A 111516-nucleotide genomic window follows, 5' to 3' on the forward strand; every position below is an offset into this window, starting at 1 on the left:
AGACGTCGGTTTGATCGGCGACGGCAGTGAGGCCGGTACCGATCGTCGCGACGGCTGAGACAAGGCTGTCTCCATCGGGTAGCCAGCGGTAGAAGTCGAAATCGAAGTCCAGCCGCTCGTCGGGGTCTTTTTCGAAAATGGCTCTGCTCACGCCACGCTCCTGCGGTCAGAGGATATGTCTGCGTCCGGCTGTGCTGGCACGTCGACGCGGCGGCGTTCATCTGGGATCTGAGTTGAACGGCGATCCGCATGGAGCGCGGCAGTCCGTGAGTGCGGCGCGGCTTGCCTGAAACGCCAGAAGAGCGTACCGGAGCCATTGAGCTCGATCGAGGACGTCGCTTCCGCCAGGGCTCGCCGCACCAGTGTGGCGTCGTGGTTGAACACAATCGCAGCGGCGGCGGCCGGAAGCGCCCGCCGCACAAGCGTGGCAGAAGAACCGAGGCTGATCTGGTCGGTGGCACTGGCAAATGCTTTGCGAACCAGCGGGGCCGAATGCGCAAGCACAATCGCATCAGCGGCTGCAACATCAAGCACGATGCTGCCGCCGTTGACCGGCTGAGCGTTCAATTCAGATCCGTTGAGAGCGCCACGGGAGAACATGGTCAGGTCACCGACAGATCGAGCTCGCCGATCTTCCAAACAGCTTCATCGGTCGGGAACAGGGTTTTCGATGCGGTCAGCGCGCCATACCAAAGCAGGTTGCCGGCGGTCGAAGCATCCCAGATACCGAAATGGGTGACGGTGATGTTCGATCCGCCGTTGTGCGCAGGAAAGAGGATTTCCTTGGCGTTGTCGGTAGCTTTGGCGGCAGCCGCACCGAAACCAGTGCCAACGGCGGCACCTTGCGCGGGATCCTGTCGGGCATATGCCGGCCAGTCGCCGGTCGATACCTCGTTCGCGCCTGTCAGTCCGGGATCGGCAGTGTGCAGAGACAGGTAGACCCGCGCCGGCGCCGAGAATGCGACACCGCGCAGGAGCAGATTGAGAAGCGCGTTTCCGGAGTAGGTCGAAGCTGGCATTGGGCGGCTTTCCCCTTACGGGTCAAGCACGTCCTGCGCTTCGTTGAGATTTGACCGCACTATAGCTGCGACGGCCTCTGCAAGCAACGATCAGAAGTAGCTGGCTTTGGTGCGCGGCCGTGCTTTGAACTGGGTTCGCTGTGCCGTAATCGCGATGTTGTCCAGGCCAGTGTTGAACTCACCGGTCAGGTACTGCCGCCACATCTTTTCATTCTCACCGCCGAACGTTCCGTCACGCATTTTGACGTACCAGGCGCGGTGCCCGGGTGAGATTTCCCGTTTGATCGCCGCTTCGACCCGCTCGAAATAGGCGTTGTCCTGCGGGGATATGGGAATGCCTTCTGGATCGATGCTGTATTCCTTGCTGTCCCACCAGGACGCGAAGTGCAGCTTGTAATCGAGGCGTGTGAGCTTTGAACCCTGTTCAGACTGTGACCGAGCAAACCGAACCATGTCCGAGAACAGGCCATACGGGCTTTCCACCGTGCTCTCGATGACGGCAATGCCTGTCTCCGGTACCGCTGGAAACGAACCCTCCTGAATTTCCTGCGCCTTGAGCGGGTCTTTCAGGCAGACGATTCCGTATTCCGAGACATGCAGGAAACTGATCGTGCCACCACGGACTGACGACGACACCGTCATGCGAGATCCGTTTGCCCATTTCAGCTCGGTGACGTTGTCGGTGGTCAACGGCACCATGGCTCGCACTACTGCCGGCAGCTTGTCCCATGCGAATTTGATCTTCAGGTCGCGGATCTTCTTCGCGGTGTCCTTGTCCTGCGCAATGATGGCGGCTTCGGTGTCGGGGACGAACAGGCATGTGTCGAGCATGAGCAGCTGGACCAGCGTCGAGAACCCGCGCTGGCGTGCTTTCGGCACGACATTCCGGAACCACAGTTTCTCGAGAAACTCCTCCTGCACCTCGTTAGGCTCGAAGAGGACCGTCTTGCCGTTTTTGTCTTTGATGTAATAGAGGTTGCGCAGCCGCCACTGCGGGTCCTTCAGCGCTTCAAGCAGCTGTATCGCATCTTTCAGCTGGCTGATAGGCGGATGCACGGCACGAGTTCTCCTGGCCGCAAGGCCATCGGAGAGCACGTCCTGCGCTCAAGTGGTTGGGTCAGTCTTCTTTCGGCCGTATCGCCATGGGCGCGGCTGTTTTCTTTTGAGCAATACCGGGCGGAATGATCTTCGCCAAGCCCGGTGCTTCTTCAACCGGCTTGAACGATCGGCCGGTCAATTGAGTATACAACTCGATGAGCGGGGCGGCGACGTCATCCTTATCTGCATCGCGGAAAGCGTTCACGTTGACGTGCTTGCCGACGAGCTCGAGGATTTTCGCGCGCGTCTCCCATTTCACCTTCGTGATATAGCCAACCAGTTCCTTCTTTTTGTCGATCGTTTCGAACAGCTCTTTGGATTCCACGCTGAGAACCCCGAGCCTCGAGAAGAACGTCGGCCACTCATGGATAGGCTTGATGCAATTCCGTTCGTCGTAGACCTGTTTCAGGTCGGCCTTCAGATACTCGTTGAGATCACGCAGAACGGATTCGGCGGACAGGTCGACCAGGCTGAGACGTTGTTCCTGAAGCTGAGCTATCAATGCGACGACTTCCGGGTTCTTCTTTGGGTCAAGCAGCTCGCTCGCGGTTTGGCGGGCCCGGGTTGGTGCATAGCCAGCGCGGATCGCGGCTTGCGTGCCGTTCAGGTCGACCAGGTATTCATGTGCGAAAAGGCGCTTCTTGCCGGTAAGCTTTGCCATCAGCGGTCCGTCATTCCCATTTCCTCGAGAAAGGACTCGAGCCCGTCCGGCTTATCAGGGCGTTGTAGGCAGGCAGTGATTTCCGACCATAGCAGCTCCCACTGCCTGTTGCTCGTGTCTCTCAGCGTCACCCACCTCGAATGAGGAATCTGCGCTTTCGACCTTTGCCGCTTGTTGATCATGAGGTGGTTGTCCTCGGTGCGCTCAATCCATCGTAGCATTTCCACCTGATACGGATACAGGCGTACGACTGCGATACCAGTCATGTCGCCACCTGTTCTGGCTACATCGAAACCAGTCACGTAGACGGGTCCTGCGGGCGCAGAAGGAACAGCCGCCGACACCGCAGCAATCGCTGTTCCTTGAAGAAACTGGCGGCGGGACAGCATTATTCAGTCTCCACCTGCACGTCGGACTGAGCATAGACGCTCAGGATGTAAAACAGGGGAATGCCATTATCGCTCTCGTAGAAGACGCAGACAGCACCCCGCGTTGCCTCGAAGCTCTTGATCCATGGGAGCAAGTTGTGAACCTGTTCCCTAATGTGGGCAGGTATTTGCTCAGCCCCATAGGCTGTGCCCGCTGGGATATCGACAGCGAATTGCAGGTTACCGAGCTCGTTCAGTCGGCTTAGCGCCTCTGCGATAAGCACGGCTTTGATGTCCCAAACGCGCTTCTTGTCGCGCTCCTGTTGATAACGCAGGATTGTCTCCGCGGCTGCTTCAGCTATCACGCCGATCTGCCCAGGGTAACGTGCTGTCGTTTCATGCAATGCGTTGAGCAGCTGCTCTTGTGTGCCGTGAAACCTCATGACTTCGCCCCCTTCGGCTCTGCCGCTTTGTTGACGGTGATGACGACGCGATCGTCTTTGCTTCTGACATCGTACTGCTGGAGGATGCTGAGAGCGAAGGCGTCGGCCTGCGCGCAGATGCGCTTTCTGAGGTCTGCGCAGGCTTTGTCGGCCACGTCCTGTACGTGCTTCGAGACAGCGTTGCGCACGGATATTTCAAGCGACATCTGCAACATCACCGGGTCGACGATGTTCACCGGGATAGCGCTCGCATCAGTCCGCTCACCACGGATTCGACAACCGCATCGTTTGCACTGTCGACCGAAGTCTTCGTACAGGGGCTGCTCGCATTTGCAGAACACACCAGGTCCGACTGCATCAAGGCGCTGTTTCGCTTCCTCGTTCATCTGCCTTTGGTAAGCGGGGTCTGTGCTCATGTTCTTCCCGAAATTATCACGGATCGGACTGTCGCATTTCCTGCAAATCTTGTGCTCATTGCCGTGCATGTCCTGCATCCACATCACGTCCGGTGACAGGCATTCACAGGGCATGAGGGCATTCAGCTGATCTTTTTGGAGAGCATCAATGATGTCACGTTTTGTCACGCCAGAGCCCTCCGTTCAGCCCGGGCCCGATCTTGCGGGCTCCAAATCTCGACGGGGAGGTCGATGATCAAGACGTTCTTCCCGGCGATTGCTCGAATTGCCCATTTCACCTCGCGCACCTCGATTTTGATACGCGGCCACTTCTCGATGAAGGGCAGAACAACGCGCTTCACGCCGGTCTGGCTCTTCTTCCTGCCTGCACCGCCGGCATTGCTGAGTTCAAATTTGCCATCTGGGTTCGCATCGATGCGAAGCTGGTGCGTCAGTTCGCCGGTACCGAGACGCACAGTCACACGTTTCACGTCATCACCGAGCTGGTCGATGAGATCCTGCATGATCAGGATGCGACCACGAAACTGGGTTCCGTTTGCCTTCGTGAGGCTGAAACGCACCGGGGGCTTTTCGGCGCCCCCGTAGTGCTTCGCAGGCGGCTGGAGCTCTTCCCACTCGCTAGACATGGCTTAAACGCCTCCTGTCATGCCCAAAGCGTGCAGGTACAGGTCGAGAACTGCCTCTTCCTCTTCACGCTCATGCGGCTGTTTTTTGCGAAGGGAAATCACCTTCCGGAGGATCTTGACGTCGAATCCGTTGCCCTTAGCCTCGGCGTAAACGTCCTTGATGTCGTCGGAGAGGACTTTCTTCTCCTCCTCCAGGCGCTCGATGCGTTCGACGATGGAACGGAGCTGGTCGGCAGCGACATCGCCGCCGGCTTCCTTGGCCGAGTACATTTCCATCGTGTTGGTGTCCTGCTTTCTGTGGGACTTCTTCATGAATTTCTCCACTGCCTCCAGGGAGAGTGGCTTGCCGTCGTTGATCTGGACGGTAGCGCGGGTCTGCTCAGACATCGTTTTGCCTTTCAGCCGTTGGAAACAGCGAGCTCGAGTTGACGGGTGGGGGGAGATGGCTCAGGCCAGCGCCGCTTTGCGAGCAGGACACCTTTGCGCCTTGTCCGTTCCGCATCTGCGGGCCCTTTGGTGTCCTCGATGTGCTGGAGCCAGTCCGACCACTCGGGACGATAGGGTTTGATCAGGAAGTAACCGTCTTCGACGACGGGTGGATCTTCGACGAACGTCACCCATCCCTTTTCCCGGAAATACTGGATCATGAGGGGTGGCTTGTGGGTGGAGTGTTTCAGGGCCAGAAAATGTTTGAAGTGCTCAAGAGCCTTCTGCCGGTCCACGGTGTTGAGCTTCTGGAATGCTCTCCGTGCCGCCTCGATGTCCCGTGGCAAATGCTTTTTCGGCCATTGGCCTTTGATGGCCTCGAACTGGTTTTCGAGCTCGTCGTCTGGGGGTAAGGGGGATTGGGTTTTTATTATCCCTTCTTTCTTATTTATACGTCCTTGTTTTCCGGATCCGGCTGAACCGGATACGGATAAGCCGGAAGTGGTGTTTTCAGGAAGTGGATCATCCGTTTCCGGATTTTCAGTAAGTGGTATGTCCACTTCCGGATTTTCAGGAATAGGTAATCTGGCGGGTACGGCACAGTCGTACACGATATAATCTGTGTCGCAGATCCGTCCCAGCTGATCCCTTGAGATTTGCTTTTCAACATAGCCTGCGTTGATCAGCTCATTGAGCAGTCGATAGGACTTGTCTCGGCCGATATTTCCGGCCTTCTGGATGTTCTGGACCTGGACCTTCCAGTTGTCCGGTTTGGCGAGCAGATAGCAAAGCAGGCCGCGCGCATCGAAAGACAGGTTGTTGTCCTCGGCGACCTCGTTCGGGATGATAGCGAACTCACTGGTCCGCTTGCGCGTCACAACTGGCATCAGGCACGCCCTTTGCGCTTTGGTGAGCGCTTTTTCTTGCGCTGGTAGGCTAGGATTTGCTTTCTGCTTTCATTGCGCGATGGGATTTTGAGTTTTCGGCGGCAAGGCTTCTGATTGGGCGGGAGCACGGTTACGACGAGCCCGTCCTTGGTAACCCGCGCAGCGAACTCAGCCGTCTTCACCCTGGACACGCCAAGGGAGATCGCCGCGCGAACTTCAGGGCAAAGAATGATGCGCCTGATATCGTCGATCGACATTCCAATTGCTGCAGCATGACGCTCCGCGCACTCCATCGGAGAACCGCTTTCATCAAGCTCATGACCAGCGACACGCTGCACGTATCGGGTCACTGCATGATAGGTGACGTCATGTAGCTGAATATCGTCGTCATTCCGCTGCTGCCGCATCGCCTTCACCTCCGGCTTCCGTTGGTGTGGGTCTGGCGGCACGCGCCTTTGCTGCCCGGGCACGCATCTTGTTGCGCGCCCATGGCGGGGCTTCACCATGGCGGCGGTAGTACCGCATGAACTTTTTGATTTTCAGCTCAGTCGCCGTGTGAATGTCCTTGCCGGCGCGCAGGCGAGGGATAAGCTCCGTGCCAGCACCAGCAAGGCGACCGAAATAGGACGGGCCCATTCCGGTTTCCTCGATAAATTTATCGATCTGTTTGAGGAGGCGTCGATGTCTCATAACGGCGACATCGTATATCCGATATAGTGGATACGTCAACAACCGCTAAAAGGGATGTGACAAAACTTTTAGGTGTATGTATATTATCCCCCATGGTGGATAACTCTTGGAGAAATCGCCTCGAGGCGGCATTGGAACAAAGCGACCGCAGTGCGCGCAATGTTTCCTTGGCCATCGGTAGGGCGCCTGGCTACATCAACACGCTATTGCGTGAGGACAAGCAGCCGTCACTTTCCAATCTCGTCTCGCTATGCGACGAGTTGAAAATCTCTGTTTTATGGCTTTTGTACGGCGTCGAAATGGACGATGAAAGCGAAGAAATGCTGAAGATTTTCAGCAGCTTGTCCGAAGATGGCCGAAAAGACTTTTTGAAATTGGTCCGCTCTCTCTCAGCGCTGAACCAGTAATTGCCTCTGTGCCATGGCAAGGGCGCGCTTGCGTCCTTCCGGCGTCAATTCTCTCATTGCATCGTAGAAAATGCGCGCTTCTTCCAGTGTGGCTCCGTCCGCAGAATGCTGGGAGCTTCTATTTTCTTTCGTCCTGTCGTTCCGCAGCGTTCCCATTTGCGCCTCGTGGTGCTTTAGTTGTCTTGTCTAGGCTCTCTGATAAGCACAATTTGTATTTGCATCTGTAAAATACTTACGTTACGTGTTTATCTCCGTCAATACCATTAAAGAGAGAATCTAGCGCCATGGTACATTCTTGTGAACAATTGCAACCAGAAAACGTGGAAATGAGCAAATCTGCACCACCACCTCGAAGCAAATGTGAACGGTTGAAAAAGGCGAGAATTGACGCTGGGTACCGTTCAGCGGCACAAGCGGCCAAGGCTCTTGAGGTCAGCATCAGTACCTACACGACGCACGAGAACGGCAGTCGTGATTTCAGGGAAGACGTTGCTCAAACGTATGCAGAAAAATTCGGTGTAGATCTCGCCTGGCTGTTGCTGGGAGAGCATTCCGGTCAGAGTTCGCCGGCCACCATTTCAGAACTTGCAAGCTCAATGAACGATGGCGTGGGTGTCGGTGAGGAAGAGCTCTTCATGGAAGCCTATCGCGAAGCTCGGGATATCGAGTGGGAGCTTCTGCGTGGCGTCGGTCCACGCCTTTCCTTCGCGAAAATGGTCAATGTGATCTATGCGGAGAAGCTCGCCGAAAAGCGGTCCTCCCTCGACGACGTCGACGACGACTGAAACCTCGTTTCACGCCGGTGTGACGATTCACGCTCGTGTGACGGTCGCTTTCCCAAAATCCACCTTTCGTTGGTTCCGGTGATCGGTTCCAGCAACCGGGGGGCTCCAGAGTGAAGCAGGAAGTTGATACCAGCAGATTTCGCGAATTGTACGCGGGAGTAGAACGTCTTTCGCAGGAAGAAAAACTTCGTGAGACACTGCAAGCCGCCGAAAATGCTGACGTTTATAGATTTGCACCAGAGGTTTGCGAGAAGCTGTTCGGGCACAGACACCCCGAAATGCTGACGGGTACCCAGATTGATCAGTTCTTCGAACAGTTCGACCCGTTTGTCGCGTGGGCCCTCGAATCCATCCAGTTAAAACAATGACCAAGCAATTCGTCTATTCGCTCGATGTCGAGGACATCGAAAAGGGCTTTTCAGATGATACCGCGCGTCGGATGCTGGAAATCTGGAAGGCAAGCAATGGTGCCGTGACGGATGAGTTTGTCAGCCTGTCACCGCACACAGTTCTGTTCAAAGGAAACGCGAAAGCCGGGGATGTCCCCGACTTGCTGCTAACCGGCAATGACGCCCTGGCAAATACGTTGCTGCAGGACGGCTGGGCAGACAGCGCGCAGAACGCACGCCAGACCTTTGATGACGACTATCGGGAAATGGTCGGCCGCGGCTACGAGGTGGCCACCCGGTGCTTTGCGCCAGTGTTCGACCTGGTGTCGTCCAGGATCCGGCATTGGTCCGGGGAGTTGGTCGACCTCAAGTATCAGCGGCTCATTGTGCCTCTGATGACGGGGCAGGGAGCGGTGTTCCTTGCTTGCTATTCCCGGAAGGTCGGCTCCATCCAGCCAGCAGTGGATCCGCAGCGAGGCGAGCAATCCCCTCAGGACCGACAGCAACAAAGTAGAGATTATGCAGCGATGCGTCGGCCGGCGGGGTTCTCCAGTGCAGCAAGGCTGGTAGTGCCAACGTATACCCCCAGTTTAGGTGATATCGTTTCCGGATCTTGTCTGGGCGCATGAACCCATAGACAAGGTCCGGGCGCCAATGGAAGTGCGCTTGAAGGATCAGCGCACGCTGTATCAAGCCGAGGATGTTGTGTGACCGGTATTCCGGTTTGACGTGGCCTTCGCCGATATAGACAGTCTTGCCACATACCACTCCCGCATACTCAGCTGCGCTATGCTCGAGCTGGACCGGCTTATTGTCCGCTGTGCGGAAGACGCGCTCAAAGTAGGCGATGATCTGTTGCTGTAGCGACCAGCCGCGAAAATCTTCAAACTTGGAAGCGCAGGTTGCAATGCAGTTGTCTTCGCTGTCGAAGACACCGATCCAGAGCACCTGGCTCGGTGGGAGCGTGTTCAGCTCCTGGGCGAAGTGCTCACCTACAATGTTCTTTTTCCCTGACTGAATGGCGCATTGCTTGAGTTCTGCAACGCTCCTTGAAAAGCGCACCTCTAAATTGTCGATCGCCTCGACCTTGGTGACCAGCTCGTGAACAGCACGCATCAGCGAAAACTCGGATACGTTGAAAATGGACAATGAAAATGCTCCCGGAGTTCAACTCTAGGAACATACCATTATTGCGATTATTGGCGAGTGTGAAGCGCGATCGGCGTTTTCAACGCTTACAGCAAATACATTTTTGAACACAAAATGCGTGCATTTTTTATTGCATTTGCGCATGCAGATTCGTTCTTCAAATTCCCCTTAAAACGCTGATTATTAGGCCCAATCCGTTCTCTTTGGCGGATGGGAGTTCAGTTTCGTGCGCACCGCATGTGAACACGATAGTGGATATTTTATTGCAGTAACCGAAATAGTGGATATAGTTGGAGCCCGAAGAGATTGGGGATCTACCTATGAACCACCTGCTGCCTTTCGGCCTTGTCCTGGCTGTCGTCCTGATCGGCGCCACCGGACTGAATGCTTTCTCCACGAGCTCCGCAATGGATGCGTGTTTGGAACGGCACTCCGCTGACACCTGCTTTCACAATCTGGTTCGGTGAGGTGCTGTGATGATCATTGCAACCTGTTGGACCGTCGATGAGGTTCTTGCAGCCTTCGATACCTTGGAACCGGCTTCATTTGTCTGGCCGCATGACACCCCTCCCGTAGGGAATGCCCTCTGCGCCCCTTCCACAAGCCTCAGGCTCGCCGATGCATTCCGGATGCTGCAGTACCTTGCAGAGCCGGACCGTCAGCTGTGGTGGATTGAACACCAACTGAAAAACAAGAAGCCGTCGCCGACCTGGTCATCCGACTATGAGGCAACGCTCATTCGCTGGTGGCTCGAAATTTTCGACGCCAGCAAAAAGAAGCCGGGGTTTGTGGTCGACCCCGGTGTTACCCGGCAGGAACCCGTTCCGCCCCCAATGTCTGGGATTCCTGCCGGGTTTGATTTCTCCGAAGGGGGCTCGGTATGAAACAGCTCCTGCTTTCCGCGCTGCTGTTGACCTCCGCGTCCTATGACCCTGCAAACGAGGTGGATGTAGAGCTCGTCCTTGCCGTCGATATCAGCCAGTCCATGGACACTGAAGAGCAAGAGGTTCAGCGCGCCGGTTACGTCGCTGCTCTGACATCGCAGGCATTCATCGACGCGGTTCACGTCGGGCCCATTGGTCGGGTCGCTATCACCTACATGGAATGGGGTGGTGTCGACGAGCATTTCATCGTCGCCGATTGGACTGTGATCCAAGACAAGGCCTCCGCTTCTCACTTTGCCCAGCAAATCGCAAACGCGCCATTGCGACAGGTCCAGCGGACGTCGATCGCCAGCGCAATGCAAAAGGCCGCGTTCCTCATCAAGAGCAACCGGTACGAGGGCTTGCGTTCAGTCGTCGATATCTCTGGCGATGGCCCGAACAATCAGGGCGGCTCCGTGACTGAAATGCGGGACCGGATGGTGTCGGGCGGGCTCATCATCAACGGGCTGCCGCTGATGATGAAGTCCAACAAGAACACGTGGCAAGCCATGCTGAACCTCGACCACTACTACGAGGACTGCGTGATCGGCGGCCCGGGTTCGTTCGCGATACCGGTGCGCAGTCAGGACGGCTTCGCCGAGGCCATCCAGAAGAAGCTGGTGATGGAACTCGCCGGCAATCAGCAAACCCCCGAAATCCACCACACAGCGGACCGCGAACCGATCCGCTGCAACCTCTTTGATTGAGGCCACCATGATGTCGATTTTGCAAAAGTCCGACCGCCTGGTCGAAGTCTGCACGGCTGGAAGCAACTGGCAGGTTGCCGCAGCCATCGTCGGTGCTGTCTGCGTGACGCTTGGTATCTTCTGCATTGCTTGGGGCATTCAGAAGAGCCGCAAGATCGCCCAGCGCATCGCGGGGAGGAAGGCAAAATGAGCCGTATCCTTCCAGACCTCTCCGCCAACGTCGTGCCGTTGCAGCGCGACTATCCAGAAGTTCACCTCGGGCGGCCGCAACGCTACAGCACAGAGCAAATCTGTGACATGCGCCGTTCAGGCAAGACGCTCGACGAGATCGCCAGCGATTTGGGCTGCTCCCTTACGACGGTGCGCAATCACCTCACCAAAGCCGGAGCCATCAAACCGGCCCAGCGCGCGGGGCGCAAGTCACGTAAGTCCGTGCAGCGGCACGAGACAAAGATCGTCGCGGAGAAGCCTGCGTCGATGCTGCCGTTGGCTCACCCCGCTCTGACGGATCGGCGGACCATTTATCCGACAACGGTGGTGAGCCCGGCAGAACATCCAAGGTGCCTTATCCACGGCAAGAACAGCCGCAAGATTTCCGGTGAGGTTCAGAAGGGCGCTCTCAAGGGAATGCCCATCTACACGTTGACGCTGGAAGAGAGGGCGACCTGTCCGGTTTCCTGCCGTCATTGGCGCTCCTGCTACGGCAACAACATGCATCTGGCGAAACGCTTCAAGCATGGGCCCGAGTTGGAACGTTGGCTTCCCCTGGAAGTGGCCATGCTCATGAGGGCGCATCCGGATGGCGTGTTGATCCGCCTCCACGTTGTCGGTGACTTCTATTCCGTCGAATACGTCCAGCTCTGGCGTCAGATGTTGGAAGAGCATCCGAACCTGCATGTGTTCGGGTTCACTGCGCGCATCGACAAGGGTTGCCAGATCTGCGCCGAGATTGCCCGGACCGTGGCCGAACACTGGCCGCGCTTTGCAATCCGTTTCTCCAACTGTCCTGAAGTGGACATCGCAACCGTGTCGATCGAGCACCCGCTCCAGGCACCGGCGGACAGCACGATATGCCCAGCGCAGACCGGCCAGACGGAATCCTGCGGCACCTGTGCGCTGTGCTGGACCTCAACGAAACGCATCGCGTTCTTGCAGCACTGAGGACAGGCAATGGTTTCATCCTCGAACAACGCGCACATGGCAACGCGGATCGATGCCAAGAACGCACCGGACTTTTACCCTACACCGCCATGGGCGACACGTGCACTTTGTGAAGAGCTCCTGGAATTGAAGGCAGGTCAAAACCCGCTATCCGTTTGGGAGCCAGCCTGCGGTGCGGGGCATATGTCACTCCCGCTTTCAGAGTATTTTTCGACGGTGTTCGCTTCGGACCTGTTCGACCGCGGGATGGGTAGCTATCACGGTTCTGCGTGGGACTTCCTGCACATCGATCCGCGTACCCAGCATCCGGCAGGTTCATTCGACTGGATAATCACCAATCCACCATACGGTGATTTCCCTCAGCGGTTCGTGGAAAGGGCTTTTGAGCACGAGCCACGCCAAGGCATTGCGGTGTTTGTTCAACTGCGGTGGCTTGAAACCCTCGATCGCACCCGCGAGCTTTTCCTGCCGCGTCCACCTGCAATGGTTGGAGTGTTTGCCGAGCGCGTTCCCATTGTGCGCGACAGATGGGACCCGGATGCCAGTTCTGCGACGGCATATTGTTGGGTGATATGGCGGACTGACAAGCGTCGTGGTGAACCTATCCTTCGCTGGATACCGCCAGGCGCAGCGAAACGTTATTTCCGTGCTCAAGATCTGAAACTAGCGGAACCCACCAAGCCGGGAGTATCCGGCGAAGCGCTGCCCCTGTTCGGCGGGGAGGCTTCTGCATGAGGCATTCCCGCAAAGCCGCTCCACGTCCCCGGTTCTACGCGCGCCCGCTGGCGCCGATCAAGCTCATGCGGATGCGCCTCAGAACGTTCCGCCCGGATTCGAGCACGCCTTTCTACGGCACCAATCACATAAGCCGCACCGACTTTGTCGTCTTCATCACCATGCCGCGCATCGATGCGCTCAGCGAGGGAGGGCAGGATGCCCGTTAAACCGATCCTTTTTTCCGGTCCGATGGTCCAGGCACTGCTTGCCGGCCGGAAGACGCAGACCCGTCGAGTGATCAACACCAAAGGCGGGCCGAACAACATCTTCAGTGGGGCTTGGACTGACGACTATATCCGCGCACCTGGCAACGCAGCATGGCGTGCCAAGCAAATTCCGTTCGCTGTCGGAGATTTGCTGTGGGTGAGGGAGGGGTGGTGCCACTTTCCGGAAAATGCCCCCGACGGGATGGGCGAGGTTGTCTACTACCGCGCAGACAACGGGAATGACAGCAGAACCTCAAAAGAGGTGATGCAGAAAAACGGTGTTGCGTGGCAACCGTCCATATTCATGCCGCGCTGGGCGTCCCGTCTCACTTTAAAGGTGACAAACGTACGCTCTCAAAGGGTTCAAGAAATATGTGAACCCGATGCAAAGGCCGAAGGCGTCGAACCTATCGACAGGCAGAAAGACGAAAAGCTTTCTCATGCGCACCGGATTGATCTGGCAGGGACGCTGTCGCACGCCCTGGCCTTCGAACAACTCTGGGACAGCCTCAACGAGGAGCGTGGCTTTGGTTGGGACGTAAACCCGTGGGTCGCTGCCTACACCTTCGAAGTTCATCACTGCAACGTCGATGAGTTTGACAGGGGGGCGGCATGATCATCATTCCCGAAATCGAAACCGTTCTCATTTTGGTCCCTCGTACCGGTTCCGGCGCGCTGCGCCGCGCTGTGGCTGAACGTTACCCGCAGTCGATGCTCCTGTATCGGCATATGGAGGCAGATGGCATTCCTGCAGGGTATGACCGCTGGAGGAAGATCGGTGTTGCACGCGACCCCTTGGACCGCCTTTGGAGCCTCTACAAGTTCCTGAAGACATTCGATGGTCAACACGCGCAAGCGTACATCGATGCGATGCGTTCAAGTGTCGATCGGCCGTTCGAGGACTGGCTTCTGAACAATGAGGTTGTTTTCACCTCGCCCTACGATCGCAACTGGTCCTGCAAGCTGTTCTACCCGCAGTTCACGGTTCGGCATCCAATGCCGGAGAACAGAAAGAGCCAGTTCCTGTATCTGCGTCCCGATCTGGGTACTCAAATCTATCCTTACGACCTCGTGCCCGAATTGGCGAAGCGCCTCGACCTTCAGATGGGACGGGTCAATGTCACCGGTAAAACGGCGGCTCCGCAGCTGTCTGAAGCCACATGGGATTACCTGAAAACGGTTTTCTCTTGGGACTTCAGTTTCTCGTACTCGGGCCCGAACACGGCTCAGAAGTTCATAGCGGCTAGTCGGGGTGCGGCATGACAACCGCCCAGCAACGCCTCGTGTTCGTCGAGAGCTACCTCCGCAACATTCTGAAACAAATTGAAGCCGGTGACCTGGTGTCCGCATCACGTGACGCCCGCCTGGCACTGCAAGTCCTTGGGAAAAAGCCGTAATGGAACAGATTTTCAACGTTGGTCACCTCTGCTGCGGCTCCGGCTTCGGTGCAAAGGGCTTCCGGAAAGCCAACGCGCGCGTCGGCAACCTCACTGCGAAGTTTCAGAATATCGGCGGTATCGACGTCGACCCGGCTGGTATCCGTGACTTTGAAAGGTTCGCCGGCGTGAAAGGTACCGTGCTCGATCTGATGAACGCTGAGCAGTATGAAGCGTTTCACGGGAAGAAGCCGCCGGCGGATTGGCGGGAAGCTATCCCAGAGGACATCCAACGTGCCATGGGCTTCAAGCGGCCGCACATCTGGTTTGTGTCCGCTCCCTGCAAAGGGTTCTCCGGCCTGTTGCCGGAAAAGACCTCCAAGCACGCCCGCTATCAGGCGCTGAACCAGCTGGCGCTGCGCGCGGTATGGCTGGCCATGGAAGCGTACAACGACGATCCGGTCGAGTTCTTCCTGTTCGAAAACGTTCCTCGCATCGCGACACGTGGGCGGACCCTGCTCGACGAGATACAGGCAATCCTTGCACACTTCGGTTATGCCTTCGCAGAAACCACACATGACTGCGGCGAGCTCGGCGGCCTGGCACAGAGCCGGAAACGCTTCCTGATGGTCGCACGGCACATGGAGAAGGTGCCGCCGTTCCTCTATGAGCCGCCGAAACGGCGCCTGCGTGGCGTCGGCGAAGTGCTGTCGCAACTCCCGGTACCGTCAACGGAGACGATTGGCGGCATGCACAGGCTGCCGGCATTGCAGTGGAAGACGTGGGTGCGGCTAGCTTTCGTGGAAGCCGGTGCGGACTGGCGCAGCTTGAACAAGCTCAAGGTGGAAGACGGTGTTCTCGCCGATTACGGCATTGTCCCGGACACACAGTGGCGTCAGGGCCCGCTTGGGGTGCTGGACTGGGACAAGCCTGCTGGGACGATCACAGGCAACGCCACGGCCACCACAGGACGTTTCAACGTTGCGGATCCCCGGCCTGTCGTCGACTGGCACCGGGAAACGATGGGTGTCCAGGACTGGGAGGACACTGCCGGCACTGTGACCGGCAACGCCCGTCCCGGTACCGGTCGTTTCTCCGTGGCGGATCCCCGCACACCTGGTGCGCGGGAGAACCAGCAATACGGCGTCAGGAAGTGGGAACAGTCCACGGGTGCCGTGATCAACGTGAAATCGCCCGGGCAGGGAACCTTTGCGGTCGCCGATCCACGGACCCCGCGCAGGAACGGTGCCTTAGGCGTTGCGGACTGGAACAGTCACAGCGGTACCGTCGCTGGTGAAAGCCTGCCGAGCAACGGTAACTTTGCCGTGGCCGACCCGCGTATTCCGGGCAAGCCGCGCTTCAACAACACATTCCGCATCGTGCCGTTCGAAGGCACAGCTCCCGCGGTTGCCGGTCCCGGCGGCCCAGGTGGTGGACTTGCGGTTTCAGATCCGCGCGCCCGTGGCTCCTTTGAGGGTGGCGGCAAGTACAAGGTGACTGCGTTTCAGGAACCTGCCGGAACCGTCATTGGTGGCAGCACGACAGGGCAGGGTGCTTTCTCTGTTGCTGATCCGAGGCCTGACGCTTTCAAGGACGGGCGTAAGCATTTTCAAGCAGGTGGCCACTATGGTGTTGTCTCCTGGTCGCAGTATTCCGGTGCTGTTATCGGGACCTCTCATAGTTGGGACAATGGTAGATGGTCAGTCGCTGATCCGCGTGAAACGCAGGTCGGCGAAAATCTGCAAACTGACCAAAATGCTTGTCTGCCGGAGCCAGACCAGAAGATCGTCGCGCATATCACTGCGCTGGACGGGACATGGCACCGGCCGTTCACCACACTTGAGCTCGCCGCTCTTCAGTCTCTGTTCGATCCGGAGGAATGGGCCGGTTTCGAAATGGATGGCAAGTCCGATTCCGCGTGGCGGGAGCGGATCGGCAATGCGGTACCGCCCGATGCGGCAACTGCGATTGCCTCCGTCATGGGGCGAACGCTGCTGCTGGCGATGACCGGCGAGACGTTCATGCTTTCATCCGACCCTATTTGGGTGCAGCCGCTCACGATCGCGCTGTCGGTGGATACCGAGGCGAACACGGTTAGGAGGGCGGACTGATGGAGAAAGCCTACTCTGTCCAGGAAACGTTCGAACACACTGGCGCAATCATCTTCGCAGAGCGGAATATTGAAGCCCGGAAGTGGGGCGCTGGTGAGTTTAATGATGGCGAGCTCGGTGGTCTGATGGTTTACCGTGCTCCGTGGGCCGACCGGTACCGCGAATACGGGAAAATCCCAGCAAGTGAAATGATCGCGCATGGCTGGTGGTTTGAATGCGTTGAATGCGGAGAGCGCCTTTCTGAGGACTGGCTCTATGACAATCGCCGTTCGCTTGACGATATCATAGGCCATCAAGGTGGTGCAGTCTTCTGCTGCACTGGATGCGCTCGGCGGTTCTATAGCATTAAGCGCCGCCGCAAGGCCGAAGAGCAACGGGCTATAGATGCCTTCAAGGGGATTGTTCGGCGAAGGTTTCCTGATGCTGTCTTTAACGACAGCGTAGAGGACGACAGCAACCGGTTTAGTGAGCGCCACCACGCATACGTCATCCCTGGCAAAGGCGGTTGGCACTGGCAGCAGGTTGTCGTTTCGTTCCAGTTCCCCGGCATGAAATACGGCGCTGCTCAACTCATGCTGAATGAAACGCGCTCGATCGGCCCAGCGCTCGCAACCTTCTCCTGCTGCAATGGCGACAAGGAAGCCTTTGAGGCTTTCGCTGAGCAACAGAAGACGCTGGTGAAGGGAGCGCCCAGGTGACCACCTACACCCTTCCAGACCTGGAGCATGCGCTGATGCAGGCGGCCTATTTGGTCGAGCTGCACGGGGACGCATATGTGCCGGTCATGGATCGGTTGGAACAAGAGGTCTTGGCCGCCCGGGAGCGTTCTTCCGGCCGGTCACGCGCCCAGCGCATTCTTTCGTCGTTGTCGATCGACGTTTCTCCGCAACACCAGCGAATTGGAAGGCTGTGATGACTGACGTTCTTGAGCGACTGAAAAATAGAGTACCGAGTTGGGCCGGAGAGGACCGCCAATTTCACGTTTCTGTGGAGTGTCGCGATCTGCAAGACGCAATAGTGGAGATCGAAACGTTGCGCGACAAGTGCGGCGGGCTCGGCGAAGACCTGATCTCTGCCGTGGGCGCTGCCTACAATCATGGGGCTGTTTCTTGGGTGAAGCTCAATTACCCGGATTTCCCGGCGATAGATCATGAACGCGACAGGCAATGTGATGTGCCGGAAGCGTATGAATTTCGCCCGAAAACAATAGAAATAATCTGGGAAGGTGAAGACGCTGAACTTCGCGTGTTGCGCGCAATCTTCGCAGTTCTCGAAAGAGTTAAAGATGAAGGGCTCGACCAAGTCGCGCTTTGCCGGGTGACGGATTATGTGTCAGCTCGGTTTCCCCCTCCAGTAGAGCCGGCGCTCGACGAAGAACAGTTCCGCTGAGAAGCGGGCCCGCGCGGTCGGTTGAAATAGCCGCAGAGAGACAGTCACGGGCGCTTGGCGCTGGGCATATCGCAGCCGGTGGGAACCCGGCACCTCAAACAGGAGCAGACTGACATGTCGCCAGAACAGGTTATCAAAATTATCGCAGAGTTTAGCGATGTGACGGCGTCAAACGCTGGTGTCGGAGGTTGCGAGACTGCCGGACTTATCGTTTCCGCTCTTCATGCAAATCCAGAGCTGATTCCGCTGTTTCTCGAAAATCCGTCGCAGACATTTCACGACCACTTCGAGCGTATGCGCTGGGAGCATGGTTCGCTGTCCTGGCACGCCGTCAACGGAGAAATCGTTTCACCGACGGACATGCGTCAATCGCTCGGTAAACGTGACAACTAAGGGAACCAATCATGGCAGACGAGTTAGAAGATCGAGAAATGACCGGTGTGATCAGCAATAGCCGGAACCGGGCAATACGGTTCCGGGCAGGTTCCGAATGCGGCGAGCTCTTCGAAGAAGACGTCGAGTTCGACGGGCTGACCCTGACCGTTGAAGTGAGCGGCAAGGAAGACGCTCTCGCAATGATCGAAGCAATCAAATCGATCTGAAGAACGCAAGCATAACCCCCTTCCATTCGAATGATCAGAAAGACCCGACCATGTGCGGTGCGATGAACCCTCAATGCTGGCACATGCTGATGGGCTGGGGATGCACATGCAACGTCGGCAAACTCGCCCGGAAAGGACGGCAAATCATGAAAGACCCGAACCCCATCAACCTGACGCCCAGTTCGGAGGTCGAAGCCAGCGGTTGGGTCGCAGAGGCCCGCGACAAGGACGGCCATCTGATTTCAACCATGGCTTGGATCGACAGCATGTCGATCAACGAGAACCTCAAGGGGTTGGGCGAGTTCATCGCGGAATACGATGAAACCGCGCCGGTCCAGGTGTTCCTCGGCACACTCTCTGCAAAACTGTGAGGAAAGGCTCAACAGATGCAAAAATCAACAAGAGAAGAAGCGGCTTATCGTGCCGGCAGGATGGATGCGCAAATTCTTTCCAATCTCTACTTCGCGGGCATGAACGCACGAGCTCCGGACCTTTCTGGGCTTTCGGATGCGGCTAAGGCCGATTTGATTGGCGGAATCATCACTAACATCTGCGAATTGCCAGACCGTACCAGCCCCGACGATCAGCCTGACATGATGTTGGTCACGGCCGAAGAACTCGACCTAATCCTGCGCCGCCACGTGTTTGGCGATGAGTGATAACGAAGGCCGGCAGATCATGAACGTCAGGATCTACAAGAAGAAGGCCAAGCGGGCCAAAGAGTTGCTGATCCGCGATTACGGTATGAAGGAACGAGATTTTGCCGCGGTCGAGAAGGGCGATGAACTCGGCTATGAGCTGCTTGGCTCACATTCCGGGAATGACCCGCTCAAGGGCACGCCGATCACAATCACCAGCGACTACTGGTCATCAGACACTGACGTTCAATGCGTCGTGAACATACTTCTCGAAGTTATGTTTTGGGACGTTTCCGACAAACAAATCAAACGTCGCTGCGCCGCGTAATTGAAAGGCCCTGTCATGTCGAAGAGCTGCTCAGACTGTCGCCACCTTGAATACGACGAAGACAACATGGACGGCTACGTTCTGTCCGCCTGGGTCACATGCGGCGCTAGGTCGAAGGTGGCCAATTTGAAGCAGTTTCCTTTCAGAAAAACGGGCTGCAAAAGCTTCGAACCTAAAAACCAGAAAGGCCTGGCAGCAAATGGCGACGATTGAAACAGTCTACCGCGCTCGTCTCGATTACGAGGGAGACGCCGATACGGTCAGCGACATCGAGGACAAGGCTTTCAGCCTCGCGTCACAATTTGATGTAGAGGCGGAATCGTTCACCGGATGTCCGGCATGCGGCCCATATATCACCGGGGAAGGCGCGGAAGAAGCCGCCGTAGCTATCTGGGCTGACAACGTCGAAAAGCTCATCCAGCGCCATAAAGGCGCATCCTTGCAACACTGTGACTCTTGAGGCCTTTCAGTTAGCCTGCACGGGCAACTGAAACGCGATCTTTTCCAGCCACCGTTTTTTCTGTTCCAGAGTCGGACCTTCCCCATACTTTGGACGATCAAAGGCGTGCCCCATCAGGGACGCAATGATCTTGTCCGGAGGGTCGACGGCCGTCAGCCGGTCTTCGAAGGTATGCCGCAGGCTGTAAAAGGAATGTTCCTCGGTCGGCAGGAGCTTACGGCTCTTCAGATATTTGTTGACGGTGTTGGAGAGCGTGTCTTCGTGATCCCGGTATGTGGGGAACCCGTTCGGAAACTCCCTCATCGCCTTGAGCGCAAATCCGACGAGCGGGATATCACGCTCGGAATCGAAGGTCTTCAATTCCCTGTCGTCGCCCAGCACCCTAATGAACGGGATCTTCTCGTTCAGGAATATCTTTTTGCCGCTGATGTTCGCCACCTCAGACGGCCTCAGTCCTAGTTCGGCCACCACCCAAACGATTGCCCGCGCTTCATCGTTGAGATCGTCGAGCACACCAGGTGCAAGCATCTTGTTCTGTACGTGGGCGGTGTCAAAGGCAGGGCGCTTGCCGTCCCGCGCGCCGGCAAACCTCAGATCAACGAAAACCGGTGTCAAACCCAGCTGATATTTCCGGTTCACGTCCTTCAACATCTTGGCCAGAAAACCGATACTCTTGTTTGCGGTCGCCAGTTTCAGGTCGTGTTTCAGGACATGGTCTTGCCACCAATCCTGATATCGGATCGCGTCAGTCCGGTTGAGCTGTTCCAGAGGCTTGTCTCCGACGAGATCGAGCAGATACTGGATTGCCCGCTTGCGCGGGTTTCGCCACTTCCGCATCTGGTTGTCGGATTTTTTTGCCTTCTGCAGGGCAGCCTTGTGGATGCCCTCATACTCGGCAAGCAGTCCGGAGAGCTGAATGACGGGACGCTCGACACCACCCATGATGGCAGCAACCTCTTGCGGGTCTTCCATCGTCTTGCGTGTGGCAAGCAGGTCCAGGCGCTTCATGATTTCGTCGATCGTGCCGGCAGCTATTTCCGCATTGGTCTGATACGGCACCTGGAGCGAGCGAGCGCGTTTTTGGACTGCCTCGAATCTCGCAGTTGCATCGTTTTCACGGCCATTCTGGAGCAATTCCCAGTACGCTTCGAGGCCGGAATTTAATTCTTCGACGGCCGATTTTGCTCTGATGCCCTTCGGATCGTGGGCAACTGCGATGTTCGTGCTCAGGTAGATCAGCGTGCGTTTTTCCACGTCGAGATACTTTTTAGGCACCTTTCGAATGAGGTACCAGATCCCGTTTCGATTGTGCGGACGCGGCGGTCTGGAAGGGCGCATGAGGACCAAAAAGTTAAGCAGAAAGTTAAGCAGTTTTGGTCGAAAAAACGCAGGCAAGTCAAGCTCTCTTGCGAGAGGTGGCGGGTTTCTGCGGTTTTTTGGAAGGGTGGGTGGCTCCCCAGGCCGGACTCGAACCAGCGACCCAGCGATTAACAGTCGCTTGCTCTACCAACTGAGCTACTGGGGATCACCACGCTCGGGGCCAGCGCGTTGCCGCCCCGTCGATGGAGATGCGTATATCAAAGGCTTGATCCGTTTGCCAAGCCCCCGAGGGCGTTTTTTTCATCAAGCCGTCATTTTTTTGATCTCGGTGTGGAAAACTCGATATATTTCAGATGGCTAGGCGTTCTGTCGAGCTTGGAAAACCCTACGTTTCGCGACGATTGGAACACCCCGGGCAGGCTAAATCCGCTGTGCCTTTTTCTGACTTTGTCGCAAGAAGGCGTCCGTGTTGACTGCCTGGCCGATTTTCAAGGTTAGTCGTCAGCGACTTTCTGCTGCTTGTGTCGGCCTCAAGATACGTTTAGGAAGAAACCGACGGTTCCGGAAAAGGCCTTGCCTGATCCGGATGAAACGGGAATCCGGTGCGGTCTTTTTCTAGTCCAGATCCGGAGCTGCCCCCGCAACTGTGAGCGGTGAGTGGCTGTACGAAAACCACTGGCGTCCTGATGGGGCCGGGAAGGGGTACAGACCGCGCTGAGCCGCAAGCCAGGAGACCGGCCGTCACATTGTCAACCCTATGGCGCTGTCGGGCGGACGGCTGGGAGAAGGAATGACGCATTCAAACGGCGAGAGGACTACGTTGGTCCTCGGCGGTGCCCGCTCCGGAAAAAGCCGGTTCGCGGAAAAGCTTGTCCATGAAACCGGTCTGCAAAAAATCTATATCGCGACTGGTGCTGCCCACGACGATGAAATGGCCAGCCGGATCGCCACTCATAAAGATCAACGCGGCCCGTCCTGGCTCACCGTGGAAGAACAGCTCGAACTTGCGGCCGTGCTTGAAAACGAATGCAGGCAAGACCGGGTGGTTCTTGTTGACTGCCTGACCCTGTGGCTGTCGAACCTGCTGTTTGCAGACAAGGACATCCCCTCCGAAACGGCGCGGCTTTGCGCGGTTCTGAAGGATCTTCAGGGGCCGTGCGTTTTCGTTTCCAACGAAGTTGGTATGGGGATCGTGCCGGAGAACCGTCTGTCGAGGTCGTTCCGCGATGTGCAGGGACGACTGAACCAGGATATGGCGCATAGGTGCCAACAGGTCGTCTTCGTTGCTGCGGGCCTGCCGATACTTTTGAAACCCACATCACAACCGGATATCAAATTATGACCACTTCATCCCTGCAGCCGGGCGCAAAAATTCCGGCAACGATCGTCACTGGGTTTCTCGGAGCAGGCAAGACCACGCTGATCCGCAATTTGCTTACCAATGCCAATGGCAAACGCATTGCTCTTATTGTCAATGAGTTTGGGGACATGGGCTTCGACGGTTCCCTGGTGAATGGATGCGCTGATCCCGATTGCGCCGCGGAAGAGGTGGTTGAGCTTACCAATGGCTGCATATGTTGCACCGTTGCCGACGATTTCCTGCCAACCATGGAAATGCTGCTCGCGCGGGACAATCCGCCGGAGCATATTGTAATCGAAACCTCTGGCCTGGCTCTGCCGCAGCCGCTCGTTCGGGCCTTCTCCTGGCCGAGCGTCAAGCCGAAGGTAACGGTAGATGGTGTTGTCACGGTGCTGGATGCTGCAGCACTCGCTGAAGGCCGGATCGCACTTGATGAAGATGCACTTGCCGCGCAGCGTGCCGCCGACGAGGCTCTTGATCATGACAGTCCTGTTGAAGAACTCTTTCACGACCAATTGCGTTGCGCAGATCTCGTTGTTCTGAACAAGGCTGATCTCGTCTCCGAAGACGCTTTGAAGCAGGTGCATGAGAAGATCGCCGCCGATGTTCGTCCGGCGGTTCACGTGGTGACATCCGAAAAAGGCACGCTTCCGATTGAAGTTCTGCTCGGCAGAGGCTCTGCTGCCGAGGACGATATGGCTGATCGGCACGAGCATCATCACCATCATGATGACCACGACCACGACCACGACCACGACCACGATGATGATCATGATCATCACCATGACGACCATCATCACGATCATCACCATCACGATGATTTTGAAAGTCACGTGCTGGCAGTCTCGTCTTTCGCCAGCCTGAAAGATGCAGAGGCAAAGGTTCTGGAAGCCATGGCGCAAAAAGGCGTCCTGCGCATCAAGGGGGCCGTAAAAATCGAGGGCAAGGCAGCACCTGCAATGGTTCAAGCTGTCGGACCGCGTGTCGAAACCTGGTTCGCCGCCGGCGCCGAGAGCAGCGGCAGATTGGTCGTGATCGGTTTGAAGGGCCTCGACCTGACTGCGGTTCGTGGCCTGCTGGGTGAATTGACGGCTGCTGCCTGACACGCTGGATAGAAGCTGGAAATAAAGACCAAGCATGCACATTCTCGCCAGCCAGACGCGCCGGATCGATGACGGTGGGGACGCGGTCGATCTCGGCCAGTCTCCAGCCGACATTCTGTTCCTCTCCGCTGCAGACACCGAACTGGGAAGCTTTGCCGCTGCGCAATCACGGCTTGGAACAGGCCGGGCAGACTTGCGGCTCGCCAATCTCATGGCCCTGTCGCATCCCTATTCGGTCGATCTTTATGCCGAACAGACCGTCCGTGGGTCTCGGCTGATCGTTCTGCGAATTCTGGGTGGAGTGGAGTACTGGCGCTACGGCCTGGAAAGGTTTGAAGAAGAAGTCCGCGCGAATGGCATCGATCTGATTGTCATTCCGGGCGACGACAAGTGGGACGAAGAACTGACGTCTCGCTCCACCCGATCAGCAGCGGAAGTGCATCGCTTCTGGCGATATTGTGTGGAAGGCGGCGCGGAGAATTACGCCAATGCCTTGAGATATGCAGCGCACCTGATCGGAAAGGGAGAAGAGCCCGCGCATCCGGTGCCTCTTCCTCGCGCGGGTATTTATCTTTCTGGCAAGGCCGCCCCCGATATTGCGCAACTGAAGGCCTCCTGGCGGAAACCTGAAAGACCTGTTGCAGCGATCACTTTCTACCGTGCTTTGGTGCAAGGTGCCCAAACCGCACCACTGGATGCGTTGATCGCTGCTCTCGACAAAGCCGGTGTAAATGCACTGCCGATCTATGTTTCCAGCCTGAAGGAAGCGGAATCCGTCGCCGTTCTGGAAAGCCTGTTCGATGAGGCACCGCCTGATGTCGTGTTGAACGGTACTGCCTTCGCCGTCTCGAAGGCCGGAGCAGCCCATCAGCCGACGCCGCTCGATCGACCCGGCAAACCTGTGCTGCAGGTCGTCTTCTCGTCTTCCTCCAAAGAGGGCTGGGAAGACAGCGATCAGGGCTTGTCGATACGTGACCTCGCAATGCATGTCGTCTTGCCGGAGATTGACGGCCGGATCTTGACCCGTGCTGTCTCCTTCAAGGAAGAAGGGGTCTTCGATGAGGCCACCCAGTCGACGCCGGTTGCCTTTACGCCTGTTCCGGATCGGATCATGTTTACCGCGGCGCTTGCGGCCGCCTGGGGGAAACTTGGCCGGAAACCGGCTGCAGCCAAGAAGTCGGCCCTTATCCTGGCAAACTATCCGAACCGGGACGGGCGTCTTGCCAACGGCGTAGGGCTCGACACGCCTGCGTCATGCGTTCATTTGCTCAAGGCCATGGCCGCCGCGGGCTATGACGCCGGTGAGGTTCCAGCAAGCTCCGCCGATCTGATGGAAATCCTGACTTCGGGCGTAACCAATGCCCTGGAGGGCCGATCAGGCAAGGAAGAGTATCAGGCCTTGTCGCTTCAGGACTACGAGCGCTCCTTCGACAGGTTGCCCGACATTGTTCGGTCAGCAGTTGTTGATCGTTGGGGAGCGCCGTCGGACGATCCTCATGTAACGGATGGCCATTTCCGCCTGGCCCTGCACCGGTTCGGCAATCAGGTGGTCGGTATTCAGCCGGCGCGTGGCTACAACATCGATCCGAAGGAAACCTACCACGATCCGGCATTGGTGCCGCCGCACCACTACTTTGCCTTCTACATTTGGCTGCGGGAACAATTCGCCGTCGATGCCGTCATTCACCTCGGCAAACACGGCAATCTGGAATGGCTGCCCGGCAAGGCACTGGCCCTCGCTGAAAGCTGTTTCCCGGAAGCTGTTCTGGGGCCAATTCCGAACATCTACCCTTTCATCGTCAATGATCCAGGCGAGGGGGCGCAGGCCAAGCGACGAACCTCGGCCGTGATCGTCGATCACCTGACACCGCCTTTGGCCCGGGCGGAGAGCCATGGCGTCGCCGAAGAGCTGGAGACGCTGCTTGATGAGTATTATCTGGCGAGCGGCGTTGACCCGCGCCGCCTGAAGGCATTGACGCGGGACATCCTGGACACCGCTGCGCGGCATGGTCTGGACAAGGATATCGGTATTACCGAGACCATGGACGAGGAAACCCGCCTTGCGCGCCTCGACGCTCACTTGTGCGACCTGAAGGAACTGCAGATCAGGGACGGGCTGCATATTCTTGGCGAAAGTCCCGAAGGCGATCTTCTGATGGATCTGCTGGTTGCGTTGGCAAGGGTACCGCGAGGCAACAGGCCGGAACAGCAGAGCCTGCAAAGGGCTATCGCTTCGGACCTCGGTTTTGAAGGCTTTGATCCACTGGATTGCGATTTTGCTGCCCCCTGGCAGCAGTGTCGATCGGAGCACCTCGCAAATGTTCTGGAGGCTCCCTGGAGATCGCAAGGTGATACGGTCGAACGTATCGAGATTCTTGCCCGCGAAATCGTTGCGGATAATCGCGGAGTGCCTGAGGCGTGGCAATCGACCCTTGCTGTTCTGGATGATCTAAACCAGGTTCTGCGACCGGCTGTAACCGGCTCCGGACACGCTGAAACAAGCGCAGTGCTGACGGCATTGGAAGGAGGGTTCGTTGCCCCCGGGCCTTCCGGCGCGCCTTCGCGTGGGCGTCCGGATGTGCTGCCCACTGGCCGGAACTTCTACTCCATCGATGTACGTGCAGTGCCGACCGAAACCGCATGGCGGCTCGGCTGGCAATCCGCATCTCTCGTTGCAGAACGATACTTCCAGGAAGAAGGCGAATGGCCGAAATCGCTGGTCCTGACATGTTGGGGCACTGCCAACATGCGAACCGGAGGTGACGACATTGCCCAGGCGCTGGCGCTTATAGGGGCGCGTCCGGTGTGGGAGCAGGGTTCGGGCCGTGTCACCGGGTTCGAAATTCTGAAGCTTTCAGAACTTGGACGACCGCGTGTCGACGTTACCTTGCGGGTTTCCGGGTTTTTCCGTGATGCCTTCCCGCATCAAATGGATCTTTTTGACAGCGCCGCCCGTGCGGTCGGTGCGCTTGAAGAACCGGACGAAGCCAATCCGATTGCCGCACGAATGCGATCGGAAAGTGCACGGCTTCAGGCTGAAGGGCTGGACAAGAACGAAGCCGAACGCAGGGCCGGGTTCCGTGTTTTTGGCTCAAAACCGGGTGCCTATGGTGCTGGCTTGCAGGCGCTGATCGACGAGAAGCTTTGGGAGGAACGTTCGGATTTTGCCGATGCCTTTCTGACATGGGGTGGTTACGCCTACGGTGGCGGAGCAGAAGGCTCCGTCGCCAGGCACGATCTCGAAACGAGGCTGAAAACCGTGGACGCAGTCCTGCACAATCAGGACAACCGCGAACACGATCTTCTGGACAGTGACGACTATTATCAGTTCGAGGGCGGACTGGCAGCGACTGTCGAAGCACTGAAAGGCGAAGCACCGACGGTCTACCACAACGATCATTCGCGGCCTGAGCGTCCGGTGGTCCGCACCCTTTCGGAAGAGATCGGCCGCGTGGTGCGCGCTCGTGCGGCAAACCCGAAATGGATCGCAGGTGTAATGCGGCATGGCTACAAGGGCGCGTTCGAGATGGTTGCGACGCTCGACTATCTGTTCGCGTTTGCCGCAACCACCCGGGCCGTGGGAGATCACCATTTTGACCAGCTGTATGATGCCTACGTGGATAACCAAGAAGTTCTGGATTTCCTCAAGGACGCCAACCCGACGGGTCTCAACGAAATGCTGGACCGCTTTCATGAAGCAATTGAACGCGGCCTCTGGACGCCGCGGCGCAATTCGACCCATGCTGCGCTGAATGATTTGAAAACAAGACTGGAAGGGACGGACGCATCGTGACCGCCGACAAGGACAAGCCGGAACTGACCGAAGAAGAACTCAATGCCCGCCATGCCGAGAAGATGCGCAAGAAAAAGGCCGCACGTGACAAGATCATGGCGACCAAGACCATCGAAAAGGGCTTGCTGATCGTCCACACGGGCAAGGGCAAAGGCAAGTCGACAGCCGGTTTCGGAATGGTGTTCCGTTCTCTCGGTCACGGCCACAAGGTGGGCGTGGTGCAATTCGTGAAGGGGCGGATCGAAACCGGTGAGCGCATGGCTCTGGAACGGTTCTCCGACCTCGTCACGATCAAACGGATGGGTGAGGGGTTCACGTGGGAAACACAGGACCGGCAACGGGATATCGATGCGGCGAACGAAGCCTGGCAAGCCGCCAAGGACATGATCACATCCGGTGAATTTCGTCTGATCCTGTGCGACGAGCTCAACATCGTTCTGCGCTACGATTATCTGGACATCGCCGAAGTGGTCGATTTCCTGAAGAACGAAAAACCGGACGATGTGCATGTCGTCATCACGGGGCGCAATGCCAAGGACGAGCTGATCGACATTGCAGATCTTGTCACCGACATGACCCAGATAAAACATCCCTTCCGGTCTGGTGTGAAACCACAGGAAGGCATCGAGTTTTAAACCCGGGCACCTGGATCACGAAACCCAGAGGTAATCAAAGGGGATCGAGGATGAGCAAGCTATTCGACCACAGTCTTCGCACGGCCTCGCAGGCGCATGTGGAAACGGTCCGGAAATACGAACTTTACCGAACCGTTGTCGAATTTCTGGCTGCATTGACGTTTCTTGTCGGCAGCGTCTTCTTTTTCTACGACAGCCTGATGTACGCAGGAACGTGGTTGTTCGTGATCGGATCCGTTCTCTTTGCCGTTCGGCCGACGGTTCGCTTGATGCTGGAACTGCGGCTCGCCAATCTTCCGGTGCCAAGCGAATTTCGGCCATATGGCGCAGCACCATTCGGCAAAGATTGACGTTGCATGGTTGAGACAAAAGCGGCCGGCAAGGTACCGGCAATCATGGTCCAGGGCACAGGCTCGAATGTTGGCAAAAGCCTGATCGTCGCCGGTCTGTGCCGTCTCTTTGCCAACCGTGGCCTGAAAGTTCGCCCCTTCAAGCCGCAGAACATGTCAAACAACGCTGCCGTAACAGCCGACGGCGGCGAAATCGGCAGGGCCCAGGCGCTTCAGGCCATGGGCTGCCGCGTTCCGTTGAGTGTTCACATGAACCCCGTTCTGTTGAAGCCCGAAACCGACACCGGGGCTCAGGTAATCGTGCAGGGCAAGCGATATGGCACGATGCGGGCGCGCGAATATGGAAAGCAGAAAGCTGAATTATTACCGAAGGTTCTGGAGAGTTTTTCGATAAACGCCTCAGGTGTTGATCTGGTGATTGTCGAGGGAGCAGGAAGCCCTGCGGAAATCAATCTCCGCTCTGGAGACATCGCCAACATGGGATTTGCCGAGGCGGCGGATCTGCCGGTGATCCTGTGTGCGGATATAGATCGCGGCGGGGTTATTGCATCAGTCGTCGGAACGTGTGCTGTGCTGGAAGAAAACGAACGGCAGCGCATCAAGGGCTTCTTCATCAACCGGTTTCGGGGAGACCCGAGCCTGTTCGACGAAGGCTTGCGAGAAATCGAGCAGCGCACCGGTTGGCAAGGTCTCGGTGTTGTCCCGTGGTTTGCGGATGCTGCGAAACTTCCGGCAGAAGATGCGCTCGGTCTGGCGGACGGATTTGGTGACGGGGGGCTCAAGATCGTTGTTCCCGTGATCTCGCGGATCGCCAACTTCGACGACCTGGATCCGCTCCGGCTTGAACCGGGTGTTACGCTTGAGCTTGTTCAACCGGGCACCCCGTTGCCGGGAGACGCCGATGTCGTGCTTTTGCCCGGGTCCAAGTCCACTGTTGGTGACCTTGCCTTTTTCCGCAGACAGGGTTGGGACATAGATCTCAAGGCACACCACCGGCGGGGCGGGCACATCCTGGGCGTCTGCGGTGGATATCAGATGCTGGGCAAGGTTATCTCGGATCCGGACGGTATCGAGGGATCCCCCGGAACGGTCGAAGGCCTGGGATATCTGGATGTCGAGACCATCCTGACGGCAGATAAATCGACCGTTGCCGCACGCGCGACCCATGTTGCCAGCGGAGCCCCTGTCTCTGGCTACGAAATTCATGTCGGCCGAACGTCCGGGCCAGACTGTGCCCATCCCATGATGCGCCTTGATGATGGTCGGTCCGATGGTGCGGTCTCAGCGGATGGCCGAGTGTACGGAACCTACATTCACGGCCTGTTCACCGACGATGCCTTCCGGACGGCATACCTGAATGCCTTCGGTGTCCGCTCCGACCTCAGCTACGATCAGGACATCGACCGGATTCTGGACGACCTTGCAGGGCATCTGGACAGCGTCCTCGACGTGGAGGCCATCCTGAAGATCGCACGCGGTGCCGATGAAAACGCCTGACCTAGAAGGCCAGCAATAGCGCCAGAATTGCGATCAGCAACGCTTCGAGTGCGTAGCAGCCAATGAGGATCCTCAAGGCGCGCGAAATATCTTCTGCCCTCGCATCCTTTCGTCCACTCGCATTCAGATACCGGTCATTGACGGTGTAACCCGGATAGATCCGAGGTCCTGCAAGAGCCAGGTTCAATGCGCCTGCCATGGCCGCCTCCGGCCAACCGGCATTTGGTGAGCGGTGCTTGCGGGCGTCGTCCAGAATACAGGCAATGCTCTTGCGGACCGAGCCCCGGGACAAGGGCGCACACAGGGCGATAAACAGCCCTGCAATGCGCGATGCGGGCAGGTTGACCAGATCGTCGAAACGGGCAGCCGCCCACCCGAAGTCTGCATAAACCTCGTTCTTGTGGCCGATCATGCTGTCGGCTGTATTCACCGCCTTGTAAACGATCAATCCGGGCAGGCCGAGCACGGCGAACCAGAATACGGGCGCCACGATACCGTCGGAATAATTCTCGGCGCAGGATTCGATGGCTGCCCGCGAGACACCGGCTTCGTCCAGCCGGTTCGGGTCACGTCCGACAATCATGGAAACCGCCTTGCGGCCACCTTCCAACCCGTCCTTCAACAGGCCATCCCGCACGGCTGCCACGTGACGGTAAAGACTGTTTTGGGCGATAAATACCGCAGCTACGACAGCTTCAAGCACCCTGCCATATGGCAACCACTTCGCAACTGCCTCAATCACGACGCCGGCAAGTCCGGCGCTGGCAAGCAACGCCAGGAGTGTCAGCACGCCACCGAGCTTGCGTGTCGCCGGCGCGAATTCCGTTTTGTTGAAATGCCGGTCAAACAGGCCGATCAACTTGCCGATCCAGACAACCGGATGCGGCAGGCGTTGCCACATCCAGTCGGGATCACCGATCAGGGCGTCCAGCAACAGCGCGGCGAGAAGCAGCCAGAGAGCGTGGTCGTAAAGCAGCATCCCGGTCCGTCAGACCTCTTTTAGCGCTTCTGCAAGAGCGTCTGTCAGACGTTTGAGATTTTCCGGTCCACCTGGAAGGCCAAAGCGGATCCAGGTTGGTGCGTAGTCGAAGATCCGCGTCCAGATCTTTCTGCGGGCAAGGGCCTCATGCAGGCCCTTGGGATTGCGCAGACCGGCAAGCGCATAGAGAGGCGTGCCGCCGAAGACACTGAGGCCTGCCTCGGAAAGTGCGACTGTCAGGTCCGCCATGTCTTCGATCAACTGCCTGGTTGTCCGATCCTGCCAGGTGCTGTCACGCAGTGCCCTGGCTCCGATTTCCAGTGCCGGTCCGCTGAGGCTCCAGCTGTCCAGCAGGCCGGACATTCTGGAAATGGCGGTTTTTTCGCCTGCAAGAAATCCGATCCGCAGTCCCGCAAGACCGAAGAACTTTCCGAAGGACCGCAAAACGACAACGTTTTCGGTTCCGATGTGCGGCAGCAAGGTAGCGCCCGGAACGACCTCGGCAAAGGCTTCGTCCACCACCAGATAACCGCCGCGTGCGCTCAGTGTCCGCGCGATTTCGATCAGGCTTTTGACATCTATCAGACGTCCGTCCGGATTGTTCGGATTGACCAGAACCACGATCTTTGCATCAGCGGGCAGGGAGTAGACGCTGGATACTTCGATAGGTGCTCGGCTTTCCCGCGTCCAGGCATCCCTGTGGCTGGTATAGGTGGGCGAGGCGAGAACGACCGGCCCTTCAGGAAGGATGGTCGGTAGAAGCGACAGCAGGACCTGTGTTCCAGGCGCTGCACAGACAGCGAGATTGTCGGGAATGCGATAAGCTTGGCGAGCAGCTGCAATCAGGTGTTCTTCGGCCCCGCGTGCCGGCAGGCTGGTCCAGGTGGACAGCGGCAGGTCGTCAGGCACGGGATAGCTGTATGGATTTATCCCGGTTGATAAATCCAGCCAATCGTCATGCGTTCCGCCAAAGCGCTCAATCGCAAGGGTCAAATCCCCGCCGTGTTCCATGAAAATGCCTCTTGCAGTTGGCAGGTCGGCCGATCTGCCTTTCGTTACTCATCTAGCCGGTAGGGAGACCAAAAGTACAGACGGTTCCCGACATGCGTTGCCGCAAGAACGTCCTGCGCTTTGGTTCGTCCTGTCCCAAAGGCTGTTATGCGCATGTTGCCTGCCTTTTCAAACATTTATCAGGGTTCGGTACCGCACTTCTGTCATTAGGGTGCAAGGGAGGCGGGTACGGCCGAAGGCGACGCAACTTTGGGCGCATTGACAGATCCGTCAAAGTGCAGAAAAAAGAACAAAAGAGGAACAATGTGCACCGAAGGACGCCCTGATGGCAAAGACCAGCCACCATTCACCATTGCAGGACGTGGAACGCGACGCCCTGCTGGCTCAGCTTGCGCTGGCGCGGCAGGCCTTGATCAAGGCGCAGCGCGGCATGCGCCCCAGATCCGGACTGTCGCGCTCTGCCGCTGCGGTGATAGAGGAAATCGACGAATTTGCCTTTGTGCTGACCGGTTCGACCGAGTTTTTTCACACAGACGCTCACGGAACGCCGCCAAGACAACCCGGTTGATCGTGGCGAGGGCCGACCGCACGATTGGATTGATCAAAGCCCTCGTTGGGTCTCGGAAATCAACAGGTCGACAATCCTGTCGAGAATGTCCTGGGGCAGATGACCGTCTTCAGGAATATCACCAGCCAGTTCCAGCTGGCGTTCTGCGGAGGTGCCCCTGGCGGCGATTTCCCTCAAATGGTTCACGTCGGACACGCAGTCAAAATGAACTGCGTCCGGAAGAATGAGTTCAATCAGTTCCTCGATCATGTCCGGAAAGGCTGCCGTTTCGTTGCGGCCGAAATCGATCAGTTGTGCATTTGTGCCGTGTCGTTGTGCCTGCCAGCGGTTTTCCGCCAGGAGAAACCGTGAATATTGCCGCCAACCCTGATTGGCGCGGCGCAAGCGGTAAAGCATGCGGCACAGGCATCTGAAAGTCGCCGCTATGGCGACGGCATCGTCAAGCAACGGGCAGACATCGGTAATGCGCATTTCCAGTGTCGGAAACCGGTCGGAGGGGCGCAGGTCCCACCAGATCTTGGTGGCATCTTCGATGACACCGGCGCGAACGAGGATGTCGACCGTGTGCCGATAGTCGAAGTAACTGTCGAATCCAGGTGGCAGGCCGGTCCGCGGCATTTCGTTGAAAACCGATAGGCGATAGGACTTAAGGCCGGTGTTCCGACCACGCCAGAACGGGGATGAAGTGCTGAGTGCGAGCAGGTGCGGCAGGAAATAGGCGAGCTGATTGAACAACTCGATGCGCAGTTCTTCGTCTTCGATACCGACATGAACATGCATTCCGCAGATCACCATGCGCTTGACCACGAGCTGCATGGTCCTGGCGATCTCGTTGTAACGTTCCTTGTCTGTGTGCGGCTGGTCCGTCCAGTCGGCGAACGGGTGGGTAGAAGACGCAATCGGCGCCAGGTCGAACACTGCCGCCTCGCGCGCAATGGTCTTGCGGAAATAACCGAGTTCCGTGCGTACTTCCTGCAGACTGGAGCAAACCGGTGTTCCAACCTCGATCTGACATTTCAGAAATTCAGGACTGACCCGTCCTTCGAGGGCGCTTTCGCAGGCCTTGAACAGTTCCGGTGGCGGCGAACTCGCCAACATGCGGGTCGATCTGTCGACGAGGAGATATTCTTCCTCGACGCCAATGCTGAAACTCGGTTCCTTCATGCCAGGCAGCTTCCGTGCTGTTACAGCGTTCGGTCAAGGCAGGATAAATGCGGATGGGGCACCTGAGGAACGATCGACACCCGCATCCTTGCCAAAAACTACCAGATGTTACCCGCGCCAGGTGTATAGGCAGCACCCATCACCGTGTTCGCCTTGACGATGTCGCACTCAAGAATGCCGGAAAACCTGGCGATGGGAGTGCTTGTCTCGGTCATGCTGGCAGAAACCTTGAATTTGCTGCCGGCCGAGATCTCGACAGTGTCCATGCCCTGGATGAGCACGCTTTTCGGCGCACTGATGATGACATCCTGGTTCTGTAGCGAAATCACGCTTTCCAGATCAGCTATTCGGTTTTCCAGGTCATTCATGCGCTGGCGCAAGGCTTCCACAAGAGCCGCGGTATTGTCGCTGGCGGAAACCGCTTGCGGTGTCTTGCGCGGCCGGGGCGGTTCAACGCGTTTCATGGTTGATGTCGTGATCACTCGCGCGGGTTTGCCTGGCGCTGGCGGACTTCCACCTGGTGTTTTCATGGCACATCCCCTTTTTCAAGGCTTCTGGACAGAAGTTAACATGACGCAAGGGAAAGATGTAGCATCGGCTTCGTTCAAGACAACGAACGCCTGAAAACATGCAATGATCTGAAAAAGTGTCTGGAGGCCCCGACCGGAATCGAACCGGTGTACACGGATTTGCAATCCGCTGCGTCACCACTCCGCCACAGGGCCCCTAGGTGGTGTGCCGCGCCTTATCAAACAGTTGCGCGATTTGGTCAAGCCCTGTTTTCAACGTCGTACACATTTCCACCGTTGCCGATTATCGATTTGAGGAAAGCCATGAGTTGCTGCTTATTTTCCGCAGAAACCGGGTGCCATCGCAGGATCTGCTCGCGCGGATACTTGTCAGGCAGCCTTTGCATCGCTAATGAACGTTTCTCAAGAGGCGCCGGTAATCCGGCATGTCAAAGTGAGGGCCGATATGACGGACTTTAATCAGTCCCGCCGCAAGATGGTGGATAACCAGCTGCGCACCAACGATGTGACCGATCACCGGATCCTGGACGCAATGGAAGTGGTGCCGCGCGAGCGCTTCGTTCCCGCATCCAAACGTGCCGTTGCCTATATCGACGAAGATCTGCCGATTGGAGCAGTCGAAACCGGCCGCATGCTGATGAAGCCGCATATTTTCGGAAAGCTGGTTCAACTGGCGGATATCCGGGAAGGCGATGTCGTTCTGGTCATTGGAGCTGGCACCGGTTACAGCGCTGCAGTCGTTTCCAAACTTGCTGCTTCCGTCGTGGCTCTTGAGGAAAATCCGGACCTTGCCAAGACGGCAACCGAGGTTCTGGTCGATCTCGGCATCGAAAATGCGGTTGTCGTGGAAGGTGCTCTGGCAGCAGGCTATTCTTCCGAAGGCCCTTACGACGTCATTTTCGTGGACGGAGCCGTCGAGGTGCTGCCAAAGGCTCTGACTGACCAGCTGAAGCCGACAGGACGTCTGGCAGTGATTGAAGGACGCGGTGGTGCTGGCGTCGCCAAACTCTACCAGAAATCGGGTTCTGCGGTGAGCAGCCGATTCGGTTTCAATGCCTCCGTTAGCGTGCTTCCTGGCTTCGACAAGGCTGACGAATTCGTTTTCTGAGCGATCAATTTGGTCCGGACTGACAGAAACCCGCCGAATGATGGCGGGTTTTTGCTTTAAAAGCGGAGAAATGGCTTAACGCAGCGATAACTTGTTGCCATTAAGCCGCACTCGCGGAAATTCGCAATTATCCGCTCTCAAACGGTTGAAGAATAACACCCATCAGTTTACTCAACAGGATCAAGTAGGTTGACCCGGAAGGAGTGTGGGGTGTCTGGTCGTTCAACTCTAAAAGTTTTGACCATTGCTATTGGCCTGTTGGGTGGCGTTTCCGCCACCGCCTTGACCGGTGCCTCCCTGTCTCCCGCTGATGCTGAAACCATCAGAGAATCGCTGGCGCTTGCCTATTCGAACAATCCCACCTTGAACGCGGCGCGTGCGCAGCTTCGTGGTGTGGATGAGAATGTGCCTCAGGCACTGACGGGCTGGCGGCCAACCGTGACAGCATCCGCAGCGGCCGGACGCCTCGCAGCCGGGGCCGACTCGGCGATCGACTATCGCAACAACGCTTCGATCTCGCTGACGATCAGTCAGACCCTGTTCCGCGGCTTCCGGACGATCAATTCCACCCGTCAGGCAGAAGCTGTCGTGCGTGCTCAGCGTGAAAGCCTGATGTCGACGGAGCAGGACACGCTGCTGGATGCGGCAACGTCCTACGTGGATGTGATCAGGGATACGGCTCTGGTGTCGCTTCAGCGCAGTGACCTTGCCTTCCTTCAGGAACAGGTAAGAGCCGCACGTGACCGGTTCGACGTAGGTGAGGGCACCCGGACGGACGTCAGCCAGGCAGAAGCCCGCGCTGCCGAAGCCCGCGCCAGCCTCAACACCGCGATGGCCAACCTTAATACAAGCCGCGCCATCTACCGTCAGGTGATCGGCGTTGAGGCACGCAGCCTGTCGGCGGATACGTCGATCAGCCGCTACGTTCCCAAGTCCATTGACGAGGCGATGCAGCTGAGTGAAACACATCAGCCGTTGATCCGTCAGGCACAACACCTTGTCGATGCCGCCATTTTCAACACCAAGACGATCGAAGGTGAACTTCTGCCGACCGTCACCTTGGATGGCAGCATTTCCAGATCGTGGAACCCGTCTGCAACGACCGACTACAGCGATAATGCGCAGATTTTCGGTAACGTCAGCATTCCGCTCTATCAGGGTGGTGGCGTGTCGTCGCGTGTGCGGCAGGCCAAGGAAGAACTGGGCCAGACCCGTCTGCAGCTGGATGTGGCGCGCGATCAGATTCGCGCCAACGTCATTTCCGCCTGGGGTAACTACCAGGCAGCTGAAGCTTCCATTGTTGCAGCCCAGGCCGCCGTCGAAGCACAGCAGCTGGCTCTGGAAGGCGTTATTGAAGAGCAGCGCGTCGGTCAGCGCACCACGCTCGACGTTCTTGACGCTCAGCGCGAACTGGTCATTCAGCAGTCCAATCTCGTAACAGCGCAGCGCAACCGGATTGTCAGCGGATATCAGCTGGTTGCTTCGATTGGCCGGTTGGACGCTGAATCACTTGGCCTCAACGTTGCCCGCTACAATCCGAAGCAGCATTACGAGGCTGTGCGGGACCAGTGGTTTGGTCTGCGCACTCCGGATGGCCGGTAAGAAACTGGTAACTTATATTCTTCACGATGGCGGCTGACGGTCGAAAGATCTTCAGCCGCTTTTGTTATTCGGCTGAACATCCTGACAAATTTACGAAGGATGACGTGAAACGCCTGGCCGAATTCCACCCTTGATCGGTAATTCCCGACTAAAAAGGGGATAAGGCGATGCTTCGGGGCGCGTTCACTTTGCGCGTTTCTTATTGACCCGCATAATTTCGGTTAACGAATCATTTTGATGGAACAGACTGTTCCTGAGCGTAGCCGGTAAGTACGGGGGAAGTCATGGCGCAGGCGAAGAAGGCTGATGAGCCGTCGATGGAGGAAATCCTCGCGTCGATCCGCCGAATCATATCCGATGAGGACTCCCAGGGAGCCGAAGACGGCGAAAGCGGCAGCAGCGAACCCGTAGAGACACCAGTAGAAGAAGAGGCGGCGGACGATATGGGCAATGCCTCCGAAATGTCCCAGGACGATCTCGACAAGCTGTTCGACATGAGCAGCGACGATGATGAAGACGACCTTCCGGTAGAAGACGACGACGCGGATGACATGGCTGCAGCCATGGCTGCGGATGCCGAAGAAGACGAAGGCGAAGACGTTCTGGAGCTGACCGAGGAATTGGCGATTCCTGACGATGATGCGATGGACATTGTCGAAGGAATGGCAGAGGACCTGGACGGCGACGAAGGAGACATTTCCTTCGCGGCTCCACCTGCTCCTGAATTTGATCCCGAACCGGAACCTGTTTTCGACCCTGAGCCTGTGATGGCCGCTCGGCCGGTGCCAGACGATTTGCCGAATGTGGCGGACGATGCCCCTCTGACATCGCAGAACACCGGTGAAGCCGTTCACGCGGCATTCGACAACCTGTCGAACATGTTTGTTGGCTCGCAGGCGCAGACGGTTGAGGAGCTGGTCAAGGAAATGCTGCGGCCGATGCTGAAGGCATGGCTGGACCAGAACCTGCCCGGAATGGTCGAGCAGATGGTTCAAAAGGAAATTCAGCGCGTGACGCGCCGGCGCTAGACCGGATTTGTCCGAAGATTTCAGTCAGGGGGTGTCAGATGGCATTCCCTGAATTCGTTTCTGGCAATCGCTGAGCACATATTCTGCCATTCACAGCCTTGGCATGCCTTACGGATTGAGCCGTTAGCGAACGCATCTCTCAGAAAAGACAGGGTCTGTCGGTCCAAAATGATGGAATTGCCCTTTTCAAGAGGGCGTCCGAGCGCCAGTGCAATATCAGCGGCCGCTGTCCGGTCCCTGTTGCGAACGCTTTCATTTCGACAATGGCAACCCGGGTCGTCCAACATTGGCTGGCACAAGGTGTCAGGACCTTCTACCAGCTCAATGGGTTCACCTTCATTCAGGCGCTGAACGATTGTGCTGTAATTTTGGACAAAGGCCGGCGTATAGCCTTTGCCCAGATAGGTCAGCATGCAAAGCAGGTGGTGTGGACGGATTGAAACGGTCATGACCCGCTTATCGCAGCAAACGTCATTCAACCCAAGTTCTGATCGGCAGTCAGGCACTTCACCTATCAAAAGCGCTACCGGGCAGCAGGTTTGCCCCGCATAGGCGGTTGACTTGCGGCAGCGCATCCGATTTACACGGTGCTTCACGAAAATCGAAATTCATTCTCCCATTGAGTGACCCTGATGCTGGATAAGACCTACGATGCGGCCAGCGTTGAGCCGCGGATTTACGAAACCTGGGAAAAGGCGGAGGCCTTCAAGGCCGGAGCTGGTGCCAAAGAGGGTGCAGCCTCCTTTTCCATCGTAATTCCGCCGCCGAACGTGAACGGTTCGCTGCACATGGGGCATGCTCTCAACAACACGCTTCAGGACATCCTGATCCGCTGGAAGCGCATGCAGGGCTTCGATACTCTTTGGCAACCGGGCACCGACCATGCGGGGATCGCGCTTCAGATCGCTGTCGAAAGACAGATGGCCGAACGCAACGAGCCGAGCCGCACAGAGATCGGCCGCGAGGCATTCGTACAGCGTGCGTGGCGCTACAAGGGAGAAGTCGGCAGCGCGATTATCGCTCAGCTCAAGCGTCTGGGCGCATCATGCGACTGGTCGCGTGAGCGGTTCACCATGGACGAGGGCCTGTCGGAGGCCGTCCGCAAGGTTTTTGTCGACCTCTACAACGAGGGCCTGATCTACAAGTCCAAACGGCTCGTCAACTGGGATCCGAAGATGGAGACAGCCATTTCGGATCTCGAGGTCGAGAACATCGAAACCGATGGACACATGTGGCACTTCCGCTACCCGCTGGCCGGTGGCGCGACCTATGAATACGTCGAGAAAGACAAAGAGGGGAACATCACCCTTCGCGAGACCCGTGACTATATTTCGATTGCCACGACGCGGCCGGAAACCATGCTGGGTGACGGTGCCGTTGCCGTTCATCCGGACGATGAGCGTTACAAGCCAATTGTCGGCAAACTCTGCGAAATCCCGGTCGGGCCGAAGGAACATCGCCGTCTGATCCCGATCATCACCGACGAATATCCGGATCCGGATTTCGGCTCGGGGGCGGTCAAGATCACCGGTGCACATGATTTCAACGACTATGGTGTCGCTCAGCGCAACAAGATTCCGATGTACCGCCTGATGGACACCAAGGGTGCGATGCGCGCCGATGGTGCGCCTTATGTCGAAGAGGCCGCCAAGGCCCAGGCGATCATCGATGGCGCAGAGATGACCATTCAAGAGGTCGATCTCATCAACATCGTTCCGGACGATCTGCGTGGACTTGACCGGTTCGAGGCGCGCAAACGCGTTATCGAACAGATCACGGCGGAAGGTCTGGCAGTTACGGCGCCGGCGGATCATCCGGACGTTGCCTGGATGAAGGGGCAGGCCCCTGAATGGAACACGCTTGGCCGGGCCGTCGTTCGTCCGCTGGAGGAAGGCGCGGAAGCACCGGAGCGGTTGCCGCTGGTTGAATCCAAGAAGATCATGCAGCCGTTCGGAGACCGCTCCAAGGTCGTCATTGAGCCTATGCTGACGGACCAATGGTTTGTCGATGCCAAGACACTGGCGGCTCCCGCCTTGAAAGCCGTTCAGGACGGCACGACCAAGCTTATTCCCGGCAACGCCGACAAGGTCTATTTCAACTGGCTCAACGACATTCAGCCCTGGTGTATTTCCCGCCAGCTCTGGTGGGGCCATCAGATCCCTGTCTGGTACGATGAAGATGGCAAGGAATACTGCGCACATTCCGAGGAAGAGGCCGCTGCAATGGCAGGCGGCAAGGCGCTGACGCGCGACGAGGACGTCCTGGACACGTGGTTCTCCTCTGCGCTCTGGCCGTTTTCGACGCTTGGTTGGCCACACAAGACGCCGGAACTCGAGCGCTACTATAAGACGGATGTGCTCATCACGGGTCTCGACATCATCTTCTTCTGGGTTGCCCGGATGATGATGCAGGGCATCCATTTCATGGAAGAAGTGCCGTTCCATACGGTTTACTTCAACTCGATCGTTGTTGACGGCAAGGGCAAGAAAATGTCCAAGTCGACCGGCAACGTGATCGATCCTCTCGATCTGATCGGCCGTTTCGGCGCCGATGCCACCCGGTTTGCGCTTGCGAGCCAGGAGGTGCAGGCCCGAAGGATGCTTCGGATGTCCGACCAGGCAGCCGAAGGCGGTCAGCGCTTTGCCACCAAACTCTGGAACGCTGCCCGGTTCGCCGAAATGAACGGCTGTGCCCGGATGGAAGGATTCGACCCGGCAGCAACCAAGCACACGCTCAACCGTTGGATCGCAACGGAAACAGGCCGCTGCATCGCCGAGGTTACTGAGGCACTCGAGGACTTCCGGTTCAACGATGCATCCGGTGCTGCCTATCGGTTCACCTGGAACACGTTCTGCGACTGGTACCTGGAACTCGCAAAGCCGATCTTCAACGGTGATGATGAAGCTGCCAAGGCAGAAACCCGGGCCACGGCAGCATGGGCGTTGGACGAAATCCTGAAGGTCCTGCATCCGATCATGCCGTTCCTGACGGAAGAACTGTGGGAGCGTCTCGGAGACGAAGGCAACGCGCATGATGGCTTGCTGATGCTGACTGCCTGGCCGGAGCCCAAGGTTTCCGATGAGGCTGCGGCAGGTGAGATCAACTGGCTTGTCGATCTGATTTCCGAAATCAGATCGGTTCGCGCGGAAATGAACATTCCGGCAGGTGCGAAGGTCTCCGTGGTCGTCACAGGGGCCAGTGAACAGACAAAGGCCCGGCTCAAGACCCACGAGTCTGCCATTCTTCGTCTGGCAAGGGCAGAGACCGTTTCCCTGGCTGATGCAGCTCCCTCCGGAGCGGCCCAGATTATTGTTGGCGAAGCCACGGTCTGTCTGCCACTCGCCGGGGTCATCGACCTTGGTGCAGAAAAGACCCGACTTCAGAAGGAAGCCGGCAAGTTGGAAGGTGAGATCTCGAAGATCGAGAAGAAGCTTTCCAACCCGGCATTCGTTGCCAAGGCCCCCGAAGAGGTTGTTGACGGCGAACGCGAAAAAGTTGCCGAATCCAAGGAAAAGCTGGAAAAGGTCCAGACGGCGCTCAGTCGTCTGGCGGAAATCGGCTAGATCATTTCTCGGCCCGGAACGAGCTTTGTCTTTTCCGGGCCGCAATTCGGTGCTAGCGCCGCATAAAAGAACACACGTATGCTTAGCACCTGAGGAATCGAATTGAAGCTGATGGCGGACCAGTTTGACACGATGAAAGCGGTAAAGCGCCTGGGCGCAGGCCTTGGAATCGCGGCGATGGCGATGGTCATGCCCCTGGTTTCTGCACACGCTCAAAAGATCGAAAACCCGGTCGCCGTCTTTTCGGGCCTCGACAAGATCACCGGACGTATCATCTCCTTTGACGTTTACATTGGTGAAACCGTCCAGTTCGGTGCGCTGCAAGTCACGCCAAGGGTCTGTCACACGCGCCCTCAGACAGAATCGCCTCTCACGACCGGTTTTGTTCAGGTCGATGAAATCACGCTCAACAACGAAGTTCGGCGGATCTATTCCGGCTGGATGTTTGCAGCCAGCCCGGGCCTCCACGCGGTTGAGCACCCCGTGTACGATATCTGGCTGACCGATTGTAAACTTGCCTCAAGCGTTCCGCCGCCAGAAGATTATGCCGGTCCTCCGATTAAAGGCACCGTTGCAGAGGGCGAAGACCCGTTGGCTGGACCTGACGACGGTGTGGATACTGGTCCGGGCGTACCGCGTCCGAAACCCTTCCAGGGGTAGGCAGAAGTCGGAAAACGGCTTTGGGTCTTATCGCGTAAACCGTTCTGCTCCCCTGGTCGCGAGCCCGGAATAGAATTCTTGCGACAAAGACAGCCCGCAACCTTCGACCATTCGGCGCGATGTTGTGTTCGTTGCCGCTACCAGTTCATAGACATGTGTCGCTGAAAGTCGTGTCAGTGCAGCGTCCGCCATCAGCGCATTGACGTAAGTGCCGAGCCCTTTACCGCGATGTTCAGGCGCAACGGCAACGAGACCACCCCAGGCATACTTGTGATAGGGGCTGTGATGATTGTGCGGCAGATAGGCGTGGGCACAGGCGGCAAGGCAACCTGCGTCATCCATCAAGCCGACGGAAACAACCGCACCATGATCGCCATTCAGAAACGATCCTGAGAACGGAGCGATTCCAGCCGTTGCCATGAATTCCTGGAACGAACGCGTCAGCGGACCCTCTGCGCCGTCAAGCTCTGAAAATGCGCGAATGCCGCCTGGAAGGGCGGTTGAAAGGGTCGGCCTTGTTGCGTCGCTGATCGCATTTGTGTCGCCGACGAAGACATCCCAGGTGTCCAGCCGGTAGCCGTTTTCTGTCAAAGCGTTTTCCAGGTCGGGCTGACGGGCTTTTTCAAGCAGACGAAATCCGAACACGCCATCTTCTGCCAGTACTTCGAAAATGGTGTCGAGCCCCAGGGCATCAGGGTCGTCCGTACCGAGCGTGCGTACATTGCAGCAGGCGCCGGGCGTCTTCATGGTCCAGCCGTAACGTTCTTCCGCTCGCTGCTGGAGCTTGATTTGCTGTTCCGTTCCGAAATAGCCAGCCATTGTGTTCACGCCTCCCGGTTCTCAATCTGGAAAATCAAGGCAGGCAAATACCGGTCTGTCCAGTCTGCTAATTGTTACAGGGACTTGGCGGTTGCTCTCAATTGCGTGCAGGGTACCCTGGCGCGCGCAATTCAAAGCCAGTCTTGGAGGTGGTGAACCCGAGGTTCTCGTAGAACCGATGAGCGTCCTTGTTGGCTGAACCCGACAGCAACATCACCTTGAAACATCCGGCCGAAAACGCCTTGTTGGTGGCAGCACGAAGAAGTGCCTTTCCAATTCCGCTCCCCCGCCAGTCGGCATGTGTAACGACATTTTCAACAAGGGCGAATGATGCGCAGCCACGTGTCAGATTGGGCACGACAATCAGCATGCAGGTCGCAACCAATGTGCCTGCCAGTTCTCCGACAAGCAAATCGACACCTTGTTGCGTCAGGATCTGGTGAAAAGTTTCGAGGCGAAAATCATCATCAGCGGCAATGTCGTTGGAAATCAGTTGGGCATAGAGCGCGCAAAGTCCCTGGAAATCTTCGGACTTTGCCGAGCGAATGACGAGACTGTCTGTTGAGGCGGGCATGAGAACCGCAGGCGTTCGGACAAATGAAAAGCCCGCCGGGTGGCGGGCTTCGGTGTCGTGTCAGTCGATGTCGACGTAATCGGATGGCGTCAGCCCAAGCCGCCCATCCACATATGTGCCGCAACGCTGCATGAGCTCGTCCATATCGTTTTCGAAGAAATGGTTGGCTCCCGGAATGGTCTCGTGATCGATCACGATGCCTTTCTGGGTTTTCAGCTTGTCGACCAGCGTCTGCACATCCTTCTGCGGAACGACCTTGTCGTTATCACCATGAATGATCAGGCCGGAGGACGGGCAGGGGGCCAGGAAAGAGAAGTCGTGCAGGTTTGCCGGTGGGGCGACCGAGATGAAGCCCTCCACTTCAGGGCGGCGCATCAGCAACTGCATGCCGATCCAGGCACCGAACGAGAAACCGGCAATCCAGCAGGCGCGGGCGTCTGTATGAACGGTCTGCACCCAGTCGAGAGCCGCCGCTGCATCGGACAGTTCGCCCTGGCCATGGTCGAAGGAGCCTTGCGAACGGCCGACGCCGCGGAAGTTGAAACGCAGCACTGCAAATCCGCGCCGGGCGAACATGTAGTACATCTGGTAGACGATCTGGTTGTTCATCGTGCCGCCGAATTGCGGATGCAGATGCAGAACCAGGGCAATGGGCGCGTTGCGTTTTCTGGCGGGATGGAACCGGCCCTCAAGCCGGCCGGCGGGACCGTTGAAGATCACCTCAGGCATGAAACGCTATGTCCTTGTCATTTTGTCGCGCAGAAGAAGATCGCGCGGTAATTTGGGCTCACGATACGTGGTTTCCCGTAAGTCTAAACTTGACTCTTTGTCTCCGAGTTTCTAGAACCCTGTTTAGAATTATTCGAAAGTTCGCACCATCCCTCAGCAGGCAGACGATGCTCGGTTCGACCGGTTGGGGGCAGTTATCGTCATCATGGCGGAAAAATTCAAGGTTTTTCGCACATGTAGCTGATAGTAAAGCGAAAATTCGATTCTTTGCGAAACTCGAGTTCAAGCGTAAGAGGCGCTATGCAGCAGCAGTCAGCCCCGATCTATCTGGACCACAACGCCGGCGCGCCTCTGCGCGAAACCGCGCGTGAGGTCATGATCGAGGTGCTGAATGATGCAGGCAACGCATCCTCCGTTCATGCTCACGGCCGCAAGGCGCGTGGACGCATTGAAACCGCACGCGAACAGGTTGCCCGTCTTTGCAACGCCAGGAACCGTGCAGTGACATTTGTGTCCGGCGGAACGGAAGCGAACATGACGGCGCTTTCACCGGCCTGGCAGGACCAGGGAGCGCCCGTTTACCTCGACAAGTTGTTCAGGAGCGCGATCGAGCATCCTTCCGTGATGACCGGCGGACGCTTTGCGGTTTCCGATCAGGTGGTCATACCTGTCGACAGCGATGGCCGTGTTGAGCTCGGTGCCCTCGAACTGGCTGTCAAGGACGCCGGGCCAAGCCTCATTTCCGTAATGGCTGCCAACAATGAAACCGGTGTCATCCAGCCTCTTGCCGAAATCGGTGCCATTGCCGAAAGACACGGCCACTTCTTTCACGTCGACGCGGTTCAGGCTGCCGGCCGGATGCCGATCGATCTGGAAAGCTGGAAGGCAGATGTCCTGACGCTGTCTGCTCACAAGTTCGGTGGTCCGCAAGGCATTGGCGCGGTTGTGGTGCGTTCAACGGCCCGTGTACCTGCGCCACTCATGGTTGGGGGTGGTCAGGAAAACTGGCGCCGCGGCGGAACGGAAAACGTTTCGGCAATCGCCGGCTTCGGCATTGCCAGCAAGGCCGCTCTTGAAGAATCGGCCGATACGCGCCATCTGAGCGATATGAAGGCGAAGCTCGAAGCCGGGCTGTGCGCGATTTGTCCTTCGACAGTTATTTTTGGCGACAAGGCTGAAAGACTGTCCAACACCTGTTGCTTTGCCGTTCCTGGCATTCCGGCAGAAACCGCGCTGATCGCCTTCGATCTCGACCATATCTCGGTTTCATCCGGTTCAGCCTGTTCTTCCGGCAAGGTGTCCGTGTCTCATGTGCTGACAGCCATGGGCGTTCCGGAAGATCTTGCCCGCTGCGCCTTGCGTATCAGCATGGGGTGGAATACCAGCGGCGCCGATATCGACAGGTTCCTTGAGCTGTGGCCGAAAATCGTCGGCAGGCTCAATCCGCAAGCACGTCATCAGGCGGCTTGACGACAAGATTTAGGCAGCTTCGCTGCCAGACATGGCGCAGGTGACAAGGTCCCTGCAGGAAATAACAAAAGCAGGCACGAGGCCTGTTGAATGGAGGCAAGACATGCCAGCTGTACAGGAAACCATCGATACGGTGAAAGCCATCGATGTCGACCAGTATAAATACGGCTTTGTGACCGATATCGAGTCGGAAAAAGGCGCCAAAGGCCTATCCGAGGAAACCGTTCGCTTTCTGTCGGCTAAAAAGAACGAGCCGGAGTGGATGACCGAATGGCGCCTTGATGCGCTCCGCCGCTTTCAGCAGATGGAAGAGCCGACCTGGGCGCGCGTTTCCTACCCGAAGATTGATCTCGACGACCTCTATTACTGGGCGTCCCCGAAATCCGTCGAAGGCCCGAAAAGCCTGGACGAAGTCGATCCGGAACTGCTGGCGACCTACGAAAAGCTCGGTATTCCGCTGCGCGAGCAGGAAATCCTGGCCGGTGTCGAGCCGAAGAACCGGGTTGCGGTCGATGCTGTGTTCGATTCCGTTTCCGTCGTGACCACGTTCAAGGAAGAGCTGAAGAAAGCCGGCGTCATCTTCTGCTCCATTTCCGAAGCACTGCGCGAATATCCGGATCTGGTGAAGAAATATCTCGGCTCCGTCGTTCCAGTGACCGACAACTACTACGCGACGCTGAACTCGGCTGTCTTCTCGGACGGATCCTTCGTCTATGTTCCCGAGGGCGTTCGCTGCCCAATGGAACTGTCGACCTATTTCCGTATCAACGAACAGAATACCGGTCAGTTTGAGCGCACGCTGATCATTGCCGAGAAGGGCGCCTACGTGTCCTACCTGGAAGGCTGTACGGCACCTCAGCGCGACGAGAACCAGCTTCATGCCGCTGTCGTTGAACTGGTGGCCCTGGATGATGCGGAGATCAAATACTCCACCGTCCAGAACTGGTTCCCGGGCGACAAGGACGGCAAGGGCGGCATCTATAATTTCGTCACGAAGCGTGGCGACTGCCGCGGCAAGAATTCCAAGATCTCCTGGACGCAGGTCGAGACCGGATCAGCGATTACCTGGAAATACCCGTCCTGCATCCTGCGCGGCGAAAATTCGCGTGGTGAGTTCTATTCGATCGCGGTTTCCAACGGCTACCAGCAGGTCGACAGCGGCACCAAGATGATCCATCTGGGCAAGAACTCTTCCAGCCGGATCATTTCCAAGGGCATTTCCGCAGGCAAGTCCCAGAACACTTATCGTGGCCTGGTCTCCGCTCACCGGAAAGCTTCGAATGCGCGCAACTTCACCCAGTGTGACTCACTTCTGATCGGTCAGGACTGTGGTGCGCACACCGTGCCTTACATCGAGAGCAAGAATGCCTCGGCCCAGTTCGAACACGAGGCGACCACCTCGAAGATCTCGGACGACCAGATGTTTTACTGCCTGCAGCGCGGCCTTTCCGAAGAAGAAGCCGTGGCGCTGATCGTCAACGGTTTCGTCAAGGACGTCATCCAGCAGCTGCCGATGGAATTCGCCGTCGAGGCACAGAAGCTGATCTCGATCAGCCTGGAAGGATCCGTGGGCTAGAGGGCCTGCAAAGTTACGAATTGATTTGGGCCTTGAATGCCCGCCGAAATACGAGGAACAATCTCAATGCTTGAGATCAAAAACCTGCATGCCCGCATTGCGGAAGACGAAACAGAGATCCTGCGCGGCATCGATCTGACCATCAATGCAGGCGAAGTACACGCCATCATGGGCCCGAACGGTTCCGGCAAGTCGACGCTGTCCTACATCCTGGCCGGCAAGGACGACTACGAGGTTACCGAAGGCGAGATCCTGTTCAACGGAGAAAACCTTCTTGAGATGGAGCCGGATGAGCGCGCTGCTGCGGGCCTGTTCCTGGCGTTCCAGTACCCGATCGAGATCCCGGGTGTTGCCACCATGGAATTCCTCAAGACGGCGATGAACGCACAGCGCAAGGCGCGCGGTGAGGACACGCTGTCGATCCCGGACTTCATGAAGCGCGTCAAGGAAGCCGCCGGTCACCTGAACGTCTCCATGGACATGCTGAAGCGCCCGCTCAATGTAGGCTTCTCTGGTGGTGAGAAGAAGCGTGCGGAAATTCTGCAGATGTCCTTGCTGGAGCCGAAGCTGTGCGTGCTCGACGAGACCGATTCCGGCCTCGACATCGACGCGCTCAGGATCGTTTCTGAAGGCGTGAACAAGCTGCGCGGTCCGGATCGCGCCATGGTGGTGATCACCCACTATCAGCGTCTGCTTGACCACATCGTTCCGGACGTCGTCCACGTTCTGTCCAAGGGCCGCATCGTCAAGACCGGCGACAAGGACCTTGCGCTGGAGCTGGAAAAGAACGGTTACGCCGACTACATCGACACGGCCGCCTGAGGGAGCAAAGCGATATGAACGCCAGCGCACCCATCAAACACACCCAGGCGGAAAGCGACCTGCTGGAGCGTTTCGACAACGCGAAAGACGGTTTGGCCGGCTCGGTTGCCGTCAAGGCTCTGCGCGAAGCGGCGCTCGGCCAGGTTCGGGACCGTGGACTGCCGCATCGCCGGGTAGAGGAATACAAGTATTCCGACCTGCGCGCCTACATGAAGTCAGCAGCCCCGCTCGCAGGATCGGCCGATGAAGCTGCGGCAAGAAGCCTGATAGAGACACAGGACGGTTTTGGAGATCTCGACCGCTACCGCATCGTCGTTGCCAACGGGTCCTATCTTGCCGCGCTTTCGGACGTGGAAGCGCTCGCAGGCGAAGGTGTAACCCTGATAAACGTTGCCGACGCCCTTGCCGGCGAAACAGGCACCCAGTTGATTGCGTCGCCAAAGACGGGACCGTCCGACGGTGTCGTTGCCTTGAACACTGCCTTCCTCCAAGGCGGCGTCGTCATGACAGTCGCGGCGGGCGTGGAAGTGTCCAAGCCGGTCGAGCTGGTTCAGGTGGCGACTTCCACGGGCGCGCAGGCCGTCCGCAACCGCATCGAACTTGGCGAAGGCGCAAAATTACGTCTTCTGGAAACCTTTGTCGGAGATACCGGTGAAGGGGAACTGAACACGGTGTTTGACTACGATCTCGCCGACAAGGCAGCGCTTGCTGCCACGCGATTGATCGTCGGCAAGACGGACGCCGCGCAGCTGTTTACGACAATCGCAACGCTTGGCGCTGAAACCGAGCTGAAATCGCTTGGCTTCATCGCTGGACCGCAGTTCACGCGCAACCAGCAATTCATCAACTTTACCGGCGAAAATTCGGAAGCGAAAATCTACGGCGTGACCATGGCTGGCGGTAAATCGCTGGCTGATCAGACGCTGATCGTCGATCATGCTGTGCCACACTGCAACAGCCGCGAGTTCTTCAAGACCGTTCTGGACGGCGAGGCCAGGGGTGTCTACCAGGGCCGTATCAACGTTGCCCAGCATGCCCAGAAGACCGATGGCGAGATGATGACCCAGGCTCTGCTCCTTTCCGAGGACGCGGAAATGGCCAACAAGCCGGAACTGGAGATTTTCGCGGACGACGTATTGTGCGCTCACGGTGCGACCAGCGGACAGATCGATGAGGATCTGCTCTTCTACCTTCGTGCCCGTGGCATTCCGGAAGACGAGGCAAAGACCCTTCTGGTACTCGCTTTCCTGTCCGAAGCGATTGAAGAATACGGCGAGGACGATGTGACCGAAGGCCTGGAAGCGCGCGTGCGTGACTGGCTTGCCAATCACTGACATCTAAAGCGAACGGGAATAAGGAGCAGCGCCGCATGACGGTCGCGACCGCAGAAGAAACAACCGGCAACACCGGTTACGACGTCGAAACCATCCGTCGGGATTTTCCGATCCTGTCGCGGGAGGTTTACGGCAAGCCGCTGGTCTATCTGGATAACGGTGCTTCCGCCCAGAAACCCCAGCAGGTGATAGATGCGGTGACCAAGGCTTACTCGGAGGAGTACGCCAACGTTCATCGTGGCCTGCATTTCCTGTCGAATACCGCAACGGACAACTATGAAGCCGCGCGCGAGAAAGTGCGCCGTTTCCTGAATGCCGGATCCGTCGATGAGGTGGTTTTCACCAAGTCCACGACCGAAGCGATCAACCTGGTGTCCTACGGCCTTGGGCCCGACTATTTTGCCGATGGCGGTGAGATCGTTCTGTCGATCATGGAGCACCACTCCAACATCGTGCCGTGGCATTTCCATCGGGAGCGTCATGGTGCAAAGCTGAAATGGGTCTATGTTCGCGAGGATGGCTCGTTCGATCTTGATGCCTTTGCTGATACCTTGACGGACAAGACAAGACTGGTTGCGCTCACGCACATGTCGAATGTTCTGGGCACGGTCGTTCCGGTGAAGGAAGTTTGCCGGATCGCACATGAACGGGGCATCCCGGTGCTTGTGGACGGAAGCCAGGCGGCCGTACATCTTCCTGTCGACGTTCAGGACATCGACTGCGACTACTATGTCTTCACGGGACACAAGGTCTATGGGCCGTCGGGCATCGGGGTCCTGTGGGGCAAGCCGGATCGGCTGAAAGCCTTGCGTCCCTTCAACGGTGGCGGCGAGATGATCCTCGACGTGACCGAGGACCTTGTTACCTACAATGAACCGCCACACAGATTTGAGGCCGGTACGCCACCGATCGTGCAGGCAATCGGTCTTGGCGCGGCTCTCGACTATATGGATGCGATAGGCCGTGAAAACATTGCACGCCACGAAGCTGATCTGAAGGATTATGCCCACCGGAAGCTGCGCGAGATCAACTCGCTGCGGATTTTCGGGGATGCGCCGGACAAGGGCGCAATTGTCTCGTTCGAACTGCAGGGCGCCCACGCGCACGACGTTGCCACGATCATCGACCGGGCAGGGGTCGCCGTGCGGGCAGGGACCCATTGTGCACAGCCGCTCTTGGCAAGATATGGTGTGACCTCTACATGTCGGGCAAGCTTCGGGCTTTACAACACGCGTGCGGAAGTGGACGCGCTGTATGAAGCCCTGTTGAAGGCTCAGAGCTTTTTCGGGTAAGGACGGACCCCATGGAAAACGCTACCACAATCGATACCGGCGCGGACGGCGAAGAGTTGCAGACGGAAGTCTCGGCCAAGAGCGCCATTCCGGCAAATGAACTCGACCAGCTGACCACCGATATCATCGGTGCTTTGAAGACGGTCTACGATCCGGAAATTCCGTGTGACATCTATGAGCTTGGCCTGATCTACAAGGTCGATATCGAGGACGACAGGTCGATCAACATCGACATGACCCTGACGGCCCCTGGCTGCCCTGTGGCAGGTGAAATGCCGGGCTGGGTGGAAAATGCCGTTTCTGCTGTCGCCGGGGTGGGGCCGGTCAACGTCGATATGGTCTTCGATCCTCCCTGGACACCCGATCGCATGTCTGACGAAGCGAAGGTTGCGCTCAACTGGTATTGAGCTTCAAGCCTTTAATCGGATAAGCTGAAACCCCATATCAGGTTTAGCATTCGCTGCACTGAACGAGGATCATATGGCTTCCGCCGCAAAATTCCAGGTGATGACCCTGACTGACGCCGCCGCTGAGCGCGTGAAGGAACTTGTCGAGAACTCCGACAAGAATGCCATCGGCTTGCGTGTCGGTATCAAGAAGGGCGGCTGTGCCGGTATGGAATACACCATGGAAATGGTGGATGCGGCGCGGCCAGGTGATGATGCCGTTGAAGACAAGGGGGCGAAACTCTTTGTGGATCCTTCTGCCGTGCTCTTTCTGCTCGGCACGGAAATGGACTTCGAAGTGACGAAGTTCCGTTCAGGCTTCATCTTCAAGAACCCGAATGAAGTGTCCGCTTGTGGCTGTGGGGAATCCGTTTCGCTTCAGGCTGCGGACCTGAATGCCCTGGCACGCTGATCGCGCCTTTCTATCTATTCGATGAGATTTTCATGAGCCTTTTCGAGCGGCTGAAGGCCGACGCCGGCCCGCAATGGTCCGACTACACCCGTCATGCATTTGTTCAGCAGCTTGGCGCGGGAACGCTGCCGCTATCTTGTTTCAAGCACTACCTGGTTCAGGACTATCTGTTTCTCATCCAGTTTGCCCGCGCTTATGCGCTTGGCGTCTACAAAAGCCCGTCAGTCGCAGACATGCGTCAGTCACTGGACGGGGTAAAGGCGATTCTGGATGATGAACTCGATCTGCATGTCGAGATGTGCCGCAGTTGGGGCATGGAGCGTGACATGATCGAGCAGGCACCTGAAGACACGCCCACAATGGCTTATACGCGCTTTGTGCTCGATGCCGGTATGGCTGGTGATCTCCTGGACCTCCAGGCAGCTCTTGCACCTTGCGTAATTGGTTATGCGGAAATTGGGGCCAGGCTGGCCGCGGAAGGCTGCGACACCGATGGCAATCCCTATGCACGCTGGATCCGGGAATACGCCAACGAAGGCTATCAGGAACTCGCAAAGGGCTTTATCGCCTGGCTCGACGGTACTGCAGGCCAGACGTTGACGGAGCACCGCTATCCGCGCGTCCTGTCCATATTTGAGAAGGCCTGCCGCCTGGAAAGTGATTTCTGGCAGATGGGGCTGAATGCAAAAGACTGAGACAGTTTTTGGGCTCAGCCCCTGTTTTTCCGATGAATTTTGAGACTCGATACTTGATCAGGGACGATGCCTTGGGTCAGGCAACGTCTTCCCGCTGATCCACTCCTGCAAGATCCTTTTCAGTCTTCACAAGGTTTCGACCGGCATCTTTTGCAAGGTAGAGTGCTTCGTCCGCGCGCGAAACGATGGAATGGACCGTATCGATGTTCTCGTAAGTTGCGATGCCGACAGAGATGGTCACACGGCCGAGATTTTCTCCCGTTGAACGTTTCACGAGTTCTTTGGACATCACCGCATTTCGGATGTTCTCGCCAATTTCGGCCGCATCTTCGAGCCCGACATGTGGCAGAATGATCGCAAATTCCTCACCGCCATACCGGCAGGCGATGTCCTGTGCTTTGATGTTCTGTTTAACCGCAAGTGCGACAAGTCGCAGAACCTGGTCGCCAGTCTGGTGGCCATAGGTGTCGTTGAACTTCTTGAAGTGATCGATATCGGTCATCAGCAAGGAGAAGCCACGACCGCTCTCCTTTGATTGATCGATAACACGTTCAATCGAGTTCTCGAAGTGCTTGCGATTGTTGAGTGTTGTCAGCTCGTCCGTGAGGGATTCGTAGCGGATCGCTTCCAGTGACGACTGCAGGTTCTCAATGTGTTTCTTGGACTCAAGCAGCTGGCTCTCAAGCTTGCGGTTGGACGCAACTGCATTCTGGGTCGATTTCACCAGATGTGTGACGTAGTTCTGTAATTTCTCCGGATCGGAGACCGACCTGATCTTTTCGCCTGCCTGCTCGAGCGCGGTGCCATAATCGGACGTGGCGTCGGCACTCAGCTTTAGCGTGTCGACCAGTTCTTCAACTTCCCGGGAAACCTTGGAGCCAACTTCATCCAGGCGATCACCGAGCCGTGTCGGCGACAGGAAGCGACCGTAGAGGGTCAGCATCTCGTCAGTGCTGATCCTGCCGTTGGATTTTATGGATTCATTGACGGCCCTGTTCAGGCCTTGATTGTATCCAGCCGCGTAAGTGTACCAAAGCTCGTAAGAACGAGGGTAGGCTGGCAGCACATTCTTCTTGATGTAACTGATCGCGGACTCTCCATACTGGATAGTCCGCTTATGGTCGTCTTCATCCGCCATCAAGTTTCTCTCACCCATGCCTTGCGAATCCGCCCCACACGGACACAAGAACTAGGTTTTAAACTCGGCTGGAAGGTTTAAGGAGCCGTTAAGCTTAAAGCAAAACCTGGAGAGAATTCGGCGTTACGATGCCTTTTTAGGCCGCGGCTCACGCAGGAGAAACGCAGGAATGTGAACGCCAGCACCGAAGGCAGGTTCCAGTTTATCGTTTCTGGAGCGCTTGCCAGTCTGCCGTTGCGGCAGGTTTGAGACCGGTGTCGGGTTCAGCATTTCCGGGAGTTCCTCCATCTGCTCTTCCACGACTTCACGTGGCTTGCTCTGCGACCGGCGACGATTGGAAGGCTTGGGTTGTTCTGCAGCCTCGTTGTCGTTGCTCGACCGTGCGTTCCTGGAAGGCTTGCCGGCCTTGCGGCGTGCCTTGCGTATCTGTGCGGCAGCTTCGAAGTCGATCGCATCGCCCAGCCAGTCGATGTCCTTCTTGATCAATGTCTGAATGGCATCGAGGTATTTCTGGTCTTCACCGGTTACGAGCGTGAAGGCTGTGCCCTTGCGTCCGGCGCGGCCCGTCCGGCCGATCCGGTGGACATAGTCTTCGGCATTGCTCGGAACATCGAAGTTGAAGACGTGGCTGACCTCGGGAATATCGAGGCCACGCGCGGCAACGTCACTCGCGACAAGGAGCTTGATCGTTCCCTTCCGGAAATTGTCCAGCATCATCATACGTGTACGCTGGTCCATGTCGCCATGGAGAGCGCCGACGTTGTATTCATGACGCTCCAGAGACCGGTAAAGCGTCGTCACGTCCCGTTTGCGGTTGCAGAAGACAATCGCATTCTTGAGGTCTTCGGCACCTTCCAGCAGTTCGCGCAGGGCTGCGCGCTTTTCGTAGTCCTTGGACTCGGCTGCCTTCAGAAACTGAGCGACGTTTTCAGCCGTCGACGAGGTCGGAGCGACTTCGATACGGGCCGGATTCTGCAGGAACGTTTCGGTCAGACGCTGAATTTCCGGTGGCATCGTCGCCGAGAAGAAAAGAGTCTGACGGGTGAACGGGATCAGCTTGCAGATCCGCTCGATATCCGGAATGAAGCCCATGTCGAGCATACGATCGGCTTCGTCGATGACAAGGATTTCAACGCCCTGCAACAACAGCTTACCGCGCTCGAAGTGATCAAGCAGACGGCCAGGCGTCGCGATCAGAACATCTGTGCCACGGTCGAGCTTCTTGTCCTGGTCGGAAAAGGAGACACCGCCGATCAGCAGGGCGACGTTGAGTTTATGGTTGGTGCCATATTTGGCGAAATTCTCTTCAACCTGCGCAGCGAGTTCGCGCGTCGGTTCCAGGATGAGCGTGCGCGGCATCCGCGCACGAGCGCGGCCTTTTTCGAGCAACGTCAGCATGGGCAGTGTGAAACTTGCGGTCTTGCCGGTTCCGGTCTGGGCAATGCCAAGGATGTCGCGGCGCTCAAGCACCTGCGGAATGGCTCCCGACTGGATTGCCGTGGGTTCCTTATAACCTGCTGCTTCAACTGCAGCGAGGACCTTCTCGCTAAGACCGAGAGTATTAAATGCCATGGAGCGCTTTGCCCGAATGTTGTGATTGTTAATCGGCGGCGCCGTGGGAACCGCCGGTGCCAATGTGCGCACACCCTACATTCATGCGCTCAGGTGTCAATGCGCTTGAGAGGTAAAATCTCAAGAAAATCGAGTAATTCCGAGTACGATTTGCCATCTCAGTTAATAGTGCAACCAAGTTGGTTCATGAAATCGGCTGGAAAATCAGTATGCGTTGCCCAAAATGCAGGCGCAAACGAAGGTATGTGTTTCCGAAAGTATCGCTTCAGCCGGTATTCGATACGTAAAATTGCGCAGCGTCAGGCAGAAAGAGCCGCCGGTTTGTAGAACAGGTCGTAGTCTGACTTGTAGCGCCGCCGCAGCTGCTGAACCAGGCTGTCTTCGGTAAAGGACAGCAGCGTGTCCCTGCCGACAAAATTGTCCACGTGATACGCGACAGGAGATTTCGTGCGGAACCTGAGAGAGCTTTCCGAAAGAAAAGTTGCGAATGACTGGTCGAAATCTTCAAGCTGCAAGATCAGATCGGCCGTCAACATACCTTTGTAGGTGAGGGCAGCTGTCTGGCTGCGAAACAGATTGTCTGCTTCCAGGTCCGAGATCGACGCTACGTGTGACACGAACTCCTGAGGTGTCATGTCCTGATTGAACTGGCGCTCTTCATAATAGGCCGGAAGCGGATCGGCACTCAGGATGACTTTCTCATAACAGTAGGCCAACCGATGCATCGGATCCTGGACCCAGGCCGCGACTTTCATTTCGGGATGCCGCCGCTTGAGTTCGCGTGCTGTCAGTAACTCCACATTCCCATGGAAGAGCAGCCGTTCCGTGGCGGCGGTCCGAAGATCAAAACCGGAAAGGGCCTTGAGCTTGTCGGTACCGGCAAGGCAATGAAGAACCGGGCGCAGAAGTTGAAAAGCAGGTTCTGCGATACGGGCAAAGGCGATCTTGTGCTTGGGAAAAGCCAGGAAGACATGATTTCGCAAGGGGCGAAGCCGTCTGTCCAGTATCGAATACATCCGGTTTAACATGCTACGTTTCCGACCGGTCAAATAGGCAGTGCGGGCAAAAATATACGCCCGCCCAACCTCTTCAAAAAAAGATATAGATCAAAATACCTGCTGTTGCGGCTAAATATCAAGATCCTCAGCGAATTCAGCGTTGTCCTGAATGAACCGGAAGCGCGCTTCCGGCTTGTTGCCCATCAGCCGTTCAACGGTGTCGTTGGTGTCTGTTACAGCTTCTTCTTCGACAACGACCTTCAGCATGGTCCGCTTGGACGGATCCATCGTCGTTTCCTTCAGCTGAGCCGGCAACATTTCACCCAAACCCTTGAAACGGCCGATTTCCACCTTGGATTTACCCTTGAAGACGGTCTCCATCAATTCGTCTTTATGGGCATCGTCGCGTGCATAGAGGGTCTTCCCCCCCTGGCTGAGACGATAGAGTGGTGGCACGGCCAGGAAGAGATGGCCGCCACGGATTAGCTCCGGCATTTCGCGGTAAAAGAAAGTAATCAAAAGTGATGCAATGTGGGCACCGTCGACGTCAGCATCCGTCATGATGACGATCTTCTCGTACCGCAGGTCACTTTCCCGGTATTGGGAGCGCGTGCCGCAGCCAAGGGCCTGGATGAGATCGGCAAGCTGCTGGTTGGCAACGAGTTTGTCGCGGCCGGCGTTTGCGACGTTCAGGATCTTGCCGCGCAACGGCAAGACGGCCTGGTTGGAACGGTTGCGCGCCTGTTTGGCCGAGCCACCTGCCGAGTCACCCTCAACGATGAAGAGTTCGGTGCCATCGGACTGGTTTGCCGAGCAGTCGGCAAGTTTGCCCGGGAGGCGCAGCTTGCGCACGGCTGTCTTGCGGGCGACGTCTTTTTCCTGGCGACGGCGCAAGCGCTCATCCGCGCGATCGATCACCCACTCCAGAAGCTTGTTTGCCTGGTTGGGGGAGGCTGTCAGCCAATGGTCAAATGCATCTCGGACAGCCGTCTCCGCAATGCGCGTGGCTTCGTTGGTCGCCAGTTTGTCTTTGGTCTGGCCGACGAATTCAGGCTCACGGATGAAGACGGACAGCATTCCGCCGGCTGATGTCATCACATCATCGCCGGTGATGATGGATGCCTTCTTGTTGTTTGTCAGTTCGCCATATGCCTTGAGGCCGCGCAGCAGGGCATATCGGAAACCCGCTTCGTGAGTTCCGCCTTCCGGTGTCGGCACGGTGTTGCAGTAGGAACTGACAAAGCCGTCGCCGGCAAACCAGCTCACGGCCCATTCAACGGACCCGTGTTTGCCGGCGTTGTCGGTGCGGCCGAAGAACACGTCGTCGACGACACGGCGTTCCTTGGTCAGTCTCTCGTTGAGAAAGTCGCGAAGACCACCGGGGAAGTGAAACACGGCCTCGGCCGGTGTCTCGTCCTTTTCAGACAGCAATTCAGGTGCGCAGTGCCAGCGGATCTCGACACCGCCAAAGAGATAGGCCTTGGACCGTGCCATCTTCAAAAGGCGCGCCGGGACAAATTTAGCGCCTTTGCCGAAGATTTGATCGTCTGGTTTGAAGCTGACCTGGGTCCCGCGTCTGTTCTGGGTGTCGCCAACAAGCTCGAGAGGACCCTGGGCGTGACCGCGGCGGAAAATCTGGCGATAGAGCTTGCGGCTGCGTGCGACCTCTACAATCAGTTCCTCTGACAGCGCATTGACCACGGAAATGCCGACACCGTGCAGACCGCCAGAGGTCTCATAGACCTTGCTGTCGAACTTGCCGCCCGCATGCAGCGTCGTCATGATCACTTCGAGTGCGGACTTGTCCTTGAACTTCGGGTGAGGGTCGACAGGAATACCGCGGCCGTTGTCGGTGATCGTCAGATAGCCATCGCTGGAAAGCGACACGTCGATCCACGTCGCATGGCCGGCAACCGCCTCATCCATGGAGTTGTCGATCACTTCGGCAAAGAGGTGATGCAACGCCTTTTCGTCAGTGCCGCCGATATACATGCCTGGCCGGCGCCGAACCGGCTCGAGCCCTTCGAGAACTTCGATGTCGGCCGCTGAATAATCGTCGCTGACCGCGACAGGCGCAACGGGACGCGGCTTTTGCGGAGCTGGGGCGGGCTCATCTTGTGTCATTGGGGCAGAGACCGCCGCGTTGCCTGCAAACAGATCGTCTTTTGCGCTCATTCCGTATCGCCTGATGGGTCTTGGGTCACAGTTTCTACAAACTCAGCGCTGTTACCTACACCGAATCATGTCTCAGTTTGAAGGACAAAGATAGAACGGCAAAGGTAATTGGCCAAAAGCCCCCGTTTTCAACAGCCCGGGGCCCAAAAAACCGATCTGGAAACACATCATCAACCCGCCTGTGTTGAAATAAGGGTCTTGAATGGGAGAGGAGCGGTCACAATATGTGCCAATTCCGCAACAGTTACTGACAGAGTCATTTGCAGGGCCCCGGTTTGCCGCCGTTGCCCCTGTTCGGCCATGTTTGCCCGTCACCCGTTACGCTAATGTCTGGGACGACCAGATCGGGATCAACTCCTGAAGTGGTTCACAGTCCGGACAAAAGTGTCAGGAAATGGTCTTATTTCGGCGTCGTATGGCCCAACTTAAGACGAAATGATCGGCCAATTTAGGCCACTCCGAAACAGTGGGTCCTGCAGGCATATGCTTTGGGGCCGAAGAGACAGAAAATGCGCTTGGCGCGGACAAAAAACAAGAAAGTCCGTCGGGGATCTGTTTCGTTGCCGACGGATAATAGTGTGACTGGGATGCCTAAGAACAGCACAAAGCTTCAACGCATGGGAAGAGCCGGAACCGTGCTCGGTGCGTTGATCCTGATCGGCCTGACAGGGCCTGTGGCCGCCTTTGACGGTCAGCCGGCGCCTGCACGGGCGATCGGTCCGAACGATCTTTCCCCGTCTGAAGCACTGCGGGCCGGTGCCCGCCAATATTATTCCGGCGACAAGGCCGCTGCGCTTGGTTCGCTGCAGTATGCCGCCGAAAACGGTCAGCCCATGGCCGCCTGGAAGCTGGGTGAAATGTATGCCTCCGGCGACGGCGTCAAGGAAGACGACCTCAAGGCCTTCGAATATTACAGCCAGATTGTTCGTGAGCACGGTGAAGATCGTCCCGATGCACCGGATGCTCCCTTCGTCTCAAGCGCCTTCGTTGCGCTCGGTTCCTACTATCTGAACGGCATCGACGGCGCTGTGCCCAAGAATGAATCGCGTGCCCGTCAGATCTTCACGCATGCCGCGTCCTATTTCGGCGATGCCGATGCCCAGTATGAACTTGGCCGCATGTACCAGGAAAACAACAGCCGCATGGCTGTTCGTTGGTACAATCTTGCCGCGCTCAAGGGGCATGTTGGCGCCCAGGCACGCCTTGGTGAAACGCTCTATGCACTCGGTACTTCGGACAAGAAAAAAGCTCGCGGCCTGATGTGGATGACCGTTGCCCGGGAACAGGCCAAGGGAACGGATGCCAGCTGGATCCATTCCATGCACGAGCAGTATTTCGCGGTTTCGCCCGAACCAGTCAGGCAGATGGCCAGATCAATGGCTGACGGATGGTTGAAGCAAAATCGCCCGGACGTGCTCACAGCACAGCAGTTGCCCGCACAATAACCTCAAGCTCGAGAGCCCGATCTGAGCACCAGGTGGATGTGGTCGTCCGTCTTCAATGGCTCTCGCAAATGCCGTGCCAGCTCTGCTCGGGTTCGAAGCAGGAGCGTGCCAAGGCTGCAGAAAATCAGCTTTATCTTGCGAGTGATCTTCAACCTGAAGGATGAGCTGGTGTCGTCGGACGATTGGTCGTGAATTTATCGATCGCAGGGCTTTGAATTTGGGTCAGTGGGCAAGGCGCGTTGCTGATTTGCCAGGACGTGTTGTTCAGCACCATTTCGCAAGTCGCCATTCGCAGCCCGGACGGGCTCTTCAGGCAGATAGATTCACCTACGCCGTATTTCTCGCCCTGGTATCGGCAGGTACACGAGACGTCTTGCGCCAGAGCCGCGCTGCCCGGCCCAAGAACCAGACCGAAAATCAACCATGCGGTGACAGTAAAGACCGAACGACCGGCAATCGAAGTCGTTACCGGTATGTCCTTTCCGCATGTCGCCGTCGCGGATGTTGGTCGGCTGAGCGTCATCCCATGATGGAAAAAAGCTTACCATGACGTCAGCCGACTGCAAGCCCGGTTTCCGGGCACGCACCGCGCTTCACGCCTGCATCAGCAATGGAGTTGGATTTCTGGAGACAGATTCAGTCTCAAGCAGCCAGCTTTACCCAGACGGGCACATGATCCGACGGCTTTTCCCAACCGCGCACGTGCTTGTCGATACCGCAGCCTGAGAACCGGTCTGTTGCCTGCGGCGACATCAGAATATGATCGATCCGAATGCCATTGTTCTTTTGCCAGGCACCTGCCTGATAGTCCCAGAACGTGAATGTTTCCGGCGCTTCGCTGCAGGACCGGACTGCTTCGGTCAAGCCGAGGTGGGTGAGGGCACGGAAGCGCTGCCGGCTCTCAGGCTGAAAGAGAGCGTCTTCCAGCCAGTTCTGCGGGTTCTTGGCGTCTACGGGATCGGGGATGACATTGTAGTCCCCCAGAAGCAGGAATGGCGTTTCTTCTGAAAGCCGCTTTTGAGCGTGCGCAATCAAGCGGTCCATCCACTCGAGCTTGTACGGAAATTTTTCTGTTCCCAGCGGATTGCCGTTGGGAAGGTAGAGGCAACCGATTCGAACCTGGCCGCTATCCGTCGACAGACTGCCTTCAATATAACGGGCCTGTTCGTCCGCATCGTTTCCAGGCAAGCCGCGCTGAATATCAGTCAGCGGCGTCTTGGACAGAAGCGCAACACCGTTGAAACCCTTTTGGCCGTGTGTTTCGACGGCGTAACCGAGGTCTTCAAACGGCTGACGGGGAAAGTTCTCATCGACGGACTTGATTTCCTGAAGGCAGGCGACATCCGGAGACGCTTCCTTGAGCCACTCAAGGACAGTGTCGATACGTGCCTTGACGCCGTTTATGTTCCAGGTCGCAATTTTCATGAGCGCGGTTGCCTCAATTGTTCGAAACTGCCGGGGCAACCGGCGTCAAATGGGTATAGCAACAGTGTCAGATCGTGAAACTGGTGCCGCAGCCACATCCGGCGACCGCATTCGGGTTGTTGATCTGAAATGACTGGCCAATCAGATCATCGACGAAATCGATTTCCGATCCGCTCATGTATTGCAGGGAAATGGAATCGATCAGTACCGTTGCCCCCGGCTTTTCGATCACCAGGTCGCCGTCTTCGCGGCTGTCGACCACGTCATATTTGTACTGCAGTCCGGAACAGCCGCCGCCTTCAACGCTGACACGCAGCATGCTGCCGCCCGGTTCCTTGGACAAAATCGCAGCAATGCGCTTGGCAGCGCGGTCGCTGACTGTTACGCCAATTTCAAGTGTTTCGGTCATCTTTCACCGACTCGCTTAGTTCCGGCAATGTGCGGGAACGTTAAACCTGATTTGTTCAGATAAGTATGTTTTGAGGCCGCCCGCGTCAATGTGTTGCCCACGGCCCGAACAACAGCAAACGCAGACCGGTTCTGTGAAGGATGGCTGGAAACTGATGAAAGCGGATATCGGATTTGGGGGACAATCCCGCGCAATATATGCGGAAAACCCTCTGGAAAGCCGGGGCAGACTCTTCCCCGAGCCTGACAGCCCGACGCGGACACCCTTCCAGCGGGATCGGGACAGGATTATTCATTCTTCCGCGTTTCGCAGGCTCAAGCACAAGACGCAGGTTTTCGTCTATCACGAAGGTGACCATTTTCGCACACGGTTGACCCACACCATCGAGGTATCGCAAATCGCACGCTCGCTGGCACGCGCTTTGCGGCTTGATGAAGATCTGGCGGAATGCCTGGCCTTGTCACATGATCTCGGTCACACGCCGTTTGGGCATGAAGGCGAAGACGTCATGCATGAGTGCATGGCACCCTTCGGCGGGTTCGACCACAACGCGCAATCACTGAGGGTCGTGACCCATCTGGAGCAGCGTTATGCCGAATTCGACGGTCTGAACCTGGCCTGGGAAACCCTGGAAGGGTTGGTCAAGCACAACGGCCCCTTGATTGATGCCAGCGGTGCGCCGCTTGGAAAGTTCAAGGACAGCCAGTTGCCGTTTGCAATCCGCGACTATGCCAGGAAACAGGACCTCCTGTTGCATACCTGGCCTGGCGCAGAGGCACAGGCCGCTGCCATTGCCGATGATATTGCCTATGACGCGCATGATCTCGATGACGGATTGAGGGCAGGGCTGTTTGCGATCGAAGACATGCGCGATGTGCCGTTCCTGGCCGACATCCTTGCCGAGGTCGATGGCAAATATCCGGGTCTCGAAGAGAGCCGACGTATCCACGAGATCGTCAGGCGATCGATTACGCGCATGGTTGAAGATGTCATTCGCGAAGCGGTGCGTAATCTGAATGAGGTTGCTCCGCAAAGCGTTCAGGAGATTCGCATGGCGGGACGTTGCCTCGTCGGTTTCTCTGCGGACATGGCCGCTGCGGAAAAGGAAGTGAAACGGTTCCTGTTCGCCCGGGTCTACCGGCATGAAGATGTTCTTGCAGTTCGAAAGCTGGTTGCCAGAGTTGTGCGGGACCTGTTCGCAAGGTTCCTTGCGGAACCGGACCTCATGCCGAAACCGTGGAACAGTGGCCTTGGCAACCTGGGTGAAACGGAAATCGCGCGACTGGTTTGCGACTATATCGCCGGAATGACCGACCGATACGCTATCGAAGAGCACCGCAGACTGTTTGACGACACTCCTGATTTGGGGTAGGCGCAGAGGCAACTTTACAGCCCCGTGGCGCCGAAGGCTTTTCCTTCGCAGCGCGCGGGGGCTTTGTGTTTGAAAACCAAAACCAGACCGGTGTTCTATGAATATCTTCGCGGACTTCACGCTGCGCGTCAAAGACGCTCTCCAAGAACTTGATTTAAAAGATGCAAATGGAGAGGCGCCAGATCTTTCGCGAGTCGTCGTGGAAGCTCCGCGTGATCCGGCACATGGCGACCTTGCCACCAATGCTGCAATGGTACTTGCAAAACCACTCGGCATGAAGCCGCGCGATCTTGCCGAGCAGCTTGTTGCCAAGCTCAACGCTGACCCGGAAATTACCGAGACGACAATCGCTGGCCCTGGTTTCATCAACCTGCGTGTCGCCCAGGGGGTCTGGCACAAGGTTCTGGGCAGCGTATTGGATCAGGGTATCCGCTTCGGAGCCCAGGAACGTTCTCCTGCTCCGAAGGTCAACGTCGAATATGTTTCCGCGAACCCGACAGGTCCGATGCACGTCGGTCATATTCGTGGAGCGGTCGTGGGTGATGCCCTGGCAAACATTCTGGCATTTGCCGGCAATGACGTGGTCAAGGAATATTACATCAACGATGCAGGCTCGCAGATCGATACGCTGGCTCGTAGCGCCTTCCTGCGTTACCGCGAGGCACTCGGAGAGGACATCGGCGCCATTCCGGCTGGCCTCTATCCGGGAGACTACCTGAAGCCCGTCGGTGAAAAACTGAAAGCGGAGTTCGGTCCGTCGCTGGCAAGCAAGGAAGAAAGCGAATGGCTGCCGCTGATAAAGGAGCGGGCGATTGCCGCCATGCTCGAGTTGATCCGGCAGGACCTGGCAGCGCTCGGCGTCGAACACGAGGTGTTCTATTCCGAAAGAACCTTGCATGATCGCGGCTCGGGCAACGGTTCGAAGATCGATCACATGCTCGAAACTCTCCGGAACAAGGGGCTGATTTACGAAGGCACGCTTCCGCCCCCCAAGGGTCAGGTTCCTGATGACTGGGAAGACCGCGAGCAAACACTGTTTCGCGCAAGCGACTTTGGTGACGATACCGACCGGGCGCTCAAGAAGTCCGATGGTTCCTACACGTATTTCGCTGCCGACGTCGCCTATTTCCAGGACAAGTTCGAACGGGGTTTTTCCGAAACGATCTACGTGCTTGGTGCCGATCACGGCGGTTACGCCAAACGCCTTCAGGCAGTCGGGAAGGCGATCTCCGACGGCAAGACGGAAGTTATCGTCCGGTTCTGCCAGCTTGTGAAGCTGATGCGTGACGGCGAACCGGTCAAGATGTCCAAACGCTCCGGCGATTTCATCACACTGCGCGATGTCGTGGATGAAGTCGGGCCGGACCCGGTTCGCTTCATGATGCTGTTCCGCAAGAATGATGCACCGCTGGACTTTGACTTCAAAAAGGTTACGGAACAATCGAAAGACAATCCGGTCTTCTATGTTCAATACGGCCATGCGCGTTGCTGTTCGGTGTTGCGGCAGGCGGCCGATGAACTCAAGGAAGCCGGGTATGCGGTTGATGATCTTGCCGGGGCCGATTTCACCTTGCTGGATGATATCGGCGAGCAGGAGCTTATCGCCAAGATGGCGGAATGGCCGAAAGTGGTCGAAGCAGCTGCAGAAACACATGAGCCGCACAGAATTGCGTTTTATCTACATGAACTCGCTAGTTCTTTGCATGGCCACTGGAATAAAGGCTACGAATTGCCTCATTTACGTTTTATTCAGGCCGGTAACTTGAAATTAACCCTAGCGCGTCTTGCTTTGGTTCGTGCAGTATCTTTGGTGCTCGCTTCAGGTCTAACGATTCTCGGCGTGAATGCTCCTGAAGAAATGCGCTAGTTTTAATGGCCGCTGGGAACGACTAAATGGCTCGCCAGCGACTTGAAGTGGACCGGTTTTCGTAAAGCTCATGTCACAAGACTACGAAACAAAGCGATCAGATTTGCGCGCCTCGCAAAACGAGGCGGGCGGCGAACGGCCGGCCGCGGAGGATCCGCTGGTTGAATTGGCCCGGATTGTCCACAAGAACAAGCAATCGGGGGCAAATGTGAGCAGCGGCCGCGTTGGTAGTACAGATTATTTTGCGGGGCTGGACGATGTGGCAGGCGATGCGCCTGCACAATCCACCCCGGCGCCGTCGCGCATCGAACCTTCGTTTTCAAATCTACGTCCGGTGTCGAATACGCCTGAAGCCACTGCTGGCGCGGACTTTGCAGAAGAACCTGAAGGAACATACAGCGCCTCCAGGAATGATTTCTACGCGGCGACACCGCCGTCCAGCTTCGAGCAGTCTTTCCAGCTGGAAGAGCCGGTTCAAACAGCCCCAGTGACGCCTTCTTCACACGTTTCTTCGCTTTGGCCGAGCGAGCCGGAGCAGGCCGCAGAACCTGTACAACCAGTCGCTCCCCCGGTTGGCGTGTCACATGCTCCGGTGGATCATGTCGTCCAGTTTCGCACGCCGCAGGCTGCCCCAGTGCAGGCTGAGCCGGAGGGCGCAAACGACAAGTCCTATCTCGCACCTTCCGTTGCCATGGATCTCGAACAGAATCTTACGGCAGAACTGGAAGACGAGTTGATCGGCGCCTTGCGTCAGTCCGTTGACGAGACACATCCGGCAACCGCGACCGATATGGGATATGCAGACGAGGTGGAAGAGGCTGCTCCTCAAACTCCCTCAATACCTGTGATGTCACCGGCATCTTCATACTCCCGCGAAAAAACGGATTTTGCCGTTTCTGACAGCTTGACCCGCGCAACCCAGGTGCCGAGCACACCGTCCGTTTCTCGTTCCTTTGGGACGGCAACATCCGGCACCTCGACGCCAATTGATGCGCCGCGTCCCGCGGACGACTACCGGATTGGCGGCGTGCAACACGATGAGCCGGTTGAGGCAGTTGCTGGAGATGAGGAGGTATTCGAAACCTCCAGCTACCAGCAGCCGGTAACCGGGCAACGTCCGCAGATTGACGAGAATGACTTCTTTGCTGCGCTGAACCCGGTTCAGTCCGAACCGGCTGCGCAAAAGGTGGAAGCCGCGCCGGAACAGGCAGGAGATCCTGCCGGCATTGACGCCCTTTTTGCCGATCTTGACTTCCCGGCTCCAACGTCTCGGAAGCCTGTTGGTGGCTCGATCGACCCATCGTCGCAGGGCACTCCATCAACAGAGCCGAACCTGGACGATATGGCTTGGCCTGCTGCAGCTGCAGCGGTTCCTCAATCGGAAGACGACGAAACGCCGCCACCGCCGGAAGGTTATGACCTTGATGCGGTTGCACGGGCAATGCAGGAAAGCGATCCAAGCCTTACCGGTGCTGGCGTCCTGCCGCCTCACTCGGCAGCAGAACGCAACGCGATACCGCATGCGGGCGAAAAATCCCGGAAAGGCCTGTTCGTTGCAGCTGGAGTGCTTGGCGTTGCTGTCCTGGGCGGCGCAAGCTTCTTTCTGTTCGATAGCGACGCCGTTCCTGTACCCAGTGGTCCACCACCGGTCATCAGTGGTCTGCAGGAGCCGCTCAAGGTATATCCGGAGCAGAGTCAGGCTTCGGCAAACGATCAGGCCGGAAAGCTCATTTATGATCGGGTCGACGGCACTGGTGTAGCTGGACCAGACAGGCTTATCCCGACAGAATCTCCGCAACCCGCAGAGTTGCCGCCGGCACCTGCAGGCACCAATGGCGACGCCGATCTCGTTCCCGGAACTCCGAAACGGGTAAGGACTGTGGTCGTGCGACCGGACGGAACCATCATTCCTGAAGGTGAAGAACCTGCCGTCGCGACACCGGCGCAGCCTGAACCGGCGGTACCTGCGGAGCCTGATGCGGCTCCCGGCGAAAACGGTTCGCGGGTTGTTTCCACGTCGCCCGTCGTGACCGGTGCGGATGTCGCGCCTGCAGATCCTTCAGGCACTGCACCGGAACCGGCTCAGCCCGATACGCCCGCAATCGTAACCGGTGCCGACGTAGCACCGGAACCGACTGCAAGTGAAACTGCTGCACCGGTGCCGTCTGTTGTGCCTCGCAAGAAGCCGGATGCTCCTGTTCAGGTTGCCAGTGCTCCAGCCGCCGTCACAACGCCGGTGCAGGCGCAGCAGAACGATAGTCCTCTTAACCTGACGCAACAGCCCGCCGCTCCGGCAACAACTGCGCCCGCAGCACCGGCGCCTGTTGCCAGCACCTCCGGCGGCAGCATCCCGTCTGGTACCTATATCGTTCAGGTAACGTCTCAACGTTCTGAAGCTGCTGCAAGCGACGCATACTCAGGACTGCAACGGCGGTTCCCTGCTGTATTGGGTAACCGGAACGCAGTGATCGTTGCAGCGACCGTTGAAGACAGGGGTGTGTTCTACAGGGCGCGGATCCCGACCGGGTCGCGCGATGAAGCAATAAGCTTGTGCGAAAGCCTCCAGGCAGCCGGTGGCGACTGCTTCGTTCGCAGACAGCCCTGACGACGGACTACAAAATTGAAAAGCGTAAGTGAGACGGTCGGGTATTCCCGGCCGTTTTATTCTGCTGCTGCGACGGCCTCGTTCAACGAGCTGCCGCGCAACTGCGGTCCCATGTGACGGAAGACTTCGGCGATGGCATCCATGGCCTGACGCACGGCGGGTTCCCGGCGCAAGTCCCGATGAACGATGATGTGCTCGACGTTCGTGAGTTCCGCAAGCGGCTCAGTCAATCTGACGAGCTCGCGGTTACTGTCGCCCATGAAAACCGGCAAGAGACACAATCCGGCTCCCGATGCGGTCATGTTCATGAGAGTCGTCATGGTATTGGAACGCAGTTTCGGCATCTGAGCCAGCCGGGTTTCCAGCCAGCGCATCTGCGAGGGATACCAGAGGTCATCTGGAGCAAAGCCAAGCCATGTACAGAGTTTGTAACGGTCCGGTGTTCTGGCAGCAGGGTGTTTTGCGACGTAATCGGCCGAACCGTAAACCGCGTAGGCCAACTCACCGATTTTCCGTGCAATCAACGTGTCGGTTTCCGGAAGGCAATTGCGGATCTGCAGCTCAATACTGCGTGACTGGTGATTGACATGCTGGTGGCTTGATATCAGTTCAAGCTCAACACCGTCGAGCAGGCCCGTCAGCAATTCAAACCGGTCAGTCAGAACCCGCGCACGAACTTCGTCCACGGCGACACGAACAACCTTCAGTGCCGATCCGGACAGATCGGGCAGGATCCGTGCAGCCGCCTCTGCCTTCTTGCGCATGTCATCTGCAAGTGGGATCAGCCGCAGCCCGGCATCCGTCGGTTTCAGTCCTGTCGGCGTGCGGTCGAACAGTCTTGCGCCTATCCGGTCTTCAAAGCTCTTCAGGCGGCGGCTAAGTTGCGGTTGGCTGATGTCCAATGCCTTAGCCGCCCCGGAGAGAGAGCGCATGCGGGCAGCCGCATCAACCAGTTTCAGATCATCCCAGTTCATGGGCAGGTTATACCAATATACAAGGCGAGGAGCAACGTGATGCGTATACGCATACCCGTTATGGGGTTTTCACGACTGATTTGGCTGCCGGAGCAGTGATAAGACTCTCTTGAAATTACCTGGAACCGTTGAATGTCACAGAACTCCGTCTATCACCGCCCGGATAACACGTCGCTCGCCCTGTTGCTTGCACTTGCCGGTATGGCTGCTTTCACACCGATATTTGCCGCAGGCAAACTGTCTGGAGGTTTGTTGCCGGTTGCTGTGCTGGTTTGGCTTCGGTTCATTGGGGGAGCTGCAACGATCGTGAGTGTTGCGGCCGTCAAGCGTGTTCCGGTGTTCACACGTGTCAGCCCGCTCTGGAAACTGCACCTCATGCGAGCGTTTTGTGGTGTTGGTGGACTTGCCTGCTCCATCTACGCCGCAAGTGTTCTGCCCTTGGCGGACGCAACCGCGATCGGCCTCACAAAAGGTATCATCGCCATCGTGTTGGCTGGTCTTGTCCTCAAGGAGGTGATCACCGGTCGCCATTGGGTCGCAGGTGTGTTGTGCGCTGCAGGTGCGTATCTCGTGGTCCGGTCTGCGGAAAGTGCTGCGGGTTATGACGAGCTTGCGTTGGCTGGCGTCATGTCAGCGCTCATGGGCGCCGTGTTCATGGCCTGTGAAGCCCTGATCATGCGCTATATTGCCCAGCGCGAGGACACCGTCACCATCCTGGCATATGTCAATGTCTTTGCCGCGGTGCTGTTGAGCGGGCCGGTCCTTTGGCTGATCGTCAAAGAGGGAGTTTCCTGGAGCGATCTGCTGATTTTTGCCTGGATGGGTCCACTGGCAATTGTCGGCCAGTCCATGAATATTTCCGCCTACAGAAGAGCAGGGGCGGCAACACTTGCCCCCGTGTATTACGGCACAGTGGTGATGTCGGCTGTTTTCGGTTTTGCAGTCTGGGGAGAAATTCCCACTCGCGTTGCTGTCTTTGGGGCCGTTCTGATTGTGGCGGGAGGTGCTATTCTGACCCTGCCGAACCCTTTCAGAAAGTTCCGCCAGGCTTCCTGAGATGCTTGGCGCCAAAGGTCAATGACTGAGCTTTTCTGCCAGAAACGGCAGGCTCCCATCCAGCCGGTAGTCCACTGAGGAATGATTGTCGCTGAATTCCTGATAGACGTGGTCAACGCTGGCTTCGCTCAGTTTCCTGTGCAGGCGGCGCGCACCATAGACCAGGTTGTATTGATCGACATCGCCGCATTCGATCCAAAGGCCCTTCAAGGATTTCAGAGCATCGATGTGATCACCTACGATGTGCACAGGGTCCCACATCAGCCAGGCATTCCAGCGTTCTTCTATGAGTTCGCATGTTTCCGGATCGACAGGCAACCGGATGCCGCAAAAGACCTCCGGATCGGGATCCGGATCGTAGGTTGCAGCCATGGCAAAGGTCATCAGGTCATGAAGTGAGTTGCCCGGATATTTCGGACCCTTTTCAAAATCCCGGACGAAGGCTTCGATTGAGCCCGCTTTTGCAATTGCCCTCAATGCGCTTGGCATTTCGGGCAGGTAACAAAGTTCAAACGCCATGTCACCGGAATGGCAGGCGGCGGCAGACCAGACGTCTGAGTGTTTCATCGCGTGAATGATCGCGCCGTAGCCGCCTGAGGATTTTCCGAAGATACCGCGCTTGCCGGTGCCGCCGCACTTGAAGCGATTTTCAACATCTTCCAGCATTTCGGTTGTCAGCCAGGTTGCCCAGGGCCCCATTGCGTCGCTGTCGATGTACTGGTTCCCGCCAAGACGCGTGAAACAGTCGGGAAAGGCGACTGCAACAGGTGGCATGGCACCGTCATGGATGAGCCTGTCGAGCCGCTCCGGTACGTTCTCACCGAAATTCTTCCAGTTCGTGTGGGCCGGGCCGCCGGCGGTAAATCCGACGATATCCACCAGAAGCGGCAAGCCGCTGCCGTCATGACCATGCGGGGTATAGACGTGGATCTCGCGCGTTGCCGTGTCTCCCAGCCGGTTTCGTCCAAGGATTTCAGATCTATGGGAAAAACGGTGCAGGGTGCCGGCAGGAATGTCGAGACGCGCGCGCATGGGGGCTCCAATCAGATCTGGGACGAAGGTCGTCTAGATTGCAAGATAGTGACAAGGGTGCAAGAGGCAGCACTTGCATTTCTTGACGGCTCCCGGCGCTGCGGCTAAGCCGGATCAATGACCAAAGCCTTTGTATCCGGGTGTGCCGGACCGACCCTGACAAGTTCCGAAATCGACTTTTTCCAGCAGGAAGACCCTTGGGGACTGATCCTGTTCGCGCGCAACATCGAAACGCCGGAACAGGTCAGGATACTCACGTCGGCTTTTCGGGAAGCTGTAGGCCGGAGCGATGCACCCGTTCTGGTGGATCAGGAAGGTGGCCGGGTGCAACGGTTGAAGCCACCTCATTGGCCAAAGTATCCGGCACCGAAGGCATACGGTGATCTGTACGACCGGGACGCTGCAGCAGGACAAAGAGTTGCCTGGCTTGCCGGGCGGCTGATTGCAGATGATCTCTACAAGGTTGGCATAACGGTCGATTGCCTGCCTTGTCTGGATGTCAGGTTCCCTGAAACTGTCGATGCTATCGGAGACAGGGCGCTTTCACAGGATCCGGAAGTCGTTGCAACGCTCGGCAAGGCGATGGCGGAAGGTGCTTTGGCGGGTGGCGTGTTGCCCGTGATCAAACATATTCCGGGCCACGGACGCGCACGTGTCGACAGTCATTTTGAGCTGCCGCGTGTCAATGCGGCCATTTCTTCTTTGGAAAGCGTGGATTTCCGGCCCTTCAAGGCCCTTTCTCACGTGTCATTGGGGATGACAGCCCATATTGTGTACGAGGGGATCGATCCGAATACAGCTGGGACGCAAAGCGCGAAAGTCATTCAGGAAATCATCAGGGGTGAAATCGGCTTCGACGGCTGTCTGATGAGCGACGACATTTCCATGAAGGCGCTCGGTGGCAGTTTTGAGGACCGGTCCGGCAAGATCATCGAAGCAGGGTGCGACATCGTTTTGCACTGCAATGGTGATATGGATGAAATGATTGCAGTCGCGAAGGTGGTGCCCGAGCTTTCGGGTGAAGCCAGGCGGCGTTGCAAGACGGCCTTGAGCGGTTTCCAGGTTCCCGATCCGGAATTTGACAGGCTTGCGGCCTTTGATGAGTTTCACTCCTTGACCGGCTGGCAGGGCGTTTGACCGGAGCGGCAATGGCGGAAATGGAAAACAGCTCGAAGAGACAGCAGGATGGTTCCTACGATCTTCTCAGTTCTGTCAGCACTCCCGAGGAGCGTGCGAGTTCCGATCCGCAACTTGTTGTCGATGTGGAAGGTTTCGAAGGCCCGCTCGATCTCCTGTTAGGCCTGGCGCGAACGCAAAAGGTAGATCTTGCGCGTATTTCCATTCTCGAACTCGTCGAACAATACCTGGAATTCGTGGCCGAAGCCCGCAGGATGAGGCTGGAGCTGGCCGCGGACTATCTGGTCATGGCTGCATGGCTTGCCTTCCTGAAGTCCAAATTGTTGCTGCCTGAGCAGAAGAATGAGGACGAACCGACAGGGGAGGAACTTGCCGCGGCTCTCGCTTTCCGTTTGCGGCGTCTGGAGGCTATGCGGGAGGTTTCCGAAAAACTCCTGACCCGGAACAGACAGGGGCGGGACGTGTTCCATCGTGGTGAACCTGAAACCATGTCGGTGCAACACAAGAGTATCTGGGACGCTTCCATCTACGATCTGCTGTCTGCGTATGCCACGCAGCGCCAAAGGCAATCCGTAACATCCGTCCGGGTGTTGCGCAGGACGGTATGGTCGCTGCAGGAAGCGCGCGAACTGCTCACCAAATTGGTTGGCCGGGTCGGTGAATGGGCCCCGATGAATGCCTATCTGCGCGATTATCTCTACGACAACAAGGATTGGGCGACGATTGTCGCAAGCACCTTCAGCGCCAGTCTCGAGATGGTGCGCGAAGGTCAGGTCGAAATCCGGCAGGGCGAACCTTTTTCCCCGGTCTATATTCGTGCCGTCATGAAGGAGCCGGATCATGGCGTCTGATTTCGATCTTCTGCAGTTGGAAAACGACGAGGAAACCGCTCCATCTAAGCCTATGGATCCGGCTGGCCTTCGCATGGTCGAAGCGTTGCTGTTCGCCTCGTCCGAACCGCTGTCGCTTGAAGAGCTGACACTACGTCTGCCAGAAGGCACGGATGTGTTGAGCCTTCTCGAGGAGTTGCAGAACACCTATGCCTCGAGAGGCGTCAATCTGGTGAGGGTCGCGGGGAAATGGTGCTTCCGAACGGCTGAGGATCTCGCCTACCTGATGCACCGGAACGTCGAAGAGCAGCGCAAATTGTCGCGCGCAGCACTCGAGACGCTTGCGATCATCGCCTATCATCAGCCGGTCACGCGCGCCGAGATTGAGGAAATTCGAGGCGTTTCCACGTCCAAGGGAACGCTTGATGTTCTGCTTGAAACGACATGGATACGAATGCGTGGACGCCGCAGAACTCCCGGCCGTCCGGTCACCTACGGAACCACCGATCATTTCCTGATCCACTTCGGTCTGGAGAATGTCCGAGACTTGCCGGGACTTGAGGAGCTGAAGGGAGCTGGGCTTCTGGACAGCGCCGTGCCGGCCTCGTTCCTTGTGCCGACACCCAATGACGATATCGCATTGACGGAAGATGAGGATCCACTAGAAGACGGGTCTCTGTTTGACGATGATGACACGGACGAGACCGCCGGATCCTGATGCCCGATCGCAAAAAGCCGACTTCAAACAATGGCAATGGCCATACGCTGAGCTGGGGTGCGCCCGGAACAGCCGGCGCAACCATCGCCGCAGGTCTCGTCTTTGAGAATGTGTCTCACGATTATGATGGCGTGACATCGGTTCAGGACCTGAGCCTGTCCATCGCACCGGGCGAGATCCTTTGTCTGCTTGGTCATTCCGGTTGCGGCAAGACCACATTGATGCGTATTGCCGCAGGCGTTGAGCGTCAGAGCAAGGGCAGGGTGCTGATCAACGGCCGGGAAATTGCCGGCGATGAACTGTTTCAGCCTCCCGAAAAGCGCGGTGTCGGCCTGATGTTCCAGGATTACGCGCTTTTTCCGCATATGAGCATTCTGGCGAATGTAATGTTCGGCCTGACCAACATGCCAAGACGGGAAGCCCAGACCGCCGCCCTGAGTGCTCTCGGCCGCGTCGGTCTGGCGGACTATGCAGCCGACTATCCTCACGCGCTTTCCGGTGGTGAACAGCAGCGTGTCGCGCTGGCCCGTGCACTGGTTCCCAGGCCCGGCATTCTCCTTATGGACGAACCATTCTCGGGGCTCGACAAACGTCTTCGTGACAATGTGCGCGATGAAACGCTCGCGGTTATTCGCGAAACGCGCGCCACCTGCATCATTGTGACCCACGATCCGGAAGAAGCCATGCGCATGGGCGACAAGATCGCACTGATGCGCCAGGGCCGCCTGGTTCAGCACGGCACGGCCGCAGACCTATACAAGGCGCCCGTCGACCTGTTTGCCGCCAGGTTCTTTTCTGAACTGAACCAGTTGGAAGGTGTTGTGACCCCGGCAGGTGTCGAAACGCCGGTCGGCGTCTTGTCATCGGAGGGTTTGTCGCCGGGGCAGAAGGTTGATGTTTGCGTTCGGCCACAAGGCGTTGTTTTGAACAATGCGGGATTGTGCGGTGTTCCCGGCAGAATTCGTTCGAAACGATTCGTCGGCGAGGTCGATTTGTTGTCTATTGCAATAGACGGGCTCAATCATCCCCTTCAGGCAAGGGTTCGTGCGGGCAGTCCCTGGGAGCGTGGAATGGACGTCGCCGTCACGACTGATCCGAAAGACGTGCTTGTTTTTCCGCGTTCACCTTCCCAAGTCTAAGGGAAGGGCAACTTATCATTCCGTCTAAGTGATCGAAATCAAATAGACTGGCATGTTGCAGGGAGTGGGCCGTTTTTGTAAGAAGGGCCTAAGGGCTTTTAAAGCCGATTATCAGGAGTTTGGCGTATGGGCATTAGTATTTGGCAGATCTTGATCATCGCAGTGGTCGTTGTTCTGCTGTTCGGACGTGGCAAGATTTCCGATCTCATGGGTGATGTTGCAAAGGGAATCAAAAGCTTCAAGAAGGGCATGGCCGAAGACGACGTAGCCGACTCTCCGAAGACCATCGACCACAAGAGCAGCGAAACGGCATCGTCCGTGAACGCCGAAGATCAGACCAAAGCGAGCTGATCTCAATCTGCATCGCGTCTCCTTAAGGGACGATACATCTCATGTTCGATATCGGGTGGACCGAACTATTGGTGATCGCCTGTGTGGCGATCATCGTCGTGGGGCCAAAGGATTTGCCGCGCATGCTGCGCACACTTGGCCAGACGATTGGGAAGATGCGAAAGCTTTCGCGTGAGTTCCAGTCGACCTTCAACGACGCGCTGCGTGAGGCCGAACAACAGGCCGATATCGCTGACATGAAGAAGCAGGTCGAATCGGCCGCCAACTTCAATCCGTTGGGTGATTTGAAAAAATCCATCGAAGAAGACGCGACCAAGAAAGCCGACAAGCCAAAAGTGGCAGCCAGCGAACCGGCGTCGCCGCCGGCAGACAGCGCAAATGCGGACAAGGTTTCTCCTACGGAAACAGCCCAGGCTGAAACCGAGGCCAAGCCGAAAACCGCGCCGGTGACGGAAGATGTAAAGGCATGAGCCAGGACGAAATCGACGCCTCGAAGGCGCCACTGATCGAACATCTGATCGAACTGCGTCAACGACTTATGTGGTCGATCGGTGCGATCCTCGTGATGTTCGTTATTTGCTTTTATTTCGCCACGGATATCTACAACATCCTGACTGTGCCTTACCTGCGTGCTGCAGGAGAGGGCCACCCGGTGGAGATGATCTTCACCGCGCCGCAGGAATGGTTTTTCACCCAGTTGAAGCTCGCGCTTTTCGGAGCCCTCTTTCTGGCTTTTCCTGTCGTGGCCAGCCAGATCTACATGTTCGTGGCACCCGGGCTCTACAAGCACGAGCGTGGCGCGTTCCTGCCGTTTCTGGTCGCAACGCCTGTTCTGTTCCTGATCGGTGCCTGTCTCGTCTATTTCCTGGTCATGCCCATGGCCATGGGCTTCTTCCTGTCTCAGGAACAGGCTGCGGCCACCGGTAAGGTTGCCATTCAGCATCTTGCCAAGGTGAGTGAATACCTGGGCCTGATCATGATCCTGATCTTCGCCTTCGGCCTGGTGTTCCAGTTGCCGGTGGTGCTGACCTTGCTCGGCAGGGCAGGTCTGGTGAGCTCCGATACGCTTCGCCAAAAACGCAAATATGCGATTGTTGGTGCCTTTGCTGCTGCTGCAATTTTGACACCACCCGACCCGATCTCGCAGATCGGTCTTGCGCTGCCTACGCTGCTTCTCTACGAAGTCTCCATTCTGTCCGTCAAACTGGTGGAACGCCAGCGTGCCGAAAGGGAGGCTCAACGCGAAGCCGAGGATGCGGCCGCTTGAAGCTTTGAACGCTGCGCTTCCCGGATTGACAGACGGAATTGATTGAAACGACCGTCGTTCGGGAAGCGAAGATGTTTGATATTAGATGGATACGGGAAAACGCAGTCGCCTTTGACCAGGCTTTGGCTAAACGGGGTTACGAAGCTTCCGCAGCCAAGCTGATCGCACTGGACGATTCCCGTCGCTCCCATATCACCAAACTTCAGGAAGCCCAGGAACGGCGCAACGCCGCCTCCAAGGAAATCGGCAAGGCCAAGGGCTCGGGCGATGACGCGCGTGCACAGGAGCTGATTGACGAAGTCGCACAGATCAAGGCTTTCATTCAGTCGGGTGAAGAAGAAGAGCGTAAGCTCATTGCCGATCTGGAAGCGGCCATGGCCGTCATCCCCAATCTGCCGCATGACGATGTTCCTGTGGGCGAGGATGAAGCCGGCAACGTGCTTCTGAAGACGCACGGTGAAAAACCGGTCTTCACGTTCAATGAAGCTCCGAAAGAACACTATGAGCTGGGCGAAGACCTCGGCGGCATGGACTTTGCCGCAGCGGCCAAGCTGTCTGGTTCGCGCTTTGTGATCCTCAAGGGTCAGATTGCCCGGCTGGAACGCGCTCTTGGCCAGTTCATGATTGACCTGCACACCCAGGAAAACGGCTATACAGAGGTTTCGCCGCCGCTTCTGGTTCATAGCGATCCGCTCTACGGGACCGGGCAGCTGCCGAAATTCGAGGAAGATCTCTTCAAGACCACTACGGATCACTACCTGATCCCGACGGCTGAAATACCGCTGACCAATCTGGTTGCCGGTGAGATCCTCCCGGAAGATCAACTGCCGCTTCGTGTGACTGCGCTCACCTATTGTTTCCGGTCCGAGGCCGGGTCTGCCGGGCGTGATACGCGTGGTATGCTGCGCCAGCATCAGTTCCAGAAATGCGAACTCGTTTCCGTTACCAAGCCGGAAGACTCGCTCAACGAACTGGAACGCATGTTGGGCTGCGCTGAGAAAGTTCTGCAGAAACTCGGCCTGCATTACCGGGTGATGACCTTGTGCAGCGGCGACATGGGCTTTGGCGCACGCAAGACCTACGACATCGAGGTCTGGCTGCCCGGGCAGGATACCTACCGCGAGATTTCGTCCTGTTCTGTTTGCGGTGACTTTCAGGCGCGCCGCATGAATGCAAGGTTCCGGCCCACTGACTCCAAGCAACCGCTCCACGTGCACACCCTCAACGGATCGGGTATCGCAGTTGGTCGGGCATTGATTGCCGTTTTGGAAAACTATCAAAATGGCGATGGCACCATCACCGTTCCCGACGTTCTGCGACCTTACATGGGTGGTCTGGAAAAGATCGGCTGAGCGGAACCGGCGAAAACGGCGGCCTGATCGGCATTGCCTGGATCGTGAGCGCTGGCGTTCAGTCGCAGCATACCGCCGGAATTTTGATTGCAATGGACGGCAACCGCGCAAGTTTGCCGTCCAATTTCATTTGGGGCTCTTCGGACCTGAAGTCAGAAGAGCTTGTGGGAAAACGGAGCAAAGATCGAGATGCGTATCCTCATCACCAATGACGACGGAATTCAGTCTCCCGGGCTGACGGTTCTGGAAAACATTGCCAGGACACTTTCCGACGATGTCTGGGTAATCGCTCCTGAAACCGACCAGAGTGGTGTTGCCCATTCCCTGACACTGAGCGACCCGCTGCGCCTTCGTAAGCTCGACGACCGGCACTACGCCTTGAAAGGGACACCAACCGATTGCGTGATCATGGGCGTGCGCAAGGTGCTTCCCGGTTTGCCGGATCTAGTGCTGTCGGGAATTAACAGGGGCCAGAACCTCGCTGAAGACGTGACCTATTCCGGAACTGTTGCCGGGGCGATGGAAGGTGCCATCCTCGGGATCAGGTCGATCGCCGTTTCCCAGGCTTACAACTGGGATGTGCGTGCCGAGCCGGACTATTCGACCGCTGAGGCCCATGCGCCGGCGCTCTTCCGCAGGCTGATCGATTTCGAACTTCCGCAATATACGTTGTTGAATGTCAACTTTCCGGCCTGTGACGCCAAGGACGTGAAGGGGGTCAAGGTTACCGTACAGGGGCACCATGAACAAAGCGGACTGTCCATCGACGAGCGTTCGGACGGGCGTGGTTATCCCTATTACTGGCTGCGTTTTCAGGATCGCGGCAAATCCGTACTTGATAATTCCGATCTGCAAGCAATTGCGGATGGATATGTTTCCGTTTCACCGCTACGCATAGATCTGACAGCCCACGACCTGGTGACACACTTGGCGGAGGCTTTGGGGTAAACCCTGAGGGGGAACGGTTCATGGCCGGTCAATTGCCCGGCAAGGAAAACAGGACGATGGCGTCCGCTTTGCCGGATGAAGCGGAAGCCCGCGCTGCATTGGTTCTGGCACTGCGACAGCGCGGTGTCGGGGCGAGGGACGTACTGGCTGCAATTGAACGCGTCCCTCGGCGCCTTTTCCTGTCCGCACGCCATCACAGTCTTGCCTATGAAGACGCAATGCTGCCGATCGAATGCGGGCAGATCGTTTCAGCACCTTCAATCGTTGCCTTCACGGTACAGGCGCTAGCAATCGACTCCAGTCACGTGGTTCTGGAGATAGGGACCGGTTCCGGCTATCAGGCAGCCGTTATGTCCCATCTGGCCGCACAGGTGGAAACGCTCGACAGGTTCGCCACCTTGACGGATCTGGCAACACGACGTTTTGAGGCTCTCAAACTGACGAACGTGAAAGCCCGACAGGCCGACGGCTTGAGCGAGTTTCGCCAGAAAGGCCCCTACGACAGGATTGTCGTCAACGCGGCAGTGGAAGAAGTGCCAGATCCTTGGCTGCAGCAGCTGAAACCGGGAGGCATCCTGATCGCGCCGGTCGGTCAGGCAAAAAAGGCCCAGCCGTTGATCAAGTTCCAGAAAACCGAGAGTGTTGTGACTGCGGAAACGCTGATGATGGTGCGGACGGTCATGTTGCAGCCGGGAATCGCCAAGAAGCTCTAGAACGGTGTTTCATGCCGATTCTTGGCCCCATGCATTCGTTGAGCTTGCTCGACCACTTGCCTGTTCAAATTTACTTTAATCGGCGCGATTGCTGGCTTTCTGGTTTGCTTCAATACTGAGAAATCGTTGTTTTTCAGCGAAAGCGTCAACCGTCTTTAGCCTTTATAAACCTTACTGCCGTCTACTCTTAACCATAACAGCCACAGTCAGCGGTTAGAGTTAAGGCGATGATGAAGCGGAAGCGTACCCTCCGCAGGGATCTGATGGGCAAGGTAGCGACAGTGTCGCTGGTTGCTGTTGCTCTCGCGGGATGTTCCAGCGCGGTCGAGCGATTTGGTGAACCACCCTATTATACGGGCAATACCCAGAATCAGCGGGATATTCTCAACGGCGGCCAGAAGCAGCCGACATACCAGGATATCGTGAATGGGCCTGGAGGGACCGCCGCAGGGCTTCCACAGAGTTCATCCCAGCCGGTGACGACGGGGTCCATCCCGAACAGAGCGCCATCTGTCCAGTCTGCGCCGTTGCCGGCGCCGGTGACGACGGCTCAGCGTCCTGCACCTGTCCGCGCAGCACCAGTTGCGACACAGCCCGCACCAGAAGCGGTGGCATCGGCCGGGAATGTGAGGAGCTGGAAAGGGTGGACATCTGCCGGCGGAACCCGGGTGCAAATGCGTCAGGGTGATTCCATCAATTCGATGGCACGCCGGTATGGTGTTCCGATCCAGGCTATTGTTGCTGTCAATGGCATCGACGACCCGGCAAAGGTACAGCCGGGCCAGAGCGTCATCATCCCGACTTACGTTTACGCTGAACGAAACGGTTCAACGAGCACGACTGAAGGCGAAAACGGCAAGGTCAAGCTGCCGACAGCTGGACGAAGCGATAATGTTGTCACTGGCTCCGTGCCGACGTCTGTCGGGACGATGCCGAGGCCTGATCAGAAGAACGGTCAACAGCCGACATTTGCTGATATCAGCCAGGGCAAGGTCGACGTTGTCCGCGTCAGCACCTTGCCGAGGCGCAAGCCTGGTGGATCCGATCAAACTCTGACGACAGCTTCCATTTCGTCCGGATCGTCTTCCTCGAGTGTGCCAACACCGCGCCGTCAGCCAGAGACTTCATCCGCCGCTTCGCAACCCGTTGCTGCGGCACCGTCGGGAACGGTAGAGAAAACCAAGCTGCCACAGCCCGCTCTCACGCAGGAAGCCCGGCCCACAGAACCGATCAAGACGCCAACGGTCGTTGCAAAGGTTCAGGAAGACGATAGCGCGGATGCCAAGTTCCGGTGGCCTGTTCGTGGCCGTATCATCTCCGATTTCGGCGCAAAGCCGGGTGGTGGCAAGAACGAGGGTGTGAATCTTGCTGTTCCTGAAGGAACACCTGTTCACGCTGCTGACGACGGCTCTGTGATCTATTCAGGCAACGAACTGAAGGGCTACGGTAACCTGATCCTCGTTCGTCACAATGACGGCTGGGTCTCCGCCTATGCACACAACAGCGAGTTGAAGGTCAAGCGGGGCGATACGATCCGCCGCGGCGACGTGGTTGCGCTAGCGGGCGCGACTGGGTCAGTCAACCAGCCGCAGCTCCATTTCGAACTGCGCCAGGGCAACAAGCCCGTCGATCCGCTGAAATACCTGCCGCGACGCTGACGCTGACAATTCTCGTATCCGGTGGGACCTTGCGATCCGCCGGATGAGAAAAGGCAGTCCGTGGCCAAAAACCGTGAATCTTGTCAATCAGCCCGGCCCTTGCGCCGGGCTTTGTCATTTTAGGAAATCGTCTTGCCGAGCCTGCCGGCCAGATCCTGAATGAACTGAAAGGCGACACGGCCCGACCGGCTGCCGCGCGTCGTCGCCCATTCCAGCGCTTTTGCCCGCAATTCGTCGGCTTCGATCTTCAGGTCAAAGTGTGCGGCATACCCGCGCACCATATCCAAGTAGTCGTCCTGGCTGCACTTGTGAAACCCGAGCCAAAGCCCGAACCGGTCCGACAGCGAAACCTTTTCTTCAACGGCTTCTGCGGGGTTTATTGCTGTCGAGCGTTCGTTCTCGATCATGTCCCTTGGCAGAAGGTGACGGCGGTTCGAAGTGGCATAAAAAATGACGTTGTCAGGCCGACCCTCGATCCCGCCCTCAAGAACGGCTTTGAGCGACTTGTACGAGGTGTCGTCATTGTCGAAACTCAAGTCGTCGCAAAAGACGATGAACCTGCAGGAAACGTCCCGGATAAGGTTCATGAGTTTGGGCAGCGACTCGATGTCTTCTCGATGAATTTCAATGAGTTTCAAGCCGGCGGAAGCGTTTTCGACGGCGATCGCTGCATGGGCAGCCTTGACCAGTGAGGATTTGCCCATGCCTCTGGCGCCCCAGAGCAATGCGTTGTTTGCAGGTAATCCCTTCGCAAACCGGCGTGTATTGTCGAGAAGAAGATCACGCACATGGGAAACCGCACAAAGCAACGTGATATCGACGCGATTGACCTTTTGAACCGGTAGCAGCTCACCCGGATCAGGCGCCCAGACGAAAGCGTCCGCAACCGAAAAATCCGGGCGGCCGGGACGGGCCGGCACCGCACGTGCGATAAGGTCGATCAGGGAATCGAGTTTTGCATTTAATGCGGTGAGGTCGATTTCAGCGTTCATTCTTCTTGCAAGCCCTGTCAAAAAGGCCCATGTCAGGCCCTGAATTAAGTGATGGCAGGATTAACACGGTGCGGGAAACACGAAAACGTCAGTTATTCCCATACCGGTACGCTGGAAACTGCTTGCAAAGCTTGAAATGAGGCGCGCCGCAGTTATAGTCCGCGCCACCAGAATGAGAGCGTTTTTGCCGAAGACCCGACAGAGGGGTCGGTGGTCATCAAAAACGCCACTTAGGAGAAGTGAATGTTTATCACCCCAGCCTACGCGCAGGCAGCCGGTCCGGCAGGCGCTTCCGGTTTCTTGATCCAGATCCTGCCTTTCGTGGCGATCTTCGCAATCATGTATTTCCTGATCATCCGCCCGCAGCGTCAGCGCATGAAGAAGCATCAGGACATGGTTGCCAACCTTCGCCGTGGTGACACCATCGTGACCACCGGTGGCCTGATCGGCAAGGTTTCCAAAGTCGTAGACGACGGTGAAGTGCAGGTCGAACTTTCCGAGGGCGTCAAGGTTCGTCTCGTACGTTCCATGGTGCAGGAAGTGCGCTCCAAAACCGAACCGGCCAAGGAAAACGCGTAACGCGATCCCCGCCGCTTCGATGATACCGCCGGGCCGGTTCAGATCGGCCTGGCTGCATTTAAGGCTTGACCATGCTCTATTTCGCACGCTGGAAAATCGCGCTGATCGTGCTTGTGGTTGCCGCTGGCATCCTGACCACGCTGCCGAATTTCTTCTCCCAAAAACAACTTGAAAGCTGGCCGGACTTCCTGCCGAAGAACCAGATGGTTCTCGGTCTCGACCTTCAGGGCGGTGCTTATCTGCTTTATGAAATCGACAAGCAGGATTACGTCCAGAAGCGCATGAAAGCGCTGGTCGGCGATATCCGGTCAACCCTGCGCGAAGATCCGCGCATCGGGTATACCGGGCTTGGAGTTCAGGGAGACGCCGCTCAGGTTCGTATTCGCGATCTGACCCGGTTGGCCGATGCGGAAGAGCGTCTGCAACCACTCGTCAACCCGCTGGCCTCCAGTGTTTTTGGCGGTCAGGCGGTCAATGAGTTTGACATGACCGTGACGGAAGACGGTCTGGTTCGATTTTCCTATTCCGAGCGTGGCCTTGAGGATCGCATGACGAATATCGTCCAGCAATCCATCGAGGTCATCCGGCGTCGTGTCGATGAACTGGGGACTACAGAACCCAGCATCCAGCGCCAGGGCGCCGACCGGATTCTGGTCGAAGCGCCGGGTGAAGATGATCCGGAACGCTTGAAAGATCTCGTCGGCCAGACGGCGCAGCTCACTTTCCACATGGTCGATACGTCCATGTCCGGCGAACAGGCGCTTCAGAACCGTCCGCCCGCGGGCACTGTCATCATGACTTCGGTTGATGATCCGCCCATTCCTTATCTTCTCGAGGAAGCGCCGCTCCTGTCGGGCGAAGACCTTGTCGATGCTCAGGTCAGTTTCGACCAGCGCAACAACGAACCGGTTGTGAACTTCCGCTTCAATCAGTCCGGCGCGCGCAAGTTCGCCCAGATCACGCAGCAGAACGTCAACCGTCCGTTCGCAATCGTGCTCGACAATGAAGTCATTTCCGCACCGGTTATCCGTGAGCCGATCACCGGTGGTTCAGGTCAGATTTCCGGCAGCTTCACGCTGGAGGGTGCCAACGATCTTGCCGTGCTGTTGCGCGCCGGTGCGTTGCCGGCCAAGCTGACCGTCATCGAGGAACGCTCTATCGGCCCAGGCCTCGGCGCTGACTCCATTGAAGCAGGCAAGTTGGCGTCTATCATCGGCGGCGGTCTGGTGATCGTCTTCATGATCCTGGCCTATGGCCGCTTCGGCATCATCGCCGACCTTGCTCTGATGGTGAACATCTTCCTGATCTTTGGTGCGCTGACAATGCTGCAGGCAACACTGACCTTGCCCGGCATTGCAGGTATCGTTTTGACGATCGGTATGGCGGTGGATGCGAACGTTCTGATCTTCGAGCGTATTCGCGAAGAAGCAAGGGCAGGGAGATCTGTCATTTCTGCGGTGGATGCAGGCTTCAGCCGTGCCCTCGGTACGATCCTGGATGCCAACATCACGACCCTGATCGCCGCCGTGATCCTGTTCCAGCTCGGCTCGGGTCCGGTCAAGGGCTTCGCCGTGACATTGGCCATCGGTATCTTCACCACAGTGTTCTCGGCATTCACGTTCAGCCGGTTGCTGGTAGCCCTTTGGCTCCGCCACCGCCGTCCGTCGAAATTGCCGATTTGATCCGGGAGACTTTCAAATGTTGCTGAGAATTGTTCCGGACAACACCAAAATCAAATTCATGTGGCTGCGGAAAGTCAGCTTTCCGCTGTCAATCGTACTGGTGATCGCCTCCATTGCCGCCTTCTTCACCGTTGGGCTGAACTACGGCATCGACTTCAAGGGCGGTACCATCATCGAAATCAAGACCGATGGTCCGGCCGATGTCGCCTCGATCCGTTCCGATCTGTCTTCCCTGAACCTTGGGGATGTCCAGGTGCAGGAATTCGGCGGGTCGGACGACATTTTGATCCGTGTTGAAGAACAGCCGGGTGGCGAGCTTGCTCAGCAGGCCGTTATCGGCAAGGTGCGAACCATTTTCGAAGGTCAGGAAGTGGATTTCCGCCGCGTCGAAGTTGTGGGCCCGCGTGTTTCGGGAGAGCTGGCTCAGGCAGGGGCAATCGCGGTTGCCGCCTCGTTGCTGGCGATCCTGTTCTACATCTGGTTCCGCTTCGAGTGGCAGTTTGCGGTTGGGGCCATTCTGACAACGGCAAACGACGTGGTCATAACCATTGGCCTGTTCGTCCTGCTGCAGCTTGATTTCTCGTTGTCCAGTATCGCGGCCGTTCTGACCATCATCGGTTACTCACTCAACGATACCGTGGTCGTTTATGACCGTATTCGCGAGAACCTGCGCAAATACAAGAAGCGGCCATTGACGGAAGTGCTCGACATGTCGATCAACGAGACGCTGTCTCGTACGACCATGACGTCACTCACGACGCTGCTGGCGCTTTTTGCGCTTTACATCTTCGGCGGTGAGGTCATCCAGTCGTTCACCCTGGCAATGATCTTCGGTATCGTGATCGGTACCTATTCGTCGATCTTCCTGGCGGCTCCTTTCCTGATCCTGTTCAATCTTCGTGCGGAGGCCATGTCTCCGAAGGACGACGATGGCGAAAAGGATCCAAAGGCGAAAGCGTCGGCTTAGGGACGGTACGATGGAAATCCGCGATGCGCATTTTCCCGGTCGGGCGCCGCTCGAAGCTTATGGCAATGGCGGCTTCCGGTTTGCCGGGATGTCTCATCGCGGATCCTTGTTATGCGTTCCGAGCGGAATCTACGGCTGGGACGTTACCGATGCGTCCGCCTTTACTCCTGAAGCCTTTCAGAAGGTTCTGGAAGAGCAGGAGGACATTGAAGTGCTTCTGGTCGGAACCGGCAAGGAACTTCGACCTTTGCCGGCAGAGCTGAAAACGCTGTTTCGGGAGGCGGGCATATTGTCCGACCCGATGTCGACAGGCGCCGCGCTTCGGACCTTCAACGTGCTTTTGTCGGAAGACCGGGCCGTCGCTGCTGCACTGATCGCTGTCGACTGAAGTACTTCAAAGGCTATCGGGCTTTATGACGACCGATTTTGACCATGCTGCCGATGTGGTTCGTCAATTTGACAAGGACCGCTATCTCAGTGCGTTGCTGGCACCAGAAGCCCATCGCAATGGACTGATGGCGCTCTATGCCTATAGCGCCGAGATTTCCCGTATTCGAGAACTGGTGTCGGAACCGCTTCCAGGTGAAGTTCGGCTACAATGGTGGCGAGACCTGCTCGAAGGCACGGAACATGGAGCTGTTGCGTCCAATCCGGTTGCCAATGCCTTGTTGCAGACGATCGACCGATACGAATTGCCGAAAGAAAGCCTTGTGGCAATGGCGGAGGCAAGGGTTTTCGATCTCTACAACGACCAGATGCCAAGTCTCAACGATCTGGAAGGTTACGCTGGTGAAACCGTTTCTGGGGTCATCCAGCTGGCCTGCCTTGTCTTGAATGATGGCAAGGAAGCCGGCACGGCAACGGCCGCAGGGCACGCGGGCGTGGCGTATGCGCTGACCGGTTTGATGCGCGCACTTCCTTGGCATGCGTCGCGGCAGCAGATGTATTTGCCGAAGGACGTCTGTGACCGGCACAATCTTGACGTCCAGACAGTGTTTCGAGGCGAAACGACGGCTGAACTTCGGGCTGTGCTTGCTGAAATGCGCGGCCATGTCCGCCATCACCTCGGCCGTGTACGTCAGGCGTCGAAGGATGTACCAACCGCCTGTCAGGCAGCCTACCTGCCACTGGTTCTTGTGGAGCCATTCCTGAAAAAACTGGAACGGGAAGACCTGGATCCGTTGAAGCAGGTCGAGGAGATGTCTCAACTCAGGCGACAATGGATACTCTGGCGAGCGTCCGGGAACGTACTGAAGGCCATCTGATACCGTACGGATTGATTTCCAGACATGCAAACAGGCGCTTTCCCGCGAGAAAAAGCGCCTGTTTGAAAATCATGAAAATGCAGTCGATCCGGCCGCACATGCCTGAACATGGGGCCAATCGGCACCGACTATTCGGCGGCCTGTTTCACAAGGCCCAACTTGGCCTGCCAGCCCGTGAAGTCCGTTTTCGCCCGATTGGTCATCGCAAGCTTCTTTGCACGGGTCTTGTCCTTGCCTTTCAGTCGCTTGCCGTTTTCATCCTTGTTTGGTGCGTCCACTTCGGGGAAGAGGCCGAAATTGACATTCATCGGCTGGAAAGAGCCCGGTTTGCCGGCACCTTCGTCCCGTGTGATATGTCCGCCGGTTATATGACCGAGCAGCGCACCCATGGCAGTCGTTGCGGGTGGCAGGACGATCTCCTGACCGCGGGCTTCAAGGACTGCAAACAGTCCGGCGAGGCAGCCGACGCTCGCCGATTCCACATAGCCCTCACAGCCGGTGATCTGACCGGCAAACCGCAGCCGAGGATCGGCTTTGAGCCGTAAGGTTCCATCGAGAACCTTCGGCGAGTTCAGGAAGGTGTTGCGGTGAAGGCCACCAAGGCGGGCAAATTGTGCGTTTTCTAGGCCTGGAATCATCCGGAAAATGTCGGCCTGGGCACCGTATTTCAGCTTTGTCTGGAAACCGACCATGTTGTAGAGCGTGCCGAGTGCATTGTCCTGACGCAGTTGCACAACCGCGTAGGCCTTCACTTGCGGATTATGCGCGTTAGTCAGTCCCATGGGCTTCATCGGGCCATGCCGAAGTGTTTCGCGGCCGCGGGCAGCCATGACTTCAATTGGCAGGCAGCCATCAAAGTAGGGCGTGTTTTCTTCCCATTCCTTGAAGTCCGCTGTTTCACCTTCAAGAAGCGCATCGATAAATGCTTCGTATTGCACCTTGTCCAGCGGGCAGTTGAGATAGTCCTTGCCAGTGCCGCCAGGCCCCACCTTGTCATAGCGGGACTGGAACCAGGCCTTGGAAAGATCAACACTTTCGAAGTGGACGATCGGTGCAATAGCGTCGAAGAATGCAAGAGCATCTTCCCCGCTTTTTTCCAGGATTGCCGCCGAGAGAGCCGGTGACGTCAGCGGTCCCGTTGCAATGATGACCTTTTCCCAGTCAGAGGGGGGCAGACCTGCGACTTCCTCACGCGAGATCGTCACATTTGGATGATTTTGAAGTGCGGTCGTTACGGCGTTGGAGAATCCGTCCCGATCCACGGCAAGTGCACTGCCGGCAGGTACCTGATGCGCGTCAGCGCAAGACATGATGAGAGAACCGAGCTGACGCAGTTCATGATGTATCAGGCCAACGGCGTTTTGCTCGGAATCGTCAGAACGAAAAGAATTCGAGCAGACAAGTTCGGCAAGACCTTCGGTCTGATGAGCATCCGTTTTGCGGACAGGGCGCATTTCGTGGAGGACGACGGGCAGTCCGGCTTGTGCGATCTGCCAGGCAGCCTCTGAACCGGCAAGGCCGCCGCCGATGATATGGATGGGGGTCATTTTGTGTCCCTGGGACTTGTTCCGGCCGCCTTTCGTCACCGACTTGCGGCAAGGTGGATCCGGACAATTGCTTTGCCGACCTGATTACAGGCAAAGTCGGGCAACCGCAATGTGCGCCATATCGATGTGACGGAATGGTCTGATGTCGGGCACCGATATGATTGCCGACAAAACAAAAAAAACGCCCGCCGGTGGGAGGAGGTACCGGCAGGCGCTTTTGGAGTTCCACGCATGGAGCGCGGAAGATGCGGTCATCAGGTTGGGAGGAGGATACCTTCTGACCGCGAAGCTTTGTTATTTCGCAGACATGCGCGCGTAGCGAGCGATGTCGGAGCGGGCAATGCCCAGGTCGTCCAGTTCGCGGTTGGACAGGTTGGACAGCTCGTCATAGGTCTGACGGAAGCGTTTCCAGTTATTGAATTTGCGAACAACAGTATCGATCATGGTTTAGGCCTTTCGCTATCTCATGGCCATGGCACCGCGGATCGGCGTCTGGCCCGTTCATCTCTTACAGGCTGGAAGATAGGTGTTTTGTGCAGTGCGAGGTAGAGGGGAAATCGCGAAGCTGATATGCAAAAAATGCAGATTAAAAAAGCCTTAATGGGGTTGAAATGGCAAAACGACCCGCATGCTTCGCATAGCTGTCATGATTTGAGTGTTCGCAGGTGCGAAATGAAAATGCAGTCGGGAGGGTTCCTTTCTACGGATCGATCCGTCATTTGGTATCGCCTGAAAACTCTAGACTGACCTGGTACGCACGGGTGATCTGCGCTGACGGAAGGCAGGCGGCGATAGACGGAGAAGGCGGTGGAGTTCACAAGACAGGTTGTCGATCTACCAGCCCTATCGAAAACATGGCATCGCAGCAAGCGAAGACTTCAAATTATCCGAATGCGACCCCGGCCCGGGTAACGACCCAGCTTGTGAAATCCTATTTTGTGCTGACTCGCATCGCTTGGGCGTTCTCACAGGGATTGCTTCGCTTGGAGGAATGAGCGAGCTGTCGCCGCAAGAGCAGAGACATCGACCTGGAGATAGTTCAACACATCCAGATATCGCACTTGGCGTTGGAGTGTCAGAATTTTGAGAACTCTTTTGCCTGACCAGACAGGCATGGGAGGAAATCAGGATGCCAGAAAAACGAACGCCCGCCAGCGGGAGGAGGTGCTGGCGGGCGACGTTTCGACGTGACAGGGCTGGGAGGAGGATGCCCTGCGTGTCACACGCCCGTCGGCTGGGAGGAGGATGCCTAGGGACGCGATCTCTTTATTTCATTCAGCCAATCTGACGACGCGCGACAAATTTGATGTCGCTGCGGCAGATGCCGAGGTCGGCAAGCTCACGGGCCGAAAGGCGGGACAATTCGTCAACCGCACGGCGGTAGCTCACCCAGTTGCTGTACTTTTGGCGCACGGTGTCAAACATCTTCTTATTCCTTAATTATCGAAACGCGTGTGCGTTCCGCGCCGTTGTTGTCCAATGATATATTTCACCACTCGAAATAAAAGAAGTGCCATCTCTGCATGCCTGACATGCGTTTGATGCAATGCAGCAAAGCTTGCGCGGCCAGATTCGAGATGATTCGTGGAACATGCGGAAATACATATGAAAAAGGCATGTGTGCGGTGCACACATGCCTGTCGTCACGTAACTGGAGACTGGTTAAGACCTATTCCGCAGCGTCGTGTGCCCGTTGCGGACGTCGCTGCAGCAGTTCCTGCAGGAATTGACCCGTGTAGCTTTCCGAAACCTCGGCAACGTCTTCAGGCCGCCCGGTAGCAACCACCGTGCCGCCACCGTCGCCTCCTTCCGGTCCCAGATCGATAATCCAGTCTGCCGTCTTGATGACTTCAAGATTGTGCTCGATCACCAGTACGGTGTTGCCCTGGTCGACCAGTTCGTGAAGCACTTCCAGCAGTTTTGCGACATCGTGAAAATGCAGGCCTGTCGTGGGTTCGTCCAGAATGTACAGCGTACGCCCCGTCGAGCGCTTGGAGAGTTCCTTCGCAAGCTTTACGCGCTGCGCTTCACCACCTGAGAGCGTGGTCGCCTGCTGGCCGACCTTGATGTAGCCGAGACCGACACGCGCCAGAGTCTCCATCTTGTCGCGCACGGCGGGTACTGCGGAGAAGAACACGGCGGCTTCATCCACGGTCATGTCGAGCACGTCGGCAATCGACTTGCCCTTGAACTCGACCTCGAGCGTTTCCCGATTGTACCGTTTGCCTTTGCATACGTCGCAAGTGACGTACACATCCGGCAGAAAGTGCATTTCGATCTTTATGACGCCGTCGCCCTGACAGGCTTCGCAGCGGCCTCCCTTGACGTTGAAGGAGAACCGGCCGGGCTGATAGCCTCTGGCCTTGGCTTCAGGCATGCCGGCGAACCATTCACGGATCGGGGTAAAGGCACCGGTGTAGGTCGCCGGGTTGGATCTGGGGGTCCGGCCGATCGGTGACTGATCGATGTCGATGACCTTGTCGAGCACTTCCAGGCCTTCGATGCGATCGTGCGGGGCAGGGTTGTCCCGCGCGCCATTGAGGCGACGAGCTGCGGCCTTGTAGAGCGTATCGATCAGGAACGTGGACTTGCCGCCACCCGACACACCGGTGACACAGGTAAACGTGCTGAGCGGCACGTCGACGTCAATGTCCTTCAGATTGTTGCCGCGGGCGCCGCGAACGGAGATCTTCCGCTTCTTGTTGATTTTTCTGCGCTCGTCGTTGCGCGAAACCATCATGGATCCAGACAGGTACTGCCCCGTCAACGAATTGGGATTGGCCATGATTTCGGAGGGTGTGCCCTTGGCGACGATCTGCCCACCATGGACGCCTGCTCCAGGTCCGACGTCGACAACGTAATCGGCAGTCAGCACCGCGTCTTCATCATGCTCGACCACAATCACCGTATTGCCGAGATCGCGCAGGTGTTTCAGCGTTTCCAGAAGACGGGCGTTGTCGCGCTGATGAAGGCCGATGGACGGCTCATCCAGTACATAGAGAACTCCTGTCAGCCCCGAGCCGATCTGCGAGGCGAGGCGGATACGCTGGCTTTCGCCACCTGACAGTGTTCCGGAAGAGCGGGACAAGGTGAGATATTCAAGGCCAACGTCATTCAGGAACTTCAGCCGCTCGCGAATTTCCTTCAGGATGCGGCCTGCGATTTCGCTCTGTTTGTCGTTCAGTTGCTCCGGCAGGGCTTCAAACCAGAGGCTTGCATCGCGAATGGAATGTTCGGTGATCTGACCGATATGCCTGCCGGCGATCTTGACGGCAAGCGCTTCCGGCTTCAGACGGAACCCGCTGCAAGCCGGGCAGGCATGATCGGATTGAAACCTTGCCAGTTCCTCGCGAACCCAGGTGGATTCCGTCTCGCGCCACCGCCGTTCGATATTGCCGATTACACCTTCAAAGGTCTTCTCTGTCCGGTAGCTGCGGACGCCGTCATCATAGACGAATTCAATCTTCGCATTGCCAGTTCCATGAAGGATTGCCTCGCGCACTTCCGAAGGAAGATCCTTCCAGGGCGTTGCCATGGACACCTTGAAATGACTGCAGAGTGCTTCCAGCGTCTGGGCATAATAAGGTGATGTCGACCCTGTCTTCGCCCACGGCAGGACAGCTCCTTCGCGCAAGGATAGCGAGTGGTCAGGAACAACCAGGTCTTCTTCAAAAGCGAGTGTCGTTCCAAGGCCATCACAAGTGGGGCAGGCACCGAAGGGATTGTTGAACGAGAACAGACGCGGCTCGATCTCCGGAATGGTGAAGCCGGATACAGGGCAGGCAAATTTTTCGGAAAAGATCAGCCGTTCCGGGTTGCCGTTCTCGTCGGTCTTGTCGGCAAATTCGGCAATTGCAATGCCATCGGCAAGTTTCAGCGCCGTTTCCAGTGAATCGGCAAGCCGACCGGAGATATCGTCACGCACGACGATACGGTCTACGACGACGTCGATATCGTGCTTGAATTTCTTGTCGAGGGCAGGGGCCTCGGAAATCTCATGGAAGGTTCCGTCGATCTTGACGCGCTGGAAACCCTTCTTCATCAGCTCGGCAAGTTCCTTGCGGTACTCGCCCTTGCGGCCGCGAACCATCGGCGCGAGCAGGTAGAGGCGGGCACCTTCTTCCAGCTCCAGAATGCGATCGACCATCTGGCTGACGGTCTGGCTTTCGATCGGCAGACCGGTAGCAGGGGAATAGGGAACGCCGACACGCGCAAACAAAAGGCGCATGTAATCGTAGATTTCCGTAACCGTTCCAACTGTGGAGCGCGGATTGCGGGACGTGGTCTTCTGTTCGATGGAGATTGCCGGCGACAGTCCGTCGATCTGGTCGACGTCCGGTTTCTGCATCATTTCCAGGAACTGACGCGCGTAGGCGGACAGGCTTTCCACGTACCGCCGCTGTCCTTCTGCATATATGGTGTCGAAGGCGAGTGACGACTTGCCTGAGCCAGACAGGCCGGTCATGACAATCAACTTGTCGCGGGGCAGGTCCAGGTCGACGCCCTTGAGATTATGCTCTCGTGCGCCACGGATGCTGATGACCCGTGTTGGGTCCGCCTTCCAGGCTTCTTCCGACTGCGATCCCTTGGCTGTCTTCATTGTCGTTCTTCCTGACCGCATGCGTCGCCCAAAGACGATTGTTGCTCTCGCATACGCTAAGATGGTCCATTGCCGATGATGTCTGTTTGCCCCGATATAGCAGTTTCGGGCGGAGCTTCCAGTGAGGCATTTTCATTATCGTGCCAGAGGCACTCGTCGATGCGATGCCTGATTGAATCGCTTTTACAGAAATGATAAGAACAAAACAAGTACATTAACGATTGCCGCGTCAGGAGCCGAGCAGAAATAGGTGACCGAAACCTCGCAGTTCATGAGATAATGTCCTGACAGAAAAATCGGGGCTTGATTGGAACAAAAGTGGAGCAAATTGTAACTTTGTGCAATCAAGGATTGTGTCTGTCGACTTTGCTCGAATTTTAGGCGGATGAACCAGGCAGCAGTTTGTGAGTTGCCTTGTGGAAAATGAGTGAAGCCTGGCGAAAATAGCGGCGAAGCTGTTGGCGTGCCGTTAGGGTTCTGGTTTCTAGCAGCAAAGCTTGCAACGTTGACCGTTTATCGACACGTGCCGGAGAAGCACACGAACATCGTCGGCGGGGTCAACGAAAAACAAACAGGAGTTCAGTATGGCGGGCAGCGTCAACAAAGTAATTTTGGTCGGCAATCTGGGAGCAGACCCGGAAATCCGCCGTACGCAGGATGGCCGCCCGATCGCCAATCTCCGGATTGCGACGTCGGAATCCTGGCGCGACCGCAACACCGGTGAGCGTCGTGAAAAGACGGAGTGGCACCGCGTCGTGATCTTCAACGACGGTCTTTGCAAAGTTGCGGAGCAATATCTGCGCAAGGGATCAAAGGTTTATCTCGAAGGCCAGCTTCAGACTCGCAAATGGCAGGATCAGTCCGGTCAGGACCGGTACTCCACCGAGATCGTGCTGCAGGGCTTCAACTCCAACCTGACCATGCTTGACGGCCGCGGCGAAGGTGGCGGTGCATCCGGCGGTCTTCCCGATTACGGCAATGACTCACAAGGCGGTGGCGGAGGCGGCTTCGGCGGCGGTGGTTCCGGTTCCGGCGGGAATTTCGGTGGTGGCTACGGCGGCGGTTCCAGCAGCGGTGGCGGTTACGGCGGTCCGTCCGGTGGCGGTGGCGGCCCTATGGACGACGAAATTCCGTTCTGATCTTTTTCTGCCCTACCGGGTGCGGTCCCATGCTTTGGGGCCGCGCACCAGGGTATGTTGATCAACCGCCGACGTTCGGGTCGTAAGGCGTGTTCGGGTCATCAACGCCGTCGTAATATTCCTTCGCACTGCCGAGACCACAGTGATAGACGGCTTCTTCTGCGCGTGTGTCGCCACCCGTAATCGGGGCGCCGTTGTGATGCGCGAATTCATGAATGATGGTGGCCAGCACCATCCACCTGCCCATTTTAAAGGCCCGGTCACCAACCGCGATTTCCCCTGAAGGAACGTGGATTTCCCCATGTAGCGGTGAAATGGTCGGTCCGTAATTCACCCAAATCGAGCTGTCGTTGATCATGTCCGACAAGCTTCGCCCCTTGGGCAGCGTCCGGAAATAGGCATTACATCCCGGGTTGTTCTTGACCATCTTGAAAAGCTTGTTTCTGGCCCATTTCAGCTTTGAATACTGGGAAGAGTTGAAACTTGTGTATTTCCAGATCGGTGACGAATGGTCACCAACATTGAATTGAAACGGCATTTGGCTCTCCGGTAATGTCTCACGTACTCGTGAAGCCGTAGATACCCCTTTGACGAAGAAGGCGGCGTGATGCCAATCACGCCAGGTAGTTTTTCCAAACAGCCGCAGTTCTGCCGTTTCTGGCACCGTGATGGTGGGCAGCTGTACTGTCAGCAACGAGGCAAAATCGTCACAGTCGCCTGATTTCAAACCTGTGTAGGACGGCGCCCCTTAACCATCTGATGAACCCTGTTATAGTATCAAACGGTTTACGGGCGCAGTTTCCGGGAATCGGGTCGCGGGGCCCGGTTGCACGGTAACTGCGTTGCCATATCACGCTCGGATGTAGAACATCCTCGGCGGATATGCCGAACAGCCTTCGATCCTTGCAGGGAAGCAATAAAACCCTGGTGACTTGGGCAAGGCGTCAGGTTCGAAAAGATTTAAAAAAAGCGGGTTTAGACAATGCGAGCGAATGCAATGGCACTGAGCGAATGTACCGGGAAAAAACCGAAACGTTCTGTCCTGGGGACGTCCCTCAGGGCTGGCTTGATGGCGACGGTGCTTTTTTCCGGTTTTAACCTGGTCTCGGTTGAGCCTGCTTCCGCGCAGGGGTTGTTCCAGCGTCTGTTCAATCCGGAAGCGCATCGCCGACAGCAGGAGCGTGAGCGCCAACAGGATCTTAGCAAGAAGGTCGTTACCGCAAAGGTCTCTGCGCCGCGCTACCTCAATTACACGGCCGACAGCTGGAAGAAGGTTTCGCTGGCTGAATTGTCGGAGATCAAGTCCGCCGAGGTGAAGCCTGATGTCCAGCCCGTTGAAACGACGGATGCCCCGAGCACCGAAAGCGATAGCCTGCCACAGGCTCCGGTCGTTCTGACCGCATTCGACACGGCGCGTCCGGCATTGAAAGACATGTCGCTCACCGTCCTTCCGGAAGTGGGTTCTGCAGTCATTTCATTCTATCGTGAGCATCCCGATTTCGTCTGGGTGAAAGACGGTAAGCCGACAGAAAAGGCAATCGCGGTCCGCAGCAGTCTCGCTGAAACAGGCAAATTTGCGCTGAACCCGGAAGACTATGTCGTCGATCTTCCCGTAACTGAAGGTCTTGAAGGTGAGGCACTCGATGCCGCTACGATGCGGTTCGAGATGGAGATGAGTGCAGCCGTTCTGACATATGTTCTGGATTCCAGGCGCGGCCGTGTCGATCCGAACCGGATTTCCGAATATCACGATCTGCCAAGGCATGAAGTCGATCTCGTTGCAGCCTTGGAAGGCTTCAAGGCAGCGGCCAATGCCGAAACAGCAGTTGCCAAAGCGCAGCCTCAGAGTGAACATTTCCGCAAGCTGACCGAAGAGTTGGCCCGCCTGCGAGCAGAAGATGAAGACGCCGACCAGATCGTCATCGCGCCCGGCACATTCCTGAAGGCTGGCAAATCCAGCCCTGAAATGAAGAACATCGTCGCCGCGATCGCCAAGAACGGCTCGGAGGAACTCAAGTCGGCTCACGAAGAGACGCTGACTGCCTATGATGGCGCTGAACTTTATTCTCCGGAACTCGTTAAGCTGGTGAAGGCTTTCCAGAAGGAAGCCAAGCTCACGCCGGATGGTATCATCGGCAAGAACACCATCAACGCGATGGTCGGCGAAACCAACGCGGCGAAGATCGCCAAGGTCGAACTGGCCATGGAGCGCAGCCGCTGGCTTCCCGAAGAGCTCGGCGAACGCAAGGTTTTCATCAACCAGGCTGCCTTCACCGCGACCTATACCGCGCCTGACGAAGCTCCATTGAGCATGCGGGTGGTTGTCGGCAAGAAGTCCAATCAGACCAACTTCTTCTACGACAAGATCGAAATCGTTGAGTACAATCCCTATTGGGGCGTGCCGTATTCGATCATTGTCAATGAAATGCTGCCGAAACTGGCCAACGACCCGAGTTATCTCGACCGCGCCGGTTATGAAGTAACGACACCAGGCGGCCGGCAGGTTTCGTCTTCCGCAGTCGACTGGTACGCGGTTGCTTCCAAACAGCAATCGGTCAACGTCCGCCAGTATCCGGGCAGCTCGAACGCGCTTGGCGAAGTCAAGATCCTGTTCCCGAACAGGCATCACATCTACATGCACGATACGCCGTCAAAAAACCTCTTCAACAAGGATATGCGCGCATACAGCCATGGCTGCATCCGTCTGCAGGATCCGAAGGCCATGGCCGCTGCGGTTCTCGGCAAATCCAAGGATTACGTGAGCTCGCGTATTTCGGGCGGTCAGAACCAGCAAGAACAGGTGACCGGCGATATTCCGGTTTATGTGTCCTACTTTACGGCGTGGCCTGAACTGGACGGGACGGTTGCCTTCTATACCGACGTCTACGACAGGGACATGCATCTGTTGAAGGCCATCGAGAAAACCGAAGCAGAGCGGGAAAAAGTCAGAACGTCCTGATCTGGGATAGCAGAACAACAAAAGCCGCCGAAGGGGTGACCTCCGGCGGCTTTTTTTGTTTGCCCTCTCCAAGAGGCAATATCAGGAAGCGCCACCGAGGCATTCCTTCAGAGAGCTTGAGAGCCCCTTCAGAAGTTGCGGATAAAGGTCCGGGCCATTTTCAAGATCGGTGCCCAGCGGGTCAAGCGTACCTGACCGAGCGCTGCTGCCTTCCAGAACAACCGAAACCAGCTTTGCGTCAAATTGCGGTTCCTGAAAAACGCAGCTTACGCCGAGGTCCCTGATCTTGCCCTGAATTTCCTGAATTCGGTCTGCACTCGCCAGAGCTTCCGGAGAAACGGTAACCGATCCACTGGCCTCGATTTCATAGTGATGTTCGAAATGATGATAGGCATCGTGGAAGACGATGAACTTTTTGTCTGCAAACGGAGCCAGTTCAGCGGAAATGTCCTGATCGAGTGACGCGATCCGCTTGGAAAAAGCCGCTGCATTCTTTTTATAGATTTCGGCGTTGGCAGGATCCTGTTTCGCCAGGGTATCTGCCATGATTTTTGCGATCTCTATGCCGTTTTCCGGGTTCAGCCAGATATGCGGATCGACAGCCCCGTGTGCCGCGTGCTGATGCTCTGCGTCGTGGTCGTGACCCGAGTGGTCATGGGCTTCGGCGTGGCTGTCGTCGTCATCATGTTCGTGGCCGGCATGTTCATGTTCGCCCTCTTCGTGATCATGTTCGCCGCCGGCGTGGTCGTGGTCATCTTCTTCTGCATGATCATGCGCATGCTCTTCGCCACTGTGCCCATCGTCGTGATCGTGATCATGGGCGTCGAAGCTGGCACCTTCGCGGATGTCGAGTTGATGAATTCCAGACGCATCGATCAGTTCGACCGTTACAGCATTCTTGGCCATGGTTTCGATCGGCTTCTTGAGCGAGGGAGCCAGTTCTGGCCCAACCCAGAACACCACATCGGCTCCCTGAAGTAGAAACGCCTGCGACGGTTTCAGCGCATAGCCATGAGGAGAGGAGGCACCGTCGACAAGGACATAGGGCGTCCCGACACCTTCCATAACGGCCGATGCGATGGAATGGATCGGTTTGATGGACGTGACGACACTGGGGGCGTCGGCGTGCGCATTCACTGTCAGGGTCACAAGTGCTGCTGCGGCGGGAGCCGTCAGATAAAGTGACCTGTAGGCGCTGTTCTTGATGGCGGAGAAGGTGAGGGGCATAGGTAGGCCTTCAGGATGATGTAATTTTATAACGTGTAATTTTATAACGTTCAAAAAACGGGTTTTCAAGTCCACTTTCGCCGGAATGTTGTCGAGAGCATCCGTCAACATCTTGGTTTGCAGCCGCCGTACAGATAAGCTTTAGAAAAATGCTGACGGATCAGAAGCTTCATGCACACCGGAACTGAAATACTTGCTGACAGTTTCCTGCGGCCTTTTCCGCCCAAGGCTGCGCAGCTGATCGTGACCATCTACGGCGACATCGTTGAACCGCGTGGCGGTGTGCTTTGGATGGGAGACCTGATCAGCCTTTGTGCCGGCTTCAGCGTTAATGAATCGCTTGTCAGGACAGCAGTGTCTCGCCTGGTTTCAAAAGGTCAGTTGAAAGGTGAGCGGGAAGGCAGGCGAAGCTTTTATGCCCTGACACCGGATGCCCGGGAAGAATATCACCTGGCTGCAGACTTGTTTTATGGCCCTGAGGATCCGGATTGTGGCTGGCTGCTGACTCGTTGTACGGAAGCCGCGGATCAGGCCGTTCTGATGCGGTTTGGTTTCGCGTCACTTGAGGGGAATGTCTACATCGGCGCCGACAGACCGGGACGCCCCGTCCTTGGTACCGCGTTTCGCGCGTCGGCTTTGAACCTGAAATCAGGTGAACTGGAAAAAATAGCTGCTTCCTCCTTCGGACTGGAGCTGCTGGCTCGGGACTACACAGGCTTTGTCTCCCACTTCAAACCCATGCAGAACCTGATCGCAGATGGTGTTGCACCTCCGTCTGCACTGTTGTTCCGACTGGCATTGGTGCATGCCTATCGCGGCATTCGCCTGCGGGATCCCCGCCTGCCACGCTCGGTCTTGCCGGCAGACTGGGCCGGATACGAAGCGCGTTCGTTATTCGCAGCGCTCTACGCGGGCCTTTCTCCGGCAGCCGACAGTTACATCGGTCGGAACTTGTTGAATCAGGACGGTCCACTACCGGCCACACCGGATGCGGTGCAGGAACGCATGCGGTCACTTTCCCTAACTGATTGAATTATAGTGTGTTTCGGCAATCATCTGAAACAGGCGACAAAACATCACAAAAATAATTAATTTCATGCTTTTTCTGTGATGTGTTGTGAGGTATCCTTTTGGAAATTCAACATGACGAAAGGAGGCGTCATGTATGCCCAGATGGTAAAAACCGACTCGACCAAAGTTCTCTCTCTCGCGGAGATGACTGACGAGGAAAGAGCCTTTCAGGAACGCATTGACCGTGGTGAGAAAATCGAACCCACGGACTGGATGCCGGAAGGCTATCGCAAGACCCTGATCCGTCAGATCGGTCAGCATGCTCATTCGGAAATTGTCGGCCAGTTGCCGGAAGGCAATTGGATAACCCGTGCGCCTACACTCGAGCGCAAGGCAATCCTGCTCGCCAAGGTTCAGGATGAGGCAGGCCATGGCCTTTACCTCTACTGTGCGGCTGAAACCCTCGGCGTCAGCCGGGACGAGTTGATCGAGCTGCTCCATGCCGGCAAAATGAAATATTCCTCGATCTTCAATTACCCAACCCTGACGTGGGCCGATATCGGTGCCGTCGGATGGTTGGTGGACGGCGCGGCAATCATGAACCAGGTGCCGTTGCAGCGGACGTCCTTCGGCCCGTACTCGCGGGCGATGATCCGTATCTGCAAGGAAGAAAGCTTCCACCAGCGCCAAGGCTACGACATCATGATGAAGATGGCGAAGGGTTCGGAAGCGCAGCGCCGCATGGCGCAGGATGCCTTGAACAGGTTCTGGTATCCGTCGTTGATGATGTTCGGTCCTTCCGACAAGGACTCTGTCCATTCCGCCCAGTCGATGGCCTGGAAGATCAAGATCAACACCAACGATGAGCTGCGCCAGAAGTTTGTCGATCAGACCGTTCCCCAGGCTGAGTATCTCGGGCTGACAGTTCCTGACGAGAACCTCAGGTGGAACGAGGAAAAGGGCGGCTACGATTTTTCCGAACCGGACTGGAGCGAGTTTTTCGAAGTTCTCAAGGGCAACGGTCCATGCAACCGGGAACGCATGGAAGCCCGGGTGACGGCATGGGAAGATGGTGCCTGGGTGCGTGACGGGTTGATGGCGCATGCTGACAAGCGGGTCGCTGCCAGAACCGCGGCCGAGTAAGCGCCATGACCGAAACTCATCTGGCCGAATTGAATGTGGCTCGGCTCCGTTACGATATCAACGATCCGCGGATTGCCGATTTCGTCAACAATCTGAACCGCGTAAACGCCGCCGCCGAACGCAGCAACGGATTTGTCTGGCGCTTGAAGGATGAGGCCGGCAACGCGGTTTCCGTGACGCGCGAAAGCGATCCGTTGGTCATCCCGAACCTTTCGGTATGGACGGACGTCGGGTCTCTGGAAAACTTCGTGTTCAAGACCGTTCACAAACGCATCTACGACCGACGGGTGGAATGGTTTGAAGTGATGGAGCGCATGCATTTTGTCATGTGGCCGGTCGCCATCGGCCATGTGCCAACGCTCGAAGAAGCCTGGCAGAAGCTCGACTATCTGAACGAGCACGGGTCAACGGATCTTGCCTTCGGCTGGGAGCATGTGAAAGACGCCAATCTGTGGCGGTCGGCACGATGCTCAAGTTTTGCAGCCTGACATTTCGGAGGAAATCATGAAAAAGGAATGGCCCCTCTGGGAGGTCTTTATTCGCGGCCAGCATGGTCTCAATCATCGCCATGTAGGGTCGCTGCATGCGCCGGACGCTGAAATGGCAATCAAGAATGCGCGCGACGTCTATACGCGCCGCAAGGAAGGCGTTTCGATCTGGGTCGTGCCGTCGGCACAGATCACTGCTTCTGATCCGGGGGCGAAGGATGCCTTGTTCGAGCCGTCCATGGACAAGATCTATCGTCACCCAAGTTTTTACGACATTCCGGATGAAGTCGGAAAAATGTGATGACCAGAAAAGACGAACTAATCGCACGCGACACTCTCTTCGAATGGCTGCTGCGCAGAGGCGATACGGCGCTTGTTCTGGGGCACCGCGTTTCGGAATGGTGCGGGCATTCTCCTGTCCTTGAAGAAGATATAGCACTCGCCAATGTCGCTCTCGATCTAATCGGGCAGGCGCGCATGTGGCTGGGGCTTGCCGGTGAAGTCGAAGGTAAGGGACGCGGCGAAAATGAGTTGGCTTACCTTCGGGACGCCTGGGACTTTCGCAACTTCCTGCTGGCCGAGCAGCCAAATGGTGATTTTGGCCAGACGTTGATGAGACAGTTCCTGATCGATGCCTATCAGGTGCCGTTGCTCGAGGCCCTGAAAAGCTCGAAGGACGAGCGGATCGCTGCCATTGCAGCGAAGGCTGGCAAGGAGGTTGCCTACCATCTCGACAGATCCGCAGACCTCGTGATCCGTCTAGGAGATGGTACTGAAGAGAGCCATCGCCGCATGCAGCAGGCTCTTGATGCGTTGTGGCCCTACACTGGTGAAATGTTCGCCAGTGATGCCATCGACACCGCGATGGCGGAAGCTGGGCTTGCTCCAGATGCCGCCTCCCTGAAATCGGAATGGAAAGAAACAGTCGAAGCTGTTCTGGATGAGGCTACGCTTACCCTTCCGGAAAGCGACTTCGCTCATATGGGCGGCTTGACCGGTCGTCATTCGGAACACCTGGGGCACATGCTGGCAGAAATGCAGTTCCTGCAGCGGGCCTATCCCGGCGCAACCTGGTGATCCGATGCCAGTTTCCATGGACACGGTCTGGCAATGGCTTTCCGAGATCCCTGATCCGGAAATTCCGGTTCTGTCGCTGACGGACCTGGGCGTCATTCGTGATGTCTCCTGGCAAGACGAAACGCTTGTTGTAACCGTCACGCCGACCTACAGCGGCTGCCCGGCAACTGCGGTGATCAATCTGGACATTGAAACCAAGTTGCTGGAATGCGGCGTTACCAAGGTGCGTCTTGAGCAGCAGCTCAGCCCGCCTTGGACAACCGATTGGCTGACGCAGGAAGGCCGGGCGAAATTGCGTGCCTACGGCATTGCACCGCCGGTAGACGGAACCCGTTCGGACAGTTCGGCAGCTGGAAGGCTCGCGCGGCTGACAGGTCAGGGGAGCTTTCAGGTCGCCTGTCCTCGCTGTGGTTCGGAAAACACGGAAAAGGTCAGCCAGTTTGGCTCCACGCCCTGCAAGGCGGCTTATCGCTGCCGGTCGTGCCTGGAGCCATTCGATTACTTCAAGTGCCACTGAGAGGGCACTTCAATTAGTTGGGACGCACGGGAAGGTGAAATGCTTCCATTGGCCGTCCTGAGTTATTTGAGCATCCGTTTTTGCCGATATCGGCAGGGTGCAGCAGATCATGTTTCGGGAGGACATGCATGTCGCGGTTTCATGCGCTGACAGTGACTGACGTAACGCCGGATACAAGAGATTCCGTCGTTGTGACCCTTCAGCCGCAGTCGGAGGAACAGGATCTGTTCCGTTTCGAGCAGGGGCAATATCTGACCTTCCGGCGTGATTTCGACGGACACGAGGTGCGCCGTTGCTACTCAATCTGTGCCGGGACCGAAGACGGTGCACTGAAGGTCGGGATCAAGCGCGTCGACGGAGGGGCTTTTTCCTGCTGGGCGCATGAAAGCATGCGGCCGGGAGACATGGTCGAGGCCATGCCGCCACTCGGCAGCTTCAACGCCCCGATCGAACCGGATCTCGCGCGTTTTTATGTCGGTTTCGCCGGTGGGTCTGGCATCACGCCGATCCTGTCGATCCTGAAGACGGTACTGGCCCGCGAGCCGAATTCTCAATTCACACTGGTCTATGCCAACCGGCAGATATCCTCGATCATGTTCCGAGAGGAACTGGAGGATCTGAAAAACCGGTATCTCGGTCGCCTGCAGGTGATCCACATCCTCAAAAGCGATGCGCAGGACACCGAGCTGTTTTCCGGCCGCGTCGATGAGCAGAAGCTGAACGATCTCTTCGATACGCTGATCGATCCTCAGGACATTGATATTGCTTTTCTTTGCGGCCCTCACGGCATGATGGAAACCGTTCGTGGCAGCCTGGAAGCGCGCGGTGTTGCGGCGGACAAGATACGGCAGGAACTGTTCAAGTCCGATCAGCCGGGACGCTTGCCGGCCCGGCTTCGGCCGGAGGTCATTGATGGTTCAGCGAAGGAGGCCGATCTTCGGTTGACCATCGACGGCACCACGCGGGAAATCCACATGGAACCGGGCGAGACCATTCTGGAAGCAGCGCATCGTCACAACATCGATGCACCATATTCCTGCTGTGCAGGCGTGTGTTCCACATGCCGCGGCAAGGTGCTGGAAGGTGAGGTCGAAATGGCGGCCAATCATGCTCTGGAAGACGACGAAATTCGGGATGGCTACGTTCTGACATGCCAGTCGCGGCCGCTGAGCAAACGCCTTGTCGTGACTTACGACGCCTGAGACCATTCCGTTTCAAGAACTGGAATTCGATATGACCGTTCATCCGCAAAAAGTCCGCGTTTTGGAAAGCTATCTCGCTGGCAGCTGGAGGCAAGGCAAGTCCGAGGGAAAGCCGCTGCTTGACGCCGCAACCGGTGCGCCTGTCGCCGCAATCGACGCATCCGGTCTGGACCTTGGCGAGGCCCTTGCCTGGGGGCGTGACACCGGTGGCAAGGCCTTGCGCAAGATGACCTACCACGAGCGCGCCTTGATGCTGAAAACCCTGGCGCAGGCGCTGACCGAGCAAAAGGAAATCTTCTACCAGGAGAGTTTTGCCACCGGGGCAACGCGCAAGGACAGCTGGATCGATATTGAAGGCGGCATTGGCACCATGTTCGCCTATTCCTCCAAGGCCCGTCGCGAGATGCCGAACACCCGGGTGTTCGTCGAAGGTGCGGTGGAGCCGCTGTCGCGGGACAATAGTTTTTCAGGGCAGCATGTGCTGACACCACTGCGCGGTATTGCCGTTCATATCAACGCCTTCAACTTCCCCTGCTGGGGAATGCTGGAGAAGATCGCCCCCGCCCTGATCGCGGGCGTACCCTGCCTGGTCAAGCCTGCCAGCCAGACTGCTTATCTGACCGAGCTGATGGTTCGCCACATTCTGGCGACCGGCATTCTACCTGAAGGCTCGCTTCAGCTTCTTTGCGGGTCGGCCGGAGATCTGATCGACCATGTCACGGGACAGGATGTTGTTACCTTCACCGGATCCGCCGCCACCGGGCAAATGCTGCGTCGGAACCCGGCAATCGTGCAGAATTCCGTTCGCTTCTCCATGGAGGCCGACAGCCTTAATGCTGCAGTTCTGGGGCCCGATGTCAGCCCTGAAGATCCCGAATTTGACCTCTTCGTCAAGGAAGTTGCCCGAGAAATGACCGTGAAGGCAGGGCAGAAGTGCACTGCGATCCGACGGGTCATCGTGCCGCGTAAATTGTCCGATTCGGTTGCTGATGCGCTCGGCAAGAGGCTTGGGAAGGCCGTGATCGGAGATCCGCGAGACGAAGCGGTGTCGATGGGGCCACTCGCTTCTGCCGGTCAGCGTGAGGAAGTGCTTGCGCGCGTAAGTGATCTGAAGGTGGAAGCTGAGATCGTTTCCGATCTTGCAGGCTCAAGCCCCGCAACCGGCGCGTTCGCGGCTCCCGTACTATTGCATTGCGCCAACCCGATGAGCGCAGAAGCGGTTCACTCGGTCGAAGCATTCGGACCGGTTGCGACATTGATGCCCTACGACGAGCTGGAGGAAGCGGTCGAACTCACCCACAAGGGCAAGGGTTCTCTTGTTGCCTCGCTGTTTACAAACGACCCCTTGGTTGCCGAGGAAGCCGTTCTCGGCATGGCGCCTTTCCATGGACGCGTCATGATCGGCAATCGGAAGAGTGCAAAGTCTTCAACCGGACATGGTTCTCCCTTGCCCATGCTTGTGCACGGCGGACCGGGCCGGGCAGGTGGCGGCGAAGAACTTGGCGGCCTGCGCTCGGTCAAACATTACATGCAACGGACGGCGGTCCAGGGAGCGCCCGCCTTGCTGGGCGCAGTGACCGGCCGCTGGATTTCCGGTGCACCAGGTCAGGAAGACAGCCGGCACCCGTTCCGCAAGTCATTGGCCGACCTCAAGATCGGCGATCAGCTGAACACCGGGGCACGGGAAGTTTCCCTGGAAGATATCGAGCATTTTGCCAAGTTCACCGGCGACACCTTCTATGCGCATATGGATGAAGCCGCCGCGAAACGGAACCCGTTCTTCGAAGGCCGCGTGGCACATGGCTATCTGATTGTTTCCTTCGCCGCCGGTCTGTTCGTCGATCCTGATGAAGGTCCGGTGCTGGCGAATTACGGCGTTGATAATCTGCGTTTCATGACGCCGGTGAACGTAGGTGATGCACTCAAGGTTCAGTTGACCGCCAAGGAGATTTCGCCTCGCATTTCAGCAGACTATGGCGAAGTGCGGTGGGATTGTCTTGTGACCAACCAGAATGATGAAGCTGTTGCCCAGTACGACGTTCTGACATTGGTCGCCAAGGAATGGCCGATGTCTGCGTAAGCCGACCACATATCCAAATGAAAAAGGCCACCTGATCAGGTGGCCTTTTTCTTTGGCGAAAGGTCTGGAAAGGACCGGCTGATTTTGATGTCTTGGAGAAACGTCCTCCGGACGCCTGGCCTACGTGTTTCCTTATTCCTTGGGTCTGTTGTCGACGACCCGCTTTGCCTTGCCGGCGGAACGTTCCACTTTGCCGGGCTCGGCAACATCGATCCTTGCGGATACGCCGACCACGCTCTTGATGTGATGCGAGAGTTCCTTCGCTGATGCCTGACGTGCGTCACTTGTTGCTGCTGTCGGCAGGGCTTCGACGTGCACTGTCATGACGTCCAGGCGGTCGGAACGGGAGAGCTCTATCTGGAAATGCGGCGACAGGCCTTCGCATTTCAGGATCTGTTCTTCGATCTGGGTCGGGAATACGTTGACGCCGCGCAGAATGATCATGTCGTCAGATCGGCCGGTGATCTTTTCCATTCGCCGCATGGACCGGGCCGTGCCGGGCAGCAGCCTGGTCAGGTCGCGCGTGCGGTAGCGGACCATTGGTAGGCCTTCCTTGGTAAGCGTGGTGAAGACCAGCTCTCCAATTTCGCCGTCCGGCAGAACGTCGCCGGTCACCGGATCAATGATTTCCGGGTAGAAGTGGTCTTCCCAGATGTGGAGACCGTCCTTCGTCTCAACGCATTCGTTGGCAACGCCTGGTCCAAGCACTTCCGACAAGCCGTAGATGTCGACGGCATGCATGTCGAACGCGTCTTCGATTTCCTTGCGCATTGCGTTGGTCCAGGGTTCGGCGCCGAAGATCCCCGTCGCAAGCGACGTTTCTCGAGGATCGATGCCTTGCCGCCGGAATTCATCCAGAATGGACAGCAGGTAGGACGGCGTCACCATGATGATACGCGGTTTGAAGTCCTGGATAAGTGTCACCTGGCGTTCCGTCATGCCACCGGAGACCGGTACAACCGTGCAGCCTAGTTTTTCTGCGCCGTAATGGGCGCCCAGTCCGCCGGTAAAGAGACCGTAGCCATAAGCAACATGTATGATGTCACCCGGACGGCCGCCAGAGGCTCGAATGGAGCGAGCGACGAGACCGGCCCACATGTCGATGTCGTTGGCTGTGTAGCCAACCACCGTCGGTTTGCCGGTCGTGCCCGAGGAGGCGTGTACGCGTACGATCTTGTCGCGCGGGACAGCGAACAAACCGAACGGATAATTGTCCCGGAGATCGCTCTTGGTCGTAAACGGAAATTTCGACAGGTCCGAGAGGGTCTTCAGGTCGGAAGGGTGTACGCCTTTCTCGTCGAAGCGTTGCTTGAAAAGCGGAACGTTTTCATACGAATGGGTGAGGGACCATTGCAGTCTCTTCAGTTGCAGGGCCGACAATTCGTCCCGGCTGGCTGTTTCAATAGGCTCAAGATCTCCCGGTCGCGGAGCCAGATTTTCCATATTTTCCTCCCTTGAGCAGCCCGTCTGGCCGCTCGCCGTCATTCCGGCAAGATTGTACCTTTGGTCGTTCTGGAATTGCCGCGGAATTCGGCAATGACAGTGCCATTCTGGTTGGCCACAGTCACGTCGTAGAGGCCGGATCGGCCGGTACGCGATTTCTCGCTGGCCGTAGCCGTCAAGCGGTCCCCGAGATGGGCCGGTGCCAGAAACGTGATGTCGCAATGCTGGGCAACCGTAACCTGGTTGTATGTGTTGCAGGCAAAAGCGAAGGCACTGTCGGCAAGCGTGAAGATATAGCCGCCGTGGCAAATGCCGTGGCCGTTGGTCATGGCCTTCGTAACCGTCATCGCCATCGTCGAATGTCCGGCACGTACATCTTCAAGTTTCATGTCCAGGTGCTGTGTCGCCGTATCCTGCGACCACATGCGGTCGGCGCAGGCGCGCGCAAATTCATCCGGTGTCATTCTGTGCCTCATTCAAGCGCCGGTAAATCGGGCGGACCGCTTTTCAAGGAAAGCGGTGACGCCCTCCCGATAATCATTCGTGCGTCCTGCCTGGCGTTGGCTATCGCGCTCGGCGTCCAGCTGCCGATCGAGCGACTGGTCTGCTGCCGATTGTATCAGTTCCTTGGTAAGCGCAAGGCCGGTGGTTGCCCCCGCGGCCAGCTGCGTTGCCAGCGTTCCGGCCTCCGTCATGAGGTCCGTGTCCGGAACTGCCTTCCAGATGAGGCCCCAGGAGGCCGCTGTCTCTGCCCCCAACGGTTCGCCCGTCATGGCGAGTGCCTTCGCACGGGCTTCTCCAATCAGGCGTGGCAGCAACCATGTGCCGCCCGAATCGGGCACCAGGCCGATCTTGGAGAAAGCCTGGATGAAACGGGCAGACTGGGCGGCGAGGACGATATCGCAGGCAAGCGCTACATTGGCGCCTGCACCCGCGGCAACGCCGTTGACCGCACAGATGACAGGCTTTCTGAGAGCCCTGATTTGCCGAACCAGGGGATTGTAAAGTGTCTCGAGTGTTACGCCGAGATCAGGTGCCTCGCCACCTCCGCGCATGTCGCGATCGGAAAGGTCCTGACCAGCGCAGAAAGCGCGGCCGGCCCCGGTCAGCAGCACAGCCCTGATTGAGCTGTCTTCCGTTGCGGTGGTCAAATGCTTGCGAAGCGCATGATGCATGGCTTCGTTGAAGGCATTGAGCCGGTCCGGTCTGTTGAGTGTTAGAAAAAGACAGCCATCCCGCTGTTCAGCGAGCACAGTATCACGGTCTGTCATGCGCCCCTCCCAAAGCATCACACCTTTTGCATGAAAATCGATAATGTTGTGACATTAATGCACGACGAACCGTTCTGGTCAAAGGCAGAATGCAGTTTTCCGGTACGCCAAATCACTTTGGTCGGTTCGCCACTGGCAACACGTCCGGTTTTCAACTCTTGTGAGAAAAGGCGCTTAAAATATGGTCAGCCCGATTCAGCTGATATTTACTTTAATCGTCAATAGTTAGCCCAGTTTCGGCCAGCGCTAGGGCAACATGTTTATCCGTAAAACCACCGCTGACAATTTTTCGTTGGACATTCCTCTGGAACTTGAGGAAGGCCCACCGCCAGTCGCGTACCGGCGCGTTCTGCAGGTTTTGTCGCTGACTGCGGCGGCTTTTCTGGCGTGGGCGGCAATCGGTCAGGTGCGTGAAGTCGCCAGTGCGACAGGGGAAATTGTTCCGGCAGGCAAGGTGCAGACTGTCGGACACCTGGAAGGTGGCATCGTTGCAGAAGTGTTGGTTCAGGAAGGCCAACTGGTTGAAATAGGCACTCCAATCGTTCGGTTGCAGGAAACCGCCGCGTCAAGTGATCTCGAGAAGGTCCAGACCCGCTTGAAGTTTCTGGCGACCGAAGAGCAGAGGCTCGGAAATCCGGGTCTTGGCAGTGCCGCCAATGGTCTGAGACTAGGCGCCGATGCAGGCTTCAGCGAAGCGCAACAGGCTGCCTATGACGCTCAACGCCTGGCACTGGAAAAAGAACAGCAGGCCTTGAAGGCGAGGGTGAGTGAAAAGCAGGCGGAGCTAGCCAGTATTCTGGAGCGGATAGCCCTGCAGGAAACCCAGATCGAGATCCAGCAGGAACAGTACAAGATCCAGGAAAACCTCTTCGAACAGGGTTACACATCCAAGAGGCGCTTTCTGGAAGCTAAGTCGTCTCTTCAGAATGCCCAGAGCCTTTTGAGCGAACTGAACGGTATGAGCGGCAGCGTTCGAGCACAGTTGACGGAGGCAACCGCCAGCCTGGAACGTTCGATTGCCGTGGCCGAAGAGGAACAGGCCGTAGAGCGCAGCCGGGTTGCGCAGGAGCGCAGTGAGCTGACTTTCGAAGCCGATAAACAGAAAGACCGGTACGACCGACTGTTCGTACGAGCTCCGGTCAGCGGGCACATCAAGGCGCTTTATCTCAAAGGTCCGGGCAGTGTACTGGCGCCTGGCGATGTGGTTGCCGAAATTGTGCCGAGCGATAGCGATCTTGTTGCCGAGGTTCGTGTTTCACCGCGCGATATCGGCCATGTGGATGTCGGTGACGAGGCAGAAATCGCCGTTACGACCTTCGACCCGAATATCGAAGGTACCTTGAAGGGAGAAGTTTCCGTCATCTCGGCGTCAAGTTTCAGGGACGAATACGGCAACTACTATTTCAAGGCCATGATCCCGCTGAAAACCAACACGATCGGGCAGGGTGCGCGCGCTGAAACAATCTCGCCAGGCATGGTCGTTGACGCAAAGATCGTCACAGGGTCCAAGTCCGTGCTCCAGTACATGTTGAAGCCGGTCACCCGCGCAATCGGAGATCCGCTCAGCGAGCGTTGAGTCGGGTCATTTCCAGATCTCGTTTTCCGAATTCTGTCGCTGGCAGATAAATGAAAAGCCCCGCCGTTTCCGGCGGGGCTTTTCGTCAGTTACCGCTGTCCGGTGACATCAGCTACCAGCGGATTTCCTCAACATCGTTGAAGTTGACACGGCTGCCGTCTGCAAAGTCGATATAGCCATCGGCATCCTGGGAAAGGTCGAGCCTGCCGCTTTCAAGGTCTGTTGTCTCGATCGAGCCGTTGGTGATCGTCACTGTCCAGTCCGTACCGTATTCGCCGGCGGCAGTGATCCCTGGACCACCACCCAGATCGATAACGTCGGTCCAACCGGCCCCCATGCCTGCGTTGATGGTGTCACTGCCGTCGCCCAGGCCGTACATGAACAGGTCGGAACCGTCACCACCGCTCAGGTTGTCGTTGCCAAGACCACCGATGATCACATCATCTCCAGCGCCACCGCTGATGTTGTCGTGCCCGTCGCCACCGAAGATAAGGTCGCGGCCGTCACCTGCCGAAATGTTGTCGTTACCGGTGCCGCCTTCGATCCTGTCGTTGTTTGAACCGCCTTCGATAACGTCATCACCACCGGCGCCGTCAAGGTGGTACGTATAGTCGTAGCCTGCACCGCTGCCGGTATTGCTTTCGTCAGTATCGTTGTAGGTGACGTCATATTCGCCGGTAACGGCAATCGAGAAGGATTCACTCGACTGGGATCCATCCGCGGAAGTGGCAGTGATCGTCAGATCGATCGAATTTTCAATCTCGCTGTCGAAGAACGCATGGTCAGCAATCGTGACATTGCCGTCGGCATCGATCTCGAAGCGGTCGTCACTCAGAGTGTAGGTAACTGCATCGCCGTTCGGGTCGTCGGCAAAAGCGGTGATCCCAACCTGTGTGCCGGCACCATCCAGTTCGTGGATTGTGTTGGCAGACGCGTTGGTATCGGTCACATCACTAATTGGGCGATCGATCAGATGTTCCGATTGGATTTCTCCGTCGGCAAACCTGAAGTTCTCGACGTTGGACACCGTATCGATACCGTCGGGAGCGCCGGAGCGAAGATCGGAAATCGTGTAGCTGCCATCCTCGTTCTGGACGATGTTGTAGTCTTCCCAGTTACCGGAATAGATGGCGGTATCCGCGCCCTTGCCGCCGTCGATGGTATCGTTGCCGGAGCCGCCTTCCAGCATGTCCGCGCCGTCACCGCCAATCAGTGTATCGTTGCCTGCACCGCCTTCGAGCGTGTCGCCCGGAACCTGGTATTCGGAGTCAAGCCTGTTGGCGTACATGCTAGCGTCGTTGATGGTCAGCGTATCAAGTGAAATCCCAACGATAGGTTTGCTGGAAAGCAGGTCGGAATCCGCATTCGACATGTATTCCGGAGCCAGATAGACATCACCATTGTCGAGCTGAATGACGACCGCCGAGATGGTTCCGGTGGTTCCGTCCGTGAACGTGACGGTCGCATCGAAGGTCTGCAGGGAATCGAGAGCATAGTTCGTGCCGCCGATTGTCAGGGTCTCTGCCGTGCCGTTGAAATCGTTGTCCGCCAGTACCCCGTCACCATTGGTGTCGTTTGCGGTTGCTCTCACCGTCTGCGTGTAGAGGGGGGTACCTGCATCGCCATAAGAACCCAGAAGGCTGGAGGCATTCTCGCTGACGCCGTTGTTCTCATCCGTGTCGACATCCGCCATGGTTCCCAGGTGGATGAGAGAGTAGGTAGCGCCAACCGTATTGGTTCCACCGTTTGTTGGGGCAGCGCCGTCGCCGGCAATCAACGTGTCATCGCCATCGCCGCCCTGAAGCGTGTCGGAACCCATTCCACCGGACAGCGTATCATTGCCTGAGCCACCAATCAGCGTGTCATCACCTGCGCCACCATAAAGGTTGCCACCGTCGTCATGGGCCGTGATCGTGTCGTTGCCAGACCCGCCGCTGATCGATGTTTCAGACACACCTGTGTCAGTGAAGGTGGCGCCGCCGTCTGCAAGCTGCAGGTCTTCTGCCACATCCTTGACATCCAGCGTGAAGGATTCCTGCGATGTCGATCCGTCTGTGGAAGTTGCCGTAACGGTGATCGTGATTTCCG

Annotated in this window: 116 protein-coding genes, 2 tRNA genes and 1 riboswitch (2 of these 119 only partly in view); of the genes, 74 read left to right on the forward strand and 44 right to left on the reverse strand. The window is 57.1% G+C overall.

Translation table 11 applies throughout. The features are described 5' to 3' along the window. The 13 genes from J7447_RS07780 to J7447_RS07840 form a co-directional block, all read right to left on the reverse strand. Positions 1-151 carry the 5' portion of a hypothetical protein gene (locus tag J7447_RS07780; RefSeq protein WP_209169234.1) on the reverse strand. The gene continues 131 nt to the left of window position 1, outside the view, so 151 of the gene's 282 nt are visible here — the first part of the coding sequence; the start codon lies at positions 149-151; the stop codon falls past the left edge of the window. Continuing rightward, positions 148-600 (reverse strand): hypothetical protein, encoded by a 453-nt coding sequence (locus tag J7447_RS07785; protein ID WP_209169235.1) that lies wholly within the window; start codon positions 598-600, stop codon positions 148-150. Before J7447_RS07785 ends, J7447_RS07780 begins: the two co-directional genes overlap by 4 nt. Before the next feature lie 2 nt (positions 601-602). After that, on the reverse strand, positions 603-1019 hold the full coding sequence (locus tag J7447_RS07790; RefSeq protein ID WP_209169236.1) for a hypothetical protein: 417 nt from the start codon (positions 1017-1019) through the stop codon (positions 603-605). Between the two features lie 90 nt (positions 1020-1109). Beyond that, positions 1110-2075: a hypothetical protein gene (locus J7447_RS07795; RefSeq protein ID WP_209169237.1), complete on the reverse strand. Its 966-nt coding sequence runs from the start codon at positions 2073-2075 to the stop codon at positions 1110-1112. A gap of 61 nt (positions 2076-2136) precedes the next feature. Continuing rightward, positions 2137-2778, reverse strand: a complete 642-nt coding sequence (locus J7447_RS07800) for a terminase small subunit (protein ID WP_209169238.1) — start codon at positions 2776-2778, stop codon at positions 2137-2139. Next, a complete protein-coding gene (locus J7447_RS07805; protein WP_209169239.1) occupies positions 2778-3167 on the reverse strand; it encodes a twin-arginine translocation signal domain-containing protein in 390 nt (129 codons plus the stop codon). The genes J7447_RS07800 and J7447_RS07805 overlap by 1 nt, the downstream gene beginning before the upstream one ends. Further along, complete coding sequence (locus tag J7447_RS07810; RefSeq protein WP_209169240.1) at positions 3167-3589, reverse strand: hypothetical protein; 423 nt, start codon at positions 3587-3589, stop codon at positions 3167-3169. Before J7447_RS07810 ends, J7447_RS07805 begins: the two co-directional genes overlap by 1 nt. Further along, positions 3586-4173 carry a hypothetical protein gene (locus tag J7447_RS07815; RefSeq protein WP_209169241.1) on the reverse strand — a complete coding sequence of 196 codons (588 nt, stop codon included), beginning with the start codon at positions 4171-4173 and terminating at the stop codon, positions 3586-3588. Before J7447_RS07815 ends, J7447_RS07810 begins: the two co-directional genes overlap by 4 nt. Further along, on the reverse strand, positions 4170-4631 hold the full coding sequence (locus J7447_RS07820; protein WP_209169242.1) for a hypothetical protein: 462 nt from the start codon (positions 4629-4631) through the stop codon (positions 4170-4172). Before J7447_RS07820 ends, J7447_RS07815 begins: the two co-directional genes overlap by 4 nt. 3 nt (positions 4632-4634) lie before the next feature. Next, positions 4635-4901, reverse strand: coding sequence for a DUF2312 domain-containing protein (locus tag J7447_RS07825; protein ID WP_209169391.1), 267 nt, complete (start codon positions 4899-4901; stop codon positions 4635-4637). Positions 4902-5029: 128 nt separating this feature from the next. Next, on the reverse strand, positions 5030-5944 hold the full coding sequence (locus tag J7447_RS07830; RefSeq protein ID WP_209169243.1) for a helix-turn-helix domain-containing protein: 915 nt from the start codon (positions 5942-5944) through the stop codon (positions 5030-5032). After that, entirely contained in the window at positions 5944-6351 is a 408-nt protein-coding gene (locus J7447_RS07835; RefSeq protein ID WP_209169244.1) for a hypothetical protein, read from the reverse strand. The genes J7447_RS07830 and J7447_RS07835 overlap by 1 nt, the downstream gene beginning before the upstream one ends. Next, entirely contained in the window at positions 6332-6580 is a 249-nt protein-coding gene (locus J7447_RS07840) for a hypothetical protein (protein ID WP_209169245.1), read from the reverse strand. Before J7447_RS07840 ends, J7447_RS07835 begins: the two co-directional genes overlap by 20 nt. 185 nt (positions 6581-6765) lie before the next feature. Between J7447_RS07840 and J7447_RS07845 the strand changes: the two genes are divergently transcribed. The 3 genes from J7447_RS07845 (at position 6766) to J7447_RS07855 (ending at position 8194) form a co-directional block, all read left to right on the forward strand. Then, entirely contained in the window at positions 6766-7041 is a 276-nt protein-coding gene (locus tag J7447_RS07845) for a hypothetical protein (RefSeq protein ID WP_209169246.1), read from the forward strand. A gap of 326 nt (positions 7042-7367) precedes the next feature. Beyond that, entirely contained in the window at positions 7368-7826 is a 459-nt protein-coding gene (locus J7447_RS07850; protein WP_209169247.1) for a helix-turn-helix transcriptional regulator, read from the forward strand. A 110-nt stretch (positions 7827-7936) separates the two neighbouring features. Continuing rightward, positions 7937-8194 (forward strand): hypothetical protein, encoded by a 258-nt coding sequence (locus J7447_RS07855; RefSeq protein WP_209169248.1) that lies wholly within the window; start codon positions 7937-7939, stop codon positions 8192-8194. A gap of 402 nt (positions 8195-8596) precedes the next feature. Here the strand turns inward: J7447_RS07855 and J7447_RS07860 are convergent, their stop codons facing one another. Beyond that, positions 8597-9364, reverse strand: a complete 768-nt coding sequence (locus J7447_RS07860; protein WP_209169249.1) for a hypothetical protein — start codon at positions 9362-9364, stop codon at positions 8597-8599. 476 nt (positions 9365-9840) lie between these two features. Here J7447_RS07860 and J7447_RS07865 point away from each other — a divergent pair, with 476 nt between their 5' ends. From J7447_RS07865 to J7447_RS07955, 19 genes are all read left to right on the forward strand, one after another. After that, positions 9841-10248, forward strand: coding sequence for a hypothetical protein (locus tag J7447_RS07865; protein WP_209169250.1), 408 nt, complete (start codon positions 9841-9843; stop codon positions 10246-10248). After that, entirely contained in the window at positions 10245-10994 is a 750-nt protein-coding gene (locus J7447_RS07870) for a DUF1194 domain-containing protein (protein WP_209169251.1), read from the forward strand. Before J7447_RS07865 ends, J7447_RS07870 begins: the two co-directional genes overlap by 4 nt. Before the next feature lie 7 nt (positions 10995-11001). Then, complete coding sequence (locus J7447_RS07875; protein WP_209169252.1) at positions 11002-11184, forward strand: hypothetical protein; 183 nt, start codon at positions 11002-11004, stop codon at positions 11182-11184. Beyond that, positions 11181-12155: a hypothetical protein gene (locus J7447_RS07880; protein WP_209169253.1), complete on the forward strand. Its 975-nt coding sequence runs from the start codon at positions 11181-11183 to the stop codon at positions 12153-12155. Before J7447_RS07875 ends, J7447_RS07880 begins: the two co-directional genes overlap by 4 nt. A 9-nt stretch (positions 12156-12164) precedes the next feature. After that, the gene (locus tag J7447_RS07885) at positions 12165-12890 is read left to right on the forward strand and encodes an SAM-dependent DNA methyltransferase (protein WP_209169254.1); all 726 of its coding nucleotides are present in this window, start codon (positions 12165-12167) and stop codon (positions 12888-12890) included. Next, a complete protein-coding gene (locus J7447_RS07890) occupies positions 12887-13099 on the forward strand; it encodes a hypothetical protein (protein ID WP_209169255.1) in 213 nt (70 codons plus the stop codon). The genes J7447_RS07885 and J7447_RS07890 overlap by 4 nt, the downstream gene beginning before the upstream one ends. Positions 13100-13166: 67 nt before the next feature. After that, positions 13167-13754, forward strand: a complete 588-nt coding sequence (locus J7447_RS07895; RefSeq protein ID WP_353653749.1) for a hypothetical protein — start codon at positions 13167-13169, stop codon at positions 13752-13754. Then, positions 13751-14401 carry a hypothetical protein gene (locus tag J7447_RS07900; RefSeq protein WP_209169257.1) on the forward strand — a complete coding sequence of 217 codons (651 nt, stop codon included), beginning with the start codon at positions 13751-13753 and terminating at the stop codon, positions 14399-14401. Before J7447_RS07895 ends, J7447_RS07900 begins: the two co-directional genes overlap by 4 nt. Continuing rightward, positions 14398-14535, forward strand: coding sequence for a hypothetical protein (locus J7447_RS07905; RefSeq protein ID WP_209169258.1), 138 nt, complete (start codon positions 14398-14400; stop codon positions 14533-14535). The genes J7447_RS07900 and J7447_RS07905 overlap by 4 nt, the downstream gene beginning before the upstream one ends. Beyond that, positions 14535-16625, forward strand: a complete 2091-nt coding sequence (locus J7447_RS07910; RefSeq protein ID WP_209169259.1) for a DNA cytosine methyltransferase — start codon at positions 14535-14537, stop codon at positions 16623-16625. Before J7447_RS07905 ends, J7447_RS07910 begins: the two co-directional genes overlap by 1 nt. Next, positions 16625-17323: a hypothetical protein gene (locus tag J7447_RS07915; RefSeq protein WP_209169260.1), complete on the forward strand. Its 699-nt coding sequence runs from the start codon at positions 16625-16627 to the stop codon at positions 17321-17323. Before J7447_RS07910 ends, J7447_RS07915 begins: the two co-directional genes overlap by 1 nt. Further along, positions 17320-17538, forward strand: a complete 219-nt coding sequence (locus J7447_RS07920; RefSeq protein WP_209169261.1) for a hypothetical protein — start codon at positions 17320-17322, stop codon at positions 17536-17538. The genes J7447_RS07915 and J7447_RS07920 overlap by 4 nt, the downstream gene beginning before the upstream one ends. Continuing rightward, entirely contained in the window at positions 17538-18014 is a 477-nt protein-coding gene (locus tag J7447_RS07925; RefSeq protein WP_209169262.1) for a hypothetical protein, read from the forward strand. Before J7447_RS07920 ends, J7447_RS07925 begins: the two co-directional genes overlap by 1 nt. A 114-nt stretch (positions 18015-18128) precedes the next feature. Continuing rightward, positions 18129-18407 (forward strand): hypothetical protein, encoded by a 279-nt coding sequence (locus J7447_RS07930; RefSeq protein ID WP_209169263.1) that lies wholly within the window; start codon positions 18129-18131, stop codon positions 18405-18407. 11 nt (positions 18408-18418) lie between these two features. Further along, entirely contained in the window at positions 18419-18616 is a 198-nt protein-coding gene (locus J7447_RS07935; protein WP_209169264.1) for a hypothetical protein, read from the forward strand. Between the two features lie 146 nt (positions 18617-18762). Beyond that, a complete protein-coding gene (locus tag J7447_RS07940; RefSeq protein WP_209169265.1) occupies positions 18763-18987 on the forward strand; it encodes a hypothetical protein in 225 nt (74 codons plus the stop codon). 15 nt (positions 18988-19002) lie between these two features. Next, positions 19003-19275 carry a hypothetical protein gene (locus J7447_RS07945; RefSeq protein WP_209169266.1) on the forward strand — a complete coding sequence of 91 codons (273 nt, stop codon included), beginning with the start codon at positions 19003-19005 and terminating at the stop codon, positions 19273-19275. Continuing rightward, positions 19268-19582, forward strand: coding sequence for a hypothetical protein (locus tag J7447_RS07950; protein ID WP_209169267.1), 315 nt, complete (start codon positions 19268-19270; stop codon positions 19580-19582). The genes J7447_RS07945 and J7447_RS07950 overlap by 8 nt, the downstream gene beginning before the upstream one ends. A 199-nt stretch (positions 19583-19781) precedes the next feature. Next, positions 19782-20042 carry a hypothetical protein gene (locus J7447_RS07955; RefSeq protein ID WP_209169268.1) on the forward strand — a complete coding sequence of 87 codons (261 nt, stop codon included), beginning with the start codon at positions 19782-19784 and terminating at the stop codon, positions 20040-20042. Between the two features lie 6 nt (positions 20043-20048). On the opposite strand, the gene J7447_RS07960 is transcribed toward J7447_RS07955, so the two are convergent. Both J7447_RS07960 and J7447_RS07965 read right to left on the reverse strand, forming a co-directional pair. Beyond that, complete coding sequence (locus J7447_RS07960; RefSeq protein WP_209169269.1) at positions 20049-21317, reverse strand: tyrosine-type recombinase/integrase; 1269 nt, start codon at positions 21315-21317, stop codon at positions 20049-20051. A 174-nt stretch (positions 21318-21491) separates the two neighbouring features. After that, positions 21492-21567: transfer RNA gene (locus tag J7447_RS07965), tRNA-Asn, on the reverse strand. A 334-nt stretch (positions 21568-21901) separates the two neighbouring features. Continuing rightward, positions 21902-22120, forward strand: a riboswitch (cobalamin riboswitch). Positions 22121-22152: 32 nt separating this feature from the next. Here J7447_RS07965 and cobU point away from each other — a divergent pair. From cobU to J7447_RS07995, 6 genes are read left to right on the forward strand one after another with little or no spacing between them, the layout of a single operon-like run. Next, the gene (gene cobU / locus J7447_RS07970; RefSeq protein ID WP_209169270.1) at positions 22153-22704 is read left to right on the forward strand and encodes a bifunctional adenosylcobinamide kinase/adenosylcobinamide-phosphate guanylyltransferase; all 552 of its coding nucleotides are present in this window, start codon (positions 22153-22155) and stop codon (positions 22702-22704) included. Further along, complete coding sequence (cobW, locus tag J7447_RS07975) at positions 22701-23825, forward strand: cobalamin biosynthesis protein CobW (RefSeq protein ID WP_168693083.1); 1125 nt, start codon at positions 22701-22703, stop codon at positions 23823-23825. Before cobU ends, cobW begins: the two co-directional genes overlap by 4 nt. Positions 23826-23859: 34 nt before the next feature. Continuing rightward, positions 23860-27618, forward strand: a complete 3759-nt coding sequence (gene cobN / locus J7447_RS07980; protein WP_209169271.1) for a cobaltochelatase subunit CobN — start codon at positions 23860-23862, stop codon at positions 27616-27618. Continuing rightward, positions 27615-28253, forward strand: coding sequence for a cob(I)yrinic acid a,c-diamide adenosyltransferase (gene cobO / locus J7447_RS07985; protein WP_353653750.1), 639 nt, complete (start codon positions 27615-27617; stop codon positions 28251-28253). The genes cobN and cobO overlap by 4 nt, the downstream gene beginning before the upstream one ends. Before the next feature lie 50 nt (positions 28254-28303). Then, a complete protein-coding gene (locus tag J7447_RS07990; RefSeq protein ID WP_022998763.1) occupies positions 28304-28603 on the forward strand; it encodes a YrhK family protein in 300 nt (99 codons plus the stop codon). Between the two features lie 6 nt (positions 28604-28609). Then, on the forward strand, positions 28610-30100 hold the full coding sequence (locus J7447_RS07995) for a cobyric acid synthase (protein WP_286188982.1): 1491 nt from the start codon (positions 28610-28612) through the stop codon (positions 30098-30100). Position 30101: 1 nt separating this feature from the next. Here the strand turns inward: J7447_RS07995 and cbiB are convergent, their stop codons facing one another. Further along, positions 30102-31079: an adenosylcobinamide-phosphate synthase CbiB gene (gene cbiB, locus J7447_RS08000; protein ID WP_209169272.1), complete on the reverse strand. Its 978-nt coding sequence runs from the start codon at positions 31077-31079 to the stop codon at positions 30102-30104. A 9-nt stretch (positions 31080-31088) separates the two neighbouring features. Continuing rightward, the gene (cobD, locus tag J7447_RS08005; protein ID WP_209169273.1) at positions 31089-32090 is read right to left on the reverse strand and encodes a threonine-phosphate decarboxylase CobD; all 1002 of its coding nucleotides are present in this window, start codon (positions 32088-32090) and stop codon (positions 31089-31091) included. A gap of 325 nt (positions 32091-32415) precedes the next feature. Between cobD and J7447_RS08010 the strand changes: the two genes are divergently transcribed. Then, positions 32416-32658, forward strand: a complete 243-nt coding sequence (locus J7447_RS08010) for a hypothetical protein (protein ID WP_031268556.1) — start codon at positions 32416-32418, stop codon at positions 32656-32658. A 33-nt stretch (positions 32659-32691) separates the two neighbouring features. On the opposite strand, the gene J7447_RS08015 is transcribed toward J7447_RS08010, so the two are convergent. The 3 genes from J7447_RS08015 to J7447_RS08025 all read right to left on the reverse strand — a co-directional run bounded on the left by J7447_RS08015 (position 32692) and on the right by J7447_RS08025 (position 34547). Further along, on the reverse strand, positions 32692-33822 hold the full coding sequence (locus J7447_RS08015) for a carboxylate-amine ligase (RefSeq protein ID WP_075283006.1): 1131 nt from the start codon (positions 33820-33822) through the stop codon (positions 32692-32694). Between the two features lie 98 nt (positions 33823-33920). After that, entirely contained in the window at positions 33921-34286 is a 366-nt protein-coding gene (locus J7447_RS08020) for a hypothetical protein (protein WP_209169274.1), read from the reverse strand. 187 nt (positions 34287-34473) lie between these two features. After that, positions 34474-34547 (reverse strand) — tRNA-Cys (locus J7447_RS08025). A 250-nt stretch (positions 34548-34797) separates the two neighbouring features. Between J7447_RS08025 and J7447_RS08030 the strand changes: the two genes are divergently transcribed. From J7447_RS08030 to J7447_RS08040, 3 genes are all read left to right on the forward strand, one after another. Continuing rightward, a complete protein-coding gene (locus J7447_RS08030) occupies positions 34798-35460 on the forward strand; it encodes a protein-L-isoaspartate O-methyltransferase (protein WP_031268553.1) in 663 nt (220 codons plus the stop codon). Positions 35461-35670: 210 nt separating this feature from the next. After that, complete coding sequence (locus J7447_RS08035) at positions 35671-37062, forward strand: TolC family outer membrane protein (protein ID WP_228148040.1); 1392 nt, start codon at positions 35671-35673, stop codon at positions 37060-37062. Between the two features lie 284 nt (positions 37063-37346). Next, a complete protein-coding gene (locus J7447_RS08040; protein ID WP_022998753.1) occupies positions 37347-38090 on the forward strand; it encodes a DUF2497 domain-containing protein in 744 nt (247 codons plus the stop codon). A gap of 20 nt (positions 38091-38110) precedes the next feature. On the opposite strand, the gene J7447_RS08045 is transcribed toward J7447_RS08040, so the two are convergent. Continuing rightward, positions 38111-38539: a DUF1284 domain-containing protein gene (locus J7447_RS08045; protein WP_209169275.1), complete on the reverse strand. Its 429-nt coding sequence runs from the start codon at positions 38537-38539 to the stop codon at positions 38111-38113. Between the two features lie 183 nt (positions 38540-38722). Here J7447_RS08045 and J7447_RS08050 point away from each other — a divergent pair, with 183 nt between their 5' ends. After that, the gene (locus J7447_RS08050) at positions 38723-41653 is read left to right on the forward strand and encodes a valine--tRNA ligase (RefSeq protein ID WP_209169276.1); all 2931 of its coding nucleotides are present in this window, start codon (positions 38723-38725) and stop codon (positions 41651-41653) included. 177 nt (positions 41654-41830) lie between these two features. Continuing rightward, positions 41831-42313, forward strand: a complete 483-nt coding sequence (locus J7447_RS08055) for a DUF2155 domain-containing protein (RefSeq protein ID WP_168687199.1) — start codon at positions 41831-41833, stop codon at positions 42311-42313. Between the two features lie 27 nt (positions 42314-42340). Here J7447_RS08055 and J7447_RS08060 read toward each other — a convergent pair whose 3' ends face one another. From J7447_RS08060 to J7447_RS08070, 3 genes are all read right to left on the reverse strand, one after another. Beyond that, positions 42341-43132: a GNAT family N-acetyltransferase gene (locus tag J7447_RS08060; RefSeq protein ID WP_209169277.1), complete on the reverse strand. Its 792-nt coding sequence runs from the start codon at positions 43130-43132 to the stop codon at positions 42341-42343. Positions 43133-43229: 97 nt separating this feature from the next. Beyond that, the gene (locus J7447_RS08065) at positions 43230-43706 is read right to left on the reverse strand and encodes a GNAT family N-acetyltransferase (RefSeq protein ID WP_209169278.1); all 477 of its coding nucleotides are present in this window, start codon (positions 43704-43706) and stop codon (positions 43230-43232) included. 60 nt (positions 43707-43766) lie between these two features. Continuing rightward, positions 43767-44435: an alpha/beta hydrolase gene (locus J7447_RS08070; RefSeq protein WP_022998747.1), complete on the reverse strand. Its 669-nt coding sequence runs from the start codon at positions 44433-44435 to the stop codon at positions 43767-43769. A 300-nt stretch (positions 44436-44735) separates the two neighbouring features. Here J7447_RS08070 and J7447_RS08075 point away from each other — a divergent pair, with 300 nt between their 5' ends. The 8 genes from J7447_RS08075 to tenA all read left to right on the forward strand — a co-directional run bounded on the left by J7447_RS08075 (position 44736) and on the right by tenA (position 52482). Continuing rightward, positions 44736-45905 (forward strand): cysteine desulfurase family protein, encoded by a 1170-nt coding sequence (locus J7447_RS08075; RefSeq protein WP_075283000.1) that lies wholly within the window; start codon positions 44736-44738, stop codon positions 45903-45905. Positions 45906-46008: 103 nt separating this feature from the next. Beyond that, positions 46009-47481, forward strand: a complete 1473-nt coding sequence (sufB, locus tag J7447_RS08080; protein ID WP_031268546.1) for a Fe-S cluster assembly protein SufB — start codon at positions 46009-46011, stop codon at positions 47479-47481. A gap of 66 nt (positions 47482-47547) precedes the next feature. After that, on the forward strand, positions 47548-48303 hold the full coding sequence (sufC, locus tag J7447_RS08085) for a Fe-S cluster assembly ATPase SufC (RefSeq protein ID WP_006933229.1): 756 nt from the start codon (positions 47548-47550) through the stop codon (positions 48301-48303). Positions 48304-48317: 14 nt separating this feature from the next. After that, positions 48318-49637: a SufD family Fe-S cluster assembly protein gene (locus J7447_RS08090; RefSeq protein ID WP_209169279.1), complete on the forward strand. Its 1320-nt coding sequence runs from the start codon at positions 48318-48320 to the stop codon at positions 49635-49637. 35 nt (positions 49638-49672) lie between these two features. After that, complete coding sequence (locus J7447_RS08095; protein WP_075283955.1) at positions 49673-50929, forward strand: cysteine desulfurase; 1257 nt, start codon at positions 49673-49675, stop codon at positions 50927-50929. 11 nt (positions 50930-50940) lie between these two features. Then, positions 50941-51336, forward strand: coding sequence for an SUF system Fe-S cluster assembly protein (locus tag J7447_RS08100; RefSeq protein WP_006933232.1), 396 nt, complete (start codon positions 50941-50943; stop codon positions 51334-51336). Positions 51337-51409: 73 nt separating this feature from the next. Beyond that, on the forward strand, positions 51410-51787 hold the full coding sequence (gene sufA, locus J7447_RS08105) for a Fe-S cluster assembly scaffold SufA (RefSeq protein WP_022998742.1): 378 nt from the start codon (positions 51410-51412) through the stop codon (positions 51785-51787). A 32-nt stretch (positions 51788-51819) separates the two neighbouring features. After that, entirely contained in the window at positions 51820-52482 is a 663-nt protein-coding gene (gene tenA, locus J7447_RS08110) for a thiaminase II (RefSeq protein ID WP_209169280.1), read from the forward strand. Positions 52483-52558: 76 nt separating this feature from the next. Here the strand turns inward: tenA and J7447_RS08115 are convergent, their stop codons facing one another. The 4 genes from J7447_RS08115 to parE all read right to left on the reverse strand — a co-directional run bounded on the left by J7447_RS08115 (position 52559) and on the right by parE (position 58365). Next, complete coding sequence (locus J7447_RS08115) at positions 52559-53638, reverse strand: GGDEF domain-containing protein (RefSeq protein WP_208984159.1); 1080 nt, start codon at positions 53636-53638, stop codon at positions 52559-52561. Positions 53639-53743: 105 nt separating this feature from the next. Further along, positions 53744-55192: a DEAD/DEAH box helicase gene (locus J7447_RS08120; protein WP_209169281.1), complete on the reverse strand. Its 1449-nt coding sequence runs from the start codon at positions 55190-55192 to the stop codon at positions 53744-53746. 299 nt (positions 55193-55491) lie between these two features. Beyond that, positions 55492-56220 carry a sulfotransferase family 2 domain-containing protein gene (locus J7447_RS08125; protein ID WP_139314249.1) on the reverse strand — a complete coding sequence of 243 codons (729 nt, stop codon included), beginning with the start codon at positions 56218-56220 and terminating at the stop codon, positions 55492-55494. Between the two features lie 99 nt (positions 56221-56319). Then, on the reverse strand, positions 56320-58365 hold the full coding sequence (gene parE, locus J7447_RS08130; protein ID WP_022998737.1) for a DNA topoisomerase IV subunit B: 2046 nt from the start codon (positions 58363-58365) through the stop codon (positions 56320-56322). A gap of 587 nt (positions 58366-58952) precedes the next feature. On the opposite strand from parE, the gene J7447_RS08135 reads away from it, so the two are divergent. Further along, a complete protein-coding gene (locus tag J7447_RS08135; protein ID WP_173013998.1) occupies positions 58953-59810 on the forward strand; it encodes a tetratricopeptide repeat protein in 858 nt (285 codons plus the stop codon). 642 nt (positions 59811-60452) lie between these two features. On the opposite strand, the gene xth is transcribed toward J7447_RS08135, so the two are convergent. Together xth and J7447_RS08145 are read right to left on the reverse strand one after the other, a co-directional pair. Then, positions 60453-61235 carry an exodeoxyribonuclease III gene (gene xth, locus J7447_RS08140; RefSeq protein ID WP_209169282.1) on the reverse strand — a complete coding sequence of 261 codons (783 nt, stop codon included), beginning with the start codon at positions 61233-61235 and terminating at the stop codon, positions 60453-60455. 67 nt (positions 61236-61302) lie between these two features. After that, positions 61303-61644, reverse strand: coding sequence for an iron-sulfur cluster assembly accessory protein (locus J7447_RS08145; RefSeq protein ID WP_209169283.1), 342 nt, complete (start codon positions 61642-61644; stop codon positions 61303-61305). Positions 61645-61798: 154 nt separating this feature from the next. Here J7447_RS08145 and J7447_RS08150 point away from each other — a divergent pair, with 154 nt between their 5' ends. The 3 genes from J7447_RS08150 (at position 61799) to J7447_RS31530 (ending at position 67488) form a co-directional block, all read left to right on the forward strand. Further along, on the forward strand, positions 61799-63016 hold the full coding sequence (locus J7447_RS08150) for a deoxyguanosinetriphosphate triphosphohydrolase (protein ID WP_209169284.1): 1218 nt from the start codon (positions 61799-61801) through the stop codon (positions 63014-63016). Between the two features lie 97 nt (positions 63017-63113). Next, the gene (gene argS / locus J7447_RS08155) at positions 63114-64883 is read left to right on the forward strand and encodes an arginine--tRNA ligase (RefSeq protein ID WP_209169285.1); all 1770 of its coding nucleotides are present in this window, start codon (positions 63114-63116) and stop codon (positions 64881-64883) included. A 208-nt stretch (positions 64884-65091) separates the two neighbouring features. Beyond that, on the forward strand, positions 65092-67488 hold the full coding sequence (locus J7447_RS31530) for an SPOR domain-containing protein (RefSeq protein ID WP_209169286.1): 2397 nt from the start codon (positions 65092-65094) through the stop codon (positions 67486-67488). Between the two features lie 56 nt (positions 67489-67544). On the opposite strand, the gene J7447_RS08165 is transcribed toward J7447_RS31530, so the two are convergent. Continuing rightward, positions 67545-68462 (reverse strand): LysR family transcriptional regulator, encoded by a 918-nt coding sequence (locus J7447_RS08165; RefSeq protein ID WP_209169287.1) that lies wholly within the window; start codon positions 68460-68462, stop codon positions 67545-67547. Between the two features lie 132 nt (positions 68463-68594). Here J7447_RS08165 and J7447_RS08170 point away from each other — a divergent pair, with 132 nt between their 5' ends. After that, positions 68595-69518 carry a DMT family transporter gene (locus J7447_RS08170; RefSeq protein WP_209169288.1) on the forward strand — a complete coding sequence of 308 codons (924 nt, stop codon included), beginning with the start codon at positions 68595-68597 and terminating at the stop codon, positions 69516-69518. Positions 69519-69536: 18 nt separating this feature from the next. Here J7447_RS08170 and J7447_RS08175 read toward each other — a convergent pair whose 3' ends face one another. Next, the gene (locus J7447_RS08175) at positions 69537-70550 is read right to left on the reverse strand and encodes an alpha/beta hydrolase-fold protein (protein ID WP_209169289.1); all 1014 of its coding nucleotides are present in this window, start codon (positions 70548-70550) and stop codon (positions 69537-69539) included. 117 nt (positions 70551-70667) lie between these two features. On the opposite strand from J7447_RS08175, the gene nagZ reads away from it, so the two are divergent. The 11 genes from nagZ to J7447_RS08230 all read left to right on the forward strand — a co-directional run bounded on the left by nagZ (position 70668) and on the right by J7447_RS08230 (position 80663). Further along, complete coding sequence (gene nagZ / locus J7447_RS08180; RefSeq protein WP_209169290.1) at positions 70668-71687, forward strand: beta-N-acetylhexosaminidase; 1020 nt, start codon at positions 70668-70670, stop codon at positions 71685-71687. A gap of 20 nt (positions 71688-71707) precedes the next feature. Continuing rightward, entirely contained in the window at positions 71708-72538 is an 831-nt protein-coding gene (locus J7447_RS08185; RefSeq protein ID WP_035909502.1) for a ScpA family protein, read from the forward strand. Continuing rightward, the gene (scpB, locus tag J7447_RS08190) at positions 72528-73235 is read left to right on the forward strand and encodes an SMC-Scp complex subunit ScpB (RefSeq protein WP_209169291.1); all 708 of its coding nucleotides are present in this window, start codon (positions 72528-72530) and stop codon (positions 73233-73235) included. The genes J7447_RS08185 and scpB overlap by 11 nt, the downstream gene beginning before the upstream one ends. Further along, positions 73235-74374 (forward strand): ABC transporter ATP-binding protein, encoded by a 1140-nt coding sequence (locus J7447_RS08195; protein WP_022998723.1) that lies wholly within the window; start codon positions 73235-73237, stop codon positions 74372-74374. Before scpB ends, J7447_RS08195 begins: the two co-directional genes overlap by 1 nt. A gap of 126 nt (positions 74375-74500) precedes the next feature. Continuing rightward, on the forward strand, positions 74501-74725 hold the full coding sequence (locus J7447_RS08200; protein WP_022998722.1) for a twin-arginine translocase TatA/TatE family subunit: 225 nt from the start codon (positions 74501-74503) through the stop codon (positions 74723-74725). Positions 74726-74766: 41 nt separating this feature from the next. After that, the gene (gene tatB / locus J7447_RS08205; protein WP_022998721.1) at positions 74767-75195 is read left to right on the forward strand and encodes a Sec-independent protein translocase protein TatB; all 429 of its coding nucleotides are present in this window, start codon (positions 74767-74769) and stop codon (positions 75193-75195) included. Further along, positions 75192-75992: a twin-arginine translocase subunit TatC gene (gene tatC / locus J7447_RS08210; protein ID WP_022998720.1), complete on the forward strand. Its 801-nt coding sequence runs from the start codon at positions 75192-75194 to the stop codon at positions 75990-75992. Before tatB ends, tatC begins: the two co-directional genes overlap by 4 nt. Positions 75993-76063: 71 nt before the next feature. Beyond that, entirely contained in the window at positions 76064-77344 is a 1281-nt protein-coding gene (gene serS / locus J7447_RS08215) for a serine--tRNA ligase (RefSeq protein WP_206906488.1), read from the forward strand. Positions 77345-77533: 189 nt separating this feature from the next. Further along, the gene (gene surE, locus J7447_RS08220; RefSeq protein WP_209169292.1) at positions 77534-78292 is read left to right on the forward strand and encodes a 5'/3'-nucleotidase SurE; all 759 of its coding nucleotides are present in this window, start codon (positions 77534-77536) and stop codon (positions 78290-78292) included. Between the two features lie 20 nt (positions 78293-78312). After that, entirely contained in the window at positions 78313-79005 is a 693-nt protein-coding gene (locus tag J7447_RS08225) for a protein-L-isoaspartate(D-aspartate) O-methyltransferase (RefSeq protein WP_022998717.1), read from the forward strand. Between the two features lie 674 nt (positions 79006-79679). Beyond that, a complete protein-coding gene (locus tag J7447_RS08230) occupies positions 79680-80663 on the forward strand; it encodes a peptidoglycan DD-metalloendopeptidase family protein (RefSeq protein WP_209169293.1) in 984 nt (327 codons plus the stop codon). A 119-nt stretch (positions 80664-80782) separates the two neighbouring features. Here the strand turns inward: J7447_RS08230 and J7447_RS08235 are convergent, their stop codons facing one another. Further along, the gene (locus tag J7447_RS08235; protein WP_209169294.1) at positions 80783-81655 is read right to left on the reverse strand and encodes an ATP-binding protein; all 873 of its coding nucleotides are present in this window, start codon (positions 81653-81655) and stop codon (positions 80783-80785) included. 243 nt (positions 81656-81898) lie between these two features. Between J7447_RS08235 and yajC the strand changes: the two genes are divergently transcribed. From yajC to J7447_RS08255, 5 genes are all read left to right on the forward strand, one after another. Then, positions 81899-82234 carry a preprotein translocase subunit YajC gene (yajC, locus tag J7447_RS08240; protein ID WP_022998714.1) on the forward strand — a complete coding sequence of 112 codons (336 nt, stop codon included), beginning with the start codon at positions 81899-81901 and terminating at the stop codon, positions 82232-82234. Between the two features lie 71 nt (positions 82235-82305). Then, positions 82306-83916, forward strand: coding sequence for a protein translocase subunit SecD (gene secD / locus J7447_RS31255; RefSeq protein WP_022998713.1), 1611 nt, complete (start codon positions 82306-82308; stop codon positions 83914-83916). Between the two features lie 16 nt (positions 83917-83932). Next, positions 83933-84883 carry a protein translocase subunit SecF gene (secF, locus tag J7447_RS31260; protein ID WP_062488805.1) on the forward strand — a complete coding sequence of 317 codons (951 nt, stop codon included), beginning with the start codon at positions 83933-83935 and terminating at the stop codon, positions 84881-84883. A gap of 10 nt (positions 84884-84893) precedes the next feature. Next, a complete protein-coding gene (locus tag J7447_RS08250) occupies positions 84894-85271 on the forward strand; it encodes an Mth938-like domain-containing protein (RefSeq protein WP_286188988.1) in 378 nt (125 codons plus the stop codon). 25 nt (positions 85272-85296) lie between these two features. After that, positions 85297-86148 carry a phytoene/squalene synthase family protein gene (locus tag J7447_RS08255; RefSeq protein ID WP_209169296.1) on the forward strand — a complete coding sequence of 284 codons (852 nt, stop codon included), beginning with the start codon at positions 85297-85299 and terminating at the stop codon, positions 86146-86148. 128 nt (positions 86149-86276) lie between these two features. Here the strand turns inward: J7447_RS08255 and trmFO are convergent, their stop codons facing one another. The 4 genes from trmFO to uvrA all read right to left on the reverse strand — a co-directional run bounded on the left by trmFO (position 86277) and on the right by uvrA (position 92295). After that, entirely contained in the window at positions 86277-87695 is a 1419-nt protein-coding gene (trmFO, locus tag J7447_RS08260; protein ID WP_209169297.1) for a methylenetetrahydrofolate--tRNA-(uracil(54)-C(5))-methyltransferase (FADH(2)-oxidizing) TrmFO, read from the reverse strand. Between the two features lie 294 nt (positions 87696-87989). Further along, positions 87990-88139, reverse strand: a complete 150-nt coding sequence (locus J7447_RS08265) for a DUF1127 domain-containing protein (protein WP_006933293.1) — start codon at positions 88137-88139, stop codon at positions 87990-87992. Positions 88140-88970: 831 nt separating this feature from the next. Further along, on the reverse strand, positions 88971-89120 hold the full coding sequence (locus J7447_RS08270; RefSeq protein ID WP_006933294.1) for a DUF1127 domain-containing protein: 150 nt from the start codon (positions 89118-89120) through the stop codon (positions 88971-88973). Positions 89121-89364: 244 nt separating this feature from the next. Continuing rightward, positions 89365-92295: an excinuclease ABC subunit UvrA gene (uvrA, locus tag J7447_RS08275; RefSeq protein ID WP_022998707.1), complete on the reverse strand. Its 2931-nt coding sequence runs from the start codon at positions 92293-92295 to the stop codon at positions 89365-89367. A 584-nt stretch (positions 92296-92879) separates the two neighbouring features. Between uvrA and J7447_RS08280 the strand changes: the two genes are divergently transcribed. After that, the gene (locus J7447_RS08280) at positions 92880-93434 is read left to right on the forward strand and encodes a single-stranded DNA-binding protein (RefSeq protein WP_055654172.1); all 555 of its coding nucleotides are present in this window, start codon (positions 92880-92882) and stop codon (positions 93432-93434) included. Positions 93435-93495: 61 nt separating this feature from the next. Here J7447_RS08280 and J7447_RS08285 read toward each other — a convergent pair whose 3' ends face one another. Beyond that, positions 93496-93972: a hypothetical protein gene (locus J7447_RS08285; RefSeq protein ID WP_022998705.1), complete on the reverse strand. Its 477-nt coding sequence runs from the start codon at positions 93970-93972 to the stop codon at positions 93496-93498. 531 nt (positions 93973-94503) lie between these two features. Here J7447_RS08285 and J7447_RS08290 point away from each other — a divergent pair. Beyond that, positions 94504-96393, forward strand: a complete 1890-nt coding sequence (locus J7447_RS08290; protein ID WP_209169298.1) for a L,D-transpeptidase family protein — start codon at positions 94504-94506, stop codon at positions 96391-96393. An 81-nt stretch (positions 96394-96474) separates the two neighbouring features. Here the strand turns inward: J7447_RS08290 and J7447_RS08295 are convergent, their stop codons facing one another. Beyond that, positions 96475-97620: a zinc ABC transporter substrate-binding protein gene (locus tag J7447_RS08295; RefSeq protein WP_168686872.1), complete on the reverse strand. Its 1146-nt coding sequence runs from the start codon at positions 97618-97620 to the stop codon at positions 96475-96477. Between the two features lie 171 nt (positions 97621-97791). On the opposite strand from J7447_RS08295, the gene J7447_RS08300 reads away from it, so the two are divergent. From J7447_RS08300 to paaZ, 8 genes are all read left to right on the forward strand, one after another. Then, positions 97792-98652: a PaaX family transcriptional regulator C-terminal domain-containing protein gene (locus J7447_RS08300; protein WP_209169299.1), complete on the forward strand. Its 861-nt coding sequence runs from the start codon at positions 97792-97794 to the stop codon at positions 98650-98652. A 129-nt stretch (positions 98653-98781) separates the two neighbouring features. After that, entirely contained in the window at positions 98782-99774 is a 993-nt protein-coding gene (gene paaA, locus J7447_RS08305; protein WP_022998701.1) for a 1,2-phenylacetyl-CoA epoxidase subunit PaaA, read from the forward strand. A gap of 5 nt (positions 99775-99779) precedes the next feature. Further along, positions 99780-100262 carry a DUF3291 domain-containing protein gene (locus tag J7447_RS08310; RefSeq protein WP_209169300.1) on the forward strand — a complete coding sequence of 161 codons (483 nt, stop codon included), beginning with the start codon at positions 99780-99782 and terminating at the stop codon, positions 100260-100262. Between the two features lie 16 nt (positions 100263-100278). Next, a complete protein-coding gene (gene paaB / locus J7447_RS08315; RefSeq protein ID WP_006933303.1) occupies positions 100279-100563 on the forward strand; it encodes a 1,2-phenylacetyl-CoA epoxidase subunit PaaB in 285 nt (94 codons plus the stop codon). Then, the gene (gene paaC / locus J7447_RS08320; protein WP_209169301.1) at positions 100563-101339 is read left to right on the forward strand and encodes a 1,2-phenylacetyl-CoA epoxidase subunit PaaC; all 777 of its coding nucleotides are present in this window, start codon (positions 100563-100565) and stop codon (positions 101337-101339) included. Before paaB ends, paaC begins: the two co-directional genes overlap by 1 nt. 4 nt (positions 101340-101343) lie before the next feature. Continuing rightward, positions 101344-101856 (forward strand): 1,2-phenylacetyl-CoA epoxidase subunit PaaD, encoded by a 513-nt coding sequence (gene paaD / locus J7447_RS08325; RefSeq protein WP_055654184.1) that lies wholly within the window; start codon positions 101344-101346, stop codon positions 101854-101856. A 128-nt stretch (positions 101857-101984) separates the two neighbouring features. Beyond that, positions 101985-103058, forward strand: a complete 1074-nt coding sequence (gene paaE, locus J7447_RS08330) for a 1,2-phenylacetyl-CoA epoxidase subunit PaaE (RefSeq protein ID WP_077292895.1) — start codon at positions 101985-101987, stop codon at positions 103056-103058. A gap of 31 nt (positions 103059-103089) precedes the next feature. Further along, entirely contained in the window at positions 103090-105138 is a 2049-nt protein-coding gene (gene paaZ, locus J7447_RS08335) for a phenylacetic acid degradation bifunctional protein PaaZ (protein WP_209169302.1), read from the forward strand. Between the two features lie 132 nt (positions 105139-105270). Here paaZ and paaK read toward each other — a convergent pair whose 3' ends face one another. Genes paaK through paaG form a run of 3 tightly spaced genes read right to left on the reverse strand, consistent with a single transcriptional unit; the run spans position 105271 to position 107852 of the window. Beyond that, the gene (paaK, locus tag J7447_RS08340; RefSeq protein WP_062491659.1) at positions 105271-106581 is read right to left on the reverse strand and encodes a phenylacetate--CoA ligase PaaK; all 1311 of its coding nucleotides are present in this window, start codon (positions 106579-106581) and stop codon (positions 105271-105273) included. 38 nt (positions 106582-106619) lie between these two features. Then, entirely contained in the window at positions 106620-107045 is a 426-nt protein-coding gene (gene paaI / locus J7447_RS08345) for a hydroxyphenylacetyl-CoA thioesterase PaaI (RefSeq protein ID WP_022998694.1), read from the reverse strand. 12 nt (positions 107046-107057) lie between these two features. Continuing rightward, positions 107058-107852, reverse strand: a complete 795-nt coding sequence (paaG, locus tag J7447_RS08350; protein WP_022998693.1) for a 2-(1,2-epoxy-1,2-dihydrophenyl)acetyl-CoA isomerase PaaG — start codon at positions 107850-107852, stop codon at positions 107058-107060. Between the two features lie 256 nt (positions 107853-108108). Here paaG and J7447_RS08355 point away from each other — a divergent pair, with 256 nt between their 5' ends. After that, on the forward strand, positions 108109-109428 hold the full coding sequence (locus tag J7447_RS08355; RefSeq protein WP_152510827.1) for an HlyD family type I secretion periplasmic adaptor subunit: 1320 nt from the start codon (positions 108109-108111) through the stop codon (positions 109426-109428). 112 nt (positions 109429-109540) lie between these two features. Here the strand turns inward: J7447_RS08355 and J7447_RS31265 are convergent, their stop codons facing one another. Beyond that, positions 109541-111516: the end of a cadherin domain-containing protein gene (locus J7447_RS31265; protein WP_286188992.1), read on the reverse strand. It continues 8206 nt past the right edge of the window; only the last 1976 of its 10182 coding nucleotides appear in the window; its start codon lies beyond the right edge, outside the window — the gene reads right to left on this strand; it ends in the stop codon at positions 109541-109543.

It is taken from the genome of Labrenzia sp. R5_0 (assembly GCF_017743835.1).
Taxonomy (GTDB): domain Bacteria; phylum Pseudomonadota; class Alphaproteobacteria; order Rhizobiales; family Stappiaceae; genus Roseibium; species Roseibium algicola.

Excerpts from the sequence above, each read along its gene's own strand:
- J7447_RS07785 (WP_209169235.1), bottom strand. The coding sequence starts at position 600 with ATGTTCTCCCGTGGCGCTCTCAACGGATCTGAATTGAACGCTCAGCCG.
- J7447_RS07790 (WP_209169236.1), bottom strand. The coding sequence starts at position 1,019 with ATGCCAGCTTCGACCTACTCCGGAAACGCGCTTCTCAATCTGCTCCTG.
- J7447_RS07800 (WP_209169238.1), bottom strand. The coding sequence starts at position 2,778 with ATGGCAAAGCTTACCGGCAAGAAGCGCCTTTTCGCACATGAATACCTG.
- J7447_RS07805 (WP_209169239.1), bottom strand. The coding sequence starts at position 3,167 with ATGCTGTCCCGCCGCCAGTTTCTTCAAGGAACAGCGATTGCTGCGGTG.
- J7447_RS07810 (WP_209169240.1), bottom strand. The coding sequence starts at position 3,589 with ATGAGGTTTCACGGCACACAAGAGCAGCTGCTCAACGCATTGCATGAA.
- J7447_RS07820 (WP_209169242.1), bottom strand. The coding sequence starts at position 4,631 with ATGTCTAGCGAGTGGGAAGAGCTCCAGCCGCCTGCGAAGCACTACGGG.
- J7447_RS07825 (WP_209169391.1), bottom strand. The coding sequence starts at position 4,901 with ATGTACTCGGCCAAGGAAGCCGGCGGCGATGTCGCTGCCGACCAGCTC.
- J7447_RS07830 (WP_209169243.1), bottom strand. The coding sequence starts at position 5,944 with ATGCCAGTTGTGACGCGCAAGCGGACCAGTGAGTTCGCTATCATCCCG.
- J7447_RS07835 (WP_209169244.1), bottom strand. The coding sequence starts at position 6,351 with ATGCGGCAGCAGCGGAATGACGACGATATTCAGCTACATGACGTCACC.
- J7447_RS07840 (WP_209169245.1), bottom strand. The coding sequence starts at position 6,580 with ATGGGCCCGTCCTATTTCGGTCGCCTTGCTGGTGCTGGCACGGAGCTT.
- J7447_RS07850 (WP_209169247.1), top strand. The coding sequence starts at position 7,368 with ATGAGCAAATCTGCACCACCACCTCGAAGCAAATGTGAACGGTTGAAA.
- J7447_RS07865 (WP_209169250.1), top strand. The coding sequence starts at position 9,841 with ATGATCATTGCAACCTGTTGGACCGTCGATGAGGTTCTTGCAGCCTTC.
- J7447_RS07870 (WP_209169251.1), top strand. The coding sequence starts at position 10,245 with ATGAAACAGCTCCTGCTTTCCGCGCTGCTGTTGACCTCCGCGTCCTAT.
- J7447_RS07875 (WP_209169252.1), top strand. The coding sequence starts at position 11,002 with ATGATGTCGATTTTGCAAAAGTCCGACCGCCTGGTCGAAGTCTGCACG.
- J7447_RS07880 (WP_209169253.1), top strand. The coding sequence starts at position 11,181 with ATGAGCCGTATCCTTCCAGACCTCTCCGCCAACGTCGTGCCGTTGCAG.
- J7447_RS07885 (WP_209169254.1), top strand. The coding sequence starts at position 12,165 with ATGGTTTCATCCTCGAACAACGCGCACATGGCAACGCGGATCGATGCC.
- J7447_RS07890 (WP_209169255.1), top strand. The coding sequence starts at position 12,887 with ATGAGGCATTCCCGCAAAGCCGCTCCACGTCCCCGGTTCTACGCGCGC.
- J7447_RS07900 (WP_209169257.1), top strand. The coding sequence starts at position 13,751 with ATGATCATCATTCCCGAAATCGAAACCGTTCTCATTTTGGTCCCTCGT.
- J7447_RS07905 (WP_209169258.1), top strand. The coding sequence starts at position 14,398 with ATGACAACCGCCCAGCAACGCCTCGTGTTCGTCGAGAGCTACCTCCGC.
- J7447_RS07910 (WP_209169259.1), top strand. The coding sequence starts at position 14,535 with ATGGAACAGATTTTCAACGTTGGTCACCTCTGCTGCGGCTCCGGCTTC.
- J7447_RS07915 (WP_209169260.1), top strand. The coding sequence starts at position 16,625 with ATGGAGAAAGCCTACTCTGTCCAGGAAACGTTCGAACACACTGGCGCA.
- J7447_RS07925 (WP_209169262.1), top strand. The coding sequence starts at position 17,538 with ATGACTGACGTTCTTGAGCGACTGAAAAATAGAGTACCGAGTTGGGCC.
- J7447_RS07930 (WP_209169263.1), top strand. The coding sequence starts at position 18,129 with ATGTCGCCAGAACAGGTTATCAAAATTATCGCAGAGTTTAGCGATGTG.
- J7447_RS07935 (WP_209169264.1), top strand. The coding sequence starts at position 18,419 with ATGGCAGACGAGTTAGAAGATCGAGAAATGACCGGTGTGATCAGCAAT.
- J7447_RS07940 (WP_209169265.1), top strand. The coding sequence starts at position 18,763 with ATGAAAGACCCGAACCCCATCAACCTGACGCCCAGTTCGGAGGTCGAA.
- J7447_RS07945 (WP_209169266.1), top strand. The coding sequence starts at position 19,003 with ATGCAAAAATCAACAAGAGAAGAAGCGGCTTATCGTGCCGGCAGGATG.
- J7447_RS07950 (WP_209169267.1), top strand. The coding sequence starts at position 19,268 with ATGAGTGATAACGAAGGCCGGCAGATCATGAACGTCAGGATCTACAAG.
- J7447_RS07955 (WP_209169268.1), top strand. The coding sequence starts at position 19,782 with ATGGCGACGATTGAAACAGTCTACCGCGCTCGTCTCGATTACGAGGGA.
- cobU (WP_209169270.1), top strand. The coding sequence starts at position 22,153 with ATGACGCATTCAAACGGCGAGAGGACTACGTTGGTCCTCGGCGGTGCC.
- cobW (WP_168693083.1), top strand. The coding sequence starts at position 22,701 with ATGACCACTTCATCCCTGCAGCCGGGCGCAAAAATTCCGGCAACGATC.
- cobN (WP_209169271.1), top strand. The coding sequence starts at position 23,860 with ATGCACATTCTCGCCAGCCAGACGCGCCGGATCGATGACGGTGGGGAC.
- J7447_RS07990 (WP_022998763.1), top strand. The coding sequence starts at position 28,304 with ATGAGCAAGCTATTCGACCACAGTCTTCGCACGGCCTCGCAGGCGCAT.
- J7447_RS07995 (WP_286188982.1), top strand. The coding sequence starts at position 28,610 with ATGGTTGAGACAAAAGCGGCCGGCAAGGTACCGGCAATCATGGTCCAG.
- cbiB (WP_209169272.1), bottom strand. The coding sequence starts at position 31,079 with ATGCTGCTTTACGACCACGCTCTCTGGCTGCTTCTCGCCGCGCTGTTG.
- cobD (WP_209169273.1), bottom strand. The coding sequence starts at position 32,090 with ATGGAACACGGCGGGGATTTGACCCTTGCGATTGAGCGCTTTGGCGGA.
- J7447_RS08010 (WP_031268556.1), top strand. The coding sequence starts at position 32,416 with ATGGCAAAGACCAGCCACCATTCACCATTGCAGGACGTGGAACGCGAC.
- J7447_RS08015 (WP_075283006.1), bottom strand. The coding sequence starts at position 33,822 with ATGAAGGAACCGAGTTTCAGCATTGGCGTCGAGGAAGAATATCTCCTC.
- J7447_RS08020 (WP_209169274.1), bottom strand. The coding sequence starts at position 34,286 with ATGAAACGCGTTGAACCGCCCCGGCCGCGCAAGACACCGCAAGCGGTT.
- J7447_RS08030 (WP_031268553.1), top strand. The coding sequence starts at position 34,798 with ATGACGGACTTTAATCAGTCCCGCCGCAAGATGGTGGATAACCAGCTG.
- J7447_RS08040 (WP_022998753.1), top strand. The coding sequence starts at position 37,347 with ATGGCGCAGGCGAAGAAGGCTGATGAGCCGTCGATGGAGGAAATCCTC.
- J7447_RS08045 (WP_209169275.1), bottom strand. The coding sequence starts at position 38,539 with ATGACCGTTTCAATCCGTCCACACCACCTGCTTTGCATGCTGACCTAT.
- J7447_RS08050 (WP_209169276.1), top strand. The coding sequence starts at position 38,723 with ATGCTGGATAAGACCTACGATGCGGCCAGCGTTGAGCCGCGGATTTAC.
- J7447_RS08055 (WP_168687199.1), top strand. The coding sequence starts at position 41,831 with ATGGCGATGGTCATGCCCCTGGTTTCTGCACACGCTCAAAAGATCGAA.
- J7447_RS08060 (WP_209169277.1), bottom strand. The coding sequence starts at position 43,132 with ATGGCTGGCTATTTCGGAACGGAACAGCAAATCAAGCTCCAGCAGCGA.
- J7447_RS08065 (WP_209169278.1), bottom strand. The coding sequence starts at position 43,706 with ATGCCCGCCTCAACAGACAGTCTCGTCATTCGCTCGGCAAAGTCCGAA.
- J7447_RS08070 (WP_022998747.1), bottom strand. The coding sequence starts at position 44,435 with ATGCCTGAGGTGATCTTCAACGGTCCCGCCGGCCGGCTTGAGGGCCGG.
- J7447_RS08075 (WP_075283000.1), top strand. The coding sequence starts at position 44,736 with ATGCAGCAGCAGTCAGCCCCGATCTATCTGGACCACAACGCCGGCGCG.
- sufB (WP_031268546.1), top strand. The coding sequence starts at position 46,009 with ATGCCAGCTGTACAGGAAACCATCGATACGGTGAAAGCCATCGATGTC.
- sufC (WP_006933229.1), top strand. The coding sequence starts at position 47,548 with ATGCTTGAGATCAAAAACCTGCATGCCCGCATTGCGGAAGACGAAACA.
- J7447_RS08090 (WP_209169279.1), top strand. The coding sequence starts at position 48,318 with ATGAACGCCAGCGCACCCATCAAACACACCCAGGCGGAAAGCGACCTG.
- J7447_RS08095 (WP_075283955.1), top strand. The coding sequence starts at position 49,673 with ATGACGGTCGCGACCGCAGAAGAAACAACCGGCAACACCGGTTACGAC.
- J7447_RS08100 (WP_006933232.1), top strand. The coding sequence starts at position 50,941 with ATGGAAAACGCTACCACAATCGATACCGGCGCGGACGGCGAAGAGTTG.
- sufA (WP_022998742.1), top strand. The coding sequence starts at position 51,410 with ATGGCTTCCGCCGCAAAATTCCAGGTGATGACCCTGACTGACGCCGCC.
- tenA (WP_209169280.1), top strand. The coding sequence starts at position 51,820 with ATGAGCCTTTTCGAGCGGCTGAAGGCCGACGCCGGCCCGCAATGGTCC.
- J7447_RS08115 (WP_208984159.1), bottom strand. The coding sequence starts at position 53,638 with ATGGGTGAGAGAAACTTGATGGCGGATGAAGACGACCATAAGCGGACT.
- J7447_RS08120 (WP_209169281.1), bottom strand. The coding sequence starts at position 55,192 with ATGGCATTTAATACTCTCGGTCTTAGCGAGAAGGTCCTCGCTGCAGTT.
- J7447_RS08125 (WP_139314249.1), bottom strand. The coding sequence starts at position 56,220 with ATGTTAAACCGGATGTATTCGATACTGGACAGACGGCTTCGCCCCTTG.
- parE (WP_022998737.1), bottom strand. The coding sequence starts at position 58,365 with ATGAGCGCAAAAGACGATCTGTTTGCAGGCAACGCGGCGGTCTCTGCC.
- J7447_RS08135 (WP_173013998.1), top strand. The coding sequence starts at position 58,953 with ATGCCTAAGAACAGCACAAAGCTTCAACGCATGGGAAGAGCCGGAACC.
- xth (WP_209169282.1), bottom strand. The coding sequence starts at position 61,235 with ATGAAAATTGCGACCTGGAACATAAACGGCGTCAAGGCACGTATCGAC.
- J7447_RS08145 (WP_209169283.1), bottom strand. The coding sequence starts at position 61,644 with ATGACCGAAACACTTGAAATTGGCGTAACAGTCAGCGACCGCGCTGCC.
- J7447_RS08150 (WP_209169284.1), top strand. The coding sequence starts at position 61,799 with ATGAAAGCGGATATCGGATTTGGGGGACAATCCCGCGCAATATATGCG.
- argS (WP_209169285.1), top strand. The coding sequence starts at position 63,114 with ATGAATATCTTCGCGGACTTCACGCTGCGCGTCAAAGACGCTCTCCAA.
- J7447_RS08165 (WP_209169287.1), bottom strand. The coding sequence starts at position 68,462 with ATGAACTGGGATGATCTGAAACTGGTTGATGCGGCTGCCCGCATGCGC.
- J7447_RS08170 (WP_209169288.1), top strand. The coding sequence starts at position 68,595 with ATGTCACAGAACTCCGTCTATCACCGCCCGGATAACACGTCGCTCGCC.
- J7447_RS08175 (WP_209169289.1), bottom strand. The coding sequence starts at position 70,550 with ATGCGCGCGCGTCTCGACATTCCTGCCGGCACCCTGCACCGTTTTTCC.
- nagZ (WP_209169290.1), top strand. The coding sequence starts at position 70,668 with ATGACCAAAGCCTTTGTATCCGGGTGTGCCGGACCGACCCTGACAAGT.
- J7447_RS08185 (WP_035909502.1), top strand. The coding sequence starts at position 71,708 with ATGGAAAACAGCTCGAAGAGACAGCAGGATGGTTCCTACGATCTTCTC.
- scpB (WP_209169291.1), top strand. The coding sequence starts at position 72,528 with ATGGCGTCTGATTTCGATCTTCTGCAGTTGGAAAACGACGAGGAAACC.
- J7447_RS08195 (WP_022998723.1), top strand. The coding sequence starts at position 73,235 with ATGCCCGATCGCAAAAAGCCGACTTCAAACAATGGCAATGGCCATACG.
- J7447_RS08200 (WP_022998722.1), top strand. The coding sequence starts at position 74,501 with ATGGGCATTAGTATTTGGCAGATCTTGATCATCGCAGTGGTCGTTGTT.
- tatB (WP_022998721.1), top strand. The coding sequence starts at position 74,767 with ATGTTCGATATCGGGTGGACCGAACTATTGGTGATCGCCTGTGTGGCG.
- tatC (WP_022998720.1), top strand. The coding sequence starts at position 75,192 with ATGAGCCAGGACGAAATCGACGCCTCGAAGGCGCCACTGATCGAACAT.
- serS (WP_206906488.1), top strand. The coding sequence starts at position 76,064 with ATGTTTGATATTAGATGGATACGGGAAAACGCAGTCGCCTTTGACCAG.
- surE (WP_209169292.1), top strand. The coding sequence starts at position 77,534 with ATGCGTATCCTCATCACCAATGACGACGGAATTCAGTCTCCCGGGCTG.
- J7447_RS08225 (WP_022998717.1), top strand. The coding sequence starts at position 78,313 with ATGGCCGGTCAATTGCCCGGCAAGGAAAACAGGACGATGGCGTCCGCT.
- J7447_RS08230 (WP_209169293.1), top strand. The coding sequence starts at position 79,680 with ATGCGTCAGGGTGATTCCATCAATTCGATGGCACGCCGGTATGGTGTT.
- J7447_RS08235 (WP_209169294.1), bottom strand. The coding sequence starts at position 81,655 with ATGAACGCTGAAATCGACCTCACCGCATTAAATGCAAAACTCGATTCC.
- yajC (WP_022998714.1), top strand. The coding sequence starts at position 81,899 with ATGTTTATCACCCCAGCCTACGCGCAGGCAGCCGGTCCGGCAGGCGCT.
- secD (WP_022998713.1), top strand. The coding sequence starts at position 82,306 with ATGCTCTATTTCGCACGCTGGAAAATCGCGCTGATCGTGCTTGTGGTT.
- secF (WP_062488805.1), top strand. The coding sequence starts at position 83,933 with ATGTTGCTGAGAATTGTTCCGGACAACACCAAAATCAAATTCATGTGG.
- J7447_RS08250 (WP_286188988.1), top strand. The coding sequence starts at position 84,894 with ATGGAAATCCGCGATGCGCATTTTCCCGGTCGGGCGCCGCTCGAAGCT.
- J7447_RS08255 (WP_209169296.1), top strand. The coding sequence starts at position 85,297 with ATGACGACCGATTTTGACCATGCTGCCGATGTGGTTCGTCAATTTGAC.
- trmFO (WP_209169297.1), bottom strand. The coding sequence starts at position 87,695 with ATGACCCCCATCCATATCATCGGCGGCGGCCTTGCCGGTTCAGAGGCT.
- J7447_RS08265 (WP_006933293.1), bottom strand. The coding sequence starts at position 88,139 with ATGATCGATACTGTTGTTCGCAAATTCAATAACTGGAAACGCTTCCGT.
- J7447_RS08270 (WP_006933294.1), bottom strand. The coding sequence starts at position 89,120 with ATGTTTGACACCGTGCGCCAAAAGTACAGCAACTGGGTGAGCTACCGC.
- uvrA (WP_022998707.1), bottom strand. The coding sequence starts at position 92,295 with ATGAAGACAGCCAAGGGATCGCAGTCGGAAGAAGCCTGGAAGGCGGAC.
- J7447_RS08280 (WP_055654172.1), top strand. The coding sequence starts at position 92,880 with ATGGCGGGCAGCGTCAACAAAGTAATTTTGGTCGGCAATCTGGGAGCA.
- J7447_RS08285 (WP_022998705.1), bottom strand. The coding sequence starts at position 93,972 with ATGCCGTTTCAATTCAATGTTGGTGACCATTCGTCACCGATCTGGAAA.
- J7447_RS08290 (WP_209169298.1), top strand. The coding sequence starts at position 94,504 with ATGGCGACGGTGCTTTTTTCCGGTTTTAACCTGGTCTCGGTTGAGCCT.
- J7447_RS08295 (WP_168686872.1), bottom strand. The coding sequence starts at position 97,620 with ATGCCCCTCACCTTCTCCGCCATCAAGAACAGCGCCTACAGGTCACTT.
- J7447_RS08300 (WP_209169299.1), top strand. The coding sequence starts at position 97,792 with ATGCACACCGGAACTGAAATACTTGCTGACAGTTTCCTGCGGCCTTTT.
- paaA (WP_022998701.1), top strand. The coding sequence starts at position 98,782 with ATGTATGCCCAGATGGTAAAAACCGACTCGACCAAAGTTCTCTCTCTC.
- J7447_RS08310 (WP_209169300.1), top strand. The coding sequence starts at position 99,780 with ATGACCGAAACTCATCTGGCCGAATTGAATGTGGCTCGGCTCCGTTAC.
- paaB (WP_006933303.1), top strand. The coding sequence starts at position 100,279 with ATGAAAAAGGAATGGCCCCTCTGGGAGGTCTTTATTCGCGGCCAGCAT.
- paaC (WP_209169301.1), top strand. The coding sequence starts at position 100,563 with ATGACCAGAAAAGACGAACTAATCGCACGCGACACTCTCTTCGAATGG.
- paaD (WP_055654184.1), top strand. The coding sequence starts at position 101,344 with ATGCCAGTTTCCATGGACACGGTCTGGCAATGGCTTTCCGAGATCCCT.
- paaE (WP_077292895.1), top strand. The coding sequence starts at position 101,985 with ATGTCGCGGTTTCATGCGCTGACAGTGACTGACGTAACGCCGGATACA.
- paaZ (WP_209169302.1), top strand. The coding sequence starts at position 103,090 with ATGACCGTTCATCCGCAAAAAGTCCGCGTTTTGGAAAGCTATCTCGCT.
- paaK (WP_062491659.1), bottom strand. The coding sequence starts at position 106,581 with ATGGAAAATCTGGCTCCGCGACCGGGAGATCTTGAGCCTATTGAAACA.
- paaI (WP_022998694.1), bottom strand. The coding sequence starts at position 107,045 with ATGACACCGGATGAATTTGCGCGCGCCTGCGCCGACCGCATGTGGTCG.
- paaG (WP_022998693.1), bottom strand. The coding sequence starts at position 107,852 with ATGACAGACCGTGATACTGTGCTCGCTGAACAGCGGGATGGCTGTCTT.
- J7447_RS08355 (WP_152510827.1), top strand. The coding sequence starts at position 108,109 with ATGTTTATCCGTAAAACCACCGCTGACAATTTTTCGTTGGACATTCCT.